General features: G+C 65.9%; 116 protein-coding genes, 1 tRNA gene and 1 pseudogene (2 of these 118 cut by a window edge). 63 read left to right on the top strand and 55 right to left on the bottom strand.

Annotated elements, in window-relative coordinates; genetic code table 11:
* From V5734_RS03475 to pcaD, 3 genes are all read right to left on the bottom strand, one after another.
* Positions 1–531 carry the beginning of a TCR/Tet family MFS transporter gene (locus tag V5734_RS03475; protein ID WP_347312124.1) on the bottom strand. Its footprint begins 681 nt before the window's first position, so 531 of the gene's 1212 nt are visible here — the first part of the coding sequence; the start codon lies at positions 529–531; its stop codon lies beyond the left edge, outside the window.
* A 125-nt stretch (positions 532–656) separates the two neighbouring features.
* The gene (locus V5734_RS03480) at positions 657–1385 is read right to left on the bottom strand and encodes an alpha/beta fold hydrolase (RefSeq protein ID WP_347312125.1); all 729 of its coding nucleotides are present in this window, start codon (positions 1383–1385) and stop codon (positions 657–659) included.
* A complete protein-coding gene (gene pcaD, locus V5734_RS03485) occupies positions 1378–2166 on the bottom strand; it encodes a 3-oxoadipate enol-lactonase (protein ID WP_347312126.1) in 789 nt (262 codons plus the stop codon). Before pcaD ends, V5734_RS03480 begins: the two co-directional genes overlap by 8 nt.
* Before the next feature lie 275 nt (positions 2167–2441).
* Here pcaD and leuB point away from each other — a divergent pair, with 275 nt between their 5' ends.
* From leuB to V5734_RS03500, 3 genes are all read left to right on the top strand, one after another.
* Complete coding sequence (leuB, locus tag V5734_RS03490) at positions 2442–3551, top strand: 3-isopropylmalate dehydrogenase (protein WP_347312127.1); 1110 nt, start codon at positions 2442–2444, stop codon at positions 3549–3551.
* 174 nt (positions 3552–3725) lie between these two features.
* Complete coding sequence (locus V5734_RS03495; RefSeq protein WP_347312128.1) at positions 3726–4697, top strand: DMT family transporter; 972 nt, start codon at positions 3726–3728, stop codon at positions 4695–4697.
* 63 nt (positions 4698–4760) lie between these two features.
* Positions 4761–4837: transfer RNA gene (locus V5734_RS03500), tRNA-Pro, on the top strand.
* Positions 4838–5019: 182 nt separating this feature from the next.
* On the opposite strand, the gene V5734_RS03505 is transcribed toward V5734_RS03500, so the two are convergent.
* From V5734_RS03505 to V5734_RS03540, 8 genes are all read right to left on the bottom strand, one after another.
* Entirely contained in the window at positions 5020–5808 is a 789-nt protein-coding gene (locus tag V5734_RS03505) for an FAD binding domain-containing protein (RefSeq protein ID WP_347312129.1), read from the bottom strand.
* 11 nt (positions 5809–5819) lie between these two features.
* Positions 5820–8189: a xanthine dehydrogenase family protein molybdopterin-binding subunit gene (locus V5734_RS03510; RefSeq protein WP_347312130.1), complete on the bottom strand. Its 2370-nt coding sequence runs from the start codon at positions 8187–8189 to the stop codon at positions 5820–5822.
* 11 nt (positions 8190–8200) lie between these two features.
* Positions 8201–8683, bottom strand: coding sequence for a (2Fe-2S)-binding protein (locus V5734_RS03515; RefSeq protein ID WP_347312131.1), 483 nt, complete (start codon positions 8681–8683; stop codon positions 8201–8203).
* A 28-nt stretch (positions 8684–8711) separates the two neighbouring features.
* Positions 8712–9227 carry a CoxG family protein gene (locus V5734_RS03520; RefSeq protein WP_347312132.1) on the bottom strand — a complete coding sequence of 172 codons (516 nt, stop codon included), beginning with the start codon at positions 9225–9227 and terminating at the stop codon, positions 8712–8714.
* A gap of 218 nt (positions 9228–9445) precedes the next feature.
* Positions 9446–10705: a vWA domain-containing protein gene (locus V5734_RS03525; RefSeq protein ID WP_347312133.1), complete on the bottom strand. Its 1260-nt coding sequence runs from the start codon at positions 10703–10705 to the stop codon at positions 9446–9448.
* Positions 10706–10786: 81 nt separating this feature from the next.
* Complete coding sequence (locus V5734_RS03530; RefSeq protein ID WP_347313564.1) at positions 10787–11698, bottom strand: AAA family ATPase; 912 nt, start codon at positions 11696–11698, stop codon at positions 10787–10789.
* 59 nt (positions 11699–11757) lie between these two features.
* The gene (locus V5734_RS03535) at positions 11758–13095 is read right to left on the bottom strand and encodes a sensor histidine kinase (protein ID WP_347312134.1); all 1338 of its coding nucleotides are present in this window, start codon (positions 13093–13095) and stop codon (positions 11758–11760) included.
* 54 nt (positions 13096–13149) lie between these two features.
* Positions 13150–13821, bottom strand: coding sequence for a response regulator transcription factor (locus V5734_RS03540; RefSeq protein ID WP_347312135.1), 672 nt, complete (start codon positions 13819–13821; stop codon positions 13150–13152).
* A 277-nt stretch (positions 13822–14098) separates the two neighbouring features.
* Here V5734_RS03540 and V5734_RS03545 point away from each other — a divergent pair, with 277 nt between their 5' ends.
* On the top strand, positions 14099–15265 hold the full coding sequence (locus V5734_RS03545) for a Do family serine endopeptidase (RefSeq protein WP_347312136.1): 1167 nt from the start codon (positions 14099–14101) through the stop codon (positions 15263–15265).
* Between the two features lie 77 nt (positions 15266–15342).
* On the opposite strand, the gene V5734_RS03550 is transcribed toward V5734_RS03545, so the two are convergent.
* The 4 genes from V5734_RS03550 to V5734_RS03565 form a co-directional block, all read right to left on the bottom strand.
* Entirely contained in the window at positions 15343–16104 is a 762-nt protein-coding gene (locus V5734_RS03550) for an aldolase/citrate lyase family protein (protein WP_347312137.1), read from the bottom strand.
* Between the two features lie 70 nt (positions 16105–16174).
* Complete coding sequence (locus V5734_RS03555) at positions 16175–17206, bottom strand: Gfo/Idh/MocA family protein (RefSeq protein ID WP_347312138.1); 1032 nt, start codon at positions 17204–17206, stop codon at positions 16175–16177.
* Positions 17203–17640 (bottom strand): type II 3-dehydroquinate dehydratase, encoded by a 438-nt coding sequence (gene aroQ, locus V5734_RS03560; RefSeq protein WP_347312139.1) that lies wholly within the window; start codon positions 17638–17640, stop codon positions 17203–17205. The genes V5734_RS03555 and aroQ overlap by 4 nt, the downstream gene beginning before the upstream one ends.
* A 52-nt stretch (positions 17641–17692) precedes the next feature.
* Positions 17693–18391, bottom strand: a complete 699-nt coding sequence (locus tag V5734_RS03565) for a GntR family transcriptional regulator (RefSeq protein ID WP_347312140.1) — start codon at positions 18389–18391, stop codon at positions 17693–17695.
* A 116-nt stretch (positions 18392–18507) separates the two neighbouring features.
* Between V5734_RS03565 and V5734_RS03570 the strand changes: the two genes are divergently transcribed.
* The 5 genes from V5734_RS03570 to V5734_RS03590 all read left to right on the top strand — a co-directional run bounded on the left by V5734_RS03570 (position 18508) and on the right by V5734_RS03590 (position 23033).
* A complete protein-coding gene (locus tag V5734_RS03570; protein ID WP_347312141.1) occupies positions 18508–19173 on the top strand; it encodes a GntR family transcriptional regulator in 666 nt (221 codons plus the stop codon).
* A 184-nt stretch (positions 19174–19357) separates the two neighbouring features.
* Entirely contained in the window at positions 19358–20365 is a 1008-nt protein-coding gene (gene dctP, locus V5734_RS03575) for a TRAP transporter substrate-binding protein DctP (RefSeq protein WP_347312142.1), read from the top strand.
* A 23-nt stretch (positions 20366–20388) separates the two neighbouring features.
* A complete protein-coding gene (locus tag V5734_RS03580) occupies positions 20389–20937 on the top strand; it encodes a TRAP transporter small permease (RefSeq protein WP_347312143.1) in 549 nt (182 codons plus the stop codon).
* On the top strand, positions 20934–22229 hold the full coding sequence (locus V5734_RS03585) for a TRAP transporter large permease (protein WP_347312144.1): 1296 nt from the start codon (positions 20934–20936) through the stop codon (positions 22227–22229). Before V5734_RS03580 ends, V5734_RS03585 begins: the two co-directional genes overlap by 4 nt.
* Positions 22230–22871: 642 nt before the next feature.
* Positions 22872–23033, top strand: coding sequence for a hypothetical protein (locus tag V5734_RS03590; protein ID WP_347312145.1), 162 nt, complete (start codon positions 22872–22874; stop codon positions 23031–23033).
* On the opposite strand, the gene V5734_RS03595 is transcribed toward V5734_RS03590, so the two are convergent.
* The gene (locus V5734_RS03595; RefSeq protein ID WP_347312146.1) at positions 23021–23791 is read right to left on the bottom strand and encodes a DeoR/GlpR family DNA-binding transcription regulator; all 771 of its coding nucleotides are present in this window, start codon (positions 23789–23791) and stop codon (positions 23021–23023) included. The two genes, V5734_RS03590 and V5734_RS03595, sit on opposite strands and share 13 nt — an antisense overlap.
* A gap of 44 nt (positions 23792–23835) precedes the next feature.
* Between V5734_RS03595 and glpD the strand changes: the two genes are divergently transcribed.
* The 3 genes from glpD to V5734_RS03610 are packed head-to-tail and all read left to right on the top strand — an operon-like array spanning position 23836 to position 28099.
* A complete protein-coding gene (gene glpD / locus V5734_RS03600) occupies positions 23836–25503 on the top strand; it encodes a glycerol-3-phosphate dehydrogenase (RefSeq protein WP_432759658.1) in 1668 nt (555 codons plus the stop codon).
* Entirely contained in the window at positions 25500–26984 is a 1485-nt protein-coding gene (gene glpK, locus V5734_RS03605) for a glycerol kinase GlpK (RefSeq protein ID WP_347312148.1), read from the top strand. The genes glpD and glpK overlap by 4 nt, the downstream gene beginning before the upstream one ends.
* Positions 26981–28099: an iron-containing alcohol dehydrogenase gene (locus V5734_RS03610; RefSeq protein ID WP_347312149.1), complete on the top strand. Its 1119-nt coding sequence runs from the start codon at positions 26981–26983 to the stop codon at positions 28097–28099. The genes glpK and V5734_RS03610 overlap by 4 nt, the downstream gene beginning before the upstream one ends.
* Before the next feature lie 42 nt (positions 28100–28141).
* Here the strand turns inward: V5734_RS03610 and V5734_RS03615 are convergent, their stop codons facing one another.
* Positions 28142–29026 carry a LysR family transcriptional regulator gene (locus V5734_RS03615; protein ID WP_347312150.1) on the bottom strand — a complete coding sequence of 295 codons (885 nt, stop codon included), beginning with the start codon at positions 29024–29026 and terminating at the stop codon, positions 28142–28144.
* 79 nt (positions 29027–29105) lie between these two features.
* Here V5734_RS03615 and V5734_RS03620 point away from each other — a divergent pair, with 79 nt between their 5' ends.
* From V5734_RS03620 to V5734_RS03655, 8 genes are all read left to right on the top strand, one after another.
* Positions 29106–29906 (top strand): S49 family peptidase, encoded by an 801-nt coding sequence (locus V5734_RS03620; RefSeq protein ID WP_347312151.1) that lies wholly within the window; start codon positions 29106–29108, stop codon positions 29904–29906.
* A 165-nt stretch (positions 29907–30071) separates the two neighbouring features.
* Positions 30072–30860 (top strand): SDR family oxidoreductase, encoded by a 789-nt coding sequence (locus tag V5734_RS03625; protein WP_347312152.1) that lies wholly within the window; start codon positions 30072–30074, stop codon positions 30858–30860.
* Between the two features lie 314 nt (positions 30861–31174).
* Positions 31175–33040: an excinuclease ABC subunit UvrC gene (uvrC, locus tag V5734_RS03630; RefSeq protein ID WP_347312153.1), complete on the top strand. Its 1866-nt coding sequence runs from the start codon at positions 31175–31177 to the stop codon at positions 33038–33040.
* 97 nt (positions 33041–33137) lie between these two features.
* A complete protein-coding gene (locus V5734_RS03635) occupies positions 33138–33506 on the top strand; it encodes a hypothetical protein (protein WP_347312154.1) in 369 nt (122 codons plus the stop codon).
* On the top strand, positions 33460–34992 hold the full coding sequence (locus V5734_RS03640) for a winged helix-turn-helix domain-containing tetratricopeptide repeat protein (RefSeq protein ID WP_347312155.1): 1533 nt from the start codon (positions 33460–33462) through the stop codon (positions 34990–34992). Before V5734_RS03635 ends, V5734_RS03640 begins: the two co-directional genes overlap by 47 nt.
* Before the next feature lie 101 nt (positions 34993–35093).
* Positions 35094–35759 carry a CDP-diacylglycerol--glycerol-3-phosphate 3-phosphatidyltransferase gene (gene pgsA / locus V5734_RS03645; RefSeq protein ID WP_347312156.1) on the top strand — a complete coding sequence of 222 codons (666 nt, stop codon included), beginning with the start codon at positions 35094–35096 and terminating at the stop codon, positions 35757–35759.
* Complete coding sequence (gene moaD / locus V5734_RS03650) at positions 35756–36004, top strand: molybdopterin converting factor subunit 1 (protein ID WP_347312157.1); 249 nt, start codon at positions 35756–35758, stop codon at positions 36002–36004. Before pgsA ends, moaD begins: the two co-directional genes overlap by 4 nt.
* Positions 36005–36007: 3 nt before the next feature.
* Entirely contained in the window at positions 36008–36448 is a 441-nt protein-coding gene (locus V5734_RS03655; RefSeq protein WP_347312158.1) for a molybdenum cofactor biosynthesis protein MoaE, read from the top strand.
* Between the two features lie 15 nt (positions 36449–36463).
* On the opposite strand, the gene V5734_RS03660 is transcribed toward V5734_RS03655, so the two are convergent.
* The 3 genes from V5734_RS03660 to ubiA all read right to left on the bottom strand — a co-directional run bounded on the left by V5734_RS03660 (position 36464) and on the right by ubiA (position 39862).
* A complete protein-coding gene (locus V5734_RS03660) occupies positions 36464–36790 on the bottom strand; it encodes a hypothetical protein (protein WP_347312159.1) in 327 nt (108 codons plus the stop codon).
* A gap of 63 nt (positions 36791–36853) precedes the next feature.
* A complete protein-coding gene (locus V5734_RS03665; protein WP_347312160.1) occupies positions 36854–38830 on the bottom strand; it encodes an OmpA family protein in 1977 nt (658 codons plus the stop codon).
* Positions 38831–38896: 66 nt separating this feature from the next.
* Positions 38897–39862 (bottom strand): 4-hydroxybenzoate octaprenyltransferase, encoded by a 966-nt coding sequence (ubiA, locus tag V5734_RS03670; RefSeq protein WP_347312161.1) that lies wholly within the window; start codon positions 39860–39862, stop codon positions 38897–38899.
* 12 nt (positions 39863–39874) lie between these two features.
* On the opposite strand from ubiA, the gene V5734_RS03675 reads away from it, so the two are divergent.
* The 3 genes from V5734_RS03675 (at position 39875) to V5734_RS03685 (ending at position 42621) form a co-directional block, all read left to right on the top strand.
* Positions 39875–40612, top strand: a complete 738-nt coding sequence (locus V5734_RS03675; RefSeq protein ID WP_347312162.1) for a 16S rRNA (uracil(1498)-N(3))-methyltransferase — start codon at positions 39875–39877, stop codon at positions 40610–40612.
* Positions 40609–41136, top strand: a complete 528-nt coding sequence (locus V5734_RS03680; protein WP_347312163.1) for a hypothetical protein — start codon at positions 40609–40611, stop codon at positions 41134–41136. Before V5734_RS03675 ends, V5734_RS03680 begins: the two co-directional genes overlap by 4 nt.
* A 114-nt stretch (positions 41137–41250) precedes the next feature.
* A complete protein-coding gene (locus V5734_RS03685) occupies positions 41251–42621 on the top strand; it encodes a glutamate--cysteine ligase (protein WP_347312164.1) in 1371 nt (456 codons plus the stop codon).
* 3 nt (positions 42622–42624) lie between these two features.
* Here the strand turns inward: V5734_RS03685 and V5734_RS03690 are convergent, their stop codons facing one another.
* The 6 genes from V5734_RS03690 to V5734_RS03715 are packed head-to-tail and all read right to left on the bottom strand — an operon-like array spanning position 42625 to position 46691.
* Entirely contained in the window at positions 42625–43050 is a 426-nt protein-coding gene (locus V5734_RS03690; RefSeq protein WP_347312165.1) for a DUF805 domain-containing protein, read from the bottom strand.
* A 59-nt stretch (positions 43051–43109) separates the two neighbouring features.
* On the bottom strand, positions 43110–43373 hold the full coding sequence (locus V5734_RS03695; protein WP_347312166.1) for a hypothetical protein: 264 nt from the start codon (positions 43371–43373) through the stop codon (positions 43110–43112).
* Positions 43370–43978 carry a glycerol-3-phosphate 1-O-acyltransferase PlsY gene (gene plsY, locus V5734_RS03700; protein WP_347312167.1) on the bottom strand — a complete coding sequence of 203 codons (609 nt, stop codon included), beginning with the start codon at positions 43976–43978 and terminating at the stop codon, positions 43370–43372. Before plsY ends, V5734_RS03695 begins: the two co-directional genes overlap by 4 nt.
* The gene (gene pyrC / locus V5734_RS03705) at positions 43979–45271 is read right to left on the bottom strand and encodes a dihydroorotase (protein WP_347312168.1); all 1293 of its coding nucleotides are present in this window, start codon (positions 45269–45271) and stop codon (positions 43979–43981) included.
* On the bottom strand, positions 45268–45732 hold the full coding sequence (locus V5734_RS03710) for a hypothetical protein (RefSeq protein ID WP_347312169.1): 465 nt from the start codon (positions 45730–45732) through the stop codon (positions 45268–45270). Before V5734_RS03710 ends, pyrC begins: the two co-directional genes overlap by 4 nt.
* The gene (locus V5734_RS03715) at positions 45729–46691 is read right to left on the bottom strand and encodes an aspartate carbamoyltransferase catalytic subunit (RefSeq protein WP_347312170.1); all 963 of its coding nucleotides are present in this window, start codon (positions 46689–46691) and stop codon (positions 45729–45731) included. The genes V5734_RS03710 and V5734_RS03715 overlap by 4 nt, the downstream gene beginning before the upstream one ends.
* 108 nt (positions 46692–46799) lie before the next feature.
* Between V5734_RS03715 and V5734_RS03720 the strand changes: the two genes are divergently transcribed.
* The 4 genes from V5734_RS03720 to V5734_RS03735 all read left to right on the top strand — a co-directional run bounded on the left by V5734_RS03720 (position 46800) and on the right by V5734_RS03735 (position 53042).
* Positions 46800–47585 carry a uracil-DNA glycosylase gene (locus V5734_RS03720; RefSeq protein WP_347313565.1) on the top strand — a complete coding sequence of 262 codons (786 nt, stop codon included), beginning with the start codon at positions 46800–46802 and terminating at the stop codon, positions 47583–47585.
* The gene (gene moaB, locus V5734_RS03725; protein ID WP_347312171.1) at positions 47582–48124 is read left to right on the top strand and encodes a molybdenum cofactor biosynthesis protein B; all 543 of its coding nucleotides are present in this window, start codon (positions 47582–47584) and stop codon (positions 48122–48124) included. The genes V5734_RS03720 and moaB overlap by 4 nt, the downstream gene beginning before the upstream one ends.
* Positions 48125–48209: 85 nt before the next feature.
* On the top strand, positions 48210–49679 hold the full coding sequence (locus V5734_RS03730) for an efflux RND transporter periplasmic adaptor subunit (protein ID WP_347312172.1): 1470 nt from the start codon (positions 48210–48212) through the stop codon (positions 49677–49679).
* A gap of 3 nt (positions 49680–49682) precedes the next feature.
* Positions 49683–53042: an efflux RND transporter permease subunit gene (locus tag V5734_RS03735; protein ID WP_347312173.1), complete on the top strand. Its 3360-nt coding sequence runs from the start codon at positions 49683–49685 to the stop codon at positions 53040–53042.
* Here V5734_RS03735 and V5734_RS03740 read toward each other — a convergent pair.
* Positions 53024–53794 (bottom strand): protein-disulfide reductase DsbD domain-containing protein, encoded by a 771-nt coding sequence (locus tag V5734_RS03740; protein WP_347312174.1) that lies wholly within the window; start codon positions 53792–53794, stop codon positions 53024–53026. The genes V5734_RS03735 and V5734_RS03740 overlap by 19 nt on opposite strands.
* 175 nt (positions 53795–53969) lie before the next feature.
* Here V5734_RS03740 and V5734_RS03745 point away from each other — a divergent pair, with 175 nt between their 5' ends.
* On the top strand, positions 53970–54524 hold the full coding sequence (locus V5734_RS03745; protein WP_347312175.1) for a YqgE/AlgH family protein: 555 nt from the start codon (positions 53970–53972) through the stop codon (positions 54522–54524).
* Between the two features lie 37 nt (positions 54525–54561).
* Here V5734_RS03745 and V5734_RS03750 read toward each other — a convergent pair whose 3' ends face one another.
* The gene (locus tag V5734_RS03750) at positions 54562–55512 is read right to left on the bottom strand and encodes an L-threonylcarbamoyladenylate synthase (RefSeq protein ID WP_347312176.1); all 951 of its coding nucleotides are present in this window, start codon (positions 55510–55512) and stop codon (positions 54562–54564) included.
* A gap of 125 nt (positions 55513–55637) precedes the next feature.
* Here V5734_RS03750 and V5734_RS03755 point away from each other — a divergent pair, with 125 nt between their 5' ends.
* The 5 genes from V5734_RS03755 (at position 55638) to V5734_RS03775 (ending at position 59789) form a co-directional block, all read left to right on the top strand.
* Positions 55638–57329, top strand: a complete 1692-nt coding sequence (locus V5734_RS03755) for an acyl-CoA dehydrogenase (protein ID WP_347312177.1) — start codon at positions 55638–55640, stop codon at positions 57327–57329.
* The gene (locus V5734_RS03760; protein ID WP_432759659.1) at positions 57326–58387 is read left to right on the top strand and encodes an MBL fold metallo-hydrolase; all 1062 of its coding nucleotides are present in this window, start codon (positions 57326–57328) and stop codon (positions 58385–58387) included. Before V5734_RS03755 ends, V5734_RS03760 begins: the two co-directional genes overlap by 4 nt.
* Entirely contained in the window at positions 58384–58845 is a 462-nt protein-coding gene (locus V5734_RS03765) for a DUF6173 family protein (protein ID WP_347312178.1), read from the top strand. Before V5734_RS03760 ends, V5734_RS03765 begins: the two co-directional genes overlap by 4 nt.
* Positions 58846–59008: 163 nt before the next feature.
* Positions 59009–59143, top strand: coding sequence for an aa3-type cytochrome c oxidase subunit IV (locus tag V5734_RS03770; RefSeq protein WP_347312179.1), 135 nt, complete (start codon positions 59009–59011; stop codon positions 59141–59143).
* A 28-nt stretch (positions 59144–59171) separates the two neighbouring features.
* Positions 59172–59789 carry a hypothetical protein gene (locus V5734_RS03775; protein WP_347312180.1) on the top strand — a complete coding sequence of 206 codons (618 nt, stop codon included), beginning with the start codon at positions 59172–59174 and terminating at the stop codon, positions 59787–59789.
* A gap of 4 nt (positions 59790–59793) precedes the next feature.
* Here V5734_RS03775 and V5734_RS03780 read toward each other — a convergent pair whose 3' ends face one another.
* Both V5734_RS03780 and greA read right to left on the bottom strand, forming a co-directional pair.
* Positions 59794–60837: a hypothetical protein gene (locus V5734_RS03780; RefSeq protein ID WP_432759660.1), complete on the bottom strand. Its 1044-nt coding sequence runs from the start codon at positions 60835–60837 to the stop codon at positions 59794–59796.
* Between the two features lie 18 nt (positions 60838–60855).
* Positions 60856–61326 carry a transcription elongation factor GreA gene (greA, locus tag V5734_RS03785; RefSeq protein WP_347312181.1) on the bottom strand — a complete coding sequence of 157 codons (471 nt, stop codon included), beginning with the start codon at positions 61324–61326 and terminating at the stop codon, positions 60856–60858.
* Between the two features lie 154 nt (positions 61327–61480).
* Between greA and V5734_RS03790 the strand changes: the two genes are divergently transcribed.
* From V5734_RS03790 to V5734_RS03810, 5 genes are all read left to right on the top strand, one after another.
* Positions 61481–62485 (top strand): phosphatase PAP2 family protein, encoded by a 1005-nt coding sequence (locus tag V5734_RS03790; protein ID WP_347312182.1) that lies wholly within the window; start codon positions 61481–61483, stop codon positions 62483–62485.
* 277 nt (positions 62486–62762) lie between these two features.
* Positions 62763–64412, top strand: coding sequence for an electron transfer flavoprotein-ubiquinone oxidoreductase (locus tag V5734_RS03795; protein ID WP_347312183.1), 1650 nt, complete (start codon positions 62763–62765; stop codon positions 64410–64412).
* The gene (locus V5734_RS03800; RefSeq protein ID WP_347312184.1) at positions 64412–64762 is read left to right on the top strand and encodes a hypothetical protein; all 351 of its coding nucleotides are present in this window, start codon (positions 64412–64414) and stop codon (positions 64760–64762) included. The genes V5734_RS03795 and V5734_RS03800 overlap by 1 nt, the downstream gene beginning before the upstream one ends.
* Before the next feature lie 194 nt (positions 64763–64956).
* On the top strand, positions 64957–66663 hold the full coding sequence (locus tag V5734_RS03805) for a tetratricopeptide repeat protein (RefSeq protein ID WP_347312185.1): 1707 nt from the start codon (positions 64957–64959) through the stop codon (positions 66661–66663).
* On the top strand, positions 66653–67504 hold the full coding sequence (locus V5734_RS03810) for a 4-(cytidine 5'-diphospho)-2-C-methyl-D-erythritol kinase (RefSeq protein WP_347312186.1): 852 nt from the start codon (positions 66653–66655) through the stop codon (positions 67502–67504). Before V5734_RS03805 ends, V5734_RS03810 begins: the two co-directional genes overlap by 11 nt.
* A 37-nt stretch (positions 67505–67541) precedes the next feature.
* On the opposite strand, the gene V5734_RS03815 is transcribed toward V5734_RS03810, so the two are convergent.
* Positions 67542–68543 (bottom strand): polyprenyl synthetase family protein, encoded by a 1002-nt coding sequence (locus V5734_RS03815; RefSeq protein ID WP_347312187.1) that lies wholly within the window; start codon positions 68541–68543, stop codon positions 67542–67544.
* A 54-nt stretch (positions 68544–68597) separates the two neighbouring features.
* On the opposite strand from V5734_RS03815, the gene V5734_RS03820 reads away from it, so the two are divergent.
* The 3 genes from V5734_RS03820 (at position 68598) to V5734_RS03830 (ending at position 69860) form a co-directional block, all read left to right on the top strand.
* On the top strand, positions 68598–68807 hold the full coding sequence (locus tag V5734_RS03820; RefSeq protein ID WP_347312188.1) for a DUF2007 domain-containing protein: 210 nt from the start codon (positions 68598–68600) through the stop codon (positions 68805–68807).
* A 1-nt stretch (position 68808) separates the two neighbouring features.
* On the top strand, positions 68809–69564 hold the full coding sequence (locus tag V5734_RS03825) for a tRNA1(Val) (adenine(37)-N6)-methyltransferase (protein ID WP_347312189.1): 756 nt from the start codon (positions 68809–68811) through the stop codon (positions 69562–69564).
* A gap of 128 nt (positions 69565–69692) precedes the next feature.
* Entirely contained in the window at positions 69693–69860 is a 168-nt protein-coding gene (locus V5734_RS03830) for a YdcH family protein (protein WP_347312190.1), read from the top strand.
* 366 nt (positions 69861–70226) lie between these two features.
* On the opposite strand, the gene phbB is transcribed toward V5734_RS03830, so the two are convergent.
* From phbB to V5734_RS03845, 3 genes are all read right to left on the bottom strand, one after another.
* Complete coding sequence (gene phbB / locus V5734_RS03835) at positions 70227–70952, bottom strand: acetoacetyl-CoA reductase (protein WP_347312191.1); 726 nt, start codon at positions 70950–70952, stop codon at positions 70227–70229.
* Positions 70953–71057: 105 nt separating this feature from the next.
* Positions 71058–72233, bottom strand: a complete 1176-nt coding sequence (locus V5734_RS03840) for an acetyl-CoA C-acetyltransferase (protein WP_347312192.1) — start codon at positions 72231–72233, stop codon at positions 71058–71060.
* Between the two features lie 179 nt (positions 72234–72412).
* Complete coding sequence (locus V5734_RS03845; RefSeq protein WP_347312193.1) at positions 72413–73252, bottom strand: EAL domain-containing protein; 840 nt, start codon at positions 73250–73252, stop codon at positions 72413–72415.
* Between the two features lie 105 nt (positions 73253–73357).
* Between V5734_RS03845 and V5734_RS03850 the strand changes: the two genes are divergently transcribed.
* Positions 73358–73927: a DNA-3-methyladenine glycosylase I gene (locus V5734_RS03850; RefSeq protein ID WP_347312194.1), complete on the top strand. Its 570-nt coding sequence runs from the start codon at positions 73358–73360 to the stop codon at positions 73925–73927.
* Positions 73928–74020: 93 nt separating this feature from the next.
* Here V5734_RS03850 and V5734_RS03855 read toward each other — a convergent pair whose 3' ends face one another.
* Positions 74021–74578, bottom strand: a complete 558-nt coding sequence (locus tag V5734_RS03855; RefSeq protein ID WP_347312195.1) for a TlpA disulfide reductase family protein — start codon at positions 74576–74578, stop codon at positions 74021–74023.
* Positions 74579–74598: 20 nt separating this feature from the next.
* Here V5734_RS03855 and argH point away from each other — a divergent pair, with 20 nt between their 5' ends.
* From argH to V5734_RS03870, 3 genes are read left to right on the top strand one after another with little or no spacing between them, the layout of a single operon-like run.
* Complete coding sequence (gene argH, locus V5734_RS03860) at positions 74599–75990, top strand: argininosuccinate lyase (RefSeq protein WP_347312196.1); 1392 nt, start codon at positions 74599–74601, stop codon at positions 75988–75990.
* Positions 75987–76142 (top strand): hypothetical protein, encoded by a 156-nt coding sequence (locus V5734_RS03865; protein WP_347312197.1) that lies wholly within the window; start codon positions 75987–75989, stop codon positions 76140–76142. The genes argH and V5734_RS03865 overlap by 4 nt, the downstream gene beginning before the upstream one ends.
* Complete coding sequence (locus V5734_RS03870) at positions 76142–76276, top strand: argininosuccinate lyase (RefSeq protein WP_347312198.1); 135 nt, start codon at positions 76142–76144, stop codon at positions 76274–76276. Before V5734_RS03865 ends, V5734_RS03870 begins: the two co-directional genes overlap by 1 nt.
* 239 nt (positions 76277–76515) lie before the next feature.
* On the opposite strand, the gene V5734_RS03875 is transcribed toward V5734_RS03870, so the two are convergent.
* From V5734_RS03875 to V5734_RS03890, 4 genes are read right to left on the bottom strand one after another with little or no spacing between them, the layout of a single operon-like run.
* The gene (locus V5734_RS03875; RefSeq protein ID WP_347312199.1) at positions 76516–77652 is read right to left on the bottom strand and encodes an ABC transporter permease; all 1137 of its coding nucleotides are present in this window, start codon (positions 77650–77652) and stop codon (positions 76516–76518) included.
* Entirely contained in the window at positions 77649–78575 is a 927-nt protein-coding gene (locus tag V5734_RS03880; protein WP_347312200.1) for an ABC transporter ATP-binding protein, read from the bottom strand. The genes V5734_RS03875 and V5734_RS03880 overlap by 4 nt, the downstream gene beginning before the upstream one ends.
* Positions 78572–79525: an HlyD family secretion protein gene (locus tag V5734_RS03885; RefSeq protein ID WP_347312201.1), complete on the bottom strand. Its 954-nt coding sequence runs from the start codon at positions 79523–79525 to the stop codon at positions 78572–78574. The genes V5734_RS03880 and V5734_RS03885 overlap by 4 nt, the downstream gene beginning before the upstream one ends.
* A complete protein-coding gene (locus V5734_RS03890) occupies positions 79522–80166 on the bottom strand; it encodes a CerR family C-terminal domain-containing protein (RefSeq protein ID WP_347312202.1) in 645 nt (214 codons plus the stop codon). Before V5734_RS03890 ends, V5734_RS03885 begins: the two co-directional genes overlap by 4 nt.
* Before the next feature lie 143 nt (positions 80167–80309).
* Here V5734_RS03890 and lysA point away from each other — a divergent pair, with 143 nt between their 5' ends.
* A complete protein-coding gene (gene lysA, locus V5734_RS03895; protein WP_347312203.1) occupies positions 80310–81575 on the top strand; it encodes a diaminopimelate decarboxylase in 1266 nt (421 codons plus the stop codon).
* Between the two features lie 120 nt (positions 81576–81695).
* Positions 81696–84221, top strand: coding sequence for a TIGR02302 family protein (locus tag V5734_RS03900; protein WP_347313568.1), 2526 nt, complete (start codon positions 81696–81698; stop codon positions 84219–84221).
* Between the two features lie 11 nt (positions 84222–84232).
* Here V5734_RS03900 and V5734_RS03905 read toward each other — a convergent pair whose 3' ends face one another.
* The gene (locus tag V5734_RS03905; protein ID WP_347312204.1) at positions 84233–85273 is read right to left on the bottom strand and encodes a zinc-ribbon domain-containing protein; all 1041 of its coding nucleotides are present in this window, start codon (positions 85271–85273) and stop codon (positions 84233–84235) included.
* A gap of 171 nt (positions 85274–85444) precedes the next feature.
* Here V5734_RS03905 and V5734_RS03910 point away from each other — a divergent pair, with 171 nt between their 5' ends.
* Genes V5734_RS03910 through V5734_RS03930 form a run of 5 tightly spaced genes read left to right on the top strand, consistent with a single transcriptional unit; the run spans position 85445 to position 88915 of the window.
* Positions 85445–86116, top strand: a complete 672-nt coding sequence (locus V5734_RS03910; protein WP_347312205.1) for a cell division ATP-binding protein FtsE — start codon at positions 85445–85447, stop codon at positions 86114–86116.
* Positions 86116–87018, top strand: coding sequence for a cell division protein FtsX (locus V5734_RS03915; protein ID WP_347312206.1), 903 nt, complete (start codon positions 86116–86118; stop codon positions 87016–87018). Before V5734_RS03910 ends, V5734_RS03915 begins: the two co-directional genes overlap by 1 nt.
* Positions 87015–87749: a lysophospholipid acyltransferase family protein gene (locus V5734_RS03920; protein ID WP_347312207.1), complete on the top strand. Its 735-nt coding sequence runs from the start codon at positions 87015–87017 to the stop codon at positions 87747–87749. The genes V5734_RS03915 and V5734_RS03920 overlap by 4 nt, the downstream gene beginning before the upstream one ends.
* Before the next feature lie 3 nt (positions 87750–87752).
* Positions 87753–88358, top strand: coding sequence for a pyridoxamine 5'-phosphate oxidase family protein (locus tag V5734_RS03925; protein WP_347312208.1), 606 nt, complete (start codon positions 87753–87755; stop codon positions 88356–88358).
* Positions 88352–88915 carry a DUF2585 domain-containing protein gene (locus tag V5734_RS03930; RefSeq protein WP_347312209.1) on the top strand — a complete coding sequence of 188 codons (564 nt, stop codon included), beginning with the start codon at positions 88352–88354 and terminating at the stop codon, positions 88913–88915. The genes V5734_RS03925 and V5734_RS03930 overlap by 7 nt, the downstream gene beginning before the upstream one ends.
* Here the strand turns inward: V5734_RS03930 and V5734_RS03935 are convergent.
* Positions 88912–89871, bottom strand: coding sequence for an acetyl-CoA carboxylase carboxyltransferase subunit alpha (locus tag V5734_RS03935; protein WP_347312210.1), 960 nt, complete (start codon positions 89869–89871; stop codon positions 88912–88914). The two genes, V5734_RS03930 and V5734_RS03935, sit on opposite strands and share 4 nt — an antisense overlap.
* Positions 89872–89979: 108 nt before the next feature.
* Between V5734_RS03935 and V5734_RS03940 the strand changes: the two genes are divergently transcribed.
* Positions 89980–91194 (top strand): MFS transporter, encoded by a 1215-nt coding sequence (locus V5734_RS03940; protein WP_347312211.1) that lies wholly within the window; start codon positions 89980–89982, stop codon positions 91192–91194.
* 66 nt (positions 91195–91260) lie between these two features.
* On the opposite strand, the gene V5734_RS03945 is transcribed toward V5734_RS03940, so the two are convergent.
* Together V5734_RS03945 and V5734_RS03950 are read right to left on the bottom strand one after the other, a co-directional pair.
* Positions 91261–92217, bottom strand: a complete 957-nt coding sequence (locus V5734_RS03945) for an L-malyl-CoA/beta-methylmalyl-CoA lyase (protein WP_347312212.1) — start codon at positions 92215–92217, stop codon at positions 91261–91263.
* Between the two features lie 137 nt (positions 92218–92354).
* A complete protein-coding gene (locus V5734_RS03950; protein ID WP_347312213.1) occupies positions 92355–92804 on the bottom strand; it encodes a MaoC family dehydratase in 450 nt (149 codons plus the stop codon).
* A gap of 127 nt (positions 92805–92931) precedes the next feature.
* Here V5734_RS03950 and V5734_RS03955 point away from each other — a divergent pair, with 127 nt between their 5' ends.
* On the top strand, positions 92932–93795 hold the full coding sequence (locus tag V5734_RS03955) for a D-amino-acid transaminase (protein WP_347312214.1): 864 nt from the start codon (positions 92932–92934) through the stop codon (positions 93793–93795).
* 4 nt (positions 93796–93799) lie between these two features.
* Here the strand turns inward: V5734_RS03955 and V5734_RS03960 are convergent, their stop codons facing one another.
* The gene (locus tag V5734_RS03960; protein ID WP_347312215.1) at positions 93800–94336 is read right to left on the bottom strand and encodes a putative glycolipid-binding domain-containing protein; all 537 of its coding nucleotides are present in this window, start codon (positions 94334–94336) and stop codon (positions 93800–93802) included.
* 165 nt (positions 94337–94501) lie between these two features.
* Positions 94502–95179, bottom strand: coding sequence for a PAQR family membrane homeostasis protein TrhA (gene trhA, locus V5734_RS03965; RefSeq protein WP_347312216.1), 678 nt, complete (start codon positions 95177–95179; stop codon positions 94502–94504).
* A gap of 50 nt (positions 95180–95229) precedes the next feature.
* Between trhA and V5734_RS03970 the strand changes: the two genes are divergently transcribed.
* The gene (locus V5734_RS03970; RefSeq protein WP_347312217.1) at positions 95230–96012 is read left to right on the top strand and encodes a LysR substrate-binding domain-containing protein; all 783 of its coding nucleotides are present in this window, start codon (positions 95230–95232) and stop codon (positions 96010–96012) included.
* Here the strand turns inward: V5734_RS03970 and V5734_RS03975 are convergent.
* The gene (locus tag V5734_RS03975; RefSeq protein ID WP_347312218.1) at positions 95999–96319 is read right to left on the bottom strand and encodes a DUF1244 domain-containing protein; all 321 of its coding nucleotides are present in this window, start codon (positions 96317–96319) and stop codon (positions 95999–96001) included. The genes V5734_RS03970 and V5734_RS03975 overlap by 14 nt on opposite strands.
* Before the next feature lie 15 nt (positions 96320–96334).
* Positions 96335–97078, bottom strand: coding sequence for an N-formylglutamate amidohydrolase (locus V5734_RS03980; RefSeq protein WP_347312219.1), 744 nt, complete (start codon positions 97076–97078; stop codon positions 96335–96337).
* 135 nt (positions 97079–97213) lie between these two features.
* Between V5734_RS03980 and pyk the strand changes: the two genes are divergently transcribed.
* Positions 97214–98662 carry a pyruvate kinase gene (gene pyk / locus V5734_RS03985; RefSeq protein WP_347312220.1) on the top strand — a complete coding sequence of 483 codons (1449 nt, stop codon included), beginning with the start codon at positions 97214–97216 and terminating at the stop codon, positions 98660–98662.
* Here the strand turns inward: pyk and V5734_RS03990 are convergent, their stop codons facing one another.
* Complete coding sequence (locus V5734_RS03990) at positions 98663–98890, bottom strand: hypothetical protein (RefSeq protein ID WP_347312221.1); 228 nt, start codon at positions 98888–98890, stop codon at positions 98663–98665.
* 308 nt (positions 98891–99198) lie between these two features.
* Positions 99199–99717, bottom strand: a complete 519-nt coding sequence (locus V5734_RS21565; RefSeq protein ID WP_432759661.1) for an RHS repeat domain-containing protein — start codon at positions 99715–99717, stop codon at positions 99199–99201.
* A 228-nt stretch (positions 99718–99945) separates the two neighbouring features.
* On the opposite strand from V5734_RS21565, the gene rpmI reads away from it, so the two are divergent.
* From rpmI to pheT, 5 genes are all read left to right on the top strand, one after another.
* Entirely contained in the window at positions 99946–100146 is a 201-nt protein-coding gene (gene rpmI, locus V5734_RS03995; RefSeq protein ID WP_263337345.1) for a 50S ribosomal protein L35, read from the top strand.
* Between the two features lie 12 nt (positions 100147–100158).
* A complete protein-coding gene (gene rplT, locus V5734_RS04000; protein WP_347312222.1) occupies positions 100159–100521 on the top strand; it encodes a 50S ribosomal protein L20 in 363 nt (120 codons plus the stop codon).
* A 131-nt stretch (positions 100522–100652) separates the two neighbouring features.
* Positions 100653–101735, top strand: coding sequence for a phenylalanine--tRNA ligase subunit alpha (pheS, locus tag V5734_RS04005; RefSeq protein ID WP_347312223.1), 1083 nt, complete (start codon positions 100653–100655; stop codon positions 101733–101735).
* Positions 101732–102220: a hypothetical protein gene (locus V5734_RS04010; protein ID WP_347312224.1), complete on the top strand. Its 489-nt coding sequence runs from the start codon at positions 101732–101734 to the stop codon at positions 102218–102220. Before pheS ends, V5734_RS04010 begins: the two co-directional genes overlap by 4 nt.
* Complete coding sequence (gene pheT / locus V5734_RS04015; RefSeq protein ID WP_347312225.1) at positions 102217–104625, top strand: phenylalanine--tRNA ligase subunit beta; 2409 nt, start codon at positions 102217–102219, stop codon at positions 104623–104625. Before V5734_RS04010 ends, pheT begins: the two co-directional genes overlap by 4 nt.
* Positions 104626–104643: 18 nt before the next feature.
* Here pheT and V5734_RS04020 read toward each other — a convergent pair whose 3' ends face one another.
* The 6 genes and pseudogenes from V5734_RS04020 to V5734_RS04045 form a co-directional block, all read right to left on the bottom strand.
* Positions 104644–104829, bottom strand: a complete 186-nt coding sequence (locus tag V5734_RS04020) for a hypothetical protein (RefSeq protein WP_347312226.1) — start codon at positions 104827–104829, stop codon at positions 104644–104646.
* 64 nt (positions 104830–104893) lie between these two features.
* Entirely contained in the window at positions 104894–105847 is a 954-nt protein-coding gene (locus tag V5734_RS04025; protein ID WP_347312227.1) for a carbon-nitrogen hydrolase family protein, read from the bottom strand.
* A gap of 15 nt (positions 105848–105862) precedes the next feature.
* Positions 105863–107035, bottom strand: coding sequence for a M20 aminoacylase family protein (locus tag V5734_RS04030; protein WP_347312228.1), 1173 nt, complete (start codon positions 107033–107035; stop codon positions 105863–105865).
* A 49-nt stretch (positions 107036–107084) separates the two neighbouring features.
* Positions 107085–107837, bottom strand: a complete 753-nt coding sequence (locus V5734_RS04035) for an amino acid ABC transporter ATP-binding protein (RefSeq protein ID WP_347313569.1) — start codon at positions 107835–107837, stop codon at positions 107085–107087.
* Positions 107838–107865: 28 nt separating this feature from the next.
* Positions 107866–108138 (bottom strand): annotated as a pseudogene (locus V5734_RS04040) (transporter substrate-binding domain-containing protein); the annotation flags it as partial.
* A 135-nt stretch (positions 108139–108273) separates the two neighbouring features.
* Entirely contained in the window at positions 108274–109206 is a 933-nt protein-coding gene (locus V5734_RS04045) for a nitrate ABC transporter substrate-binding protein (protein WP_347312229.1), read from the bottom strand.
* 70 nt (positions 109207–109276) lie between these two features.
* Between V5734_RS04045 and V5734_RS04050 the strand changes: the two genes are divergently transcribed.
* Both V5734_RS04050 and V5734_RS04055 read left to right on the top strand, forming a co-directional pair.
* Positions 109277–110302, top strand: coding sequence for an aminotransferase class I/II-fold pyridoxal phosphate-dependent enzyme (locus V5734_RS04050; protein ID WP_347312230.1), 1026 nt, complete (start codon positions 109277–109279; stop codon positions 110300–110302).
* 539 nt (positions 110303–110841) lie between these two features.
* Positions 110842–111215, top strand: partial view of a helix-turn-helix domain-containing protein gene (locus V5734_RS04055; protein ID WP_347312231.1) — the start only. The gene runs 484 nt beyond the window's last position; the window shows 374 of its 858 coding nt (coding positions 1–374); it begins with the start codon at positions 110842–110844; the stop codon falls past the right edge of the window.

Below are 111215 nucleotides of genomic sequence, written 5' to 3' on the forward strand. Positions count from 1 at the left end.
TAGGGCGTTCAGCGCGGCGATGGCAGCGGCGGCCCAGAACGGCGCCCGCGTTCCCCATTCGGCGGCGATCCCGCCAAGAAGCGGCCCGGCGATGAAGCCGAGCCCGAAGGCGGCACCGATGAACCCGAAATTCTTCGCGCGCTGGTCGGGGGCGGAAATATCGGCGACATAGGCGTTCGCGGTCGAGTAGGTCGCGGCGGCAGCGCCCGCGACGATGCGCCCGACGAGGAGGAGCCAGACTGTCCCGGCGACCGCCATGATCAGGTAGTCCACTGCCATCACCGCGAGCGCGATCAGCATCACCGGCCGCCGCCCGTAGCGGTCGGAAAGGTTGCCGACCACCGGGCCGCAAAGGAACTGCATCACGGCAAACGAGGTGGCGAGCACACCGCCCCAGAGCGAGGCGGTGGAGAGGTCTGCGCCCGTCACCTCGCGCATCAGTTCGGGCATGACTGGGAAGATGATGCCGATCCCGATGGAGTCGATCATCACCGTGGTCAGGATGAAGATAAGCGCGAGGCGATTCTGCATGGAATTCCCGGCCGGCGCGGAAATGCCGCCGGGCCGGGGCAGGCTAGCCAAGACGCGGGCCGAAGGGAAGAGGGATGCCGGTAGCGTCCGTTCTGGCCCACGCTTGCCGGCGGCGAAATCCCGGCTTACGCGTCGGCGGTCCCGACGATTTCCGATAGGCGCCGGGCAAGGGCGCCCGGTGCGGTGAAGAAGGGCGAATGGCCCGTTGCAAGCGACGTCACGTGACCGGGCGGAAAGGCGGCGGCCATCGTCGCTTGATATTCCGGCGGGATCGTGTGGTCGTCCTCGCAGACGATGTAGTGCTTTTCGATAGCGGGCCAGTTGCGCAGCAGTGGCAAAGCCGTCGACTGCGGCAGGATCGGCTCCGGGCAGAGCCGGGGCAGGGCGTCGGCCACGGCCTCTTCCGGGCAGTCGTGGTAGAAGGTGCCGGGCGCCATTGCCGGGTCGACCGAATAGGTGACACCGTCCGGCGCCGCCCGCACCGCGCCTTGCAGAAGCTGCCGGGGTCCGGCCTTGCGCATGTCGATCATCGACATCCCCCGCGCCGGTACATAGGCGCAGAGATAGGCAAGCCGCCTCACCTTGCCCGGTGCCCGCTCGGCGGCAAGGGTAATCGGATAGCCCGCAGCGGAATGGCCGACGAGCGTCACCGGCGCGTCGATGGCGTCGAGGATCGCCTCGGCATAGAGATCAAGTGTCGCGTCGGCCGCCGGGGTCCGATCCTCGCCATGCGAGGGCAGGTCGATGGCCGTCGCTTCGTGCCCCAGAGCCTCAAGCGCCGGGATCACGTCGCGCCAGCACCAGGCGCCGTGGCACGAGCCATGGACGAGAAGAAACCGCACCGTCTCAGACATGGCCGATCGCGGTCAGGAACCCGGTCAGGACCGCCGCGTAGTCGGCGGGCTTGTCGACCGGTGGCAGGTGGCCCGCGCCTCGGATCAGGTGAAACCGCGCCCCCCGGATCAGGTCAGAGGTCTCGCGCACGAGATCGGGAGGTGTCGCGCCGTCTTCGGAACCGGCGATGGCGAGGGTGGGCAGGGTCAGGCCGGAGGTGGGCGTGATGAAATCGGTGCCGGAGATCGCGGCGGCGCAACCGGCATAGCCCTCGACCGGCTGACGGGTCAGCATGTTGCGGTAAGCCCGCATCTCGGGAGTTGCGCGGAAGGTCTTGGAGAACCACCGCTCCATCATCGCGTCGCCGATGGCCTCGATCCCGCCCGCCCGGATCGCGGCGATCCGGTCGGACCACATCTGGGCCGTGCCAATCTTGGCGGCGGTATTCGATAGCACCATCGCCCGCACGAGATCTAGCCGCTTCACCGCCAGGCCTTGCGCGATCAGCCCGCCGATCGAGAGACCGACGAAGACGCAATCGCGGACCTTCAGCGCGTCGAGCAGCCGCTCCGCATCGCGGATCAGCGCGCCCATCGAATAGGGTCCGGTCGGGCAAGCGGACAGCCCGTGCCCGCGCAAGTCGTAGCGGATCAGCCGCAGCCCCTGAGGCAGCCTAGGGATCAGCTTGTCCCACATCCGGAAATCGGTGCCGAGCGAGTTGGCGAAGACCACCGGCCGCCCGGAAGGCTCGCCGTCTTCGCGCCAGTGGAGGTGCAGGTCGCCAAGATCGAGTATGTTCATGTCCGTCCTTTCGTCCCGCGCCATCCTGCGGATTCGGATGGGGAAGGCAACCACGCTCAGGCCGCCGGCACCCTGCGGATCACGGCGGGCGGAATCGTCTCGCATCATCTCCTGCCGCAAAGGATAATCCGGCGCAGTGCCGCGCTTCTGTGGCACGGGCCGCACCTTCGTTTCCGCAAGGCAGGTTTCGAATCCCTGCCCCGCGCTTGACCCGGCGCCGGGCTTTGGCTAGGCGGGCAGGAACGTTATTCCGCAAGCCCTGAGGAGCGAAGCCCGTGGCAAATCCGTCCATTCTCATCCTGCCCGGTGACGGGATCGGCCCCGAAGTCATGGCCGAGGTCCGTAAGATCATCGCCTGGTTCGGCGACAAGCGTGGCCTCGAGTTCAATGTCAGCGAGGATCTCGTCGGCGGTTCCGCCTATGACGCGCATGGCGTGCCGCTGACCGACGAGACGATGGCCAAGGCGCAGGCGGTAGACGCGGTCCTGCTCGGCGCCGTCGGCGGGCCGAAATACGACAATCTCGACTTCAGCGTGAAGCCGGAGCGGGGGCTTCTGCGGCTGCGGAAGGAGATGGACCTTTTCTCCAACCTCCGCCCGGCGCAATGCTTTGACGCGCTCGCCGATTTCTCGTCGCTGAAAAAGGACATCGTCGCGGGCCTCGACATCATGATCGTGCGCGAACTGACCTCGGGCGTCTATTTTGGCGAACCGCGCGGCATCTTCCCGGATAACGAGGGCGGCCGCGTCGGCATCAACACCCAGCGCTACACGACCGACGAGATCCGCCGCGTCGCGCGCTCCGCCTTCGAACTGGCGCGCCGCCGGAACAACAAGGTCTGCTCGATGGAGAAGGCCAACGTGATGGAATCGGGCATCCTCTGGCGCGAGGAAGTGCAGTGGGTACACGACAACGAATATCCGGATGTCGAGCTGTCCCACATGTATGCCGACGCGGGCGCGATGCAGCTTGTCCGCTGGCCTAAGCAGTTCGACGTGATCGTCACCGACAACCTCTTCGGCGATCTTCTCTCCGACTGCGCCGCGATGCTGACCGGGTCGCTCGGAATGCTGCCTTCGGCCTCGCTCGGCGCGCCGATGGCGAATGGCCGGCCGAAGGCGCTCTATGAGCCGGTCCACGGCTCTGCGCCCGACATCGCCGGGCAGGGCAAGGCCAACCCGATCGCCTGCATCCTCTCCTTCGCGATGGCGCTGCGGTATTCGTTCGATCAGGGTGACGAGGCGACGCGGCTGGAACAAGCGGTGGAGAAGGTGCTCGCCGACGGCGCCCGCACGGCCGATCTGATGGGCCCGGAAGGCGGCAAGCTGATCTCCACGTCCGAGATGGGCGACGTCATCGTCAAGGCACTTGACGCGAGCCTCTGAGGGCACGCAGACAGGAACGAGCTGGGGCGCTTCGGCGCCCCTTTTCATTGGTCAGTGCGGGGTCTCCGGGGCCTGCCGCGCTGGCACGGCGGCCTGAAATCGGGGGCGGGGGGCTTGCACCCGTCGCCGCGCCGGTTCAATGGTGCGAGCGGTAACAAAACGGGACCGCCGGCGATGACGGGCGCTCACAATCTTCGCGGTGCTATCCTCGCGCTGGTGGCGATGGGGGTCTTCGCGACCCATGACGTGGTGGTGAAGGCCCTGGGCGTGCATTACTCTGCGGTCCAGATCGTCTTCTTCGCCGCCCTTCTGAGCTTTCCGATCGTCTCCGTGATCCTTCTGAACGATGCGAGCGAGGCGAGCCTGCGCCCACGCCATCCCTGGTGGGTGCTTTTGCGCACGGTCTGCACCGTGATCACCGGCGTCTCGGCCTTCTACGCGTTCTCCACCCTGCCGCTGGCGCAAGTCTACGTGATCCTCTTTTCCTCGCCGCTCCTTATCACCATCCTTGCGATTCCCATCTTGGGCGAGCGGGTCAGGGCGCGGCGCTGGGCGGCGGTGATCGTCGGGTTGATCGGCGTGCTGATCGTCATGCGGCCGGGACAGTCGGCGCTGTCGGTCGGACATCTGGCGGCGTTCGTCGCGGCGGTCTGCGGGGCGACCGCTTCGGTCATCGTGCGCCGGATCGGGTCCGATGAACGCTCGGTCGTCCTGCTGCTTTTCCCAATGGTCGGGAATTTCCTCGCCATGGGGCTTGCACTGCCGTTCGTTTACCGGGCGATGCCGGTCGAGCATCTAGGGATGATGGGGGTGATTGCGGTTCTCGGCCTTATCGGGTCGTTTCTCGTCATCCTCGCCTATCGGGCGGGCGAGGCGGTGATCGTCGCGCCGATGCAGTATTCGCAGATCCTCTGGGCGACGGCCTATGGCTACTTTCTCTTCAATGAACGGCCCGACATGGCGACCGGGATCGGCGCGGGCGTGATCATCGCCTCCGGCCTCTACATCGTCTTCCGTGAAAGCAGGATCGGTGCCTCCGGGCACCAGCCCGTGATCGAGACGCGCGGCCGGACCGAAACCGTGACCACGCCCCGGTCGAGCGTCTTGCAACGGGTGCTCCGTGGACGGACCGACCCGACTTCGTAAGATCGCCGGTCCGATCCCCCTTGCCAAAGCTCACGGGAATCGGTAACCCCGCCCGGCAAAGGTCGGAGCGTAGCGCAGCCTGGTAGCGCACCTGCTTCGGGAGCAGGGGGTCGGAGGTTCGAATCCTCTCGCTCCGACCAATTTTCCCGATACTTCATGAGGCTTTCCGGAACGGGATCTGCGATTTGCGCTGTCGCAGTGGTCAATGCCGTCCCATCTCTCCACGAGATTCGGTGTCGGCCCCGATCAAGGCCGGTTCGACCTGTTCCCAATGAATACCCCCGCCGCAGCGGGGGTATCGTCCTTACGAATTATCGGCCTATCAGGCGGCAGCGACCGCGCGTTTGGTCATCACCTTCACGAGGTTCGCCCGGTAGGCCGGCGTCCCGTGCAGATCGCCGATCATGCCGTCGGCGGCGATGGACAGACCGTCGATCACTGCGGGCGAGAAGTTCGCGGACAATGCCGCTTCGGCGTCTGTCCAGCGGAACACGCCGTCCTCCGACGCGCCGGTGATCGCGATCCGTACGCCCGCGCCGTATTTCGCCACGAAGGCACCCGTCAGCGCGAACCGCGAGGCCGGCTGCTGGAACTTCGCGTAGGCGGCGCGTTCCGGAATCGGAAAGCGGACCTCTGTGATGATCTCGCCAGGCTCAAGCGCCGTGGTGAAAAGACCCTCGAAGAAGTCATCCGCCGCGATCTTCCGGGTGTTGGTGACGATGGTGGCCCCGGTCGCGAGAACGGCTGACGGGTAGCAGGCCGAGGGGTCGTTGTTGGCGAGCGAACCGCCGATCGTTCCCCGATTCCGCACTGCCGGGTCGCCGATCCCGCCGGCAAGGGCAGCGAGAGCGGGGAACTTGCTCGCCGCCTCCTTGGCAACGGTCGCATGGGTGGTCGCGCCACCGATGCAGAACGCGCCGTCATCGCCGGTGCAAACGCCCTTCAACTCGGCAATGCCCGAGAGGCTGACAAGAACGGCCGGTGAGGCCAACCGCTGCTTCAGCGTCGGGATCAAAGTCTGCCCGCCACCGAGCGCCTGCGCGTCTTCCTGCCCCATCGCCTTCCCGGCTTCGGCGAGGGAGGCCGGTTTCACGAATTCGAAATTGTACATCTGCTTCCCCCTCAGCCGTTGATCGCCGACCAGACGCGCGAGGGCGAGACCGGCATGTCGATATGGGTGACGTGTTTGTGCCCGCCGCGCTGGAGCGCGTCGATCACCGCGTTGACGACCGCCGGCGGCGACCCGATTGCCCCGGCCTCGCCGCAGCCCTTCACACCCAGCGGATTGTGGGTGCAGGGCGTCTGGCAGGAATGGTCGACCTTGTAGAACGGCACATCGTCGGCGCGCGGCATGGCATAGTCCATGTAGCTGCCCGACAGGAGCTGGCCGTTCTCGTCATAGGCCGCCGCTTCCAGAAGCGCCTGCCCGATCCCCTGCGCCAGCCCGCCATGGACCTGACCCGAGACGATCATCGGATTGATGACGTTGCCGAAATCGTCGGCCGCCGCGAACGAGCAGACCGTGACCTTCCCGGTTTCCGGATCGACCTCCACCTCGCAGGCATAGGCGCCGGCGGGATAGGTGAAGTTCGACGGATCGTAGAAGGCGGTTTCCTCCAGCCCCGGCTCGAGATCTTCGAGCGGGTAGTTGTGCGGAACGTAGGCGGCAAGGCAGACCGCGCCCCAGTCCACCGACTTGTCGGTGCCGGCGACGGAAAACTTGCCGTCCTTCAGTTCGATATCGCCCTCGGCGGCCTCCATCAGGTGGGCCGCAATCTTCTTGGCCTTGGCGATGATCTTGTTCGTCGCCTTGACCATCGCCGATCCGCCGACCGCGAGAGAGCGTGAGCCGTACGTGCCCATCCCCATCGGCGTGTTGGCGGTGTCGCCGTGCACGACCTCGATCATGTTCTCGGGAATGCCAATCATCTCGGAGATCACCTGCGGGAACGCCGTCTCGTGGCCCTGTCCGTGGCTGTGGCTGCCGGTCATCACGACAAGCCCGCCGGTGGCGTTCACCCGCACGGTCGCGCTTTCGTAAAGGCCCGCCCGGGCGCCGAGCTGTCCGACGAGGTTACTGGGGGCAATGCCGCAGGCCTCGATGTAGCAGTTCACGCCGAGACCGCGCAGCAGGCCCTTCTTCGCGCTTTCAGTCCGGCGCTTCTCGAACCCGGCGAGGTCAGCGATCTCTTCAAGCTTGTCCATCGTCGCTTGATAGTTGCCGGTGTCGTACTGTACTGCGACCGGGGTCTGATAGGGGAACTCGTCCTTTCCGACAAAGTTTCTCCGCCGGATCTCTATCGGGTCGATCCCCATTTCGCGCGCCGCCTTGTCGATGACACGTTCAAGCTGGAAGGTCGCCTCCGGCCGGCCGGCGCCGCGATAGGCGTCGACGGGAACGGTGTTGGTAAAGACCGCCTTCACGTTCACGTAGATATGCGGGGTCTTGTAGTTCCCGGCCATCAGCGTGCCGTGCAAGTAGGTCGGCACGGAAGGCGCGAAGGTGGAAAGATAGGCGCCCATATTCGCGTAGGTCTCGGTCCGGATCGCCTGGAACATGCCATCCTTGTCGAGCGCGAGTTCGATCTTCGTCACATGGTCGCGGCCATGCGCGTCGGTCAGGAAACTCTCCGAGCGCGAGCAGGTCCATTTGACCGGACGCCCGACGACCTTTGCGGCATGGGTGACGAAGGCTTCCTCGACATAGTGGAAGATCTTCGATCCGAAGCCGCCGCCCACGTCCGGCGCAACGACCCGCAGCTTGTGTTCCGGGATGGAAAGCACGAAGGCCCCCATCAGAAGCCGGATCACATGCGGGTTCTGGCTCGTGGTGTAGAGCGTGTAGTCGTCGCCCGCCTGGGAATAGTCGCCAATGGCGACGCGCGGTTCCATCGCGTTCGGCACCAGCCGGTTGTTGACCAGTTCCAGCGTCGTGACGTGATGCGCCTTCTTGAACGCCTCGTCGGTCGCGGCCTTGTTGTCCTCGATGAATCCCCAGTCGTAGCAGAGGTTGGACCCCACCTCGTCATGAACGAGCGGGCCGCCCTGAACGGCGGCCTTCATGTCCACGACGGCGGGCAGTTCGTCGATGTCGACGACGACCGCCTCGGCCGCGTCGCGCGCCTCTTCCAGCGTCTCGGCCACCACGCAGGCGATGGCGTCACCGACGTAGCGCACCTTGCCCTCGGCGAGGATCGGGTGCTTTGGCTCCAGCATCGGGTTGCCGGCGCGGTCATGGATCTGCCAGCCACAGGGCACACCGCCCTTGCCGTCGAAGTCTGCGGCGGTGAAGACCTTGAGCACGCCGGGCATCGCCTCGGCATCGCTGGTGTCGATCTTGCGGATCTTGCCATGCGCGACCTGGGAGCGGACGAAGACCGCATGTGCATGTCCGCGCAGGTTGATGTCATCTGTGTAGCGGCCCTTGCCGGTCAGGAACCGCACATCCTCGCGCCGCTTGCTGCTGGCGCCAATACCGTGATCTTTCGGCATGTTCCCCTCCCTCACTCGGCCGCGATCTTCGACACGTCCTGTCCGGACGCGGCGAGGACCGCCTTGACGATGTTGTGGTAACCGGTGCAGCGGCAGATGTTGCCTTCGAGGTAGTGCCGCACGTCGGCCTCGGTCGGCTGCGGGTTCTCAGACAGAAGGGCAGCCGCCGACATCACCATGCCGGGCGTACAGAAGCCGCACTGGAGCCCGTGATGATCCTGGAACGCCTGCTGAATCCGGCCGAGCGTGCCGTCGGGATTGGCCATGCCCTCGATCGTCGTGACGTTGGCGCCGTCGGCATCGGCCGCGAAGATTGTGCAGCTTTTCACCGCCTTTCCATCCACATGGACAACACAGGCGCCGCACTGCGATGTGTCGCAGCCGACATGGGTGCCAGTCAGGCCGAGCCCCTCGCGCAGGAACGACGACAACAGCGTGCGCCCCTCCGCCTCGCCGGAAACGGCTTTGCCGTTCACGGTCAGTGAAACTTTCATTTTGTTCTCCTCCCTGTATTCCCCCGGCTCAGCCGCCGAATGTGCGCTTGAGCCAACCTTTCTTTTCACCGTCCCCTTCGGGTTCTGGCACTTGCGGGTCCGCCGGCCCCTCGATCGTCTCCTGGAGCCGTTCGAAAAACTGGTCAGCGAGCTTCTTTGCGAAGCCGTCGATGATCCGGCTGCCGAGTTGGGCGAGCTTGCCGCCCACCATCGCCTCGACGTCGTAGGACAGCCGGGTGCCTTCGCCCTCGGGCGCGAGCGTCACCCTGGCGCCGCCCTTGGCGAATCCGGCGGGTCCGCCCTTGCCCTCGCCGGTGATGGTCACCGCGCGGCCGGGCTGGATATCGGAGAGCGTGACGACACCGGTGAAGCGCGCCTTGACCGGTCCGACCTTCTGCACGACCACCGCCTCGTACCCCTCCTCGGGTGAACCGGTGAGGCTTTCGCAGCCGGGAATCGAGGCCATCAGAATGGCAGGATCGAGGATCGCCGCCCATATGGCGTCGGGGCTGGCCTTGATGTCTCGGCTGTCGGTGAGCTGCATGATCTTCCTACGCAATGTTGCTTCGACCGGGTTAAGGGTGCGGACTCACCTGACGCGAGGCTATCTGACCTTGGTCGGTGTTGTCATCTCTCCGTTTCGGAGTTTTTCCGGGGACCGGACTGACCGGACAGGGGGGGCACAAATCCGCGACAGATGGAAGTTCCTCCATACCCGCTTCGTTGATGCCCCGAATTCCTCCCCGCCGCGCGGTCGTCACATCAAACGCCGATCAACCGCATCAGCCGATCCTTCTCGCCTGAATCCCTTGCGGCGCCGATGGCGCGGCCGAGGTCGTCGAGCGAGGCGATGGAGTGACCGGCACGGAAACTGTCGACATGCGGCAACATGGCCGCGATGCCGCGCGCCTTTGGCACGAACCCGTCCCAGCGCAAGAGCGGATTGATCCAGATGAGACGGCGCGCGGAAAGGTGAAGCCGCTCCATCTCGCGCGACAGGTCGGCGGCCGGGTCGCGGTCGAGGCCGTCGGAGATGAGAATGACGACGGCGCCTTGCCCCATCACCCGCCGAGACCAGTCGCGGTTGAAGGCGTGGAGGCAGCTGCCGATCCTCGTGCCGCCTTGCCAGTCCTGTGCCTCCGCCCCGGCGGCGGCAAGCGCGGCGTCGACGTCCCGATGCGCGAGGTGGCGGGTGATGTTGGTCAGCCTCGTGCCGAAGGTGAAGGCATGGACCTTGGCCCAGCCCGCGCCCTTGCGGTTGGCCACCGCGTGGACGAAGTGCAGCACCATCCGGCTGTATTGCGACATCGAACCCGAGATGTCGCACAGAACGACGAGGTTCGGCCAGCGTTCGCGGCGCCTTCGGGTCACGAGGGCCTGCATCTCGCCGCCGCGCCGCATCGCCTGCCGCATCGTCGCCCGCCAGTCGGCGACGCGGCCGGCCGGATCGGTCCGGGTCCGGCGCGAGGCGAGCGGGCGGACGGGCAGCTCCAGCTTCGCGATCATGCGCTTCGCCTCGGCGATCTCGGCGACCGACATCTGCTCGAAATCGAGCGTGCGCAGCCGCTCCTCGGCCGAGATTGTCGCGGTCGCATCGGCCTCGATCTGCACCTCGTCGTTCTCGCCTTCGCCCATTTCGGGCGTGTCGCGGGCGACGCCGTCCAAGAGCGCCTCGGCCGCGCGCTTTTCCGCCGCCGCCGCACGGCGGTCCTCCTGCACGCCGCGCACTGCCGGCAGCATCAGGCTCATCATGTGTTCGAGATAGCGCGGATCGCGCCAGTAGAGCCGGAAGATCTGGGCGAAGACGGCGCGCTCCTCGGGACGGGAGACGAAGACGGCGTGGAGGACCCAGTAGAAATCGCGCTTCTCGGAGAACCCCGCCGCCTCCACCGCGCGGATCGCGTCGAGAACCCGGCCCGGGCCGATCCTGAGTCCGGCCTTGCGGAGCGCCCGGGCGAAATGGGTGATATTGGCGGTGAGCTTGCCGTCCTCGGGGATGTCGAGGGGGGCGAGGTCAGCCATCGTGGCACGCGCGGGGGCGCTGCCCCCGCACCCCCGGGATATCTGAGGCAAGATGAAGGGAATGGGTGAAGAGACCCTGTGTCATGCCGGCGCGAGATCGGCGCGGACCTCGTCGAGGAGTTTCTTGGCCGGCGATCCGGTGATCTTCGCGATATCGTCCTGGTATTTCAGGATCGCGCCGAGCGTGTCGGCGATGACCTCGGGAGAGAGCGCGATGACATCGAGGGCGAGGAGACACTTGGCCCAGTCGATGGTTTCGGCGACGCCGGGTTTCTTGAAGAGGTCTTCGGTCCGGAGTTTCTGGACGAAGGCGACGATCTCGCGGCTGAGGCTTTCGGTCGCCTCGGGGGCGCGGGCATGGAGGATCGCCATCTCGCGGTCGAAGGTCGGGTAGTCGACCCAGTGGTAAAGGCAGCGCCGTTTGAGCGCGTCGTGAACCTCGCGCGTCCGGTTCGAGGTGAGGATCACGATGGGCGGCTCGGGCGCGCGTATCGTGCCGAGTTCCGGAATCGTCACCTGGAAATCCGAAAGGGCTTCGAGGAGAAACGCCTCGAAAGGCTCGTCGGTGCGGTCGAGTTCGTCGATCAGGAGAACCGGTGCGCCGCCGGGCTGCGGCCGCATCGCGGCAAGGAGCGGGCGCTCGATGAGGTAATCCTCGGTGAAGAGCTCGGCCCGGAGCGCGTCGCGATCGGCAGTGCCGCCGGCCTCGGCGGTGCGGATCGCGATCATCTGGGCGGCGAAGTTCCAGTCGCAGACGGCGGAGGCCGCGTCGAGCCCCTCGTAGCACTGGAGCCGGATCAGGCGGCGGCCGAGGGCGGCGGCGATGGCCTTCGCGATCTCGGTTTTGCCGGTGCCGGCCTCGCCTTCGAGAAAGAGTGGCCGGCCGAGTTTCAGCGCGAGAAAGACGACCGTGGCCAGCGCCCGGTCGGCAACATAATTCTCGTCGGCGAGAAGCCGGCCAACAGCGTGTATGTCTTCGGGCAGGTGGGGCATGGCAGGATCGCTTCGCATGGCGCCATGCTGGTCGCAGCTTCTGGCGCGGTCAAGAGTGCTCATGCGGGGTGTGAAGGTGCGTCGGGCGGCGCGGGAAATAGCAGCCGGATGCGCAAGCCAGGTGCGTTGTCGCCGAGGATGAGTTCGGCCCCATGCGCTGCCGCCGTGGCCGCGACGAGCGCCAGACCAAGGCCGTTGCCCGGTGTGGTCCGGCTCTGTTCCAGCCGGTAAAGCCGACGGAGGACATTGCCGCGTTCCGCTTCGGGGATGCCGGGGCCGTGATCGGCGACTTCAAGCTCTGGTCTGCCGCCGATCCGACCGACCGAAATGCTGATCTCGGTTCCGGAAGGGGTGTGACGGAGTGCGTTTTCGATAAGATTGGCAAGCGCCTGGCCGATCAGGCCCCTGTTGCCGGAGATCGTAATCGGAGCGTTCGGCAGATTAAGGGCGATGCGATGGCCGCTTTCTTCCGCCGACGGCGTATAGAGTTCTGCGATCTCGGCGGCGACGCGGGCCAGATCGACGGGCTCGAACCGTGCCCGGACGCCGCCGCCTTCGATCTGGGCGATCTGCAGGAGCGAGTGGAATACCCCGACGGCGCCTTCGGCCTCGGCGATGGCGCGGTCGGCTAGGGCGGCTTCGGCACCGTCGTCGGGCAGGCTGTCGCGTAGATCGTGCAAAAGCACGGTCATTCGCTGCAAGGGCGTCTTGAGGTCGTGGGCGATGTCGGCCGAAACCTGCCGCAGCGCTTCGGTCGAGGCTTCCTGCGCGGCGGCCATGCGGTTGATCCGCGCGCCGATGCGGGCGAGGTCGTCCTCGCGCCCCGGTTGGGTCGGTATCCGCGCGTCGAGCGCGCCTTCCGAGAGCCGGGCGAGCGTCGCCTCGATCTGATCGACGCGGCGGCGCGCTCGCGCGGCGATCATCGCGCCAGCACCGAGCGAGATGAGAACAGTCGGGGCAAGACTGAGAAGCAGGAGGACAAGGAAGGTTTCGCGCAGCTCGCTGAGCGGCGCGCGGCTTTCGCCGACGACGAGGATGCCGCCCGCCATCCGTTCGACCCTGGGAAAGTACCCGTCGCTCCCGAGTGGTCTGCCGTCAGGTTTGCGGCGGATCTCCACGCCGTCGCCGGTCAGGAACGCATCGGCATTGCCGGTGACGCGGCCATCAGGGGCAATATAGACGAAAACACGCTGGGCCGGATCCGCGACGTCGGCCTCGGCCGCGACGAGGATTTCGAGCGCGGTCGGAGAGGCCGCGACCTGGAATCCGGCCATGTGCTGGGAGAGGTTGGCGCGAAGCGCGTCCTCGACCCCGCCGCGCAGCTTGAGATAGGCGAGACCCAACGTCACGAGGTTCACCACCGCGACCACGGCAACGAGCCCGATCGCCTGGCGCATCGGGGTGGACCCGGCACTGCGGGCGAGGGCGCGGCGGAGGCCGGAGGACACCCTTCAGCCCTCGATCTTGTAGCCGGCGCCGCGCACCGTGTGGATCAATTCGCGCTCGAACGGTTTGTCGACCTTGGCCCGCAGCCGGCTCACATGGGTTTCCACGACATTCGTCTGCGGATCGAAGTTGAGATCCCACACTCCTTCCAGAAGCATCGTCCGGGTCTGAACCCTGCCCTTGCGGCGCAGAAGGTGTTCAAGGAGCGCGAATTCGCGGGGGAGAAGGTCGATGGGTTGGCCGGACCGGGTGACGGTGCGCGCGATCAGGTCCATCTTCAGGTCGCCCGCGGTCAGCACCGTCTCGGCCACCGGCAAGGCGGCGCGACGGGCCAGAACGGCGATCCGCGCCGAGAGTTCACCGAAGGCGAAGGGTTTGACGAGGTAGTCGTCGGCGCCCGCCTGCAGCCCCTCGATCCGGTCATCGACGCCGCCGATCGCCGTGAGGAAGATCACCGGCACGGTGATCTTGGCCGACCGCAGCGCCCGGACCAGGGAGATCCCGTCGAGGCCGGGCAACATCCGGTCGACGATCGCAACGTCGTACCCGCCCGACATCGCCTGCATCAACCCGTCGCGCCCGTCGCTCAGGTGATCGACGACATGGCCTTCCTCGCGCAGCCCCTTCAGGATGTAGGCGGCGGTTGTCGGGTCGTCTTCGATCAGCAGGAGCTTCATGGCGTCCGTCGGGGATTGTCCAACCGCAATCTAGTCGCGCGGCCGCCCATGCGAAAGTGCGTCGGTGCGGGTCTTCGTGCCGCAAGCATGCCGGAAGGTTTCTGCGCGACTCTGCGCGCGGGATTACAAACCTGTAAGAACGGCTCGTATTCTCCCTTTGACGAAGTCGTGAGGTTCCTCACATATCTGCAACCTTTCTGACGAAGGTCTGCAAACTCGATGCGCGAGAACGGATCATCATCCGGAATATTCCGGACCGTTACCAAGGAGTTGAACCATGCAGATGTCTCGCGGTTTCCTTCGCGGCCGGGTGCCCGCGCTTGTCGTGGGCGCCCTGATGGGCGCCACGGCGCTGACCGCCGCTGCCCCTGCCTTCATGCCGCAGCCCGCCTATGCCTTTGCTGCGCCTCAAGGGGGCTATGTCGACCTTGTCGCCAAGGTGGCGCCGGCCGTCGTCTATATCGAAGTGACCAAGGCGGCGGCGCCCGCCGATTTCAACTCGGAGAGTATGCCGCAGGGCTTCCCCTTCGACCAGTTCATGCAGCGCTTCGGGATGCCGATGCCGGGCCAGCCGGGAATGCCGGGCACCCCCTTCGGCGGCGCGCCCGAGATGCACGGTGTCGGCACCGGCTTTATCATCTCGGCTGACGGCCAGATCGTCACCAACGCCCATGTCGTTGACGGTGCCGACAGCGTGATGGTCACGCTCGCCGATGGCCGCAAGGTCGAGGGCAAGGTCCTTGGCGCCGATCCGGCGACGGATATTGCGCTGATCAAGGTCGAGGCGGGCAAGGATCTGCCCACCGTCGCGTTTGGCGATTCCACGCAGCTCAAGGTCGGTCAGGACGTCGTGGCGATCGGCAATCCCTTTGGCCTGGGTAATTCGGTGACGTCGGGGATCGTTTCGGCGCTGGGCCGTGACATCAATTCCGGCCCCTTCGACAACTACATCCAGACCGATGCAGCAATCAACAAGGGCAATTCCGGCGGCCCGCTCTTTAATGCCGATGGCGAGGTCGTGGGCATCAACACAGCGATCTTCTCGCCTTCCGGCGGATCGGTCGGGATCGGCTTTGCGGTGCCGTCCGAGACCGCGAAATCGGTTGTCGCCGATCTCGGCAATGGCGGCACGGTCGAACGCGGCTGGCTTGGCGTGCAGATCCAGCCGGTGACCGAGGATATTGCCGCAGCGCTCGGCTTCGACAAGGCCAAGGGCGTGCTGATTGCCGATGTCAACGCCGATACGCCGGCCGCCAAGGCTGGGCTGACCCGGGGCGACATCGTGCTCAGCGTCAATGGCACCGAGATCAATGATCCGCGCGAGCTGACGCGGATGATCGCGACGGACGCGCCCGGTACGGAGGTGAAACTCGGGCTGCTGCGCGCGGGCAAGCCGGTCGATACCGTGGTCACGCTCGGGACGCGGCCGGAACAGCCGGCCTGAGGTCAGCCGCAGAACAGAGCGACGGCGGGCGCGTCTGCGCCCGCCGGTTCTGTTTCTGGCGTTAGATCCAATCGCCCTCAGAACCGCGCGCGGAGATCACGCACGCCTTTGACGAGGATACCGAGATCGACGGCCACCGCCGTGAAGAGCGTGCCGAGATCCATGCAGCGCCGGGCGAAGCTTTCATCGAGGGTCAGGATGCCGGCGGGCTTGCCCATCGCGTTCAGCTTCGTGATCGCCGTTTCGATGGCGGCGACCACGTCCGGATGGCCGGGATTGCCCGGATGTCCCATGCTGGCGGCAAGGTCCGACGGGCCGATGAAGATGCCGTCAACGCCGTCGACGGACGCGATTGCTTCAAGCGACCGCATCGCATGGGCAGTCTCCACTTGCAGAAGCAGGCAGATCTCGTCGCTTGCGGTCTGGGTGTAGCGATCCACTGCCCCGTAGCGGCTCGCCCGCGTCAGGCCCGCGACGCCGCGGATCCCGGCGGGGGGATAGCGTACCGCCCGGACCGCCGCCTCCGCCTCCTCCTGAGACTGGATATAGGGCAGGAGCAGGGTCTGGGCGCCGTGATCGAGAATGCGCTTGATCAGCACCGGATCGTTGAAAGCAGGCCGCACGATGGCGCTCGTCTCCGGATAGCCGGCGATGGCCTGAAGGGCGAGGAGTACGTCGTTGACGTCGACGGGGCTGTGCTCGGTATCGACCAGCACCCAGTCGAAACCGCACCCGGCGAGCAGTTCCGGTACGGTGTTGCCGCCGATGGAGTTCCAGATGCCAAGCTGGTGCCGGCCCGCCTTCAGCGCGGCCTTGAAGCGGTTCACGGGGTTCTTCATGTCTCGCTGCCTTTCGCCTATTGGCCACACACTGTCCTTCGCCGCGACGAAGCGCAAGCGTCCTGCGCGCTCAGTTCAACCGGATTGTCCCGCCCGTGACGGCCGAGTTTTTCACGGCCTCGATCACGCGCTGGTTCCTCAATCCCTCGGAGGCGGGGACCAGTGGCGGTTCCTCGCCCCGGATCACCGCCGCGAACTGGCGGATCTGCCGGACCAGCGGATCGTCAAGGCCGAATGGCAACCTGGTCGCGCTGATCGGTTCCCACCAGCTCCGCTTGCCCGGATTGGACCAGAGCGCGAGGTTGGGCAGCGCCAGCGACCCGTGCGTGCCGCCGATCCAGTAGCAGCTTTCGCCCGTCGCGGGATAGGCGGCATTCTCGCGCGCCGTCAGTTCCCACGACCACGGGGCGACGATGGTGTCGGACAGATTCACGGTGCCGAGCGCACCGCTTTCGAACCGCAGGAGGATGACGGTCGTATCCTCCACAGCATTTTTGCGGACGGCATTCGATTCCATCGCGTGGACCGATGCCACCTCGCCGCAAAGATGGCGCAGCAGGTCGATGTCGTGGATGAGGTTCAGATGGACCGGCCCTGCGCCCGTCTCGCGCCGCCAGCCGACCTCGAAGTATTCGTCCGGCTTCATGAACCAGGTCGTAGCCTGCACCGCGGTGATCTGGCCAAGGCGCCCCTCCGCGATCTCCGCCTTCGCTCGCGCGATCAGCGGATTGTGCCGGCGGTGATGGCCGACGGCGACAGGCACTCCGGCGCGTTCGGCCGCCGCGACGATGCGTTCCGCACCCGCCAGATCCGTCGCGAGCGGCTTTTCCACGAGAACCGGCAGCCCGGCCGCGATGCAGTCGAGCGCGCCGTCGACATGATGCCGGTTCGGTGTGGCGAGGATGACGCCGTCCGGCCGGTCCGCCGCGATCATCTCGCCGAGCGTGGGGAAATGCCGGGCGCCCTGTGCCGCCGCCACCTCTCGCCCGGCCTCGGCGGGGTCGGCGACGGCGGACAGCACGACGCCGGGAACCGCTGCGATCGCCTCGGCATGACGCTGGCCGATGAGACCCGCGCCGACGAGCGCGATCCGCACCGTCATGCCAGGAGCGTCGCCATGCGCCGCACCGCCAGCGTGTAGCCCTCGACCCCGCATCCGGCGATCACGCCGTCCGCGCGCGCCGAGACATAGGAATGATGGCGGAAGGCCTCGCGCTTGTGGATGTTCGAGATGTGGACCTCGATCACCGGCCCGTCGAAAGTGTTGAGCGCGTCGAGGATGGCGACGGAGGTATGTGAAAGCGCCGCCGGATTGATGACGATCCCCGCCGCCGCTTCGCGCGCCTCGTGGATCCAGTCGACGATCTGGCCCTCATGGTTCGACTGCATCAGCTTCGACGTCATGCCGTGCTCGGCCGCGACGGCGGCGCAGCGCGCCTCGACATCGGCCAATGTGTCGTGGCCGTAGATTTCCGGCTGGCGCTTGCCGAGCAGGTTCAGGTTTGGTCCGTTCAGGATGTAGATCAGCTTGGTCATCTGGGATCCTCGAAGTGGCGGGAAAGAGGTGTGCGGGAAAGAGGCGGCATGGCTATTCCGGCCTTTGGTCCGGTGGCCGGCTGATCCGGGTGGACAGGTCCAGCCCGGTGCGTTCGACATGGCGGCGCAAAAGCACGCAGGCCGCATCCGCGTCGCGGCGCACGGCCGCAGCCTCGGCAATCGCCACATGTTCGGCGGACATGTCGCGGTTTTCGTCGAGCCCGGCGCCGAACAGCCGCCGATAGCGCAGGTTGAGATCGTGGAGGTTCCGGCAGAATCCGACCAGTATCGGCATCCCGCAGCCCTCGATCAGAGCGAGGTGGAACGCCGAATGGGCCGCCTCCCGCGCGCTGTCCGTAGCCGAGGGATCGCGCGACGCCCGATTGAGCCTGTGCAGCGCGCCGAGAACGGCGCTTTCCCAGTCGATCTCGGCCAGCTCGACCGCGTAGCCGAGGGCGAGGCTTTCAAAATCGGCCCTGAGCCGTGTCACTTCTGCCAGATCGTCAACCGAAACCGGCGCGATCCGGAAACCGCGCTGATCCTCGGATTCGACCAGCCCGACTGTCACGAGACGCGAGACCGCCTCGCGCAGCGGGCTCAGAGAGATACCGAAATGCGTCCGCAGCCGGTCGAGGTTGACCTTTTCTCCCGGGGCGAGGTCGCCGCGCAGGATCGACTGGCGCAGATCCTCGGCCACGCGGCTCGCGCGCGTCGCCTTGACCGGCCTTTCGATTGGTCCTGCCTGCGGCATGGTTGATCTCCGTTTGTCGCACGGTAGATTAATTAATCGATTATATGCAAGATGCTACGATATGATGGACTTGATCATGCGGAGCATGCAGTATCGGGACCACAACGGAGAGGGCAATGCATCCGCAGACCGATACCGGGCTCGTCGGCCACGAGGTTTACGCAGCCATCCGCCGTCACATCATCTTCGGCCGCCTGGATGCGGGGACGCGCCTTCGCCTGGAGCGCATGAAGGCGGAGTATGGCGCCAGCGTCTCGACCATCCGCGAGGCACTGAACCGCCTGACCAGCGAAGGATTGGTCGAGGCGGAGGGGCAGCGCGGATTCTCGGTGGCGCCGATGTCGGACGCGAACCTGCGCGAGATCGCGGATCTGCGGATCCTGTTGGAATGCCACGCGCTCGCCCTATCGATCGGGGCCGGCGACACCGAGTGGGAGGGCGCGATCGTGTCGGCCCACCACAAGCTGCATCGCATGGAAGAGCGGATGGCGGCCGGCGACGTTTCAGTGCGCGAGACCTGGAAGCAATACGACTGGGAGTTCCATCAGGCGTTGATCCTTGCCTGCGGCTCAACGGCGCTGCTTGAGGCGCATGGAACGGTCTTCGACAAGTACCTGCGCTATCAGATGCGGCGCTTGACCTACCGCGGTGCGACCGCGGCGAGGGAACACCGCGCGCTGCTTGACGCCGCTCTGGACCGTGACACCGGGCGCGCGCAGACGATCCTGCGCGCCCATATCGAAGGCGGTGTCGCCGACAGTCTGCGAAGCGCGGCGGAATGAAGTTCATGCGCAGGATCCATATCCTACCGACAAGCAAAAAATAATCGATTTATCTGCGAATATTGGATGAAACCGATAATCAACAACAAAACTAGATTCATTGGTTGAGAAGAGTCCAAATCCACGTATTCTGGGAAACGGTTAACCGCGCGCGGAGGTCGGGCGGGACTCATGGGAGGAAAGAATGTTCGAATCTCTTACGCGCCGCTCGGTGCTGGCGATGACGGCTGCTTCAGCCTTGGTGGCCGGTGTCGGGCCGGTGGCCGCTCAGGACAAGATCAAGCTTAGGCTCTCGGCCGTGCAGTCCGAGACGGATCAGCGTTCCGTCGCGATGCTCGAGAAATTCGGGCCGATGGTCGCCGACTTCGCCGATTTCGAACCGCACTGGAATGGCACACTCTTCCAGCAGGGGACGGAGCTTGAGGCCATCGCCTCGGGCGATCTGGAAATGTCGATCACGTCGGCGCAGGAACTTGCGACCTTCTTCCCCGAATTCTCCATCTTCACGGCCGGCTACGTCCACCAGAGCGCCGAGCACCAGGTCAAGGTCTTCAACGATCCGCTGATGGATCCGTTCAAGCAGAAGGTCGAGGATGAGCTTGGCGTCAAGCTGCTTTCGGTCATGTATCTCGGCCGTCGGCAGGTGAACCTGCGCATGCCGAAATCGGAACGCACGGTCATGACGCCGGCCGATCTGGCCGGGGTGAACCTGCGCATGCCGGGCACCGACGCCTGGCAGTTCCTCGGCAAGGCGCTTGGCGCCAACCCGACGCCGATGGCGTTCACCGAGGTCTATACCGCGCTTCAGACCGGCGCGGTGGACGGTCAGGACAACCCGCTTCCGACCGTGGTGGATGCGAAATTCTATGAGGTGACGAAACAGATCGTCCTGACCTCGCACCTCGTGGACCTGAACTACATCGCGCTGTCGAAAGCGGCTTGGGACGCGATGACGCCCGAGCAACAGGCCACGGTTCAGGCCGCGGCCGACGCCGCGTCCGAGTTCGGCCGCCAGAACCAGCTTCAGAAGGAGGCCGACCTCGTCTCCTTCCTCGAAGAAAAGGGCTTGGAGATCTACGAGCCCGATGTCGCGGCATTCCGTTCGGCGGTGCAGTCGGCCTATCTCAGCTCGGACTTCGCCAAGGACTGGCCGGAAGGCGTGCTCGAGAAGATCAACGCGCTCGGCAACTGAGCCGACGGCGAGAGAGCGCGGCGATGGAGCGTATCCTGAAACCTCTCTCCCGCCTGACCGAAGGCGTGGCGGCCATGATGATGGCCGCCATGTTCGCCACCTTCATCCTCCAGATCGCGGTCCGCTACATCGTCGGGTCCGAATGGTTTGCAGCGCGACTCGGGCATGTCGTCGATGCATCGCGCTTCGGCTGGACACTGGAATTCTGTCTGGTCATGTGGCTCTGGATCGTGTTCTGGGGCAACGCCTTCATCGTCCGTGACCGCGATCACGTGACTTTCGACATCGTCTATTTCTGGGTCCGTCCCGGCCTGAGGAAATGGTTCGCGATCCTCGGGGCCCTGGCGATCGCCGCTGGCCTCTTGCTGTCCATCGGCCCGAGTTACGAGAAGATGCGCATCCTGCGGCTGAAGTCCTCGGCGACGCTGCCGGTGAAGATGCTGCCGATCTACTCCGTCTATTTCCTTTTCCTCGCCATCGTCGGTCTCCGGTACCTCTGGCGCGCCGTCGATGTCTGGCGGAACGGTCTGCCGAACGAGTCCCACCACCATCTTGAAGTGACGGACGAATGAGCGTCGAGCTTCTTCTTTGCGTGGGGTCCCTCTTCCTTCTGGCGGGGATCGGCGTGCCGGTGGCCTATGCGATCCTGATCGCCTCGATGGTCTATGTCGGCGCTGCGGGGCAAGGCATCGGGATCGTCGGCAAGAACCTTCTCGACGGCATCTACCAAAGCTTCCTTCTGCTCGCGGTGCCGCTCTTCATCGTCGCCGCGAACATCATGAACGCGGGCACGATCACCGACCGGCTCCTGAGCTTCTGCGTCGCGACTGTGGGCCGGTTCAAGGGCGGCATGGGGCATGTCAACGTCATGGCGTCGCTGATCTTTTCCGGCATGTCGGGCTCGGCGGTCGCCGACGCCGCGGGGATCGGCAAGATCATCATCGACATGATGCGCAAGGACGGGCGCTACCCGGCAGGCTATGCCGCCGCGATCACCGCCGCGTCGGCGACGATCGGGCCGATCATCCCGCCGTCCATACCGATGGTGCTCTATGCGCTCGTGTCCAACGCCTCCATCGGATACCTCTTCCTTGGCGGCATCATCCCAGGTCTCTTCATGGGGGGTGTTCTGATGGGCATGAACACCTGGATGTCGCACCGGCGCGGCTTCGCGGTGGAAGAGCCGGTGCCGCTCCGCGATCTTCCGCGCAAGACCGCCAATGCGTTCCCGGCGCTTCTCATGCCGGCAATCCTGCTCTACGGCATCTATGGCGGTGTCACCACGCCGACCGAAGCCGCCGCCGTCGCCGCCTTCTACGCGCTGATCCTCGCCGGCCTCTTCTACCGCGCGCTGAGCGTCCGGGCCCTCTACACGATCTTCGTGGAAAGCGCCCGGTCCTCCGCGGCCGTCGGGCTTGTGATCGGCGGGGCGCTGATCCTGAACTACATCGTCGCGTCCGAGAATATCCCCTCGATCCTCGCGGGCAGTCTCGTCGCGATCGACATATCGCCGCTCGTCTTCCTTCTGGCGGTGAACCTCCTCCTCCTCGTCCTCGGTTGCTTTCTCGACGCCACGACGATCATCCTCGTCATCATCCCGCTCTTCCTGCCAACGTGTCGGGAACTTGGTATCGACCTCGTGCATTTCGGCGTCGTCGCGGTCGTCAATTGCATGATCGGGCTGATCACGCCGCCCTACGGCATCCTCCTTTTCGTGATCAACGCGGTGACCGGCATTTCGCTGCGCGAGATCATCGCCGAAGTCTGGCCGTTCCTCGCCGTTCTCGTCGTGGCGCTTCTTGCGATGATCCTGTTTCCGGGGATTGTTCTCTTTCTTCCGCGTCTCTTGGGATACGAAGGATGATCCGTCTCGCGCGCATCGGCGACAACCTCCGTACCCCCCGCGCGCACCCGCCCGGCATCGCTTCCTTGCCGAGATCGCGGGGATCGACGGGCCCGTGACATTCTGCGTCCGCCCGTGCAAACTGAACTTTTGAAACCGTTACGGTCTTTTGGGGACGCCAGCAGCAAAGACAGCGAGTTCATGGTTTCCAGCGGCTTTGCTGTGGCCGGGACGCGTATAGCGGACATGTCGGGGCAAATTTCAAGACTTCGGAACGATCCTGGCATTCAACCAGAGTTTCATGAACACCTCATCACGATGCCAGAAAACCGGCAGCAGGCCGGTTTTCCCCTCAATTCCTCCAGGAAAGGACAGTATGGCTGGATCGAGATGCGGCGGCCTCGGCTTGAACGCGGTTGAAAGTCAACGGCAGCATCCCAAGGGCCACCCGAAAGCCGTACCGCGCCGAATGCCAGAACGAGACCCTACCAAAATCTGGAGGAGGTTCAGGGGCAGACGCCTGTGGCCAGAAGCGGAAATTCGGGAACCTGCGGCGGTGAATTTGAACCCGAAGTTCATGGTCCTGGGTTCCCGATGAGCAGAAAAGAGACGCCATATCAGCTTCTTAGCGGATCCGGCGTTCCGACAGGTCATGTGAGGCCCATGAGGTGGGCAAGCTCGCTAGAACGGATGCGCCATTCCCGGCCGATCTTGAACGCCGGCATCCGAAGCCGCGCCGCTCTTGACGATCTGCTTCTCCACGAGCTGTCGGACATCCTCGTCGTCCGGGCTTGCTTCGTGGTCCTTGCCGACTACACGGGCTGATCGGGCAGAACGACCGTGGTTCCCCAATCCCGGCATTGCCGGGCGAGGGGGGCGGGGAGCGGCCGGTCGGTGAAGATCCGGCCGAGTTCCGAGAGCGAGGCGATGCGGACCGGCGCTTTGCGGTCGAGCTTCGAGGCATCGGCGACAAGGCAGCTTTCGCGCGCCTGCTTCAGGATCGCCCGGCTTACCCGGACTTCCTGAGGGTCGAAGTCCAGAAGATCGCCGTCGGCGTCCAGCGCCGAGGTGCCGATGATCGCGAAATCCACCTTGAAATGCCCGATCGCCTCGGTTGTCAGGTCGCCAACAAGGCCGCCGTCGGAGCGGCGCAGGACGCCGCCCGCGACGATGACATCGCAGCTTTCGTTGGCGACAAGGATATTCGCGACGTTCATGTTGTTCGTGACCACCGTCAGGTTGCGGTGTCTGAGCAAGGCGCGCGCCACCGCCTCTGTCGTCGTGCCGATGTTGAGAAATAGCGAGGAATTGTCCGGGATCGCCGCCGCGCAGCGCCGTGCGATGGCGGCCTTCGCCTCGGCATTCATCAATCGGCGTTCCTCGTAGCCGATATTCACGACCCCGGCCCTGAGCACGGCGCCGCCATGCACGCGGTCGAGCTTGCCGGCATCGGCCAGGTCGCCAAGATCGCGGCGGATGGTCTGGAGCGTGACCCCGAAACGCTCGGCGAGGTCGTCGACCGCGACGCGCCCCTCGGTCCGCGCGATCTCGAGAATCTCGCTTTGCCGGAAACTCAGCGCCATGCGGTCCTCCTGTCCCTCGGTGGGGAGTGCTACCGCAATCGCGCATGGATGTCACCAGAAACGAACAATTACGAACAACAAAGTTGACAAAGCGCGCATGGCGACGTGATAACGGTCTGGCATTCCCGGAGGGTGAAGTGGTTTCCGAAGACATCCCCGAACCGGCCTACGACCTGTTCGTCATCGGCGGCGGAATCAACGGCGTCGGCATCGCCCGCGATGCGGCGGGGCGGGGGATGTCAGTCGCCCTCGCCGAAATGGGGGATCTCGCGCAGGCCACCTCCTCGGCCTCGACCAAGCTGTTCCACGGCGGGCTGCGCTATCTCGAATATTTCGAGGTCGGGCTCGTCCGGAAGGCGCTGATCGAGCGCGAGGTTCTCTTGCGCGCGATGCCGCATATCAGCTGGCCGATGCGCTTCGTCCTGCCCTATCACCGCGACATGCGCTTCGAAAGCGCGACGCCCACCTCGCGGCTGCTCGCGATCTTCATGCCGTGGATGAAGGGCCGCCGCCCGGCCTGGCTGATCCGCTTCGGGCTGTTCCTTTACGATCATCTCGGCGGGCGAAAGATCCTGCCCGGCACCGCGACGCTCGACCTGCGGAACGACCCGGCGGGGGCGGTCCTCGACCCGAAGTTCGAACGAGCCTACGAGTATTCCGATTGCTGGGTGCAGGATGCCCGGCTTGTCGTTCTGAACGCCCGCGACGCCGAGGCGCGCGGGGCGAAGATCATGACCGGCGCCAAAGTGACCGACGCCCACCGGACCGGCGACGCGTGGGAGGTTACGGTCGCGCTCAGGGGCCGTGAAAAGCGCTTCCGCGCCCGGATGCTCGTCAATGCCGGCGGGCCGTGGGTGGAGCATGTCATCCGCGATACCGCCCATCTTGTTCCGAAGGCCGGCATCCGTCTTGTCCGTGGATCGCACATCGTCACCAGGCGGCTCTTCGACCATGACCGCGCCTATTTTTTCCAGGGCACCGACGGCCGGATCATATTCGCGATCCCGTATGAGGAGGATTTCACCCTCATCGGCACTACCGATCAGGACCACCAGGGCGACCCGTCCGAGGCACGCTGCACCGAGGAGGAACAGGAATACCTCTGCGGCTTCGCCTCGCAGTATTTCCTGCGCCCGGTGACGCGCGATGATGTCGTCTGGACCTATTCCGGGGTGCGTCCGCTCTACGATGACGGTGCAAGCTCGGCGAGCGCCGCGACCCGCGACTACGTCCTGACCGTCAATGCCGACGGCGCGCCCGTCCTCAATGTGTTCGGCGGCAAGATCACCACCTATCGCAAGCTGGCCGAAGCGGCGATGGCCAGGATCGCGCCGCTTCTCGGCGTGACGAGGGGCGACTGGACCGCCGGCGTGCCGCTGCCGGGCGGCGACTTCCCGGTGGAGGGCGTGTCGACGCTGATCGCGGATCTTGCTGCGCGCTACCCGTTTCTGGACCCCTTCACCGCCCGCCGCCTGATCCGCACCTACGGCACCGAGGCGACGGCGGTCCTGGGCGCCGCGCGTTCGGCCGCCGATCTCGGCCGCGCTTTCGGCGCGGGCTTGACGGAGGCCGAGGTCCGCTGGCTCATGGAGAAGGAATACGCGAAGACCGCCGAGGACATGGTCTGGCGCCGCACCAAACTCGGTCTCAGGATGACCGGCGACGAGATCGCGGCGCTTGACGCATGGATGGCCGAAAGGGGGACGGCATGACCTATATTCTCGCCATCGACCAGGGCACGACGTCGAGCCGGGCGATCCTTTTCGATGCGGGCCTGAAGGTGAAGGCCATCGCGCAGGAAGAATTCCCCCAGCATTTCCCCGCCTCGGGCTGGGTGGAGCATGACCCGGGCGACATCTGGTCCTCCGTCGCCGGGACCACGCGGTCGGTGATCGAAAAGGCGAAGGTCGGCGCGAAGGACATCGCGGCCATCGGCATCACCAACCAGCGCGAGACGACGCTGGTCTGGGACCGCAAGACCGGAGAGCCCATTCACCGCGCCATCGTCTGGCAGGACCGACGGACCTCCGACATGTGCCAACGACTGAAGGCCGAGGGGCACGAGCCGATGATCTCGGAGCGGACGGGGCTGCTGCTCGACCCCTACTTCTCGGGAACCAAACTCGCCTGGCTTCTCGACAATGTCGAGGGGGCAAGGGCGCGGGCCGTGGCGGGGGAGCTGCTGTTCGGAACCGTCGATTGCTTCCTGATCTGGAAGCTGACCGGCGGGAAAGTGCATGCGACGGACGCCACGAATGCGGCGCGGACCTTGATCTATAACATCCATAAGGGTGCATGGGACAAGGATATTCTTAAAATCCTGAATATACCGGAAGAGATGCTTCCAGAGGTCAGGGACTGCGCATCGGATTTCGGCACGACCCGCGCCGACCTTTTCGGGCGCGAGATTCCGATCTACGGCGTCGCCGGCGACCAGCAGGCGGCGACCATCGGCCAGGCCTGTTTCGCGCCCGGCATGATGAAATCGACCTACGGTACCGGCTGCTTCGCGCTTCTGAACACCGGGGCCAAGCCGGTGGCGTCGAAGAACCGGCTTCTGACCACGATCGCGTATCAGTTCGATGGCAAGCCCACCTACGCACTCGAAGGCTCCATCTTCATCGCCGGAGCCGTGGTGCAGTGGCTGCGCGACGGGCTGAAGATCATCCGCGACGCGGCCGAGACGAAGGCCCTCGCGGAAGCGGCCGATCCCGCGCAGGATGTCGTGCTGGTTCCCGCCTTTGTCGGCCTTGGCGCGCCCTACTGGAACGCGAATTGCCGCGGTGCGATCTACGGCCTCACCCGCAATTCCGGCCCTGCGGAGTTCGCGAAGGCGGCGCTCGAAAGCGTCGGTTACCAGACCCGCGACCTTCTGGAGGCCATGCGGGCAGATTGGGACGGCGCCGCCGAGGGTGTGCTGCGCGTCGACGGCGGAATGACCGCCTCGGACTGGGCGATGCAGTTCCTTTCGGACATCATCGGCGCCCCGGTGGACCGGCCGGACGTGCTGGAGACGACGGCGCTCGGCGCGGCCTGGCTCGCCGGATCGCGCGCCGGGGTCTATCCGGACGCAGAAGGCTTCGCAAAAGCCTGGGCCCTGAACCGGCGGTTCGAGCCGGGGATGGCCGAGACTTTGCGCGACGAAAAATACGCCCGCTGGAAACGCGCCGTAGCGGCAACGATGACCGTATGACAAGGCCATTCTCGATCGCCCAGCCGCGCCGCATCCAGTTCGGCCGGGGAGAGGCGTTGGCGGCGGTTCCCGAGATTGCCGCGCTCGGCCGTCATGCCTTCCTTGTTCATGGCCGGACCGCAGAGCGGGCCCTTCCGTTGGTCGCCGCGCTCGAAGGAGCCAGGCTTGCCGTGACCGCGCATCCCTGTCCCGGCGAACCGACGCTGGCCATGCTTGACGCCGGGGTTGAGGCGGCGCGTGACGCCGATCTGGTGATCGGTTTCGGCGGCGGTTCGGCCCTTGATCTCGCCAAGGCTATAGCGGCGCTGGTTCCGGCGCCGGGCGGGGCGATGGACCACCTCGAAGTCGTTGGCCGGGGGCGGCCGCTGGAGGCCGACCCGTTGTCGTTCGTGGCCATTCCGACTACGGCCGGAACCGGCGCCGAAGTGACCAAGAACGCCGTCATCGACGTGCCCGAGCATCGCCGCAAGGTCTCGCTCCGCGACGACCGGATGATCGCGCGGCTTGCTATCGTTGATCCGTCGCTGACCGACCACTGCCCGAAATTGGTGACGCTGGCCTCGGGTCTAGATGCCGTGGTGCAGGTGATCGAGCCTTACCTTTCGGCTGGGGCAAATCCCTATACCGATGCGCTGAGCCGGGCCGCCATCCCGACAGGGCTGATCGCCCTTCGCCAGTTGATGGCGGCGGAAGACAGCGAGGCCCGCGACGGAATGGCCTGGGTCAGCCTGTCCGGCGGGCTGGCTCTCGCGAATGCCGGGCTTGGCGCGGTGCATGGGTTGGCGGGTCCGATCGGCGGTATGACCGGTGCCGCCCACGGCGCGATCTGCGGCGCGCTTCTGCCGCATGTCCTCAGGCTGATATCGGCCCGCGCCCCCTCGGAGCGGCTGGGCGAGATCATGCGGTGGATCGACGCGGCGTTCGACGGCGGCGGGATCGGCGCTCTCGAGGACTGGGCGCACGGCCAGGGTTTGCCGAGGCTCTCGGCGCTGGGCCTCCAGTCCGGCGACCATGCCGTGGTCGCGGAAGCGGCCCTTGCGTCATCGTCGATGAAGGCCAGTCCGGTTCCGTTCGACATCGCCGATCTTCGGGCAATCCTCGAACGGGCCGGGTGAGAAAACGGCTCGGTCCCAAGAAGAGCGCGCCGTCCTGCCGCCCTAGACCGCGGCCACCTTGCGCGCCTGATCGAGAAGCGCGCTCAGGACCGGCGTGTGCGGTTCGCGATGGGCGGCGATGAGGCCGACGATATGGCTGGCCTCCGGCGCCACCACCGGGATCGCCCTCAGCCCGGATCCCGGACCCTGCATTCCGGCAAGCGTTTCAGGCACGATCGAGGCCCAGCGGCCCGTTGCGACATGGGAAATGAGCGCGATGATGGAATTGGATTCGATCGGCGCCTTGGGCGATGCCCCCGCCTCGGCAAGATGCTGGTTGACGATGCGGCGGTTCTGCATGTCGCCGGTCAGGAGGCAGAGCGGCAACTCCGCCGCCTCGGCCCAGGTGACCGAGGCCCGCCGGGCCATCGGCGAGGCGGCGCCGACGAGAAGCCGGTAGGTTTCGCGCACGAGCGGAACCTGAGTGACCCGGCCCAGCGGTTCGTTGTCGAGATAGGTGATCCCGGCATCGAGCTCCAGCCGTTCGATCCCGTCGAGGATCTCGACCGAGGTTCGCGACAGGATCGTGATGCTGACACTCGGATTCCGTTCGAGAAAGGGCACGGTCAGGCGCGTGATCATCGGCAGGGCCGTCGGGATCACCCCGATCCTCAGCTTGCCCGAGACGCCCTGTTTCAGCGCCCGCATTTCCTCGCGCATGGTCCGCGCGTCGCCGACAATGCGCAGAGCCCAGTCAAGCACCCGCTGCCCCTCGGGCGTCAGCCCCTGAAAGCGGGAGCCGCGAAAGACGAGTTGAACGCCCAGCTGATCTTCGAGCTGGCGAAGGGCCGAGGACAGCGACGGTTGCGTCACCCCCACCGCTTCGGCCGCGCGGCCGAAATGGCGTTCGTTGGCAAGGGCGATGAACATTTCGAGCTTGTCGATCATGGGCCGACAGTAGCGGTCCCGGCGGGGGCGGGGAAGGCGGCTATTGTCGGCAAAGCGCCCCCGGACTACATGGGAAACCATGAGACGCTTTATCCCCTTCCTAAAGTCGCCGCCACGGGTCGCGGTCATTCGCCTTCAGGGCGTCATCTCTTCGGGCGGACGCATGGGATCGGGATTGAACGATGCCAGCCTCGCCCCGGTGATCGAAAAGGCCTTCGCGCGCGGCAAGCCCAAGGCGGTGGCGCTGGTGATCAACTCGCCCGGCGGCGCGCCGGTGCAGTCGGCGTTGATCGCCGCGCGGATCCGCCGGCTGGCGGACGAAAAGAAGATCCCCGTTCATGCCTTCGTGGAGGATGTTGCGGCCTCCGGCGGTTATTGGTTGGCGACTGCGGGCGATGACATCTGGGTCGATCCGAGTTCCGTCGTCGGGTCCATCGGCGTGATCTCATCCGGTTTTGGTTTCCCCGAGTTCCTGTCGCGGTACGGGATCGAGCGGCGGGTGCACACCGCCGGGAAATCCAAGAGCTTCCTTGACCCGTTCCGCCCGGAAAACCCCGATGATGTGGCCCGGCTGCGGGCGATCCTCGACCCGATCCACGACGCATTCAAGGCGCAGGTCAGCGGTCGGCGTGGCGGCAAGCTCGCCGATACGGACCTCTTCACCGGCGATGTCTGGGTTGGCCAGGCCGCAGTGGCCGAAGGGTTGGCCGACGGTGTCGCGCATATGGTTCCGAAACTGAAATCGCTCTACGGCGACAAGGTGAAACTCGTGCCGTTCGGCGTGAAGAAATCCATCTTCCAGCGGTTCGGCGCCCGCGTTCTGGGCGAGGCCCTGGAGCAGATCGAGGACCGCACGCTTTGGGCGCGGTACGGGCTCTGACATGGTCAAGGTCTTCACCTTCTTCCTCATCGGCATGGCGGTCCTCGCGCTGTTCGGGCGGCTCCGGTTTCCGCGCCGCGGACCCAAGCGGCTTTCGGCCAAACGCTGCCCCGATTGCGGGCGGCCCAGGATCGGCCCCGGGCCTTGTGATTGCGGGGGCAAATGATGACCGGACGGGCGCTTGTTACCGGCGCGGCGCACCGGCTTGGCCGGGCGATGGCGCTTTACCTCGCAGCACGAGGCCACGACGTGGCGATCCACTATTTGGCGTCGCGCGAGGCGGCGGAAAGTGTGGCGGAGAAGGCGCGGGCGCTGGGCGTCCGGGCCGCGACCTTGCGCGCCGATCTTCTGGTCGAGGCGGAAACCCGCACCCTCGTCGGACATGCCGCCGACGCGCTGGGTGGGCCCTTGACGGTCCTCATCAACAACGCCTCGATCTTCGAATACGACAACGTCCGCACGATGACCCGCGACAGCTGGGATCGTCACATCGAATCCAACCTGCGCGCGCCCATCGTCCTGACCCAGGACTTCGCTGCCCAGGCCCCGAGGGCCGCCGGCGAAGGCGGCGAGATGCGGGCACAGGCGCTTGTCGTCAACATGCTCGACCAGCGGGTGAGGAAGCTGACGCCGGAATTCATGTCCTATACCGTCGCCAAGATGGGGCTTTGGGCCTTCACCCAGACGGCCGCCCGCGCCCTCGGCCCCGATGTCCGTGTCAACGCGATCGGGCCCGGTTCCACCCTGCAGGGCGCAAAGCAGACCGAGGAGCAGTTCCGCGCGCAACGGGCGGGGTCAATTCTGGGCCGTGGCGCCAATCCCGACGATGTCTGCGCGGCGCTTGGATATTTCCTCGATGCTCCCGCCGTCACCGGGCAGCTTCTCTGCGTCGACGGCGGTCAGCATCTCGGCTGGAAGACCCCTGATATTTTGGGTGTGAACGAGCGATTTTAGGCACCCGGGGCTTGACTTGTCCACTTGTCACGCTGCCGTAACAAACCCGTTACGATTCTCTCAATACTTTCAGTGATTTGCGCAGATCACAAAAAAAATTGTTAACTTTCAAATATTTGCGGTAGCGCCTAAAATTTAGGCAATACGATGAAGCCTGCCGAAAACAACGATAATTTCCGGGTGCCCAAATCTTTTCGACAGAGTTATCCACATTTTCCGTGGACAGGTTTTCTCTTGCGCCACGACGCGTAAGAGTGCAGCCGGAGCAGGGAATCGGCCCGATATCGCAGGGCCGGTGCGAAAGACGGGGAAGGATGGCAGAGGTGACGCAGGGGAAGCTTTCGGGCCATGCCCTGATCCAGTCCTACCTGAAGACGCTGACCGCGCAGCCGGGCGTCTACCGCATGCTCGATGCCGAGGCTCGGGTGCTTTATGTCGGCAAGGCGCGGAACCTCAAGGCCAGGGTGTCGAACTACGCCCGTCCCTCGGGCCATTCGGCGCGGATCGCCCGGATGATCCACGCTACCCACTCGATGATGTTCCTGACGACGCGCACGGAGACCGAGGCGCTGCTTCTGGAACAGAACCTCATCAAGCAGCTGAAACCCTATTTCAACGTGCTGCTCAGGGACGATAAATCGTTCCCGAACATTCTTGTCGCCAAGGACCACGTCTTTCCGCAGATCAAGAAGCATCGCGGCGCGAAGAAGGAGAAGGGCAACTATTACGGCCCCTTCGCCAGCGCCGGCGCGGTGAACCGGACGCTGAACCAGCTTCAGAAGGTGTTCCTGCTGCGCAACTGCTCGGACGCGATGTTCGCAAGCCGCACGCGGCCTTGCCTGCTTTACCAGATCAAGCGTTGCAGCGCGCCTTGTGTGGGGTACATCGACGAGGCGGGCTATGGTGCGCTGGTGTCGGATGCGGAGCGGTTCCTTCAGGGCAAGTCCACGCAGGTGCAGGCCAAGCTCGCCGAGGATATGGCCGCCGCCTCCGAGGCGCTGGAATTCGAACGCGCTGCCGCGCTGCGCGACCGCATCAAGGCGCTGACGCAGGTGCAGTCGGCGCAGGGCATCAACCCGCGCGGTGTGGCCGAGGCCGATGTCGTCGCGCTCCACATGGAGGGTGGGCAGGCCTGCGTTCAGGTCTTCTTCATCCGCGCCAACCAGAGCTGGGGCAATCGCGACTTCTACCCTAAGACCGGCTCGGGCGCCGAGGAACCCGAGGTGCTGGAAGCCTTCCTTGGCCAGTTCTACGCCGACAAGGAACCGCCCCGCCTGATCCTGCTGTCGCATCCTATCGAGGATGCAGACCTGATGATCGAGCTTCTCTCCGACCGCGCCGGACGGAAGGTGGACATCGCCGTCCCGCAGCGCGGCGAGAAGGCTGAACTGGTCGAGAACGCCGCCCGCAACGCCCGCGAAAGCCTCGCCCGGCGGATGAGCGAAAGCGCCGCGCAGTCGAAGCTTCTCGAAGGGCTGGCCGAGGCCTTCGACCTCGACGGCCCCCCGCGCCGGATCGAGGTTTACGACAACTCCCACATCATGGGGACAAACGCAGTGGGCGGCATGATCGTCGCAGGCCCGGAGGGCTTTGTGAAAAGCCAATACCGCAAGTTCAACATCAAGGGCACCGACCTGACGCCGGGCGACGACTTCGGCATGATGAAAGAAGTGCTGACCCGGCGCTTCCAGCGGCTCCTCAAGGAAGATCCCGACCGCGAGACGGACGCCTGGCCAGACCTTCTGCTCATCGACGGCGGCGCCGGGCAGGTGTCGGCCGTGGCGTCGATCATGGAGGAGATGGGCGTCGAGGACATCGCGATGATCGGCGTCGCCAAGGGAATAGATCGCGATGCAGGGAAGGAGGAATTTCACCGACCCGGGAAACGCCCCTTCGCCCTGCCGCACAACGCGCCCGTCCTCTACTTCGTCCAGCGCCTCCGGGACGAGGCGCACCGCTGGGCCATCGGCGCCCACAGGGCGAAGCGCGCGAAGGCCGTGGGTGCCTCCCCGCTTGACGAGGTTCCGGGCATTGGCGCCGCGCGGAAACGCGCGCTCCTCCAGCATTTCGGCTCGGCGAAAGCGGTCAGCCGTGCCGGACTCGATGATCTGAAGGCGGTGGAGGGCATCTCGGAAGCGATCGCCCAGACCGTCTATGACTTCTTCCACGCCGGCAACTAGCCCGCGCGATTTCAGGAAAATTTCAGCCGACCGACAGGACGCAAGCCGTCCCGGCGCCTAGCCTTGGAGCATGAACGGACCGCCGAGGAGACCCGACATGCTGCACCCAATTCGCCCCGTCGCCAGCGAAACCGATGCCCGCTGGACAACCGAACCAGACCGGGACGCGCGCCATGAGGCCTCCGACAGACGCGCGGAGCTGGCCTCGTTCGTCTCGGGTGGAATACTGATCGGCGCGCATCCGGACTACCTGTCGATCCTCGATGCCGACGATCCCCGAATTCTGGCCGCGGATTGGCCGCCATTGATGCCCAGTCTCCTTCGGGCGGCGCGCCGGCTGGCCAGGAGGGCATTGACAGCCATGCTGCACTGGCATCCGATGAAGCATCCCAATGTCGGATCGGAGATGGATGCCCAGCATGCAGGAGGCCAGGCAACCGATCCGGCTCGCGGGCTTCACGCTTGATCCCGGTCGGGGCGTTCTGGAACGCGACGGCGCGCCTGTCGAGATCCGGGCCAAGACCTTCGCCCTGCTAACGCATTTGGCCACGCATCGCGGCGCCGTCGTGGCGAAGGAAGACCTGATGGCCGCGGTCTGGCCGGGTCTCTTCGTCAGCGACGATACGCTGACCCAGACGATCAAGGATCTTCGCCGTGTACTTGGGCCGGCTGCGCAGGGCCTCGTCCGCACCTTCCCGCGCCGTGGATACATGCTGGACCTCGGGCCGCCCGCAGCGGCGGAGACGCACGAAGGTCCGGCGATCTACGAACTTCGCCTCGCCGTTCTCCCCTTCGAAGTCGAGGGCGAGGACGGGGATGACCGGCTGTTCCGCGACCTCGCCGAGGAGGTGACCTACGGCCTCGCCCGATATCGGACGCTCGCCGTGATCTCGCCTTACTCGGCACTCGGCCTGTCGCCGGAGGGACGGAACGACGTTGAGGCCGACTATGTCGTGCGCGGGCGCGTCCGTCGCTTGGGCGGGCGATATCGCATCTCGGTCGACCTCACCGAGACCGCCGGCGCGCGACGGCTCTGGGGCGAGACGTTCACGCTCGACCAGAGCGAGATATTATCACTCGAGGAAACCCTGCCACGTCGGATCATCCAGCGTGTCGCGATCACGGCCGAGGAAGCCGCGACTGATCTGCCGCTTTCCGGACGGCCCGCCGACATTCAGGCCTTCCGCCATTTCGTGACCGCGCGGCGGCTTCTGAGGGAAGTCGGTCCGGGGGTCAACGAGGCTGCGGTCGACCACCTGCGCGAGGCGCTTAGGATCGACCCGGATTGCGCCATTGCGCTGGCCTATCTCGCGCTCGCGGAGGTCATCGTTGCCGGCTACGGCTCCGCCCCGCGGGACGTGCTCGATCGCGCTCTGGCGAATGCGTCCCGCGCGGTGGCGCTCGCGCCGGAGGAGGCGCGCTGTCACCGCATGCTCGGCCTCGTTCACCAGTTCCGCCGCGAGAACGGCGCGGCAGAGTTCCACGCGCGGCGCGCGCTTGAACTCAACCCGTACGATACGGATGCGATGGCGCAGCTGAGCTATGCTCTCTCGAACAAGGGGCTCGGCCAGGAAGCGCTCGCGCTTTCCCACCGGGCAATCGAGCTGAACCCGTTCCACCCGATGTGGTACTTCCTCGACCTCGCGGTCGCGGCCTTCACGGCAGGGGACTACGATCTTTCGGTCGAAAGCCTTCTCAGGCTCGGGCCGCGCGGTCCGATGCGCGAAACCCGCCTCGCGGCCGCGCTCGCGCTTTCGGGCCGGGTGGAGGACGCGGCGCGCCATATCGCCGCCGCCATTGCGTTGGACCCGAACTGGGATCCTGTTGAAGACGCGGTTCAAATTCTGGAATATGTCGATCCGTCCGACACCGAGCGATTTGTCGAAGGCCTTCTTCGCGCCCTCGTGGTCTGGAAGAACGACGCGCGGGAAGGACCGTCTGCAAAGAAGTGATGGGGCGTTCGCCCGCTGTCCCGCCTGCCCTGGCTCCACACGCTGCGCGGTCGCGCCGTTCCCCCCTTTCCCCGCGTGACGCCATCCGCTACTCATTCGCCATGACTTGGACGATCCCGAATATCCTGACGGTCCTCCGTCTGCTCGCCGCGCCCGGCGTGGCGGTGATGTTCCTCTATTTCCACCGCCCCTGGGCCGACTGGTTCGCGCTGGCGCTCTTCATTTCGGCGGCGATCACCGATTTCTTCGATGGCTACCTTGCCCGGCTCTGGAAACAGGAATCCAAGTTCGGCGCGATGCTCGACCCGATCGCCGACAAGGCTATGGTGGTGATCGCGATCATGGTGATCACGGGCTATTCGGGAATGAACCCGTGGCTCATATTGCCATCCGCCGTGATCCTCTTCCGAGAGGTCTTCGTGTCGGGGCTGCGGGAATTCCTTGGCGCCAAGGCGGGGCTTCTGAAAGTCACGAAGCTCGCCAAATGGAAGACCACGGCGCAGATGGTGGCCATCGCGGTCCTCTTCCTCGGGACCGGGCTTGAGCATCTCGAAGGCATCGCGCGGCGCGGCCTGACCGCCGAGGAATATGCCGATCTGGTCAGTGCCGGCCTTGCCGATCCCTTGCGGTCCTGCGGGGTGCGCGGCTGTTCGTCCTATGCCACCTTCGTCGGACTCGGCTTGATCTGGATCGCCGCAATACTCACCTTCCTCACGGGGTGGGATTATTTCCGCAAGGCTCTGCCATTTCTGAAGGACGAAGGATGATCGAGGTTCTCTATTTCGCCTGGGTGCGTGAACGCATCGGTGTCCCGCGCGAGAAGATCGAGACCGGGGCGGCAACCGTCGGCGACCTCGTCGAAGAGTTGAAGGTGCGGGAGGAACGCTACGCCGCCGCTTTCGCCGATATTTCCGCGCTGCGTGTGGCCATTGATCAGGAACTTGCAGATTTTTCGGCCCCGCTTTCCGGAGCGCGTGAGGTGGCTTTCTTCCCGCCGATGACGGGGGGCTGAGCGATGCGCGTGCGCATCCAGAGCGAACCGTTCGACTACGGCGCGGAATGCGCGGGCTTCGGGCAGGGCGGGCGCGATGTGGGCGCCGTTGTGACCTTCCTTGGCGTCGTGCGCGACGACAGCGGCACGCTCGCCAGGATGGAGATCGAGCACTATCCCGGCATGACCGGGAAGGCGATCACGACGATGGTCGAGGAAGCGATCGCGCGCTGGAACCTCTCCGACGTTCTCGTCATCCATCGCCACGGGCCGCTCGAACCGGGAGAGGCGATCATGATGGTCGCGACCGCCGCGCGGCATCGGGCGGCGGCCTTCGCGGCGGCCGAGTTCCTGATGGACTACCTTAAGTCGCGGGCGCCCTTCTGGAAGAAGGAATTCGGGCCAGACGGCGCCGAATGGGTCGCCGCGAAAGAGGACGATGAGACGGCGCTGAAGCGCTGGTAGCGCGCCCGGGGATCCTCAGCCCTTGTTGATCCGCTCGATGTAGGATCGCAACTCTTCGGCCTCATGCCGGGCATCACGCAAGCCATCCATCGCGGCGCGCAACTCCGCCTGGCTCTGGTTGAGCTGGTTGGTCAGTTCCGCCTCGCGGGTTTCAAGGAAGTTGATCGCCGCGTCGCGCGTTTCTTCCGCATCGTGCAGATCGCGCGCCATCTTTTCCAGTTCGCCCATCTCGGCCTGGGTGACGCGACTTAGCCGGTGCAGGAGCCAGCAGGCAAACCAGCCGAGACCGAAGGCCACGAAGAGGATGATCGCCGTGGCGATGATGAATTCGGTTCTGTTCATGGCCCTGCTTTGGCCTCTCCCTCATCGCCGGTCAAGGGCCGGCACTGCCGTTACGTCCGGCTTTCAGTTCTCGCCGGTCCGTTCGGGCCGGGCTTTCGGTTTCGGCGTGTCGTCATCGGGCGTCTGGACGGTGATTTCGATCTCCGGGTCGCCGGTCATGTCTTCCGCGTCCGCAGGTGTGGCCGCCACTTGCGGTTTCACCAGCCGGAACTCGATCCGCCGGTTCGCCTCTCGGCCTTCCTCGGTATCGTTGTCGGCGATGGGGACGGTTTCGCCGTAGCCTTCGGCAGTGAGGTTGCCGGTCAACACCCGCCGGTTCATCAAGGCGGCAATAACCGCCTGGGCCCGCTCCGTGCTGAGCGCGAGGTTCATTTCCTCGCGGCCCTGGCTATCGGTGTGGCCCCCGACCTCCATCGGGAAGTCCGCGCAGTCCTTCATTCGCTCGGCGATCTTGTCGAGCGTGTCGCGCCCGTCGGCGGTGATCTGGGCCGATCCGGGTTCGAAGTTGATCTTGTGCGCGGCAAGGATGGCATTGATCTCGCCCGCGCATTCCTCGTCGGTCGGCAGGCCGAGCAGGGGGTCGAGCGTTTCGTCGTAGCGGATATTGAGCTCGTAATTCGCCCCTTCGCCCAGCCGGTCGGAGAGAAGCCGCGCGACGGTGTCACTGGCGCTGGTCGAACCGGTGATGCCCGTGATGCGGATGATCTCCGGCCGCACCTGCACGGCACCGTTGTCGAGCTCACCGAGCGCTTCGAGCGCCGCGAGCACCCGGATCGGCCAGCCCATCGGCATGTCGGGGGCGAGGCGTGTCGCGGCATGGACCGAGCCGGAACCAAAGCGCGAGCGGGCGAAACTTTCGACTGCCTCGCGCGAAAGCTCGTCCCCGAGCCGGCCGCGCATGTCGAGCCTGCCGTCGGACGAGAGCGTCGCATTGAACTCCGGAGCGACCGGGGCGGTGGCGACGTCCGATGCCTTGGGCGTCAGCGTGGCATGGAGGGAGAAGACCTCCGGCAGGTTGGATTCCAGTTCCCCGACGACGCGGTCGAACGCCTCCTGGCTGACCGTCTCGGCGGCGATGAGCGAGATGTCCGCATCCGAGAACGTGATCGAGCCGGCCCCGAGTTCCTTCATTGCGGCAAGCCCCATCGTCACCGCGTCGGCCCAGGCGGGCGTGGGCACGCCAAGTCCGATGGTGCAGGCGTTCTTGCGCGTTGCGCCGGCCTCCGTCGCTGCGGCGAGGATGCGGTCGCGGGCGCGGTCGCTGTCGGCGGAGCAGGCATCGAAACGGGCGCCGTTCTCGTCGATGAGAAAGCGCAAGGTAAAGGGTGTGATGACCGGCCGCGGCGCGGAAATGTCGAGCGCGAGGTGAATGCCCTTTGGCGCCTTGCGGCTCAGGTCGGATTCAAGCCGGGCCTTTTCCGCCGGGCTGTCGGAAATCGCGGTGATCGACACTTTGTCGGCGGAGATGGAGATCTTTGCCCGAGGCAGACTGGCAAGCGCCTTGATGCCATAGCCGAGCGCCTCCTGCCAGCCGGCCGGCACCGGATGATCGGCCGCTTCCAGCATGTCCGTCACGCTGCCGTCGCCGGCGAGCTTGGTCAGGTCTTCGACGATCTTCTCGCGTCCATCGCCGGCCGGGACCAGGCCGATCAGGGAAATGCCGTCGCCGTTGCGCAGGATCTCGATGGTGAAGTCGGGGGCCTTGAGGGCGGCGGGGTCGACCACATCCATCGCGTCGATCACGCGGTCGGAATCGACGATGGTGCCCGCGACCGAAAGGGCACGAAATCTGGCGGCCTCGGTCGGTGCGGTTCCGGCAAGCTCCACCTGAAGCCCGTCTGTCGTGACTTCGGCCCAGGTGTGGCCCGCTTCCGCCAGCGCAGCGGCGATCCCCTCGGCGGACCGGCGCTCGACAACCCCGGCGGCCCAGGTCGCCGTGACCAGGCTGAGCGCCCCAGCGATCAGGAACGCGAAGGGGCCAATCGCCGTGAGAGGTATGCTTCGGGGCAGGCGCAGGGTCTTGAGAAGGGGCAGACGCATCAGGCAGCGGACTTTCGCCGGAAGAGGAACGCGACCTTCCTTAAGCGCCCCGGCATGGCGGATCAATCAAAGGAAAGCCGCGGCGGCAAGAAACAGCGCAGCAAGAAGGCCGGTGTCGCGATTGCTTCGGAAAAGCGTGAGGCATCCGGCCGGATCATCAATATCCAGACGCCGCATCTGCCACAGAAGGTGCCAGCCCATCGCCCAGGGCGCGGCGAGCGCAAGCGCGAGCTTGAGCGGCCCCGCCGCCGGAAGGAGTGCCAGGAGAATCGCCGCCGACATGAGCGTGACGGCGAGAATCAGGAACAGGCCAAGCCACTTCCCCGTCGCCGCGCCAAAGAGCCGCGCGGTGGATTTCACCCCGATCAGGACGTCGTCTTCTTTGTCCTGATGGGCATAGATCGTGTCGTAGAAAAGCGTCCAGGCGATGCCCGCAGCATAGAGAACGACACTCGCCGCGCTCACCGTTCCGGAATGCGCGGCATAGGCGAGGATCGCGCCCCAGTTGAACGCGAGCCCGAGAAAGAGCTGCGGCCACCAGGTGAAGCGCTTGGCGAAGGGATAGATGGCGACGAGGCCGAGCGAGGAAAGACCGAGAAGGACCGTCACCCAGTTGTAGGACAGAAGCACCGCCCCCGCGATCACCATCTGCGCCAGCATCCAGACCACCGCCTGCCGCACCGTGACCTGCCCCGACGGAATCGGCCGTGACCGCGTGCGGGCGACAGCGGCGTCGAAGTCGCGGTCGGTGATGTCGTTCCATGTGCAGCCGGCCCCGCGCATCAGCCAGGCACCGACGGCACAGCCGAGCGCGATCCAGACGTCCCAGCCGCGCCAACCGCTCTCCGCCGCGGCAAGCGCCACACCCCACCAGCAGGGCAGCAGCAGGAGCCAGGTCCCGATCGGCCGGTCGGCCCGGCTGAGCCGCAGATAGGGCCGCGCCATTTCGGGGGCATAGCGATCGACCCAGTTTCCCCGAACGGCGTCGGCAACCCGACCTTCGGGCTCTGGCGTTCCGGCGTTCGGGCTCATAAGTTCGGCCTCATGGCGATGGCGAAGATCAGGCTCTGTGTAGACCATGCGCTCGGGGCGGGGCAATCGCTTCCCCTGACCGAGGCGCAGGCGCATTATCTTTTCGGGGTGATGCGCGAGGGTGTCGGGAGCAGAGTTCTGGTCTTCAACGGCCGCGATGGCGAATGGCTGGCCGAGGTCGTGGAGGCAGGAAAGCGCAAGGGCGTGTTGACCGGCCTTGAGCAGACGCGGGTGCAATCGGCGCCGCCCGATCTCTGGCTTCTTTTCGCGCCCGTGAAGAAGGCGCGGACCGATTTCATCGTCGAGAAAGCGGTGGAACTGGGCGTGGCGCGCCTTCTGCCGGTATCGACCGATTTCACCAATTCCGAGCGCCTCCGCCGCGACAAGGCCGAGGCGCATGTGCGCGAGGCGGCGGAGCAGTGCGGGGCGCTTCATCTGCCGGAGGTCGACGACGTGGCGCCGCTGTCAAAGGTGCTCGCCGGTTGGGATCCTGAACGCGGCATCCTCTGGGCCGACGAGGCGCAGGCGGGCGACGGGGTGTCGCCAGCGGGACTTCTTTCCGGATTGGCCTCCGGACCTTGGGCGATCCTTATCGGCCCGGAAGGCGGCTTTTCCGATGCCGAACGGGATCGGCTTCGCGCGCTGCCGTTTGTCAAGTCGATAACGCTCGGTCCCCGGATCCTGCGGGCCGAGACGGCCGCGCTTGCGGCCCTGACACTATGGCAGGCGCATCTTGGTGACTGGCGGTGAGCAGCAACGTCAAATTTCTGCGCCCCGAAGTGGCGGCCTGGCTGGCCCGATGGAGCGAGGTGATCGCCGCCGCCGCGGTGATGGCGGCCGGTATGTGGCTCGTCCGTCTTGGTGGCTGGCTTCTGGTAACGCTTGGGGCGGCGATCGTCATCCTCGCCCTCGCCTGGGTCATGATCGCGCTCCGGCGCCTCCGGTTCCTGCGCGGTGTCGCCGCGCCCGGCGTGGTCGAGGTCGACGAAGGCCAGATCGGTTATTTCGGCCCCTCGTTCGGCGGTTTCGTCGCGCTTGCCGATCTTTCCGAAGTGCGTCTGGCCGAGCTTTATGGCAAACGGCACTGGCGGCTCAAGACCACGGCGGGCGAGGTGCTTATGGTTCCGGTGGATGCGGCGGGGGCCGAGAAACTGTACGACGCGTTTGCCGCGCTTCCCGGAATCGACATGGCCCGTCTGACGGCGGCGCTCGACCACGGGGCAGAAACGCTGCCGCTGTGGCGCCGACCGTCGGCGTCCCTTGCGCGGGACTGACCGATCACGAAATGTCATGACCCCGCGCCGACATTCCCGGCACCACAGGCTTGACTTGCGCAGGCCGCCGTTTCAGGTCAAACCCTCCGAACGCGGCAGAGATCGAGGTCCTTCATGTCCATTCCCCAATCCGGCGGCGGCCCGATCGAGCGGTTCGAGCAGCTTGCAGAATACATGGAAAGCGGCTGCAAGCCGAAGGACGACTGGCGCATCGGCACCGAGCACGAGAAGTTCGGCTATTGCAAGGATACGCTCCTGCCGCTGCCCTACGATGGGCCGCGTTCGATCCGGGCCATGCTCGAAGGCTTGCAGCAGCGCTTCGGCTGGGAGCCCGTCTTCGAGCAGGACCATATCATCGGCCTTACCCACGGTGGCGCCAATATCAGCCTGGAACCCGGCGGACAGCTTGAGCTTTCCGGCGCGCCGCTGGAGACGATCCACCAGACCTGCGACGAGGTGAACGAGCACTTGCGCGAAGTGCGCGAGGTGGCGGACCGGATCGGCGTGCGGTTCATCGGGCTCGGCGCGGCGCCGGTCTGGACGCATGAGCAGATGCCGCTCATGCCCAAGGGCCGTTACAAGCTGATGAACGACTACATGACCAAGGTCGGCACGCACGGCACCCAGATGATGCGCCGGACCTGCACGGTGCAGGTCAACCTCGACTTCGCGTCGGAGGCGGACATGGTCAAGAAGATGCGCGTGGCGCTGGCCCTGCAGCCGGTGGCGACCGCGCTTTTCGCCAATTCGCCCTTCTTCGAGGGCAAGCCGAACGGCATGAAAAGCTGGCGGAGCCGGATCTGGCGCAGCCTGGACGACAGCCGCACCGGCATGTTGCCCTTCGTCTTCGAGGACGGCATGGGGTTCCAGCGCTATGTCGACTATGTTCTCGATGTTCCGATGTATTTCGTCTACCGCGACGGCAAGTACATCAACGCGCTCGGCCAGAGCTTCCGCGACTTCCTCAAGGGCGAACTGCCGGCCCTGCCGGGCGAGAAGCCGACGCTGTCGGACTGGGCCGATCACATGACGACGGTCTTCCCCGAAGCCCGGGTGAAGAAATACATCGAGATGCGCGGCGCCGACGGCGGCCCGTGGCGTCGGCTCTGCGCGCTCCCCGCCCTGTGGGTCGGCCTTCTCTACGACCAATCCGCGCTCGATGCGGCCTGGGATCTGGTCAAGGGCTGGGACGCTGAAACCCGCGAGGCGTTGCGCGTCGCGGCGTCCATCGACGCACTTCAGGCCGAGACTCACGGCGTCAACATGCTCGACCTCGCGCGCGAGACGGTGAAGATCGCCGAAGCGGGGCTCAGGGCGCGCGCCCGTCCGGGCGCAGGCGGCATGGTCCCGGACGAGACGCATTTCCTCAATGCGCTGCAGGAAAGCGTCGAAACCGGCATGGCCCCCGCCGACGAGCTTTTGGCGAAGTATCACGGCGAATGGCACGGCGACCTCGACCGCATCTACGCCGAATACAGCTACTGACCATTAGCGCCGGGGAACGCGCGGCACCGAGCTTTCGGTCGCCTCCCCGCCCGCCATCGGATCCGGGCCGTATTCGTTCGGCCCCTTGTCGCCCTCGGTCGCGTACCACCAGATCAGGACGAGGAACCCGACGATCGGGATGAGGATCAGCAATAGCCACCAGCCGGACCTTCCGGTGTCGTGCAACCGCCGCGCGGCCACTGCGAGGGACGGCAGAAGGATGGCGAGCGAGAAGAGCCCCGACAACGGCTGGCCGCCGCCGCCCATCATCCCGTGGCCGAAGCCGAAGATGATCCCGTCGACGATATTCAGGACGATATTGCCGGCGAAGTTGAAAAGCGCGAACCACCAGAACTCCGCCCGCCGGGCCCGGCCCGAAAACGTGGCGTACTTCGAAAAACAGGTGCGGACGGCGGTTGAGATATCCATGATCGGCTCCTCGCTGTTCCGGGGAAAGCCTCTCGCGGCCCGGGCGGTTTGTAAAGGGGTCAGGCCGGTCCGCGCCGCAGGCCCGTGACGAAGGCGCGGACCTTCGCCTCGGCCATTTCACACGGTTTCAGTTTGTCGCCCTCATCCAGGCGGTAGTGATTGAGGCTGATGTAATCGCGTCCGCCCAACTCCTGCGCTACCAGCTTGACGCTGCGTCCACCCGTGAACACGGTCTTTTCGATCCGGTAGCGGCGGCCATCGAACCACCCTTCGCTATAGCCCTCCGGGATCGCGTCCAGCGCGGCCCGGAACACGCCCGTCACTTCTTGCCGCCGATCCTTGGCTCGGTTCCCGCCTTCAGCCGTTCGATGTTCGGCAGGTGCCGCCAGAAGACCAGGGTGGCGAGGATCACGATCAGGATCACCATGTCGCCGTGGCCGAGGAACCCCGCCCAGATCGCCGCAAGCGCAGCCGAGACGAGCGCCGAGAGCGAGGAGATGCGGCTGATGAGCGCGGTCAAGAGCCAGGTCGCGCAGGCGGCGAGGCCGACGGGGAAGGCCAGTGCGAGGAGCGTGCCGAGGAAGGTCGCAACCCCCTTGCCGCCCTTGAAGCCCAGCCAGACCGGGAAGATATGGCCGAGAAAGGCGGCAAGCCCCGCAAGCTGTGCCGCATCCTCGCCCGCCACCGCTCGGGCGATCAGTACCGCCCCCGCCCCCTTGCCGCCGTCGAGGATCAGCGTCGCCAGCGCGGCGGGCTTGTTCCCGGTCCGCAGCACGTTGGTTGCACCGATATTGCCGGACCCGATCTGGCGCAGGTCGCCGAGCCCCATCACCTTTGTGACGAGGACGCCGAAGGGGATCGAGCCGAGCAAATAGCCCAGCACGCCCGTCAGGATCAGGACCACGGCACCGCTTGCAAGCTCCGGCATCTACGCCTCCGCGCTGAACACTTGTGTGCCGCCGACCCAGGTCGCCAGCACCTTGCCCTCCATCCGCTGCCCGTCGAAGGGCGTGTTCTTCGATTTCGACCGCAGCTTGAAGCGGTCGAGCACGAAGGGCGCGTCGGGATCGAAGAGGACAAGGTCGGCCGGCGCGCCCTCCGCGAGGCGCCCCTGCGGCAGGCCCAGGCGTTTCGCTGGGTTGAGCGCCATCGCCCGGAAGAGCTGCGGCAGCGTCAGATGACCGGCATGGTAAAGCCGCATCGCCGCGGGAAGGAAGGTTTCGAGCGCAACGGCGCCCGAGGCGGCGTCCTCGAAGGGCAGGCGCTTCGATTCCTCGTCCTGCGGCGTGTGCATGGAGGATATGATGTCGATCAGGCCCAGGGCGACGGCCTCCACCGCCGCCAGCCGGTCGTCTTCCGACCGCAACGGCGGCTTGACCTTGAAGAAGGTGCGGTAGTCGCCGACGTCGAACTCGTTCAGCGTGAGGTGATGGATCGACGTTCCCGCTGTCACGTCGAAGCCGTTGGCCTTGGCGCGTTCGAGGGGCGGCAGGGCGCGGGCGGTGGTGATCTGGTCGAAGTGGTATTTCACCCCGGTCATCTCGACCATTCCCATGTCGCGGTCGAAGCCGATGCGTTCGGCCATGGGGGGCACGCCGGGCAGGCCGCGCAGGGAGGCGAACTTGCCGGAGGTCGTGGCGGCGCCCGCCGACAGGATCGGTTCCTGCGGATGGCCCATGACGAGGGCGTTCAGCGATTTCGCATAGCTCAGCGCGCGGGACAGCACCTTGGTGTTGCTAACCACATGATCGCAGTCGGTGAACGCGATGGCGCCGGCATCGAGGAGGAACCCGATCTCGGTCATCTCGCGCCCCTCGCGGCCCTTGGTCAAGGCGGCCATGTGGAGGATGCGGACGGGCGAGGCCTCGGCGGCGCGTCTTGTAACGAATTCGAGCGTCTCGGGGTTGTCGATGGCCGGATTCGTGTCGGGCCGCGCTATGATCGTCGTGACGCCGCCGGCGGCGGCGGCGAGACCGGCGGAGCGGAACGATTCCTTGTGCCGCTCGCCGGGTTCGCCGATCTTGACGCCGAGATCGACGATGCCGGGGGCGAGGCGCTTGCCCTGACAGTCGATGACCTTCCCTGCAGGGAAGGAGTCAGCCTTTTCAAATGGTTGCGTTAAGACTTCGGCAATCTTTCCGTCGGCGATGACAAGCGCGCCGAGGGTTTCGGTCAGCGCCTCGGGGTCGATCAGGCGGGCGTTGGTGAGGAGGGTGGTCATGTGTGTTCTTGTTTCACCAAATCGAGCAAGCTTGCTTCGTCATTTTTGGAGAGGATCATGGAAAGGATTTGCTTCCGTGTCTCCCGATTGCGAACGATTGTGGGCCGTCTTGGTGCGACCTGAACCTCGGCGTCACGATATGAAATGGCTGATAACTTCGGTGCCCGAAGCCAAGGCGCGAAATGGAGGGTAATCAGGCGCCGGTTGGTAGCGCAGTAGTGGTTTTGGACGAACATCATAGCCGCCGCAAGAATCGCAAAGAAGGTTGCAGCCCAGGGTCCCATCGCTGCCGCGATGCGTCCCTTCGACGATCCATCGTGGATACCGCTGGCGACACCCAATAGAACGGAAATGCCGGCGAATAACATGATCCAGAGGGGCAGCATGTTTGCTTTCGCGCTCCAGACAACGGTTTCTCCGTCCTCAAGCCACGGCGACCAATCGAACTCTCCGCGCTTCACACCATCACCCCCACAGCCTGCCGCCCCCGCTCGGCCCGCAGGTTCCGGGCCAGCAGGTCCATGCAGGCCATCCGCACCGCGACGCCCATTTCGACCTGATCCTGAATGACGGAGCGGTTGATGTCGTCGGCCAGTTCCCCGTCGATCTCCACCCCCCGGTTCATCGGGCCGGGATGCATGACGATGGCGTCCTCTTTCGCATGGGTGAGCTTCTCGGCATCTAGGCCGTAGCGGTGGTAATATTCCCGCTCCGACGGGATGAAGCCGCCGTCCATGCGTTCGCGCTGCAAGCGCAGCATCATCACGACATCGGCATCCCGAAGCCCCTCACGCATGTCCTCATAGACCTCGCAGCCAAGGTCCGTGACGCCCGAGGGCATCAGTGTCGGCGGGCCGATCAGGCGGATGCGGTTTTCCATCTTGCCGAGCAGGATCAGGTTCGACCGGGCCACGCGGCTGTGGGCAATGTCGCCGCAGATCGCCACGGTCAGGCGCTGGATGCGGCCCTTCGCCCGGCGGATCGTCAGCGCGTCCAATAGCGCCTGCGTCGGGTGTTCGTGCCGCCCGTCGCCCGCATTCAGGACCGCGCAGTTCACCTTCTGCGCCAGAAGATCCACTGCGCCGGAGGCCGGGTGGCGCACCACCAGAAGATCCGGGTGCATCGCGTTCAGCGTCAGCGCGGTGTCGATCAGCGTCTCGCCCTTCTTCACGCTCGAATGCTGCATCGCCATGTTCATCACGTCAGCGCCGAGCCGCTTGCCGGCAAGCTCGAACGACGCCTGCGTCCGGGTCGAGGCCTCGAAGAACATGTTGATCTGGGTCATGCCCTTCAGCGCGTCGGAATGCTTGACCGTGCGCTGGTTCAGCTCGACGTACGTTTCCGAGAGGTCGAGGACGGTGCGAATCTCTTCCGGGGCCAGATGTTCGATCCCGAGAAGGTGACGCGCGCGGAATGTCATTCAGGCCTCCGGTCCCCGTTTCGCCCGCTTATGGCAAAAGGACGCGGCGCGGGCAACGGCGAATGCGGGCGCTTGCCCCGGCCGGGACGGGGGCCTAGCTTGGCGGGCATGGACTCGGGCCTTCAACATATGGATTTCCACGCCGCGAAGGCGCTGCTGGAATGGCAGATGGAGCTTGGCGCCGACGAGCCCATCGGCGAGGTGCCCGTCAACCGCTACGAGGTCGCGGCCGAGGCGCCGAAACCCGTCGCCGAGGCGGTGGCGCAGCCACTCGACGAGGCGTCCCCCGACCCGGTCGAGGCGGCAAAGGCCGCCGCAGAAGGGGCGCCCAGCCTCGAGGCTCTGGCGGCCGCGCAATCGGCCTACGACTTCTGCGAGCTGAAGAAGGGTGCGCGCAACTTCGTCTTCGCCGACGGCAACCCGCAGGCGCGGGTGATGATAATTGGCGAGGCACCAGGTCGCGATGAGGATCTCGAAGGCCGGCCCTTCGTGGGGCGGGCGGGGCAGCTTCTCGACCGGATGTTCGCGGCGATCGGTCTCGCGCGCACCGCCCATCATGCCGACGAGGCGCTCTACATCACCAACGTGATGCCCTGGCGGCCGCCGTCGAACCGCGACCCGGAACCGGCAGAGATCGCGATGATGTTGCCGTTCCTCAAGCGGCACGTGGATCTCATGGACCCCAAGGTGATCGTGCTGATGGGCAATACCCCCTGCGCTGCCGCACTCGGCAAGCGCGGCATCCTGCGATTGCGCGGCAACTGGACCGAGGCATTTGGCCACCCCGCGATGCCGATGACCCATCCCGCCTATCTCCTGCGCAACCCGGCGGCCAAGCGCGAGGCCTGGGCGGATCTGCTGGAAATCAAGGCCCGCCTGAAGGATCAAGCATGAGCCGTATCGACGAGAGCAAGGAATTCATCCCCGTCCGCATCGCCGTTCTCACGGTGTCGGATACGCGCAGCCTTGCAGAGGACCGGTCCGGCGACACGCTCGTCGCGCGGATCGAGGAGGCCGGGCACCATCTGGCCCACCGGGCGATCCTGCCCGACGAGCGCGCGGAAATCGCCGCACAGCTCAGGAAATGGATCGCCGATCCCGAGGTGGACGTGATCCTGTCCACGGGCGGCACCGGCCTGACCGGTCGTGACGTCACGGTCGAGGCGCATCGTGACGTCTACGAGAAGGAGATCGAGGCATTCGGAACCGTCTTCACTATCGTCTCGATGCAAAAGATCGGGACATCGGCGGTGCAATCTCGTGCCTGCGGAGGTGTGGCGGGCGGCACTTACCTCTTCGCGCTGCCGGGAAGCCCAGGTGCTTGCAAGGATGCCTGGGACGAGATCCTGAAATGGCAGTTCGACTATCGCCACCGCCCCTGCAATTTCGTCGAGATCATGCCGCGTCTCGATGAGCATCTGAGACGGAAGTAACGCCCTCGTGCGTTGAATCCTTTGCGCTTGGAGGAAAGGCCGGCGGCGACTAGAATTGCCCTCGGACAATAACTGATCGGATTATATGCGTTTTCTGACCCGCAGCCTTCTCGGCTTGTTCCTGCTGGCGCTGACCTTGGCGTTGCTGGCGGTGGGCGGAGTCACGCTGAAATCCGCGTTCGACATCCGCAACGCCGATACCGGCCCGTCGCGGCCTGCCGAGGAGCGGGCCTTTACAGCGCGCGTGGTGACGCTTTCGCCCGATCGGATCGCGCCGGTCATGACCGCGTTCGGCGAGGTGCGAAGCCGCCGGCAGCTTGAACTTCGCGCCGCCGCCGCCGGCCCGATCGTCGAACTCACGCCGGAATTCGCCGACGGAACGGCGGTCGAGGCGGGCCAGCTTCTGGTCCGGATCGACCCGGCCGACGCGCAATCCGCGCTCGATCTCGCGCGGACCGGGATGCGTGAGGCCGAGGCCGAGATGCGCGACGCCGAGCGCGCGCTGGGCCTTGCCCACGACGACCTCGCCGCCGCCCAGGTGCAGGAGGCTCTGCGCGCCCAGGCGCTGGAACGGCAGAAGGGGATTGCCGGGCGCGGGCTTGGCACCGCTGCCGATCTCGAAGCGGCGGAGCTGGCCATGTCGAATGCAAGTCAGGGCGTCGTGTCACGACGTCAGGCCCTGGCGCAGGCAGAGGCGCGTGTCGAAAAGGCGGTGACGGCGCTCGACCGGCAGGGATTGACCGTTGCGGATGCCGAGAGGCGTCTGGCCGAGACGGAGCTACGGGCGGAGTTTTCCGGTGTGCTGTCCGGCGTGACGGCCGTGGCCGGTGGCCTTGTCGCCAAGACCGAGAAGCTCGGTGAGCTTATCGACCCCGAAGCGCTCGAAGTCGCGTTTCGCGTATCGACGGCCCAGTATGCGCGCCTGATCGACGGCGGCGGGCGGCTGAAACCGCTGCCGGTCAAGGCGGCGGTCGATGTCCTCGGGGCCGAACTGACGGCGCGCGGCAGCCTCGCCCGTGTCGATGCGGCGGTGGGCGCGGGGTTGAGCGGGCGGCTCGTCTTCGCGACCCTCGACACCGCGCGGGGATTCCGGCCGGGCGATTTTGTGACGCTCGAAATCGCCGAACCGCCCCTCGACGGGGTGGCTCTGATCCCGGCGCGGGCGGTCGGGTCGGACGGGACGCTCCTGGTTCTTGGCCCGGGCGACCGGCTGGAATCCGCGCCGGCCGAGGTGTTGCGGCGACAGGGCGACGACGTGATCGTGCGTGTCGGCGCGCTGGCCGGGCGGGAGATCGTGGTCGAACGCACCTCGCTTCTTGGCGCGGGCATCCTCGTGCGGCCGGTTCGCGGCAACGGGGCAGCACTCGCCGAGGGGACGGAGCATCACGCGACCCTCGTCGATCTGACGCCGGAACGCCGCGCGGCGCTCATCGCCTTCGTCGAAGGCAGCGGTGCGATGCCGGAAGAGGCGAAGAGCCGGGTGCTGGCCCAGTTGCGCGAAGAGCGTGTGCCGGCGGAAATCGTCAGCCGTATCGAAGCCCGGATGGGGGGCTAGACGATGCAAGGACGGCGTGACCGGTTCGCCGCGGCGGGGGGGATCCTCTCCTACTTCACGCGACACGCAACGGCGGCCAACCTCGTCCTCGTATTGTTCATCGTGGCGGGCCTTTCCGCCCTGCCGCGCATGCGGGCGCAGTATTTTCCCGACGTCGTGATGCAGGAGATCAACGTCTCGGTCGTATGGGAAGGCGCCGGTGCCGAGGATGTCGACCGCGGCATCGTCCAGCTTCTCGAACCCGGCCTGCTTGCCGTCGAAGGCGTTGAAACCACGACCTCGACCGCGCGCGAGGGGCGGGCCAACATTTCCCTCGATTTCGAACCCGGCTGGGACATGGGCCGCGCGGTCGACGAGGTCGAGGCCGCCGTCGCCGCCGTCACCAACCTGCCGGAGGAGGCGGAGCAGCCTGACGTCATCCGCCGCGCCTGGCGCGACCGGGTGACGGACATGATCATCACCGGACCGGTTGCCCCGGACCAGCTTCTCCGGATCGCCGACGAATTCCTCGCGCGGCTGTTCCAGGCCGGTGTGACCCGAGCCACGATCGAAGGGTTGACGGCCGCCGAGGTCACCATCGAAGTGTCGATGGTCGAACTCATGCGCCATGACCTGACGCTGGCCGAGATCGCCGACCGCGTCGCGGCAGAAACCGAGGCCGATCCGGCGGGCGAGGTTGCCGACGGGTCCGCCCGGCTGAGGACCGGCAGCGAACGCCGCACACCCGCAGCTCTCGCCCGGATCGTCCTCAGGTCGGAACCCGACGGAACGACACTCACCCTCGGCGACGTGGCCCGCATTTCCGATACTGGCGGTACCGGCGAACACACCTATTTCGTCGGCGACAACCCTGCCATCGCCCTGCGCGCCGACCGTTCGGCGGAAGGCGACGCCATCGCCATCCAGCGCAAGGTCGAGGCTGTGGCCGCCGAGATGCGGCCGACGCTGCCGGCAGGCGTCAGCATCGACATGATCCGTGTCCGGTCCGAGGATATCACCGCCCGGCTCGACATCCTGCTCACCAACGGCGCGATGGGGCTTGGCCTGGTCGTGGCGCTTCTGTTCCTGTTCCTGAACGCGCGAACGGCGTTCTGGGTGGCGGCGGGAATTCCGGTCGCGATGCTGGCGGCCGTCGCGCTGATGCATGCCTTCGGCCTGACGTTCAACATGTTCTCGCTCTTTGCGCTGATCCTGACGCTCGGCATTGTCGTCGATGACGCGATCGTGGTCGGCGAACATACCGATTTTCGGGTCCGCAAACTTGGCGAGCCGCCCTTCACGGCGGCCGAGACGGCCGTGCGCCATATGGCGGCGCCGGTTTTTTCCTCGACCATAACGACGATCATCGCCTTCCTCGGCCTGATGACGATCACCGGGCGGTTCGGCGATCTCATCAAGGATATCCCCTTCACCGTCACGGTGGTCCTTGCCGCCTCGCTTCTCGAATGTTTCCTCATCCTGCCGAACCACATGGCCCATGCGCTGTCGAAAACCGCGCGGGGGCATTGGTACGACGCGCCGAGCCGGTTCATGAACCGTGGGCTGGGATGGGTCCGCGACCGGCTTGTGCGGCCGCTGACGCGTTGGGTGATCGTCGCCCGCTACCCCGTTCTGGCCGGGGTGCTGGCGCTTCTGGCCTACGAAGCCGGGCTCTTCATTCGCGGGGACGTGCAATGGCGCTTCTTCAACTCGCCCGAACAGCCCTCCATCACCGGCAACTTCACCATGCTCGCGGGCGCGACCCGCGACGACACCGTCGAGGTGATGAAAGGGCTTCAGGATGCCACCGAGAAGGTCGCGGCCCGGTTCCGCGATGAATACGGGGTCGAGCCGCTGTCCTACGTTATCACCGAGGTGGGCGCGAACGCCTACCGACCCCTTGCGAGTGCGGAGGGCAAGGACGGCGACCTTCTGGGCGCGATCTCGGTCGAACTGACCGATCCCGATCTTCGCCCCTGGTCGAGTTCCGAGTTCGTGACGGCTTTGCAGGAAGCCGCGCCCAATCATCCCTTCCTCGAAGAACTGTCGTTCCGCGGCTGGCGCCACGGTCCGGCGGGCGAGGCGCTCGACGTCCAGCTTTTCGGGGCAGAGGCCGCCACGCTGAAGGCGGCGGCGGAGGCGCTGAAACGTGCGCTGGCGCCGTTCCCGGAAGTGTCGGCGCTGGAGGACAGCCTGCCTTACGACAAGGATGAACTGATCCTCGACCTCACGCCGCAGGGCCGCGCGCTCGGCTTCACGGTGGAGGGGTTAGGCCGCGAACTCAGGGCGCGGCTCAGCGGCATCAAGGCGGCGAGCTTCCCCGATGGCAGCCGCAACGTGGACGTTCGGGTTGAACTGCCGGCGTCCGACCTCACCGCCGATTTCCTCGACCGGATGCTGATGCGCACCGCGTTGGGCGGATATGTGCCGCTATCCGATATCGTCACCGTCACCTCGCGCAGCGGCTTTTCGACGATCCGGCGCGAGAACGGGTTGCGTGTCGTCTCCGTCACCGGCGACATTGCCGAGGACGATGCGGAGCGGGCGACGGCAATTCTGACCGCGCTCGACCGTGATATCCTGCCCCGGATCGCCGAGGATTACGGCGTCGGCTATCATCTGGCCGGGTTGAGCGAGCAGGAGGACACGTTCCTCAGCGACGCGCTGATCGGGCTGATGGCGGCACTGGCCGGCATCTATGCGGTGCTCGCCTGGATCTTTTCAAGCTGGACTCGGCCCGTGGTCGTCATGGCGGTGATCCCCTTCGGCCTGATCGGCGCGATCCACGGCCATGCGGCCTGGGACATGCCCTTGTCGATGTTTTCCGTCGTCGGGCTGATCGGCATGTCGGGGATCATCATCAATGACGCGATCGTTCTGATCAGCACGGTCGACGACTATTCCGACCGCCGCGCGCTGATCCCGGCGATCGTCGACGCGGTCGCGGACCGTTTGCGTCCGGTGATGCTGACCACGGCGACCACGGTTCTCGGGCTCGCGCCGCTTCTCTACGAAAGCTCGCGTCAGGCCCAGTTCCTGAAACCCACGGTCATCACGCTGTGCTACGGTCTCGGCTTCGGGATGGTGCTTGTGCTTCTCGTGGTGCCGGCGCTTCTGGTGGTGCAGAAGGATGTCGCCCGGCAGCTTTCCGCGTTCAGGCGGGCGGTGCGACTCGGTCGACTTAAGCCGCTGATCGGCGCTGCCTCGCTTGCGCTGGCCGTGCTCTTCGCCGTTCTCCTCGGGCCGGCGCTATTGTCGGGGGAGGGCATCGCCGCAGCGCTTGGCCGCTTTGCTTTGGCCGCAGCGCTCCTGCTTCTGGCGATCTGGGCCGTGGCGGCGGCGCGTCTGGCGAGGAAGGCGCGGTCTCAGCCGGTGCAGCCCTGAACTTCGACCACCCGGCCCGAACCGCCGAAAACCGTGATGCGGACGGTGGACCGGTCGAGGGCGAAGGGTTTCGCGTCCGACGGCACCAGATCGGCGGTGGCGCTGAGGTCTTCGCCGGACCGGCGCGTGTCGGCCTGCGAGACCCAGATGCTCTGATCCGCCAGTTCCACGACCGCGAATTCGTCCGGTCCGACCTGGGGCAGGGTGAGAAGCGATGTCAGCCTCAACCCGTCCCGGATCGGTTCGGCCGCGCAGCGCGATGCCGAGAGCCCGGCCTTCCGCCCTTCTTCCGGCATCCGGCCGAGCGAGGCGAGGATCACCGGATCGGGCTTCGCCGTCCGGCCGAGATCGGCGGCAACGTCCACGGTCACCGGCACGCAGATCTCCTCGCAGACGCCAAGGTCGATCCGGGCTGTCACCGAAACCGGCCGGTTCGCGTCGGCCGGTCTGATTTCGATGGGCAGCACGAGTTCATGAAGATAGCCGATGATCCGCAATCCATTCAGGTCGAAAACCTCCGGCTTCGGCCAATGGAATGTGACGCCGCCGACGTTTTCGGACCCGTTCCAGTCGAAGTGCGGTGGAATCCCGCCCTCGCCCGGCGCGCGCCAATAGGTCTTCCAGCCGGGCGCGAGGTCCAGCCGCAGCGCCGCCATCTGCGTCCCGGCCTCGGTCCGCCAGCCTTCGAGCAAGGTCGCGTGGACGATATCGGACGGCAGTCCCTGCGCCGCGGCCGGGAGCGCTGCACTCAACGCGACAATCATGCCGGTCGCGGCGGTTCTGAGCGTTCTGGATCTCATTCCGGTCAAACTAGGCCGTCAGCCGCCGAATGGAAGTCACAACCTTGCCACTCACGAAGAGTTTTGTCGTGGCAGGCCCTTGCACGCCCCGTCTTCGCGGCCGATCTTGGGGAAAGGAGGTGCTGACATGAACCTCAGTGGCAAGCTTCTGATCGCGATGCCCGGGATGGGCGATCCCCGCTTCGATCATAGCGTCGTCTTCATGTGCGCCCATTCCGATGACGGGGCGATGGGGCTGATCGTCAACAAGCCGGCGCCGGACCTGTCTTTCGATCAGCTCCAGGAGCAGCTTGGTATCGCCAAGACCGACCGCTCGCAGGAGATAAGGGTGCATTTCGGGGGGCCGGTCGAACATTCGCGGGGCTTCGTCCTGCACTCGGCCGATTACGGCGGGGCCGGGACCACCCTGAAGGTCGACGACCGCTTCGGGATGACCGCGACGATCGATATCCTTGAAGCGATCTCGCAAGGGCGGGGGCCGCAATCGTCGCTCCTCGCGCTCGGTTATGCGGGGTGGGGGCCGGGGCAGCTTGAGGACGAGATCCTCCAGAACGGCTGGCTGACCTGTGATGCGGCGCCGGATCTGGTCTTCTCGGACCAGAACGAGCGGAAATGGAGCCGTGCGCTGAAGACCCTCGGGATCGACCCGCTGACTCTCTCGGCGGCGGCGGGGCGCGCCTGACAGCGGAACGCCGCACAGCAGGGCGGATCAATGCCCCTCAAGCCACCGGACGCGGCGCGGCGGCCCGGCGCAGGCGGTCGTTGATCGCGCGCCCGAGCCCACGGTCGGGGATCGGCGAAACCGAGATCGGACCCTTTGCCCGTAGATCGGCCTCACGGAGATAGTGAAAGAGGTTGGCGGCCGCTTCGACCAGATCGCCTGTGGGCGACAGGTTGAGATCGGCCCCACCCGCCTCCGGTCCAAACCCGATCCAGAAGGCGCCGCGCTCCGGCGCGGCAACGTCGAGCCGCACCGGCGCCGACGGCGCGTAATGCGAGGCAAGCTGGCCGGGCGCGTTCGGGCGTTCGTTGTCGCCACCCGTTTCCAGACGGTGACCGAGACAATCCTCGAGCGCTTCGGCGGGAATGCCGCCGGGACGCAGGAGCGCCGCGCCATCGGTCAGACCGAGAATCGTCGATTCGACCCCGACCGCGCAGGTGCCGCCATCGACCACTGCCGCGATCCGGCCGGAAAGCCCGGCCATCACATGACCCGCCCGCGTCGGGCTGACCTTTCCTGAAGGGTTGGCCGACGGCGCCGCGAGAGGGCCGCCGAACGCATGCAGGAGCGCCTGCGCCACCGGATGCGCCGGCACCCGGACTGCCACCGACGGCAGATCCGCGGTAACGAGCGGCGAGAGCCGCGCTGAGGGTCGGAGCGGCAGGACGAGCGTCAGCGGCCCCGGCCAGAAGGCGGAGGCCACCCGCTCGGCCCTGTCGTCGAAGATCGCGACCGCGCGGGCCGCGTCCAGCTCGGCGACATGCACGATCAGCGGATTGAAGCGCGGACGCCCTTTCGCCTCGAAGATTCGCGCCACTGCGGTGTCGGAACGCGCATCGCCGCCAAGGCCGTAGACGGTCTCGGTTGGGAAGGCGACAAGTGCGCCCTCACGAAGGAGCCGCGCGGCTTCGGCGATGCCGGTTTCGGTGGCGTTCAGCAGTTCGGTCACACATCCTCCGGTTTCGTGACGCAGCGTTCGGGTTGAAGGGGGCTGACCTTGCGGCAAATCTGCCTAATGGAATAAGTGAATACGCGCCGGGCCAGGGTTTGCCAAGGCGAGACGGAGGAAGGTCCATGCCCTATCGCGCCCCGCTTGCAGATATTCGGTTCATTCTCGACGAGGTCGTTCCGCTTGCGACCGTCGCCGCGACCGAACGGTTTGCCGAGGCGGTGCCGGATCTGGCCGAGGCGGTGCTGACCGAGGCGGCGAAGCTTTGCGACACGGTCATGGCGCCGGTGCAGCGCGCGGGCGACCTGACGCCGGCGAAGCTGGAAAACGGCGTGGTCCGCGCCTCTCCCGGCTTTGGCGAGGCGTTCAAGGCCATCGCCGAGGGTGGTTGGGTCGCCGTTTCGGCCCCGGTTGAGCATGGCGGCATGGGCCTGCCGCAGACACTGAACATGGCGATCAACGACATGATGTCGGGAGCCTGCCTCGCTTTGCAGCTCAATCCGCTGCTGACCCAGGGCCAGATCGAGGCGCTCGATCACCATGCGACCGATGATCTGAAAGCACTCTACATGCCGAAGCTGATTTCCGGCGATTGGGCGGGCACGATGAACCTGACCGAATCGCAGGCCGGCAGCGATGTCGGCGCGCTGCGCACGAAGGCCGAGCCGAACGGCGACGGCACCTATGCGATCTCGGGCCAGAAGATCTTCATCTCCTGGGGCGACAGCGACGTGACCGGGAATATCTGCCACCTCGTCCTTGCGCGCCTGCCGGGCGCGGCGGCCGGCACCAAGGGGATCAGCCTCTTCCTCGTGCCGAAATTCATCCCTGACGCGGATGGCAACCCCGGTGTCCGCAATGGCGTCAATGTCGTCAGCCTCGAACACAAGCTCGGCCTGCACGGCTCGCCCACCTGCGTGATGGAATACGACAAGGCCAAGGGCTGGCTCGTCGGCGAGGAGCACAAGGGCATGGCGGCGATGTTCACGATGATGAACAACGCCCGTCTTGGCGTGGCGATGCAGGGCATCGGCGTGGCCGAGGCGGCCTGTCAGGCGGCGGTGGACTATGCGGCCGAGCGCAAGCAGATGGGCGCGATCATCGACCATGCCGATGTGCGCCGGATGCTCGTGACGATGAAGGCCGAGGTCTTCGCAGCCCGCTGCATCGCGCTGGCCTGTGCCACCGCAACCGACATGACGACGGCGACCGGAGAGGACGACTGGCGCGCGCGCGCCGCATTCCTCACGCCGATCGCCAAGGCCTATGGCACCGACACCGGCATCGCGGTGTCCGAGATGGCGATGCAGGTTTACGGCGGCATGGGCTATGTCGAGGAAACCGGCGTCGCGCAGTTTTACCGCGATGTCCGCGTGACGGCGATCTACGAGGGCACCAACGGCATCCAGGCGATGGACCTTGTCGGCCGCAAGATGGCCGATGGCGGCGAGGCCGCCTACCGTATCCTCGAAGAGATCGAAGCCGGGGCCGAGGCAGCGCGCGGCACCCTTCCGCAGCTTGCCGGCGATGTCTGGTCGGCGGCGGAGACGTTGCGCGAAACGACGGAATGGCTGGTCGGGCAGGGCGCTCAGGACAGGTTCGCGGGGGCGGTTGCCTATCTGCGCGCCTTCGCCCGCGTCCTTGGTGCGCATTACCATCTGCGCGCCGCGATGGCCGAAGGCGGCGACGGGCCGCGTACGGCCTTGGCCCGGGTTTACATCCGCCGCCTTCTACCGCTCTACGCCGCCCATCTGGCGGAGGCACGCGAAGGGGCCGAGGGTGTCTTTGCGCTGACACCCGAGGCGCTGGTCTCGTGAAGGACGCGCCGGTCGACACGGCGGGGGCGGGGGGCGGCATCCGCTATCCCCATGCCACCGCTCCGGAACCCGGCGAGGCGGTCGAAGTCGCGGAGGGTGTCCTCTGGCTGCGCCTGCCGCTGCCGATGGCGCTCGACCACGTCAATGTCTATGCGCTAAACGATGGCGACGGCTGGACGCTCGTTGATACCGGGCTCGACACCCGGCGGGCGCGGGAGTTGTGGGCGGCGATTCTGACTGGCCCGCTCGCCGGAAAGTCGGTGCGGCGGGTCGTCGTGACGCATTACCATCCCGACCATATCGGTCTCGCCGGCTGGTTTCAGACGTGGGGCGCGGAACTTGTGACGACGCGCACCTCGTGGCTTTTCGCGCGGATGCTGGTCCTGGACGAGCAGCCGGTGCCGGTGACGGAGACGCTCGAATTCTGGCGCCGCGCCGGGATGGACCCCGCGCTTTTCGCCAAGCGCGCGGCCGAGCGGCCGTTCAACTTCTGCGATACCGTGTCCCCCCTGCCGCTCGGCTATACCCGGATCGGCGAGGGCGACCGCCTTCGCATCGGTGGGCGCGACTGGGTGGTGCGGATCGGCCACGGCCACGCGCCCGAACACGCGACCCTCTGGGAGGATGGTGGCGATCTGGTTCTGGGGGGCGATCAGCTCCTGCCCTCGATCTCGGCCAATCTCGGTGTCTACGCGACCGAACCGGACGCGGACCCGGTGCGGGACTGGATCGACAGCTGCGGGGCGTTCCGGCCCCATGCGCGCGACGGCCAATTGGTCCTGCCCGGCCACAAGCTGCCATTCACGGGCCTTCCGCTGCGGCTGAACCAGATGATCGAGAACCATACCGGCGCGCTCGTCCGGCTTGAGGCGCATCTGGCCCGGCCGCGCACGGCGGCGGAGTGTTTCCCGCCGCTCTTCAAGCGGCCGATCGGCGAGGCGGAATACGGCCTTGCGCTGGTCGAGGCGGTTGCGCATCTCAACCATCTTCTCCATCGTGGCCGGGTGGCGCGCGAGCGCCGGGAGGATGGAGCCTGGCTTTGGCGGACGACGAGTTGACCGATCTGATCCACACCTCGGCCGAGGTTCACGAGGCCTCCGCGATGCCTTGCGCGCGCGTCATCCATGCCGATCCCGACGCGCCGCGCACGGCAGAGTTGGAGCCGCTGCCCGAAGGCATCTCGGGCGAGCCGATCGAGGCGAAAAGCCCGGCGCAGTGGGCCTATGAACGGCTGATCCTCTACATCAAGAATTTCGAAAGCCAGCTCGACAACGAACACGAGGTGGCAATGGGGTTCACCGGGGGTGATGCCGGTGTCTTGCGGATCGAGGGGATCGGATATTTCGATCCCGACATCGTCACCTTCTATGGCCGCGACGAGGACGGCGCCCGCACCCAGCTGATCCAGCATGTGTCGCAACTCTCTGTCATGCTGCGGGCGATGCCGAAAGCGCCGGAAGTGGAGGAGCCGCGTCGGATCGGTTTCCGGCTGGCCGCCGATCTCGACCGCAAGTGACGATGCGTCGGTGTCTCTGAACGGGTTGAAAAGGCGCGTTTTCATCGTCGCAAGGGCGCCGTCGCAATTTGGCACCGGGGCGGAGCCCAATCTCTTCCGGGGGTCGTGACAGGGCCGCATGAATCGGCTATTCGGGCTGAAACGCAGGTATGGGAGCGGACGCATGGCGGAACACAAGCATGGAAGCATGGACATCAAGGTCCAGGAAAAGACCTTCGAGGGCTTCGTCCGCATGGCGACCTGGGGTGCCGTCATCGCGATAGGCATCCTGATCTTCATGGCGCTCGCCAACGCCTAATCGCCCCCTACGGGAGATGAAATCGCCCATGCGTCGGCTTGCCTTCAGCCTTGCGATCACCCTTGCGCTGGCCGCCTGCGGTGCGGAGCCGATCTGGGCGCCCGACGAAGCCGTCGCGCGCGCCCGTTACGTGAGCGGCGAACGGCCGTCGATCACGCTTTACACGGTTGTGCGCAAGAGTGGCAACGAAGGCGCGCATTCCGGTCTGATGATCGACGGCAGCCAGCGTGTGATGTTCGATCCGGCCGGCACCTGGCATCACCCGACGGTGCCGGAGAGGAACGACCTGCACTACGGCATCACCGAGCGGATGCGGAAGTTCTACATCGACTACCACGCCCGCGAGACCTACGATGTGGTCGAGCACAAGATATATGTCAGCCCCGAGGTTGCCGAGTTGGCGATCCGCCGCGCGGAGGCCTACGGCGCTGTCAACAAGGCGTTCTGCGGCAATTCGGTGAGCGATATCCTGAAGGGCCTGCCGGGCTTCGAGACCGTGCCGCGCACGTTCTTCCCGAACAAGATCATGAACGCCTTCGCCAAGCTGCCCGGGGTCACCACCAAGATTCATCATGATGGCGATCCGGACAACAATTCCGGCGTTCTCATGGTGCAGGCCAGTTTCGGAAACCAGAGCGGCTACTAGGACTTCAGTCGAAGATTCCCGTCACCCGCCCGAGCAGCATGAAGGCGCGCGCGGTGCGCGTCTCGGCCAGGGCGGCGATATCCTGATCGCTCGCGTTCTTCTCGAACTCCGAAAAGGTCTTGTCGAACTGCCGCAGGAAGTGGTGCGCGGCATCTCGGAAGATCGTGTCCTGCCGCATGCGTCCGGCCGTCAGGGCGAGGCTGGAGCGGTCGCGCACCCCGCCGAGGGCCGCGATCGTGCGGCCGCGTTCGCCTTGCGCGAAACGCCGCCACACCTCGGGACGCGCCCGGTCGGGGCGCAGGTCGTCCATGTAGATTCCATCCTGGCTGAGCAGGGTGAGCGCGTCCTGCGCCGCGCGGATCAGCTTTGCCAGCGCCCGGTCGTCGAGCGCCCGGCGCAGGGCGCGGAACCCTTCCTTGTCGTTGGCATTGTCGGGGAAGTTGAGCGCCCGGATGAAGTCGCCCACAGAGACCGGATTGGCCGGCGACTCGGCCGGGGCGCCGAGTGCCAGGCCGGGCTGCTCGTCGCCCGAAGCCGCCGGTTTCGGCGCGGCGAAGGCCGCCTTGCGGTCGGCCGAGGGCTGCACTGCGTCCTCGTCGCGGCGCGAGGTGAAGGTGACGATGGCGCTTTCGGCCTGCCGGGCGGCGGCGGCGATCTCTTCCAGGCGCTTTTCGACCGACGGCTTGCTGAGGCCGGCCTGCGACTGGGACACATAGGCATGACGCATGGCGTCGATTGCCGCCTGCAGGCGCTGGGCTTCCGACCGCATGGTCCGCGCTGTCCTGAGCGTGATCGCGGCGATCCAGATCAGCGCGACGGGCAGGAAGATCGCGACCAGCACCATGATCGTGCCGAGCGGGCCGCCCGACCCTTCGCCGTCGCCCGCAAAAAGAAAGAACCCGCCCACCAGCGCAAGCCAAAGGAGGCTGACGGCGCCGGCGACGATGTCGCCCGGGGCGATCGCGGGGTCTTCGGAGGGACGGGAATAGAGCCCGAAATCGGCACGGGTGGCGCCGCCCGGTTCCGCTGTCTGCTCTTCTGCCATCATCGGCCCTCCGCGCCGGCTTCAGATGTAGCGAACGCTCAGCACTTCATAACCCTTCTCGCCGCCGGGTGTGCGCACCTCGACGCTGTCGCCTTCGTCCTTGCCGATCAGAGCCCGGGCGAGGGGTGAGCGGATATTGAGCAATCCGGCCTCGATGTCGGCCTCGGCCTCGCCAACGATCTGGTAGGTCTTTTCCTCATCGGTGTCCTCGTCGACGAGGGTTACCGTCGCGCCGAACTTGATGGCACCGGAGAGCTTCGCCGGGTCGATGACCTCGGCCCGCGACAGAAGCGCCTCGATCTCCTTGATTCGCCCCTCCACGAAGCTCTGGCGCTCGCGCGCGGCGTGGTACTCGGCGTTTTCCGACAGGTCGCCGTGTTCGCGGGCCTCGGCGATAGCCTTGATCACGGCCGGACGTTCCACCGTCTTCAGGGATTTCAATTCCTGGTCGAGCGCGGCATGGCCGGCGCGGGTCATCGGTACTTTTTCCATCGTCGCCTGTCGAAGAACAATTGGCCCCAAAAAAGCCGGGATTATACGCAACACACAGGTGGTAAACCCGGTCTGCGCCGTGAAAGTCAATAGGCGCGGTCCGGCAAGCCGGGCTCGCTGCCCAAAAACTACGAAATCGTGCCGAGGCAGAGACTTGAAGCTGTTTTTCCGACTGACACTGATCTACATGGCGATTTCCGTTTCGATTACGGCCCTGTCACGGGACGTCGGAATCGAGCTTGCCGCGGATGCCGGAATTGCGACGCTGGCCTTCGCCTCGCTACTGAGGGATGCTGGGTCCCTTGCATTCCCGGTCATCGCGATTGTGCCTTTCGTTATTGGCTGGCGAAACTTCGCGGCGAATCTCGACAACATCGCCTACGCATTGCTGGGCACGGTGATATTCCAGGCCGCCTTCTCGTTCGTGAAGTCGACGATTCCCTTCATCGTGCCGTTCTACGCAGATCGTTACCTCGCAGATTTCGACCGTTGGCTGCATGGCGGTACGGACCCCTGGGTTTTCGCCCATGCTTGGGCGCCGGCGATTCCGATCGAACGGCTCCTGAATGTTTACATGACGGTTTGGACGCTCGCTGCCATCGGCTTCATCGTGGCCGTCGCGATGACAGATCGCGACCGGCAAAGGGTCGTGCGGTTCCTCGTTCTCTTCTTCTTGGCCTGGGTCTTCCTCGGCAACGTCTTGGCGGTCGCCTTCTCCTCGGTCGGTCCGGTCTTCTACGATCAACTTCTGGGCGGTGATCGTTTTGCGGCGTTGGCCGCAGCGTTGGCGGAGCCACCGTTCGCCGGATCCCAGATTAGTACGGCGCAGGGTTATCTCTGGGCTGCCTATTCCGAAAGCGGCATGGCGCTCGGGTCCGGCATCTCGGCCTTCCCGAGCGTGCATCTCGGTGTCGCGACGATGACCGCGCTTTACATGGGGGAGCGCAGCCGCTGGCTCATCCTGCCGGGTGTCGCCTTCGTCGCGACGATTCTCTTCATGTCGGTCTACACCGGCTATCACTACGCCGTGGACGGCTATTTCTCGATCCTCTTCATGCTCGGTCTCTGGGCGATGTTGCGGCGCGTTCAGAATGCCGAGGCGCGCTGGAACTGGGAGGGGTTCAGCATCCGGCCTCGGCAATTGCGGACCGATCCCTGACGCGCCTTCCCTAGACCTGTATCGGCGAAGAAGCACTTCTGTCGTCAATACGATTCCCGCTGTTTCGTTCCGGCAATCACGTCATGGACGGATATGTCTCGGCACCCGCCGTTTTCGGCGCACGGGCGCCGCCGTGCCACCGTTATTCTCCCCGACCGGACACGATCAACACGGCGCCGAAATGGCGTGCGGCGACATTGTTGCGTCCCCCGGCGCGGTGGGCTAACGATCTTGCGCGAGGAAATGGGCGTCTTGCGGCGCGACGAAAGGGAGTGAGATGGCCGAGATCGAACGCGAATCGATGGAATATGACGTTGTGATCGTGGGCGCGGGCCCCGCCGGTCTTTCTGCGGCGATCCGGCTCAAGCAACTCGATGCCGATCTGAACGTCGTTGTGCTCGAGAAAGGCTCCGAAGTCGGTGCGCATATCCTTTCCGGCGCTGTCCTCGATCCGTCCGGCCTCGACGCGCTGATGCCCGACTGGAAAGAAAAGGGCGCGCCGATCAAGGTCGAGGTGAAGAAGGACAACTTCTACATTCTCGGCGAGGCCGGCCAGGTCCGCATCCCGAACTGGCCGATGCCGCCCTTGATGAACAACCACGGCAAATACATCGTCTCGATGGCGAATGTCTGCCGCTGGATGGCCGAACAGGCCGAGGCGCTGGGCGTCGAGATCTTTCCGGGCATGGCCTGTTCGGAACTGGTCTACGGCGACAACGGCGAAGTGAAGGGCGTCGTTGCCGGCGTGATGGGGCTGAACCCCGACGGCACGCCCGGGCCGAATTTTGAGCCGGGGATGGAGCTTCACGGCAAATATGTCTTCCTGTCGGAGGGCGTGCGCGGCTCGCTCGCCAAGGAAGTCATCGCGAAATACGACCTGTCCAAGGGTCACTGCCCGCAGAAATTCGGCCTCGGCATGAAGGAGATCTGGGAGATCGACCCCGCGAAGCACCGCGAGGGTACGGTCACCCATACGGCCGGCTGGCCCTTGGGCAAGAACGCGGGCGGCGGGTCGTTCATCTACCACCTCGAGAACAATCAGGTCTATGTCGGGTTCGTGGTGCATCTGAACTACCAGAACCCGCATCTCTACCCCTACATGGAGTTCCAGCGCTTCAAGCATCACCCGCTGGTCGCGGACCTCCTGAAGGGCGGCAAGCGCGTGGCCTACGGGGCACGGGCGATCAGCGAGGGCGGCTGGCAGTCGATCCCGAAGGTCGTGGCGCCGGGCGTGGCGCTTCTTGGCTGTTCGGCGGGTCTTGTGAACGTGCCGCGCATCAAGGGCAACCACAACGCGATGCTCTCGGGTAAGGCGGCGGCGGAAGCCGCGTTCGCGGCGATCGGGGCCGGCCGGGCGGGCGACGAACTGTCCGCCTACGAGACCGACCTGCGTTCGGGGCCCATCGCCAAGGACCTGAAGAAGGTCCGCAACGTGAAGCCGATGTGGTCGCGCTGGGGTTTTCTCGCCAGCCTGACGCTCGGCGGCTTCGACATGTGGACGAACAACCTCTTTGGCCTGTCGCTCTTCGGCACGCTCAAACACGGCAAATCCGACGCGGCAGCGACCGGCGAGGCGTCGAAGTTCCCGAAGATCGACTATCCGCGGCCCGACGGGGTACTCTCGTTCGACCGGCTGACCAATGTCAGCTTCTCGGCGACGAACCACGAGGAAAGCCAGCCCTGTCACCTCAAGCTCAAGGATCCTTCGGTTCCGATCAAGGTGAACCTGCCGAAATACGACGAGCCGGCGCAGCGCTACTGCCCGGCCGGCGTCTACGAAGTGCTGGAGGGGGAGGACGGCCCGCGGTTCCAGATCAACTTCCAGAACTGCGTCCACTGCAAGACCTGCGATATCAAGGACCCGAGCCAGAACATCAACTGGACGACCCCGCAGGGCGGCGACGGGCCCAACTATCCGAATATGTGATGGCCGGCCGCCGCGCCGACGTCGTCGCTTTCGTCGAAGGGTATTTCGGCCGGCCGATCTCTGGCGCGGCCGCAAGCGACGTTCTGGCTGCGACGGGATGTGAGGGGGACGATGCGTTCGAATTCCTGCAGGCCTTCGCCGAGCATTTCGGGGTTGATTTGGCGGGGTATCGCTGGGAATTTCATCACGCGGACGAGGGCGCGTTGCTCAATTCCGGCTGGCCGTTCAGGCCGCCGCACCGGAAAGTCGCACGGATTCCTGTCACGCTTGACATTCTGGTGCAGGCCGCATCCGGGGGGGGGCTGGCCGGTTGTCTATCCGCCTGTCGACCCGGTCCGGCGACGCCGTGATCAATGGAATTCCGCCATAGTGTTCGCACTCATGGCCACTGCCGTTGTCGTGGTGTCTGCGGTTGCCTTTCCCAACATGTAACATTTCCGGCAGAAACGGGCTTGCCGGGCGCTCTCACGGGGCGCCCCGCATTGCTTTGGTCTATCGCCTCGCTTACGTTCGGGCGATCGCCCTTCGGAAGGACCCGTGCACCGTGACACTCCCCTTGCGCCCGCTTTCCCTCATCCTCGCGCTCGGCATCGGGGCTGCGCTGCCCGCCCGTGCCTGGGACGGAGTGGCCGGGCCTTACCTCGCGGGACGCTTGGCGAGCCTTGAGTCCGACTATGTCGCGGCGTCCGATTACTTCACCCGCGCGCTGGCCGCCGATCCGAGCAATCCCAGTTTGATGGAGAATGCGGTCATCTCCCAGATCGGGCGCGGCGCCATCGACAAGGCGCTGAAGCCCGCCCAGCTTCTTGGCGAACTCGGGGCGACAAGCCAGATCGCCGATCTGGTCATCCTCGCCGACCTTGCCGCGAAGAAGGACTTCGCGGGCGCGATTGCAGCACTCGACAAGGGCCGCAGCGCCGGGCCGTTGGTCGATGGCCTCTTCCGCGCCTGGGCTCTGGTCGGCATGGGCCAGATGTCCGACGCGACAGTGGCCTTCGACAAGGTGTCCGAGGCCCCGGGCAGCCGCGCCTTCGGGCTTTACCACAAGGCGCTGGCGCTGGCCTCCGTGGGCGATTTCGAGGGCGCGGACCGGATCTTCTCAGGCGAGGAAGGCGGGCCCCTGCGGGCAACCCGGCGCGGCGTTCTGGCCCATGCCCAGATCCTCAGCCAGTTGGAGAGGAACGCCGATGCGGTCGAACTGATCGACAAGACCGTGGGCGAAGCGGCAGACCCGATCTTCTCCGCGCTTCGTGACGAGTTGAAGGCCGGTAAACCCCTGCCGTTCACCGTCGTCACGTCCGCGACCGACGGCCTGGCGGAGGTCTTCTTCACCGTGGCGACGGCCTTGAACGGCGAAGCGGCGGATGTGAACACGCTCGCCTATGCCCGGATAGCCGAGTTTCTCGCCCCGAACCAGTCGGATGCGATCCTGCTCTGTGCCTCGATCCTCGAAGCGCAAGGACAGCACGATCTCGCCACTGAGACCTTCAACCGCATCCCGCGTGAAGATCCGGCCTATGTCGCGGCCGAGCTTGGTCGGACAGACGCCCTCATCGCGGCGGGCCGGGTCGATGCGGCGATCGAGGCGTTGCAGCAATTGGCCAAGACAGTGCCCGGCCGCGCCGATATCTGGGGCGCGCTCGGCGATATCCTGCGCCGTCAGGAACGCTATGCCGACGCGGCCGATGCCTATGACAAGGCCATCGCCACCTTTTCGGCCGAGGAGCCGGGCCAATGGGTGGTCTACTACACGCGCGGCATCGCAAACGAGCGCGAGAAGAACTGGGACAAGGCCGAGGTCGATTTCCGCAAGGCCCTGGAACTGCGCCCCGATCAGCCGGCGGTACTGAACTACCTTGGCTACTCCTATCTGGAGATGAACACCAACCTCGACGAAGCGCTCGGCATGATCGAACGTGCCGTGGCCGCGCGGCCGGATGACGGGGCGATCGTCGACAGCCTCGGCTGGGCGCTCTACCGGCTGGGCCGCTATGCCGACGCCGTGTCGACGCTGGAAAAGGCGGTGGAACTGATGCCGGTCGATCCGGTGGTCAACGACCATCTCGGCGATGTCTACTGGGCCGTCGACCGCAAGCGCGAGGCTGAGTTCCAGTGGAAGCGTGCCCTGTCGTTCGAGCCCGATACCGAAGAGGAGGCCGCGCGCATCCGCCGCAAGCTGGAGGTCGGGCTGGACGTCGTTCTGAAGGAAGAGGGTGCGGAGCCCCTCGCCGTCACCAAGAATGGCAATTGAGGTCGCGGCGCCCGCCAAGCTGAATCTTGCGCTGCATGTCACCGGCCAGCGGCCGGACGGCTATCATCTGTTGGACAGCTTCGTGGTCTTCGCCGATCTGGGTGACCGGATTCGGGTGGAGGCGGCGAAGGCGCTGACCCTGCGGATCACTGGTCCGGAGGCTGCCGGGCTGAGCGCCGGAGACGACAACCTCGTGCGTCGCGCCGCGCGCGCCTTCGGAGCCGGACGCGGAGCGGCGATCGCCCTCGAAAAGAACCTGCCGGTCGCGTCCGGGATCGGCGGTGGGTCCGCCGATGCGGCGGCGGCGCTGAAGGCTCTTGCGCAGCTATGGGATGTGGCGCTGCCGGGAGACGCGGCGGTTCTGGCGCTCGGTGCCGATGTTCCGGTCTGCCTTGCGGGGCGGCCCGCGCGGATGTCGGGGATCGGCGAGGCGCTGGCGCCGGTTCCGCCACTGCCGGACGGCCTCGCCGTGGTTCTCGTGAACCCGCGCGTATCGGTCGCGACCCCGGCCGTCTTCCGAGCGCTCGTCCGAAAGGACAATGCCGCGATGGAGGCCCTCCCCGACAGGTTCGCGGATTTGGGCGCTCTGGCCGATTGGCTGGCGCGCCAGCGCAACGATCTCGAACCTGCGGCCATCGCGACGGCCCCGGTCATCGCAAAGGTTCTCGACAAAATTGCCGCGACGGGACCGGTTCTGACCCGGATGTCCGGATCCGGCGCCACGTCGTTCGGCCTTTTTGATACACTTGGCGCGGCAACGACCGCCGCAGCCCGTCTGGCGGAGGAGCATCCCGCCTGGTGGGTGCGCGCGGCGCGGGTCCTGCCCTCACCGCAGGGCTGACTGTCGAGGAAGGCCTGCGAAGGCCGACGGCGTCAGATCAGCTTATGCGGGCGACGACGTAGTCCGCGAGGTCGGACAGCATGCCGCGCAGGTCATTCGGGGGCAGGGCCGTGAGCGCCGCCTTGGCCTTGGCCGCCCATCCGAGGGCGTCGTCGCGTGTCGCAGCCATCGTGCCGTGCCGGAGCATCAGCGCCAGCGCCTCATCGAGGTCGCCGTCGCGCTGGTCCCCCTTCTCGATCACCCGGCGCCAGAATTCGCGTTCCGCCGCCGTGGCCTTCGCCACCGCCTTGATCACCGGCAAGGTCAGCTTGCGCTCGCGGAAATCGTCGCCCACGTTCTTGCCGATCACGGCGCTCGTCCCGCCGTAGTCGAGCAGGTCGTCGGCGATCTGGAAGGCGATACCGAGCGCGTCGCCGTAAAGGTGCAGCGCGCGGATCTGGTCCTCGGGCGCGCCGGCAATGACGCCGCCAACCTCGGTCGCGGCGGAAAAGAGCGCCGCCGTCTTGCCCCGCACCACCTTGATGTAGATGTCTTCGTCGGTGCGCAGATCCTGCGCCGCGGTGAGTTGAAGAACCTCACCCTCGGCAATCGTCGCCGAGGCATTGGCGAGGATGTCGAGCACCCTGAGCGACCCGGTCTCGGTCATCAGCTGGAACGCGCGGGCGAAAAGGTAATCGCCGACGAGGACGGACGACTTGTTGTCCCAGAGCAAATTCGCCGTCGGCCGCCCCCGTCGCTGGGCGCTTTCATCGACGACGTCGTCATGCAGAAGCGTTGCCGTGTGGATGAACTCCACCGTCGCGGCGAGCCGGACGTGATGGTCGCCGCCATAGCCGCAAAGCCGCGCCGCCGCGAGCGTCAGCATGGGCCGGAGCCGCTTGCCGCCAGCCTCGACCAGATGCGCCGTCACCTCGGGAATCCGCGGCGCGTGTTCGGACGCCATCCGGGCCCGGATCAGCGCATTCACACGCTCCATATCGGCCGCGAGATGGGCGCTCAGCCGGTCCAGGGGTTTCTGCGTGGTTTCGTCCAGGCTCATGCCGTTCCCGTAGCACCTCGACAAAGCCGGGGCTCTGTCCTTAAGTCTTGGATTATGAAAGAGCTTCTCAGCACCACTGACCCGACCAAAATCGCCTTCGCCACAGCTCTTCTCGACGCTGAGGGTATAACGACCTTTCAGATGGACGTCCACATGAGCGTGCTCGAAGGATCCATTGGCATTTTGCCGCGCCGGTTGATGGTGCGGGATACCGATCTCTTCATGGCGCGGGCGATCCTGAAGGACAACGGGATCGAGCTTTGAGATGTTCGACGAGGCGGATCTGAGCGAGGATGCATTCCTGGACGGGCGGCTCCGCATCGCCCAGCCGCGGAACGGATATCGGGCCGCAATGGACCCGGTTCTCTTGGCCGCCGCGGTGCCGGCAAGGCCAGGGGAAAGCGTTTTGGAGCTTGGCTGCGGCGCGGGCGTGGCAAGCCTGTGCCTCGGACACCGGGTGCCGGGGCTTCGCTTGGCCGGATTGGAGCTTCAGCTCGCCTACGCGGCCCTCGCGCGGCGCAACGCAGCGGCGAACGGACAGGAATTCGACGTGCATGACGGCGATCTCGCCCGGCTTCCGGCCGCGCTGCGGGACCGGAGCTTCGATCATGTGATTGCCAATCCGCCCTATTTCGCTGCTGGCGGCGGCACCCCGGCGGCCGATGGCGGGCGAGAGATCGCGCAGCGGGAGGCGACCCCGCTCGATCTCTGGCTCGGTGTGGCGCTGCGCCGCCTGCGGCCGGGCGGTTGGCTGACGGTCATTCAGGCGGCTGATCGTTTGCCGGAACTTCTGGCCGGCCTGCGCTCCGGTGCCGGCAGCATCGTCGCCCTGCCGGTCGCCTCGCGGGCGGGCCGCGAGGCGAACCGGGTGATCCTGAGGGCGCGGAAGGGCGGGCGCGGCGCCTTTCGGCTCATCGCCCCGTTCATCCTCCACGACGGGGCGGCGCATCTGCGTGACGGCGACGACCACAGTCCCGCTGCGCGCGCGATCTTGCGCGATGCTGCGGCTTTCGACTTCTGAATTCCGTTAACCGACCGGCAAGGAAATGCGCGCCATCCTCTGATTGGCGCGGGCGGTCACGGTTCCGCGTGACACGACTCATCTTATGTGATGGGATTGTGACAGTTTTCACAGGAGAGGAGACACCGATGTCGCTGGGTTCGCACCTGCAAGAGCTTCGGAAGAAACATCAATCCCTGTCGGAGGCCGTCGAGGAGGCCTTGCGCCATCCCGGCACTGATGACCTCGTCATCGCTGACATGAAAAAGCAGAAACTGCGGATCAAGGAAGAAATCACCCGGCTGAGCCAGAACTGACTCTCGCCACCGGCTCGACGGCCGGAGAGGCGTCGGGCGATTTGCATCGCTGCAATAACGGAAAAAGGAAGCCGCCGCGTCAGCCCGAAGGGGCTGGCGCGGCGGACTCATTGAGAAGCCGGGCCGCGCGGAGCGGATGTTGCCGCAGCGCGCACCGATCGCCGCGACTCCGGACGCCGCGACAAAACGTCGCCGGACGCCCGCCAGTTCCATCTCCGCGGCGCAGTTATTCATCCATTCACTCGATGCAAGCGGACCTGATCCGTGCGCGCCTCACGTCACCTTCCTCCACTTGGCCCATATCGTTCAGGCAGACAAAGGGGCCGGTCGCCCGCGACCGGCCCCACAATAACCCTGCGACGCAGATCAGACGAAGAATTGCCCGCCGTTCGCCGAGATGGTCGACCCGGTGATGAATCCGGCATCGTCGGCCGCAAGGAAGACGACGCAGCGCGCGATCTCTTCGGGCTCGCCCAGGCGACCGACCGGAATCTGCGGGATGATGCGTTCGGCCAGCACCTTCTCGTCGATGGCGCGGACCATCTCGGTGCCGATATAGCCGGGGCAGATCGCGTTCACGGTGATGCCGGCCCGCGCGCCTTCCTGTGCCAGCGCCTTGGTGATGCCGAGATCGCCGGCCTTGGCGGCGGAATAGTTGGCCTGACCGGCCTGGCCCTTCTGGCCATTGATCGAGGAAATGTTGATCACCCGGCCGAACTTGCGGTCGCGCATCCCCGACCAGATCGGATGGGTCATGTTGAAGACGCCCGAGAGGTTGGTGTCGATCACCTCTTTCCACTGCTGCGGGGTCATCTTGTGGAACATCGCGTCGCGGGTGATCCCGGCGTTGTTCACCAGCACCTCGACCGGGCCGAGATCAGCCTCCACCTTGGCGATACCTGCAGCGCAGGCATCGTAATCGGCGACGGACCATTTGTAGGTCGGAATGCCGGTTTCCTTGGTGAAGGCGGCGGCGGCCTCGTCATTGCCGGCATAGTTCGCGGCGACCTTGTAGCCGGCATTCTTCAGGGCGATTGAGATCGCCGCGCCGATGCCGCGCGACCCGCCGGTGACCAAAGCTACTCTCGACATGATTCCTCCTTTGCAAAAATCCTCTTGAAATCCTGTTACCGAAATGAAAAAGCGGGCGCAACATTATTGCGTCCGCTTTTTTGCATTTGCAGCATAATTGCGCGATCAGGCGCGCTCGAGACACATGGCCACGCCCATGCCGCCGCCGATGCAGAGCGTGGCGAGCCCCTTCTTCGCACCCGAACGCTGCATCTCGAAGAGGAGCGTGTTGAGAATGCGCGCTCCGCTCGCGCCGATCGGGTGGCCGATGGCGATCGCGCCGCCGTTCACGTTCACCTTCGCCGGATCCCAGCCCATATCCTTGTTGACCGCACAGGCCTGCGCCGCAAAAGCCTCGTTCGCCTCGATCAGGTCGAGGTCGGCGGCCTTCCAGCCGGCCTTTTCCAGTGCCTTCCGCGAGGCAAAGATCGGACCGACTCCCATGATCGACGGATCAAGGCCGGCGGTCGCGTAGGAGGCGATGCGGGCCAACGGCGTCAGGCCCCGCTTCGCGGCCTCGTCAGCCGACATCAGCAAAACGCCCGCCGCACCGTCGTTGAGGCCGGAGGCGTTGCCGGCCGTGACCGAGCCTTCCTTGGAAAAGGCGGGCTTGAGCTTCGCCATCGCGTCGATCGTCGCGCCGTGGCGGATATACTCGTCCTGATCGACGACGATGTCGCCCTTCCGCGTCTTCACCGTGTAGCCGATGATCTCGTCCTTGAACTTGCCGGCCTTCTGCGCGGCCTCGGCCTTGTTCTGGCTCGCCACGGCGAACTCGTCCTGCATCTCGCGGCTGATCTGCCATTTCTCGGCGACATTCTCGGCCGTGGTGCCCATGTGATAGCCGTTGAACGCGTCCCAGAGGCCGTCCTTGATCATCGAATCGATGAACTTCATGTCGCCCATCTTCTGGCCCGCGCGCAGATGCGCGACATGGGGGGACAGCGACATGCTCTCCTGTCCGCCGGCGCAGACGATGGCGGCATCGCCAAGCTGGATGTGCTGGGCGCCGAGCGCAACCGAGCGCAGGCCCGAACCGCAGACCTGATTGATCGACCAGGCCGCGCTTTCCTGCGGCAGGCCGGCATTGATATGGGCCTGACGGGCCGGGTTCTGACCTTGCCCTGCCGTCAGGACCTGACCGAGGATGGTCTCGGACACTTCGGCCTTGTCGATACCGGCGCGGGTCACGATGGCGTCGAGTACCGCCGCGCCGAGGTCATGGGCGGGCGTGTTGGCGAAGGCGCCGTTGAAGCTCCCCACGGGCGTGCGGGCAGCGGATACGATAACGACGTTGGTCATGGGCAGGGTCCTCCTGAAGGCGCGAAATCCGCGCGCGAGGACCCGATCGAAGGGACCCTCGCGCCGCTGTGCAGCATGCCGATAGGAGCGGTTGCGTCAAGCGCGATGGGTGGATCGCCGGGCCAGTACGAAATATTGTTTCGTGTACGCCCGGTTCGGCCAGTCTCAGTCCGTTGTAATCAGGCGCGTTTCTTCGCCAGAGGCATCTTCCAGGGCGGCGTCACGGTCGGGGCCCCGAAATAGTAGCCCTGCATGCAGTCCATCCCGGCGTCGGTCAGCCAGGCGGCGTCACGGGCATTTTCCACCGATTCAGCAACCGCGAACATGTCGAACTGCTGGGCGATCGACAGGAGCGCCTTGGTCAGGCACTGGTTGTCGGGGCTGTCGGCAACGCCGCGGATGAACTGGCCGTCGATCTTGACGAAGTCGAAGTAGAACTCCCTCAGGTAACGGAACGAGGTATAGCCCGCGCCGAAATCGTCGAGCGCGAAGGATATCCCCTCCGCCTGCAATTCGCCCATGAAGACCGAGACCGCGTCGGGCATGACGATGGCAGAGCTTTCGGTGATCTCCAGGATCAGCCGTTCGGCCAGGGTCGAGTCCGCCTTGAGCCCGCGCTTGAGCACGTGCTTCCAGCGCGGATAGGCGATCGAGCGCGCCGACATATTGATCGCGAGCCTGAGCGACGGATCCTGCTTGAGCGAGGTGAGCCCCATGTCGAGTGACAGGTAATCGACGATGCGCCCCAACTCCGTCGTTTCGATGGTATCGATGAAATCGTGGGCCGGGATGATCCGGCCGGTCTCGTCCAGCAGCCGGATCAGGCCCTCGTAGAAGGCCGGCCGGTCCGGACGCGTCGCCTGCACCACCGGCTGGAACGCCAGGAGCACGTCGCGCCGCTCGACCGCCCGCTTTACCATGGCCAGGGTCGCGCGGTCGCGCAGGCTGACCGCCGCGCTCAGGGGGCTGTCCTCACTCGGGTCGCGGGGTGGCTGTCCGTATCTGCGGCCGTCTCGCATCGCATTTCTCCTCGCCGTCCGGCGACAGATTGGGCAGAAGGGGATAAGAATCCGTAAACGCTTGCGGCCATTTCACGGCCGGGCGCCGGAGTCCGGGAGGGCGAGATGAACGAACGCTGCGGCTGGTGTGGGACCGAAGCCATCTATGTCGACTATCACGACACCGAATGGGGCGTGCCGGAACGCGATGCGCGGGCGCTTTGGGAAAAGCTCATCCTCGACGGCTTCCAGGCCGGGCTTTCCTGGATCACGATCCTGAAGAAGCGCGACAATTTCCGGGTGGCGTTCGAAGGCTTCGACCCCGCGCTGATCGCCGGCTGGGGGGAGGACGAGGTGGCGCGGCTTCTCGCCGATCCCGGCATCGTGCGGTCGCGCGCCAAGATCGAGGCAACGATCGGCAATGCCCGCGCCTATCTCGACATTGCCGGACGCGAGGGATTCGACAGCTTCCTCTGGCGCTACGTCGACGGACAGCCGGTCCAGAACCGCTTCCGGACATTGGCGGAGGTGCCGGCCTCCACGCCGCTCTCGGATCAGATCTCGAAAGACCTGAAAAAGGCCGGATTCCGCTTCGCCGGGCCGACAATCGTCTACGCCTTCATGCAGGCGGTCGGCATGGTCAACGACCACCTCGTCACCTGCCCCGCGCACGGTCGGGTCGCCCTTCTCGGCTGATCCCCTAAGGAGCAATGGCCCCGGGGGAGCCTTCGTTCCATCGAACAATGATCATGCACTGCCCCCGGCGGACCGGCCGATGCCGAAACCCGTTCACTCCGCGGCGACAAGCGCCCCGACGATGGACCGGGCGCTTTCGCTGTCCCATTCCGCATCGCCCGTCATCCGCGCGATCTCCCGCCCCTCGCGGTCGAGGATCACCGTCACGGGCAGCCCGAAGACCGCCATGTTGCGCGCCAGATCCTGCCCGGGGTCGAGAAGGACCGGCAGCGTCTCCACCCCGGTCTCGTCGAAGAGCCGCTCGATCGCGGGCAGGGGATTGCGCCCGGTGGCGATGGTCACGACCGCGAAGTCCGCGCCGCCAAGATCGCGGTTGAGCGCGTCGAGCGCCGGCAGTTCCTTCCGGCAGGGCGCACACCAGGTCGCCCAGAAATTCACCGCGACGATCTTGCCCTTCCAGTCCCCCAAGCGGTGTTCGCCGCCCGACGCATCCGTGAAGGCGATGTCGGAGACCGGGGCGGGCTCCGCCGCGAACATCAACTTCTTCATCGACCCGTCGCGCAAGGCCTCGATCTCGGCGGTGCCGGCCAAGGCGGCATTTGCACCAAGGCCAAGGGCCGTGTAGAGGACGGCGAAGAGGAACCAGCGCATAAGAGCCTCCGGGGGCAAGAATGACCGACAAGACCCAGAACGCGATGTGGGGCGGGCGTTTCGCCGCCGGACCGGACGCGATCATGGAGGCGATCAACGCCTCGATCGGCTTCGACAGGCGGCTTCATGCCCAGGACATCGCAGGATCCCGCGCCCATGCGGCGATGCTCGCCGCACAAGGCATCATCAGCGATAAAGACGCAGAGGCCATTCGGGAAGGGCTGCTCACGGTCTTGTCAGAGATCGAGGGCGGAAACTTCGCGTTTTCGACGGCGCTCGAGGATATCCACATGAATGTCGAGGCGCGGTTGAAGGAGGTGATCGGCGAACCGGCCGGCCGCCTCCACACCGCGCGAAGCCGCAACGATCAGGTGGCCACCGACTTCCGGCTCTGGGTGCGCGACCAGGCGGATGCGGCGATTGCAGGGCTCGTCGCCCTGCAAAAGGCGCTTCTGGCGCAGGCGGAGGCCGGGGCGGACTGGGTGATGCCGGGCTTCACGCACCTCCAGACCGCGCAGCCGGTGACCTGGGGCCATCATATGATGGCCTATGTCGAGATGTTCGGCCGCGACCTCGGCCGCTTCCGCGACGCGCGGGCGCGGATGAACGAATGCCCGCTGGGCGCCGCCGCGTTGGCGGGCACGTCCTTCCCCATCGACCGCCACGCGACGGCACAGGCGCTCGGCTTCGACCGACCGATGGCCAATTCGCTCGACGCCGTCAGCGATCGCGACTTCGCGCTGGAATTCCTCGCCGCCGCGTCGATCTGCGCCATGCACCTCTCGCGCTTTGCCGAGGAACTGGTGATCTGGTCCTCGGCCCAGTTCCGCTTCGTCGCGCTCTCGGACCGGTTCTCGACCGGATCCTCGATCATGCCGCAGAAGAAGAATCCCGATGCCGCGGAACTGATTCGCGCCAAGATCGGCCGGATCATGGGGGCGACCGTCGCGCTGATGATGGTGCTGAAAGGTCTTCCCTTGGCCTATTCCAAGGACATGCAGGAAGACAAGGAGCAGGTCTTCGACGCCGCCGACAACCTGATGCTCGCGCTCGCCGCGATGGAGGGCATGGTGCGTGACATGACGGCGCAGGTCGCGAACCTCGAAAAGGCTGCCGCGTCGGGCTTTTCCACCGCGACCGACCTCGCCGACTGGCTGGTGCGGACGCTTGGCCTGCCGTTCCGCGACGCCCACCACGTCACCGGGGCCCTCGTCGCGGCGGCCGAGAAGAAGGGCTGCGATCTGCCGGAACTGTCACTCGACGAAATGAAATCCGCCCATCCCGGCATCACCGAGGCGGTCTATACCGTCCTCGGCGTCCACAATTCCGTCGCGAGCCGGCAGAGCTACGGCGGTACGGCGCCGGACCAGGTCCGGGCGCAGATCGCCCGCTGGAAGGACCGGCTCGGATGAAGGCCGCAGGGCTGATGATCGCCTGTGCCGCGCTCCTTGGCTGCTCGCAACCCCGCGCCCATGCGGGTGTGCATGTCACACCGAAGGGCGTCCGCGTCGTGCCCTCCGTCTCCACCTCCATCGCCGGACTCGGCGTCACCGTGAGCGAATGATGCGCATTCTTGTCTCTCTTCTCTGTCTCGGCGTTCTTGCCTCCTGCGGCGCCGATGGCGCCCCGAACCCGCCGTCCGAGCCAGGGCTCACGGTCAGCGGCACGGTGAAGGTCGGGGTGGCCGGAAGCCTTTGACCGTCCTGATCCGGCGGAGCGCGCGGTTCGCGCGCAAGATCCTCCTCTCACCGCTTCCGCCAAGGCGAAAGCGGTTCGGGTCGCTCCGCGGGGGGAGTATTTGAAAACAGAAGAAGGGGCCGTTGTTGGTTAGCGGCTAGCTAAGTATATAGGCCCCCAAAAATACTCCCGCCGGAGGCAGATCGCACGAAGTGCCAGAAGGCGTGCGCGCGACGCGCGCTCAATCGGATCGCGCCGGTTCAGTCGAGCGTGCGGCGGAAGCGGAGGAGCGCCAGTGTCGCGTAGCCCGCGACGAAAAGCGCAAGCGCCGCCATCGGCTGGGCGATCCCTGCGTAATCCGCCCCCTTCAGCATCACCGCGCGGATGAGGCGCAGGAAATGCGTGAGCGGGAATATCTCGCCCAGCACCTGCGCCCAGCCGGGCATGCCGCGATAGGGGAACATGAAGCCCGAGAGAAGGAGCGACGGCAGGAAGAAGAAGAAGGTGAGCTGCATCGCCTGCATCTGCGTCCGCGCGGCGGTGGAGATGAGATAGCCGAGGATCACGAGCGAGGCGACGAAGACGAAGACCCCGGCCAGAAGCAGCGGCAAGGCGCCGACGAAGGGCACGGCGAAGATCAGCTTCGCGGCGACGAGGACCACGACGACCTGGACTGCGCCGACGCCGAGATAGGGCAGGACCTTGCCGAGCATGATCTCCAGGGGCGTCGCGGGCATGGAGAGAAGGTTCTCCATCGTCCCCCTCTCGATCTCGCGTGTCAGCGCCATCGAGGTCATCATCACCATCGTCATCTGCAGGATCACGCCGAGAAGGCCCGGCACGATATTGTACTGGGTGAGGCCTTCGGGGTTGTAGCGCTTGTGGACGGTGACCTGGAGTTGCGACGCGGCACTGTCGGCGACCTGCGCCTCGGCCCCGCGTTCGCGCAAAAGCGCCTCGGCGGCAACAGTGCCAAGAGTCGAGATCGCGCCTGAGGCCACCGAGGGGTCGGTCGCGTCGGCCTCGATGAGGATCTGCGGATGGTCGCCGCGTTCGACCCGCCGGCCGAAATCCGAGGGCACGGTCACGGCGAAGGACACGTCGCCCCGGGTGATCAGCCGTTCGGCCTCGGCGGCGGAGGCGGCGGGATGGGTGAAGCGGTAGTAGCCGGTGAGCTCAAGCGCCGAGACGATGGCGCGGGTGTAGCGGTCCTGGGTCGGCGCGACGAGCGCGGCCGGAAGCCCCTTCGGATCGGAATTGATCGCGAAGCCGAAGAGGATGAGCTGGATGAGCGGGATGCCCAGCATCATCGCGAAGGTGATCCGGTCGCGGCGCATCTGGATCACTTCCTTCCTGAGAAGGGCCAGCAGCCGGCCGAGCGAGAAATAGCGGCTCATTCCATGTTGTCCTTCGCATCGCCCATGAGCTGGATGAACACGTCCTCGAGGCTCGTCTCGGCCTCGGCCATCCGGCAGCCGGTTTCCGTGGCGACCCGCGCGGCGGTGGCGCGCAGTGCCGCCCCGTCCTTTCCGACGACATGCAGCGTCGCGCCGAAGGGCGCTACCTGATCGACGCCGGGGGCGCCGTTCAGAAGCTCCGCCGCTTTCGGGGTTGCGGCGCCTTCGAGAACAACGGTGGTCAGGCCGGCATTCCGCACCACCTCCGCCACGGTCCCCTTGGCGACGAGCCGCCCGTAGGAGATGTAGTTGATCCGGTGGCAGCGCTCGGCCTCGTCCATGTAGTGGGTGGAGACGAGGACGGTCAGACCGTTCGCCGCGAGCCTGTGGATCTCGTCCCAGAAATCGCGGCGGGCCTTCGGGTCGACCCCGGCGGTCGGTTCGTCGAGCATGAGGAGTTGCGGCCGGTGCATGATGCAGGCGGCAAGCGCCAGCCGCTGCTTCCAGCCGCCCGACAGCGACCCGGCAAGCTGATCCCGGCGCGCGGTCAGGCCAAGGTCGGCAAGCGTGTCGGCGACGAAACGGCGGGTGGGGCTGAGGCCGTACAGGCCCGCGACGAAGGTCAGGTTCTCCTCAATCGTCAGGTCTTCGTAGAAGGAGAACCGCTGGGTCATGTAGCCCACCTCGCGCTTGATCGCGCGGCCCTCGGTCCGGATGTCGTGGCCAAGCACGCGGCCCTCGCCCGCATCGGGGGTCAGAAGGCCGCACATCAGGCGGATCGTCGTGGTCTTGCCCGATCCGTTCGGGCCGAGAAAGCCCGCGATCTCGCCGCGTTCGACGCTGAGCGAGACGTTGTCGACGACCGCCCGCCCACCGTAGCGTTTGACGAGGCCCTGGACGGAGATCGCCGGGGCGGAGGTCATTCGCCGGCCCCGGGCAGGCGCACGTCGACGATCTGCCCGGGTTTCAGCCCGGGCGCCTCGTCCGGGCGCGCCTCGACCAGATAGACGAGCTTCTGGCGGTTTTCGAGCGAGTAGATGACCGGCGGCGTGAATTCCGGCGCATCGGCGACATAGGTCACCACGGCGCCGAGGTCCGCTGCGCATCCGTCGCAATTCACCGAGAGGCGGGAGCCCGGCGCGATGGCCGAGATCGCCGTTTCAGAAACGTAAAGCCGAAGCTTCACCGCGCCGTCCGGCAGCATCGACACGACCGGGGCAGAGGGTCCGGCAAGCTCGCCCTGCGTGCGGATCACGTCGAAGACGGTGCCGTCCGCCGGCGCGGTCAGGCGCCGTTTGTCGAGGCTCCACATGGCCCGCGCCTTCGTCGCCACGGCGCCTTCGACGGCGGCTTCGGCGGCGGCGATTTCCTGTGGCCGGGCGGGCAGGCGGGCGACAGCAAGGCTCGCCTCGGCTTCGGCCACCTTGGCGCGGGCGACCGTGGCGGCGGTGGCGGCGTCGTCGGCCTGCGTCGCCGTCGCCGCGCCGCGCACGGCGAGGTTCTTCAGCCGGTCGGCGGCGCGCTCGGCCTCCGCCTCCTGCGCCCGCGCGGAAGCGAGAGTCGCCTCGATCACGCGGATTTCCTCGGGGCGGCGGCCTTCGCGCAGGTTCGCAAGCTGGCTTTCGGCCTGCGCCAGCGCCGCTTCGGCCTCGGAGAGCGCGATCTCGGCGTCACGCCGCTCCATCTCGACGAGCACATCGCCTGCCGCGACCCGGTCGCCCCTGGCCACGTTCAGCCGGTCGATCTGTGCCGTCGCGACGGGGGCGACGAGCACGTAGTCGCCCTCGACATAGCCGGTGGCGAAGGGGGGCGGAGGAGAGCAGATGGACAAAAGCGCCGAGAGAAGCGGAACGGCGCAGATGAAGTCGGTCATGTCAGACGCTCCCTTGCGAGGATCGAATGGAGATTGGCGACAAGGATGTCGGCGATGCGGTCGGCCTCGGCCGGGCCGAGCGCGTCCCAGCCCATGCGGCGGGTGACGATGGGCCGTCCGACGCGGAAGTAAAGCGCTTGCCCGACCAGCGTGAAGACCACGAGCCGCGTCGTCTCGCTTTCCGCTTCCTGCCCGGTGGCGACGGCCCAGAGCGCGCAGAGGCGGCGGTGCATCGGGTCGATCATCGTGTCGTAGACCGCGTCGAGAACGGGGCCGTTCTCGCCGACCTCGCGCAGCATGAAGGCGGTCAGGTCATCGTTGTCGCGGGTGCCCGCCACGAAGGCGACCATCGCGCGCAGGATCGCCTCCATCTGCCGGTCGGCGGCGTCGGCGGAATGCGGAAGGGCCGGGGCGGCACTGCCGATGGCGGCGCCGATGCGGCGTGCGACCTCGGCTCCGCAGGCGCGGCGGAGACCGTCCTTACCGCCGAAGTGATAGGAGATGGAGGCGACATTGGTGCCCGCCTCGGCCGCGATCTCGCGCGTCGAGGTGGCGGCGAAGCCCTTGCGGCCAAAAAGCTTCAGCCCGGCGGCGACAAGTTGCGCGGCGGTGCCGTCCGGGGTGGGCGCGGGGTCGGACATGAGTCCTCCAGGTGAGTCGCTATTGATTTTAATCAAACGATTGATTGAATGCAAATCCGCATTTTCCGGACGGTCATTGCCGCCTGCCGTGCGATGTTCTACATCGGCGAGAACCGACAGACCCTGCGCAAGGCCCCACGACGATGGACCATTTCCTCTACCGCGACGGCGCGCTTTTCGCCGAGGACGTGGCGATCGCCGATATCGTCGCAGCTGTGGGGACGCCGTTTTACGTCTATTCGACGGCGACGCTGGAGCGGCATTACCGGCTGTTCGAAGAGGCGCTCGCGGGGCTGCCACATCTCATCTGCTTCGCGATGAAGTCGAACGGCAATCTCGCCGTGATCCGCACCTTGGCAGAACTTGGGGCTGGCATCGACGTCGTATCGGTTGGTGAATATCTCAAGGCCAGGGCCGCCGGCGTCCCCGGTGACCGCATCGTCTTTTCCGGCGTCGGCAAGACCCGCGAGGAGATGCGCGTGGCGCTTGAGGGCGGCATCCGCCAGTTCAACGTTGAGAGTGAGCCGGAACTTCACGCGCTGAACGAGGTGGCGCTGTCGATGGGCGTCCGGGCGCCGATCACCATCCGGGTGAACCCCGACGTGGATGCGAAGACGCATGAAAAGATCGCGACCGGCAAGAAGGAAAACAAGTTCGGCATCCCGATTTCGCGCGCTCGCGCGGTCTATGCCGAGGCGGCGGCGTTGAAAGGGATCGACGTCGTCGGCATCGACGTCCATATCGGCAGCCAGCTCACCGATCTCGAGCCGTTCGAGCAGGCTTACCTCAAGGTTGCGGACCTCACCCGGCAACTTCGTGCCGATGGCCACGATATCCGCCGGCTCGACCTCGGTGGCGGCCTTGGTATTCCCTACGAGCGGTCGAACTCCGCCCCACCGCTGCCGCTCGACTACGGCGCGGTCATCAAGCGGACGGTCGGCGATCTCGGCTGCGAGGTGGAGATCGAGCCGGGGCGGCTGATCTCCGGCAATGCCGGGCTGATGGTGAGCCGGGTGATCTACGTGAAGTCGGGGGAGGAGCGGGATTTCCTCATTCTCGACAGTGCGATGAACGATCTGGTGCGGCCGTCGATGTATGGCGCGCACCATGACATCGTGCCTGTGGTCGAGCCTGCGCCGGGCGCCGAGACGCGGCCCTACGACGTGGTCGGTCCGGTCTGCGAGACCGGCGACACCTTCGCGCGCCAGCGCCCGCTTCCGCCCATGCAGGCCGGCGATCTCGTCGCGTTCCGCTCCGCCGGGGCTTACGGCGCGGTCATGGCCTCGGAATACAATGCCCGGCCGCTGATCCCCGAAGTGCTCGTGAAAGGGGATCAATTCGCTGTCATTCGCGCCCGTCCCACCTATGACGAGATGATAAACCGCGATACGATCCCGGTATGGCTCTGACGCGCAATCCCGCGTGACGGGCTGTCGAGGAGGCCCGGACAAGGCGTGACCCGGATCAAGGCCCTTCCGCACGAGGCGCTCCGCCGCCTCGTCTGGCCCGTGCGACTCACGCGGGCCGGGATGGCTGCCGAACGGATCACACGCGGCTTCTGGCCGGTCTGGACCCTGCTCTTCGCCGTCATTGCCGCCCTTGCCTTCGGCTTGCAGGACTGGCTGCCGCTCGAAGTGCTCTGGATCGGCGGCCTCCTGGTGCTTCTCGGCCTTCTCTGGGCGCTTTGGCACGGTATCCGCGGGTTTCGTTGGCCGACCCGGGCCGAGGCGCTGGAGCGGCTGGACCGGGCCTTGCCGGGACGACCCATCGCGGCCTTGTCGGACAGCCAGGCGCTGGGTGGCCATGATGCCGGATCGACGGCGGTCTGGCGGGCCCATGTGGCGCGAATGGCCGAACGGGCGGGCAAGGCCCGCGCCTCTGCGCCGGACCTGCGCATCGCGCGCCGCGATCCCTTCGCCCTGCGCTACGCGGCGCTCACGGCGGTCGTCATCGCGCTCCTCTTCGGTTCGCTCTGGCGTGTCGCGGAGGTGCGGGGACTGGTGCAGCCCGGCACGACCGCGAACGCCGCAGGCGGCCCGAGCTGGGAAGGTTGGGCCGAGCCGCCCGCCTATACCGGCCTGCCAAGCCTCTATCTCAACACGATTACCGCCGACCGGATCGACCTGCCGGAGGGCAGCCGCATCACCTTGCGCCTCTACGGTGCGTCGGACGCGCTCGGGGTGGAGGAAAGCGTCTCGGGCCAGCCGCCCGCCGCTGGCGACGCCGCGCCGGTCGATACGGCGAGCGTTCGGGCGGTGGATATCGACGCCGTTCGCTCGGGCCGCATCGCGGTCACGGGGACGGGCGGGCGCGAATGGCGGGTGACGATCCTGCCCGACGATGCGCCCACCGTGACGATCACCGGCGAGGTGATGCGCGAGGCCGACGGCACCATGTCGCAACCCTTCACGGCCACCGACGACTACGCTGTCACCGCCGGCCGGGCGGTGTTCGAACTGGACCTTGCCTCCATCGACCGCAGCTACGGCCTCGGCCCCGACCCGGAACCGCGCGAGCCGCTGGTCTACGACCTGCCGATGCCGATCACGGGCAGCCGCGCGGATTTTGCCGAGGCGCTGGTCGAGGACGCGTCGAAACATCCGTGGGCCAACCTACCGGTCAGGATGACATTCGAGGTGGCCGACGGTCGCGACCAGACCGGGAAGAGCGAGACGGAGACATTGTCGCTGCCGGGCCGCCGGTTCTTCGATCCCGTCGCCGCGGCCGTGATCGAACTCAGGCGCGATCTTCTCTGGACCCGCGACAACGGGCCGCGCGTCAGCCAGGTCCTGCATGCGCTGACCCATCGCCCCGAGGGTCTCTTGCGCAACGAACGCGCCTATCTGATGTTACGCGTCGCCATGCGGCGGCTCGATGCGGCGCTGGGGCAGGGGCGGCTTTCGGCCGAGATGCGCGACGAGCTTGCCGAGGATTTCTGGGCGATTGCCGAACTGATCGAGGATGGCGGGCTTGCCAACGCGCTCGAGCGGATGCAGCAGGCGCAGGAGCGGCTGTCGGAGGCGATCCGCAACGGCGCGACGCCCGAGGAGATCCAGAAGCTCATGGATGAACTTCGGCAGGCGACCGACGACTATGTCCGGCAACTGGCCGAGAACATGGAGCGCCGCGGCGCCGACGAGCCGAGCCAGCAGGCCGAGAACAACCAGCAGATCACCGGCGACCAGCTTCAGCAGATGATGGACGAAATCCAGCGCCTGATGGAGGAAGGCCGTATGGCCGAGGCGCAGGAGCTGCTCGACCAGTTGTCGCGGATGATGGAAAATCTGCGCGTGACCGAAGGCCAGTCGGGCCAGGGTCAGCGCGGGCCCGGCGGGCAGGCGATGGAAGATCTGCGCCAGACGCTGCGCGACCAGCAGCAATTGTCGGACGAGGCGTTCCGCGATCTCCAGCAGAACGGCCAGCAAGGCAGCCAGCAACAGGGCCAGCAAGGCGATCCGCAGCAGGGCCAGCAGGGCGACGGGCAGGAGCAACAGGGACGGAACGGGGACGGCGAGGGCCGGGACACGAACGGCCTGCGCCCCGGCGAGGGTGGCGATCCGCGCAGCCTTGCCGACCGTCAGCGCTCGCTCCGCGAGACGCTGCGCCGGCAGGAAGGCGGATTGCCCGGCGATCCCTCGGACGAACGCGATGCCGCGCGCCGCTCTCTCTCCGATGCCGGCCGCGCGATGGACGGTGCCGAAGAGGCGCTGCGCCGCGGCGACACGGCCGACGCGCTCGAACGGCAGGCCGAGGCAATCGAGAACCTGCGCGAGGGCATGCGCAGCCTCGGCGAGGCGCTGGCGCAGAACCAGCCGAACCAGCCCGGCAATCAGGGCGAAGCCTTCGGCGAGGCGAACCGCGAGACACCGCGCGATCCCCTGGGCCGCACGACGGGCCAGTCGGGGCGGATCGGCACCGACGAGAACCTCTTGCAGGGCACCGATGTCTACCGCCGGGCGCGCGATCTTCTGGACGAAATCCGCCGACGCTCGGGCGAGCAGACGCGCCCGTCGCAGGAGCTCGATTACCTCAGGCGGTTGCTCGAACGGTTCTGATCAGGGGGCGGTCAGCCGCCGTTGCCACCGTGCTGAAGCGACTGGGTCAGCGATTTCATCTGACCGTCAAGCCAGATACGCACCGCATCGACACCGGCGACATAGCCTGAGAGAATGGGCTCCGCAGCGGGGAAGTTCGCCGCGATCAGCGGCGCGAGCAGGTATAGCCCGAACAGAAGCACCGCGATCAGGATCGCCGTCGAAAAGCCCATGCGGAAGCTGCTGCGCCGCCGGGCGAGGGTTTCGGGCGCGTCGATGGCCGCCGGCTCTCCGTCGCGTTCCGACGTGGCGCGGAGGGTGGAGTTGATTTCCTCGATATCCGGCAGCAATTCGCGCCGCGACGCGCGCGACACCAGCGCGTCGTCGTCGAGATCGTGCTCGTCGCCGCGCACACGGGCCACGCGGTCGGGCTCCTCTGCAGCCGACGCGACGACCGCGCTGACGGTGGCCGCAAGCCCGAGGTCGGGCTGGGATTCCAGTGTGCTGCCCTCGGCCTGCCGGGCACGCGTTTCGCGCTCGGCCTCTTCGCGCAGGACATTCTTTACCGCGTCATCAAGGGTCCGGCGCACGCGTTCGGGGGCCGGGGGTTCTTCCGCCATCGGCGCAGGCTGGTCGGCCTCTGCCTCGGCTTCGACGGGCGGTTCGGCAACAGCCTCTTCCTCCTCCGTCTCTTCGGCCTCCTCGCTCGTAGCCTCCTGCGTCGCTTCGGGTTCGGCTTCGGCCGGTTCCGGTTCGTCCACTTCTGGCGCAGGCGGCTCTTCCGGTTCGGGTTCCGGCTGTTCCGCTACTGCCGTTTCGGATTCCGGTTCTTCCGCCGCAGACGGTTCGGGTTCCGGTTGCTCCGCCGTCTCGGTCCCGATCTCGGGCTCCGCAACGGCAGGTGCGGCTTCCGTCGCCCGCGCCTCTTCCTCGGCCGCGGCGGTCAGTTGCCGCGCGGATCGTTGAAACCATGCGTGTCCGCAATTGGAACACTGGACATCCCGTCCGCCGTCGGGGATGACGCTTTCGTCCACTTCATATTGCGCGCCGCAGCTTGGGCAAATCAAACGCATGCTGTATCAACCCGCTCCACCAGCCACCCTAGGATTGTATCGGCCATTCTGGCCATTGTTGTTGGCGTGTTGTAGCAAGCAAAGGGTTTTCGTCCAAGCCTTTGTGGCCGAAACCGAAAAAACAGCGCCGAGGCATGGCACTTTCGCCATGCCGGGCCGGAGGGCAGGGTCGTGATCGAGTTCCAGAACGTGGCGCATGGCTATGGCGGCAGCGCGCTCCTGTCGGACATGACGCTGACGCTGGCGCCGGGATCGTTCCATTTCCTCACCGGCCCGTCCGGCGCGGGCAAGTCCACTTTCCTCAAGCTCTGCTACGGTGAACTGATCCCGGTGTCGGGCCGCATCAGCGCCTTTGGCCAGGACCGGGCGGAGATGTCGCGCGACGATGTCGCGAGGCTGCGCCGGCGGATCGGGGTGGTGCATCAGGACTGCCAGTTCCTCGATCATCTGCCACTCGACGAGAACGTGGCGCTGCCATTGACCGTCGCGGGCCGGGCCGCCGACGCGACCGAACTGAAGGAACTCATGTCCTGGGTCGGCCTTTCGGGGCAGTCCCGGTCGCTGCCCCCGTCGCTCTCGGGCGGCGAACGCCAGCGTGCCGCCCTCGCCCGGGCGGTGATCATGTCGCCGGACATGCTTCTGGCGGACGAACCGACAGGCAACCTCGACTGGGAGATGTCGCTGCGCCTTCTGACGCTTCTGGTGGAGTTGAACCGGATGGGCACGGCGATCGTGGTCGCGACCCATGACCTCAACCTCATCCGGGCGGCCAAGGCGCAGGTCGCAACGCGGGTGCTGCGGATCAAGGGCGGGCAGGTGCAGATGGCGGGGGCCGAGCTGTGATGGCGTTTCTCAACCGGCTCGGCGCCCTTCTGACCGGCGATCCGCGGGCCGACCGGGTGGTGCCGCCGTCCGGCGCCGCGGCCTCACTTACGGTGCTGTCGGCCGGGGCGATGGCCTTCCTTGCCGTCTTCGCCCTCGCGCTGTCGCTCGCCACCGGACGGCTGGCGGACCGCTGGGCCGGGGCCCTGTCGCACGGCGCCACCGTGCGCATCTCGGCACCGGCCGAGCAGATGGCGGCGCAGACGCGGCTGGTGCTCGACATTCTCGCCGTGACACCCGGCGTCGGCTCGGCCCGCGCCCTCGACGCGGCCGAGACAAAGGCCTTGCTCGCGCCCTGGTTCGGGCCGGACCTGCCGGTCGAAAGCCTGCCGATCCCGCAGCTGATCGAGGTGACGGAAACCGGCGCCGGCTTCGATGCGGAGGGGCTGAGACTGCGCCTGTCGGCGGAGGTTCCGGGCGCGATGCTCGATGATCACCAGCGCTGGCGCCGGCCCCTCGTCACGGCGGCCGAGCGGTTGCGGACCCTCGGCCTTTTCTCGCTCGGCCTGATCGGCGGCGCGCTGGCGGCGATGGTGACGCTGGCGGCGCAGGCCGCCCTTGCCGCCAACGGCCAGGTGATCCGCACCCTGCGCCTTGTCGGCGCCCGCGACATCTATATCGCCCGTGCCTTCGTGCGCCGGTTCACCTTGCGCGCGCTGGCCGGGGCGGCGGCGGGCACCGTCGCGGGGATGGCCGCCGTGGCACTCCTGCCTGCGGCGGAGGAGGCGGGCGGCTTCCTCACCGGGCTCGGCTTTGCGGGTACCGGATGGTTCTGGCCGCTGGCAATCCCGCCCTTTGCCGCTATCGTGGCCTTCTGGGCGACGCGCGCGGCGGCGCTTCGGACGCTGAGGGGGGTGCAATGAGGCTGGCGCTGCAATACGTCCTGTCGGTGATCTTCATCGCCCAGATGTATCTGGCGATGGCGCTCTACGCGCTTTTCTGGACGCCCTTCGTGCTGATGCGGCGCGAGGCGGTTTTCGACGCGGTCCATGCCTATTGCCGCTGGGTCCGGGCATCGGCAGCCGTTCTTGTCGGCCTGCGGTCCGAGATCCGCGGCGAGGTGCCGACCGACGAGGTCGTGATCGGCGCCAAGCATCAGAGCTTCTTTGACATCATCATGATCGTCTCGGTCGTGCCAAGGCCGAAGTTCATCATGAAGAAGGAGCTTCTCTGGGCGCCTATCGTCGGCTGGTACGCCAAGCGGCTCGGCTGCATTCCGGTCGATCGCGGCAAGCGGGGGCAGGCGGTGACGCGGATGGTGGCCGACGTGAAGGCCGGCACGGCCTGGCCCGGACAGCTGATCATCTATCCCCAAGGAACCCGTGTCGCGGCGGGGGCGAAGCGGCCCTACAAGGTCGGGGTCGGGGTTCTTTACAGCCAGCTTGGCCAGGACTGCGTTCCTGCCGCGACGAATGTCGGCGTCTTCTGGCCGCGCCACGGGGTTCTGCGCAAACCCGGTCTCGCGGTGGTGGAGTTCCTGCCGCGTATCGCGGCGGGGCAGCCGGTCGAGGCGTTCATGGCCCGGATCGAGCCGGAAATCGAAGGGGCCTCCGACCGGCTGATGGCCGAGGCCGGGTTCGTCGCGAAAGGTTGAGCCATGGAGTTCATCGAGACGCCCGCCGCGCTTGAGCGTCTTTACGGCACGCCGGGCGCGGCGTCGCTGGTGAAGGTGGCGCGGCGGATGACGCCCGCCTACCGCGCCTGGATCGGCCGGTCGCGACTTTGCATCCTCTCGACGGTTGGACCCGAGGGCACCGATGCAAGCCCGCGCGGCGATGACGGCCCCGTGGTGCGCGAGGTCGATCCCGGCACGCTGGCCCTGCCGGACTGGCGCGGCAACGAGCGCATCGATTCCTTGCGCAACATCGTCCGCGATCCGCGCGTGAGCCTCATATTCCTCGTCGCCGGGTCGAACAACGTGGTCCGCGTGAACGGCCGAGCGAAGGTCACGGCCGACGCGGCGTTGCGCGAGAGTTTCGCCCGCGACGGCAAGCTGCCGCGCACGGTGATCCTGATCGGGATCGAGGAGATCTATTCGCAATGCGCCCGCGCGCTGATGCGGGCGCGGATCTGGACGGACGGGGACCGGTCCGCCGGCCTGCCGACCGTCGGCGACATGCTCGCCGAGCTGAGCCGGGGCGCTATCGACGGAGCTGCCTACGACGCGGAGTGGCCCGGCCGGGCCGCGAAGACGCTTTGGTAAGCCGGACGCGCCTGCCCTGGCTTCTCGTCGTGTTGACGCTGGTCGCGGCCGCGTTGATCCTCTTCATGATGGGGCGGGTGCCGATCTGCACATGCGGCTACGTCAAGCTCTGGCACGGCGAAACGATGTCGAGCGAGAACTCTCAGCACCTGACCGACTGGTACACGCCCTCGCATATCATCCACGGCATCCTGTTCTACGCCGCGCTCCGGGTCGTGGCGCCGCGCATGAAGCTGGGGTGGAGGCTTCTGATCGCGACACTTGTCGAGGCGGGCTGGGAGATCCTCGAGAACTCGCCCATGATCATCGACCGCTACCGGGCCGTTACCATTTCGCTCGACTACTACGGCGACAGCGTCATCAACTCGGTCTTCGACATCCTCGCCATGTTCGCGGGATTCTGGCTGGCGCGGAAGGCCCCGGTCTGGGTCAGCGTCGCGGTGGTCATCGGCTTCGAAGCGCTGACGACATGGCTGATCCGCGACGGTCTCGCGCTCAACATCCTCATGCTGCTGTGGCCGCTTGATGCGGTCCGGGACTGGCAGGGCGCCCTTTAGGCGGCGAGCCCCTTCGAGCCCATGGCAAGGAACTTTTCGCGCCGGTCCTTGATCAGCTCGGCCGGTTTCTTGCCGGACAGTTCCTTCAGCATCGCTCCGATCGCCTTGCCGACACTGTCGATCGCCTCGTCGCGCTTGCGCTGGGCGCCGCCGAGAGGTTCGGGAATGATCTGGTCGATCACGCCGAGCTTGTGAAGATCCTGCGCCGTCAGCCGCAGCGCGTTCGCGGCCTCGCGCATGCGCTCGGCATCCTTCCACAGGATCGAGGCGCAACCCTCGGGCGTGATCACCGAATAGATCGAATGTTCCAGCATCGCGACCCGGTTCGCGGTTGCGAAGGCCACCGCGCCGCCCGAGCCGCCCTCTCCGATGACGACCGAGATCAGCGGCACCCCGATCTGCAGGCACTTTTCGGTGGAGCGTGCGATCGCCTCGCTCTGCCCGCGCTCCTCGGCGCCTTTGCCGGGATAGGCGCCGGGCGTGTCGACCAGGGTGATGACCGGCAGCCGGAATCGATGGGCGAGGTCCATCAGCCGGATCGCCTTGCGGTAGCCCTCGGGCCGGGCCATCCCGAAATTGCGCTCGATCCGCGTCTTGGTGTCGGAGCCCTTTTCCTGCCCGATGATCACCACCGGATGGTCCTCGAACCGGGCGAGGCCGCCCATCACCGCGTGATCGTCGGCGAAGTTGCGATCCCCGGCGAGCGTGGTGAACTCGGTGAAGAGCCGGTCGATGTAATCCTTGCAGTGCGGCCGGTCGGGATGCCGCGCGACCTGGCATTTACGCCAGGGATCGAGGCTCTTGTAGAGGTCGCGGAGCATGTCCGCCGCCTTCTTGTCGAGCGCTGACGCTTCCTTCGAGACGTCCATACCTTCGTTCTTCCGCGCGAGGGCCCGGAGTTCCTCCGCCTTGCCTTCGATCTCGGCGAGGGGTTTTTCGAATTCGAGGTAGTTCATGGCGCTCTCCCGGAAGGGTTACCGGCCTATATGACGGCAGGCACCGGGCATTGCAACTCCGCAGCACCGATGGACAAGGGGTGGGGTGGCGGATAGCGTCGCGCCGTCATGACCAGCATCGCCAGCCTTGACGGCCGCGCCTCCTGGATCCGGTTGGGGATATCGCTCCTCGTCGGGGTCGTCGGCAATGTCGGCATGTGGGTGATCATCCTGATCCTGCCGGCGGTGCAGACTGAATTCGCGGTCGACCGCGCCGATGCCTCTCTGCCCTATACGGTGACGATGGTCGGTTTCGCGCTCGGCAATTTCTATATCGGGCGGGCAGTCGACCGGTTCGGCATGGGCATCGCGCTGATCGGGTCGGCGATCCTGATCGCGGCGGGTTACGGCTTCGCGGCGATGGCCGGGTCGGTGGCGATGCTGTCGGTGGCGCAGTTCGTGATCGGCTTCGGCGCCTCGGCCAGTTTCGGTCCGCTGATCGCCGACGCCTCGCAATGGTTCCAGAGGCGGCGCGGCATTGCGATCGGGTTGGTGGCGAGCGGCAACTACCTCTCTGGCGCGATCTGGCCGATCGTTCTCTCCGGCGTTCTGGCGAGCGATGGCTGGCGCGTGGTCTACCTGCTGCTCGCCGCGCTGACGCTCGTCGTGGTGATCCCGCTCGCCCTGCTTCTGCGCCTCGGCCTGCCGGAGGCGATGTCGGCGCAGACGACGCGGCTGGTCGCCGACCGGGCGGCGACGACGGGGCTCAGCCCGCGCGCACTCCAATGGCTCCTGGCTCTTGCCGGCGTGGCCTGTTGCGTCGCGATGTCGATGCCTCAGGTCCATATCGTCGCCTATTGCGTCGACCTCGGTTTCGGCCCGGCGATCGGGGCGGAGATGCTGTCGCTGATGCTGCTTGGCGGCGTCGCCTCGCGCATCGTCTCGGGGCTCCTCGCGGATGTGCTTGGTGGGGTGCGGACGCTGTTGATCGGGTCCGCCTTGCAGGGTGTGGCGCTGATCCTCTACCTGCCGTCGGCGGGATTGACGTCGCTTTACGTCGTCAGCTTGATCTTCGGCCTTTCGCAGGGCGGAATCGTGCCCTCCTACGCGCTGATCGTGCGGGAATACCTGCCGGCGAAGGAGGCCGGCGCGCGGGTCGGGTTCGTGATCATGGCGACCATCGCCGGCATGGCGCTCGGCGGCTGGATGTCGGGCTGGATCTACGACCTCACCGGGTCTTACCGGATGGCGTTCCTCAACGGCATCGGCTGGAACGTGATGAACCTCGGCATTGTTCTAATGGTGTTCCTGCGGTCGCGGCCGCGTTTGCCGGCGGCGGCGTGAGGGGGACCGCCTCGGGGGGCATCGAGCCCCCCTCGCCGGGCGGCGCGCGATGCGCGCCGCCCGGCCTCAGCCGCCGATCATCTCGGATTGCCGCACGATCACCTCGGCCTGCCGGATCGAGGCGATATCGACGAGACGCCCCTTGTAGACCGTGGCTCCGGCGCCGTCCTTCTTGGCCTGTTCCATCGCGGCGAGGATCTCGCGCGCCTCGGCGACCTGTTCGGCGGACGGGGTGAAGACCTCGTTCGCGAGCGCCACCTGCTTGGGATGGATCGCCCATTTGCCGACCATGCCGAGCGTCGCCGAGCGCTTCGCCTGGGCGATGAAACCCTCGTCGTCGGAGAAATCGCCGAACGGCCCGTCGACCGGCAGGACGCCGTGGGTGCGGCAGGCGGCGACGATGGCGGCCTGGGCCCAGTGCCAGGGGTCGGACCAGTATTTCTGGCCTTCGCGGGCCATGTAGTAATTCTCCTGCGTGCCGCCGATGCCGGTGGTCTGCATGCCCATCGAAGCGGCGAAGTCGGCGGCGCCAAGGCTCATCGCCTGAAGCCGGGGCGAGGACGCCGCGATCTCCTCGACATGGGCGATGCCGGCCGCCGTCTCGATGATCACTTCGAGGCTGATCGGCTTCGTCCGGCCCTTCGCGCGTTCCACCGCCGTCACCAGCGCGTCGACCGCGTAGACATCCGCAGCGCAGCCGACTTTCGGGATCATGATCTGGTTGATGCGGTCGCCCGCTTCTTCCAACACCTCGACGACATCACGGTACCAGTAGGGGGTGTCGAGGCCGTTGATGCGGACCGAGAGATACTTCGTGCCCCAGTCGATGTCGTTGATCGCCTCGATGATGTTCCTGCGGGCCTGCGGCTTGTCGTCCGGGGCGACCGAATCCTCGAGGTCGAGGTTGATCACGTCCGCGGCGCTTGTCGCCATCTTCTCGAAGATCGCAGGGCGGGAACCAGGGCCGAAAAGCTGGCAGCGGTTCGGACGGGCGGGGGCGGCGGGCTGGAGGCGGAAGCTCATGGCGCGACCTTTCGGCAATGAAGTTTCGTGTGGATTTGGAATTTGGATAGAATATTGCGCTGCGCTGCGCAAGGCGGCTTTTGCAGGTGCAGAAAAAAGCACCACATTGCAGGTTCTGCCCAACGGTCAGCCGGGGATCAGAGCCCCGCAAGCGGCATCGTGTAGGTCGTCGCGGTTCCGGTCAGGCAAACCTCTCCGGCGCCGTTGCGGACTTCGGTCAGGAGCTTACAGATCGGCTTGTCGTGCCGCACCTCCGCCACTTCGACGCGGCCGGTGATCTTCTCGTCGATACCCACCGCTTTCACGAACTTCCATTCGACCGACAGGAACACCGTGCCCGGTCCCGGCAAATCCTCTGCGACCACGGCGTTGAGGATGCCGGTCGTCACCCCTCCCTGAACGATCAGCTTGCCGAAGGGGGTCTTTTCCGCCAGCTCCCGGTCGTAATGGACCGGATTGCGGTCACCGGTCATGTCGGTGAAGGCGTGGATGTCCGCCATCCGGGTCGTCCGGCTGCGTTCGGCCGACTGCCCGATCTCGGGCCTGCCCTTTATGGTGCCGGCCCAGCCGTCCGTGGTGTCGCTCATGTCCATTGCCCTCCCCAGCGGGCCGCAGCATAGGATGATCGGGGCCCGCAGTCATCCGCCGGATCTCCCGGGCTTGACGTTGCGGCTGCGAGGCGTGAAGAAGCCTCATCTTGCCAGGAGAGCGATCATGAGCCGGACCGTCTATGTAAACGGGGCGTACCTGCCCGAGGAGGAAGCAAAGATCTCGGTCTTCGACAGGGGCTTCCTGATGGCCGACGCGGTCTACGAGGTGACGAGCGTCCTCGGCGGCAAGCTGATCGACTTCGACGGCCACGCGGCGCGGCTCGCGCGGTCGCTCTCAGAACTCGACATGCAAAGCCCCGTGACCCGCGATGAGCTTCTGGCGATCCACCGCGAGATGGTGGCGCGGAACGGGATCGAGGACGGGCTCGTCTACCTACAGGTCACGCGCGGTAATCCCGGTGACCGGGATTTTGCCTTTCCGGATCCCGCGAAGGTGCCGTCGGGCATCGTGCTTTTCACGCAGTCGAAGCCTGGCCTCGCGGACAATCCGGCGGCGAAGGTGGGGATGAAGGTGATCTCGATCCCCGACATCCGCTGGGGCCGGCGCGACATCAAGACGGTGCAGCTCCTTTATCCCTCGATGGGCAAGATGATGGCGAAGAAGGCCGGCTGCGACGACGCATGGTTCACCGAGGATGGCGCGGTGACCGAGGGCACCTCGAACAACGCCTACATCGTGAAGGGCGGCACGATCATCACGCGGCAACTGTCGGAGGACATTCTGCACGGCATCACCCGCGCGGCCGTGCTGCGCTTTGCCAACGAAGCGCAGATGATCGTCGAGGAACGGCCCTTCACCATCGACGAGGCGAAAGCGGCCGACGAGGCCTTCGTGACCTCGGCCTCGGCCTTCGTGATGCCGGTGGTGGAGATCGACGGCGTCAAGCTCGGTTCCGGCAAGCCCGGCCCGGTCGCCACGCGCCTGCGGGAGATCTATCTGGACGAAAGCCGCAAGACGGCGGTCTGACCGTCTAGCCGGCCGCGTCCCAATAACCCGGATAGTGCGTGACGGCGCCGAAGCGGTCGACGGTCAGATCGGTCTCGAATCCGTGGTCGGGCGAGCTGTAGCGGTAGCGATCGGCGTCGAGGCGCGTGTAGATCTGGCGCAGGGGTTTCAGTTTCCGGTCGGCGGGATCGAGCCAGGCCACGACGATGTCGGCGGACCCGCCAACGGCCAGGCCGAGCCGGCGGATCGGCAGCGCGTTCGTCGCGGGCGTGAAGCCGAGGTCGATATCGACCGCGCCCGCCACTTCGGGCACCTCCCTGCCGTTCATCACCCAGCGGCCGGCCGGGTCGCGCTCGATCAGGCGGTTTTCGACCCGGCTGGTGATCCGGGCGCGGCGGGTGATCCCCGACGGTTCCGCCCGGACACGGTAACGCCTGGTCATGTCGCCGGTGCGGCTTGACCCCTCGATCACGAGGCCGCGACTGTTCAGCGCGAAGCGGCACGCATCGTTGCCCGACGGCTGATGGGCAAGCCACATCACGACATGGGATCCCGCGATCATGACCCTGGCCCGCTCTTCGCCCTCGGGCGGTCAGAACCGGGCACACTCCGCGTCTGCTGTTCCATTCGCCCCTCCTTTAAGCAAAGGATCGGATTCCGCGCGCCTCTCGTCAAGCGATCCCTGAAGGCGGCGGGGGATCGCGCATCCACCCCGGCGGCGATCCGGTCAGGCGGCGTGCTGGACGACGTGCAGGGTGACGGCGGCATAGAAGACGAGGCTCGCCGCGAGAACGAAGACGTGCCAGATCGTGTAGTGGAAGGGTAGCCGGTCGAGAAGGTAGAAGACCACCCCGGCCGAGTAGAGCCCCCCACCGACGAGAATCAGCACGAAAACCGGCGTCGAGAGGGCGCCGAGGACGCTGCCGCCGGCGAAGAGCCCGGCCCACCCCATCAGGAGGTAAAGCCCCACAGCCGCCAGCCGGAACCGCCCCGGCGCGGCGATCTTGAGTCCGATCCCGGCGAGCGCGACCGCCCAGAGCCCGGCGAGAAGCCAGGTTCCCTGCCCGCCCAGCAGGGTGAAGGGCGTGTAGGTGCCGGCGATCTTCGCGTAGATCGCGGAATGGTCGAGCCGCTGCAAGAGCCCCAACCAATCGGGATGCGGCACCATGTTGTAGAGCGCCGAACAGAGGATCATCGCGACAAGGGTCGCGCCATAAACCGAGATCGCGAAGAGCGATGCGAAATCGCCGCGCAGAAAGGCGGTCACGGTGATCAGCGCCGGAACCGCGATCAGAACTACGACAATGCCCGAGACATGGATCACCGCATCCGAAAGGTTTTCGGCGCGGGAATAGTCCGTGCGGGGTTCGAGAAGCGGCATGGCGCAATGGTACCAGAACCGCATCCGAAGTCGGATGAAGATACTGTGAAAGGTTTGTTACGCCTTCAGGGACAGTGCGCCCGGTCCGGGTCCTCGAAACCCATCTCGGAAAGCGGCTATTCCTTCGACAGGGCAATCGGATCACGCTGACGGATGCGGGCCGCGCGATCTATCCGCGGATCGAACTCGCGCTCACCGACCTTGGCGCCGTGACCGAGGATCTGCGCGAGGGGCGCCATCGACCGAGGCTCGTCGTGTCGGTCCTCCCGTCGGTGGCGGAACTGTGGCTGGCGCCCGTTATGTCGGGATTCGCGCCGCTTGGCGGTATCGAGATCCGGGTCGAGGACGACCCCGTCTCGTTTGCCCGGGGCGCGGTGGACCTGCGCGTCACCTATGGCGGGCACTATTATCCCGATCACGAGGTCGAACGGCTGCTCCGTGATCGCATCGTCGCGGTGGCGGCACCGGGCTTCGCGGTGTCCGGTGGTGGCCTCGACGCGGCGCCCGACGGGATGTTCATCCATACGGACTGGGGCCCCGCCTTCGCCACGCAACCCTCCTGGGCCGCGTGGTTCGCGTCAAGGCGATCGGCGCGCCGACCAGACGCGCAGGATGGCATCCGCGTCGACCGGACCGGATTTGCCGCCGCGGCCGCGCGCAATGGCCTCGGCGTCGCGCTGGTGCCGGAACGGATCGTCGGCGCCGATCTTGCGGCGGGCCGTCTGGTACTTGCCGATCCGCACGGGCTGGCGATGTCTTGGGACTATGTCATGGTCTGGCCGAAGGCGATCGGCCGGCGGCCATTGCTTCGCGCCCTGACCGCGCATCTGCGCGCGGCCGCCCTCAGCTCTCCTTGACGTCGCCGACATTCTCGCGGAACGCGACCTCGAAGGCGGCCTTCTTGGCCGCGTCCGCCTCGGTCTGGTTCTGCGCGCGCCACTCTTCGTAGGGCATGCCGTAATAAATCTCGCGCGCCTCGTCCTTGGTCATCGCGATGCCGCGCTCGTTCGCGGCCTCCTGCACCCAGCGCGCAAGGCAGTTGCGGCAGAAGCCGGCGAGGTTCATCAGGTCGATATTCTGCACATCCGTCCGCTTTTCCATCAGGTGATGGCGCAGCGCACGGAAAGCGGCGGCTTCGATCTCGATACGGGTCTGGTCGTCCATGGGTATCCTCCGGGTTCAGAGATTGGAGGCGGCGAGCGCTTCTTCAAGGATCGGGGCAAGCCGGTCGGCCCAGGCGATCTGGCCGTCCTCGGCCCGGATCAGGTCGTGACGGATCTCGATCAGTACGTTCGGCCGTCCGGGGCGCAGCGCGTGGCGGTCGATGGAATCGCCGTCGAGATGGCCGCCATAGGGCTCGTTCTCGCCCACCGTCAGGTCCGGCTCGGCGCGGAGCCGGTCGAGCAGATGCAGCGCCAGTTTCGGGTCGACATGAGAATAAAGCACCCCAACCTGCCACGGCCGGTCGGCGCGGCCGAAAAGCCGCGGCGTAAAGCTGTGGATGGCGCAGATCACCGTATCGTCGCGGCGCGCGGCAAGGGATTCCAGCGCCGCGTGATAGGGCCGGTGGAAGGTGGCAAGCCGGCGCTCCGTCTCCGCCGCGTCGACATGGCGGTTCACCGGGATCATCGTCGAGTCGTATAGCTTCATGATCAGCGTCGGATCGTCCTCGCCCCGGTTGGGGTCGATGACGAGGCGCGAGAAGTCGCTGAAGACCGCCGGGGCGTTCAGCTTCTCGGCCAGCCGCTTCGTGACCCCGGCCGCGCCGATATCGTAGGCGATGTGGCGCTCCATATCCTCGGGCGCGATGCCAAGCGATCCGCCGCCGATGCAGTCCGGCACCCGGTTGGTCGCGTGGTCGCACGTCAGCAGCCAGCGGGAGGGGCGGTCGTCGCCGAGAATGTGAAAGGGCAGGTCCGTCATGAGATTTTCATCGTTCCGCGATCAAAGATCGTTTAGACGAGGGCGCAGGAAAGCGCCAGTTGCCGTCGCGGGCTAATTCGTCCATATAGCGCGCAGGATCAATGGTAGCGCAAACACCACTGGGGGAACGGCAGGATGAGACGGTTGCGAAATGTGAAGATCGTGGCGACCCTCGGCCCGTCATCCAGCAGCTACGAGACGATCCGGGCGCTCTTCGATGCCGGTGCGGACGTCTTCCGCCTGAACATGAGCCACGGCAGCCACGAGGAACAGGCCGCTCGCCACGCGATCATCCGCAAGGTGGAGGCCGATGTCGGCCGCCCCATCGCCATCCTCGCCGACCTTCAGGGGCCGAAGCTCAGGGTCGGGACCTTCGTCGCCGGCGCGCATGAGCTCAACGAGGGCGAGACGTTCCGCTTCGATCTCGACCCCGCCGAAGGCGACGGTCGCCGGGTATGCCTGCCGCATCCGGAGATCTTCGCCGCCCTCGAACCCGGCTCGCGGCTTCTGGTCAATGACGGCAAGATCCGCCTGACGGTCGAAGACTGCGGGCCTGATTTCGCCGATTGCAAGGTGACGGCGGGGGGCACGATCTCCAACCGAAAGGGCGTGAACGTGCCTGACGTGGTGCTGCCGCTCGCGGCGCTCTCGGACAAGGACCGCGCCGATCTCGAATTCGCCTGCGAGTTGGGCGTCGACTGGCTCGCCCTCTCCTTCGTGCAGCGCCCCGAGGACGTGATGGAGGCGCGGGCCCTCGCCAAGGGCCGCGCGTCGATCCTGTCGAAGATCGAGAAGCCCGCGGCGGTGAAGGCCTATCCCGAAATCCTCGAAGCCTCCGACGGGATCATGGTGGCGCGCGGCGATCTCGGCGTCGAACTTCCGGTCCATTCCGTCCCGCCGATCCAGAAGCGGCTGGTGCGCGGCGCCCGCACCGCGGCCAAGCCCGTCATCGTCGCCACCCAGATGCTCGAAAGCATGATCGAAAGCCCGATGCCGACGCGGGCCGAGGTCTCCGACGTCGCCACCGCGATCTACGAGGGCGCCGACGCCGTCATGCTCTCGGCCGAAAGCGCCGCCGGCCAGTATCCGGTGCAGGCGGTCGAGACGATGGACAACGTCGCGAAATCGGTCGAGAGCGATCCGACCTACCGCGAGGTGATCGAGGCGTCGCGCAAGGTGGCGCGCAACAGCATCGCCGACGGCATCGTCGCCGCCGCGCGCGAGATCGCCGAGGCGACCGACATCCACGCGATCTGCTGCTTCACCCAGTCGGGCACCACGGCCAGCCTCGTCGCGCGGGAACGGCCATCCGTGCCGATCATCGCGCTGAGCCCGATGCTCGCGACGGTGCGGCGGCTGTCGCTGACCTGGGGTGTGCACTGCGTGCAGACCCACGATCCGGTCGACCGCTTCAAGATGGCCGTCGTCAACGCTGCCAAGGCCGCCCGCGAATACGGCTTCGCGACCGAGAAGGACCAGATCGTCGTCACCGCCGGCGTGCCCTTCAACGTCAAGGGCACGACGAACATCCTGCGCGTGGCGCCCTGTGACGAGCGGCTGATCTTCCGCACCGATCCGGAATAATCAGCCCCGGTGGGTCCGGTGGGCGGAGTATAATTCGCCCGGATCGTGCTGGGGTGAACAGTCGCGCATCCAGTTCTGGTGCAAGCCGCTTTCGGCCTGGAACCACTGTCCCGGGAAGCGGAGGTCGATGCCACCCGTCGCCACATGCACCCCGCCGAAGGGCAGGTAGCTCGCCTCCCAGACCTTCACCCCGAGGTCGTTGGTGGCGAAGACCGTCCGCCTAATCATGAAAGGCGTTGCTTTCGCCGTTACCGAAAATAACGCTCAGCCCGGGTCACTCGAGTGTTGCTATTCAGGTAAGGGCGTCATTCTTTCAAAGCCGTAGCAAGTAATATTGTGCCTAGAGAACTTGGGTGCTCAACAAAACGCACGATGCTGCGTGGCGGAAATTCCCAGGTTTCTATTTCTGTATTGTACCCACCATCTGGTTCAAGGAGCTCAAACCTCCCATTCCCCAAGTCCTTGACCTTTACAGGTCGGTACATAGAACCATCCTCATCGAATATGCGCACATATCGTATTTTCATTTTTCTTGCCTAGTCAAAACCAAACCCGGGTCCGCCAACTTGCAGGACTCCATTCGTAGTAGAGTCAATAACTACCGACTGCCCGGTCTCGGGGTGTATACAGCGCTTTGCGCCGTTTTCCGGAAAGGGCTTGTTGGGTGCTTCGACACATTCTCCACAATACACCGCCTTTGAAATCATGTCGTGGGTCCAACCACGGTCAAGCATTTGCCGCTCAAGTTTCGCCTGAGATTTCTTTCCACCGACCTTCCAGATTATTCCTTTTGGCGCCTCGCACCCGTCAGTACACCACTTGTACACCTCATATCCGACGTATCCTATGACACCGCCGATAATAGCACCAACTACCGCACCGACCGGTCCCGCTACGCCTGCTCCTACATAACCACCCGCCGCCGCATTTTCGCCCCTCGGATCCACCCACCTCCCCGGGTTCTGCCGCGCGTAGCCATAGACGCTCGCCCCATCCACCAACCCCAGCGGGTCGGCCTCTAGGTACCGCCCGGTCGTCGGATCGTAGTCTCGCATCCAGTTCTGGTGCAAGCCGGCGCCGGCACCGAACGTATCTACAGCCGTAGCTACGGATAACCTACGGGAGAACGACGGACCTCCGACGCCGGGCCTACGGCGGTTCGGCCCCGTTCCACCCCTTGCCAAATCCGCCCGGCCCGTCTATACGCCGCCTCTCGAATACCCCGCGGGGCCGGCCATGTGGCATGCCGAGTCGCGCGTTCACTCTCGACCAAGGAGATGAAAATGCCCAAGATGAAGACCAAATCGGCCGCGAAGAAGCGGTTCAAGATGACGGCCTCGGGCCGCGTCAAGGCTGGTGTCGCCGGCAAGCGTCACGGCATGATCAAACGCTCGACGGACTTCATCCGCAAGGCCACCGGCACAATGCTGCTGGCCGATGCGGACGCGAAGATCGTCAAGAAATACATGCCGTACAACCGCTGAGGAGACTGACACATGGCTCGCGTTAAATCCGGCGTCGTCACCCACGCCCGTCACCGCAAGGTCATCAAGGCCGCGAAAGGCTACTACGCCGCGCGTTCGACCAACTTCCGCACCGCCACCCAGGCCGTCGACAAGGCGAACCAGTACGCCACCCGCGACCGCAAGACCCGCAAGCGCAATTTCCGCGCGCTGTGGATCCAGCGGATCAACGCCGCGGTGCGCGCCATCGACGAGTCGATGACCTATTCGCGTTTCGTGAACGCCCTCGGCAAGGCCGGGATCGAGGTGGACCGCAAGGTTCTCGCCGATCTCGCCGTGCATGAGCCGGCGGCGTTCGGGGCCATCGTCGAAAAGGCGAAGGCCGCGCTCGCGTAACTCCTCTCCGCCAGAGGGACAGTTGGAACCCCGCGAGCGCCGCAAAGGCGCTTCGCGGGGTTTTTCTTTGGTGCCTTGCAAAGACGGGGCGCCGTGGGTAGCACGAGGTCCGAATGGGACCGGAGGGTCAGATGGACGTATTGGACGCGCTGAAGGGCAAGTATCTGGGCGGGATCGCCGGGGCGGGCGACGAGGCCGCGCTGGAGGAGATCCGGCTGGCGGCGCTTGGCAAGAAGGGCGAGATTTCCCTGAAGATGCGCGAGCTTGGCCAGATGGCGCCGGAGGCGCGGCAGGCGGCCGGCGCGGCGCTGAACGCGCTGAAGGACGAGATCGACACCGCGCTTCGCGCCAGGAAGGCGGGGCTGGCCGACGCCGCGCTCGACGAGCGGCTGAAGGCCGAGTGGCTTGACGTGACGATGCCGGGTCGGCCCCGGCGGCAGGGGACGATCCATCCCGTCAGCCAGGTGACCGAGGAAGTCACCGCGATCTTCGCCGACATGGGCTTTTCGGTCGCCGAGGGACCGCAGATCGAAAGCGACTGGTACAATTTCGACGCGCTCAACATCCCGCCGGAGCACCCCGCGCGGCAGGAGCATGACACCTTCTTCATGGCGCGCGAGGCGGGCGACAACCGGCCGCCGCATGTGCTGCGCACCCATACCTCGCCGGTGCAGATCCGGTCGATGCAGACCCACGGCGCGCCCCTGCGCGTCATCGCGCCGGGCCGCGTCTACCGGATGGACATGGACCAGACCCATGCGCCGATGTTCCACCAGATCGAGGGCCTCGCCATCGACCGCGACATCTCCATGGCCAACCTCAAATGGGTGCTGGAGGAGTTCTGCCGCGCGTTCTTCGAGGTCGATCACGTCGAACTGCGCTTCCGCGCCTCGCACTTCCCCTTCACCGAACCTTCGGCCGAGGTCGACATCCGCTATTCCAATGTCGGTGGCGCGCTGAAGATCGGCGAGGGCGACAAGTGGATGGAGATCCTCGGCTCCGGCATGGTGCATCCGAAAGTGCTGGCGGCGGCGGGGGTGAACCCCGACGAATGGCAGGGCTTTGCCTTCGGGCTCGGCATCGACCGGATTGCGATGCTGAAATACGGGATTCCGGATCTCAGGGCGTTCTTCGAGTCTGACCTGCGGTGGCTTAGGCACTACGGCTTCGCGAGCCTCGACATGCCGACGGTGGCCGGGGGGCTGAGCAGGTGACAATCGCCAATTGGCTTGCGGTGTTCGTGCCGTTCATTGGTTTGGTCGGTGGTGCCATCGTTTACATGGTTCAGAAGGGTGTTGACCGTCAGAACCAGATTCGGAGTGAAAGAAGAGAGCTGTATCGAAAGCTCGTTGTCGACTTCAACAACGTGAATGTCAGTATCCTCAGAAGTGGTAGGTCTGCCGACGGTTTAGACAAGCTCGTTCAATATAAGAACACTGAGGCTGAAATCCTCGTATGCGCGCCCGATCCAGTTATCTCTGCCCTCGAGGGTTTGTCGCCAAAAATAAGCATTTTTGCGAAGCATTCAAACAGTGAGAAAGCAGAAAAAGACGCAGCGTTTAACGACCTGAAAGAAAGCTATGAAGCGGCCGTCGCCGCTATGCGAAAGGACGTTTTGGGCGATACTGAGGTCACAAAGCGTGTAGTTCAGAAGTTTGCTGAAGGCTTCTGGCTGTCTGTTGGAAGGTTCCCACTATGAAATTCACCCTCTCCTGGCTGAAAGACCATCTCGAGACCGAGGAAAGCCTCGACGAGATCCTCTATGCGCTGACCGATCTTGGCCTTGAGGTCGAGGAGGTCGAGGATCGCGGGGCGCGGCTCAGCACCTTCACGCTCGCCAAGGTCCTCCACGCGGAACAGCATCCCGATGCCGACAAGCTCCGGGTCTGCCGGGTGCTGACCGACGAGGGCGAAAAGCAGATCGTTTGCGGCGCGCCGAACGCGCGGGCGGGGATCACGGTCGTCCTCTGCAAGCCCGGCGATTACGTCCCCGGCATCGACGTGACGCTCGGCGTCGGCAAGATCCGCGGCGTCGAAAGCCACGGGATGATGGCCTCCGAACGCGAGCTGGAGCTGTCGGACGAGCATAACGGAATCATCGAGCTGCCGTCCGGCGAAGTCGGCGAGAGGTTCGTGGACTGGCTCGCGAAGAACCGCCCCGACACCGTCGACCCGATGATCTACATCAAGATCACCCCGAACCGCCCCGATGCGCTCGGCGTGCGGGGCCTTGCCCGCGATCTGGCGGCTCGGGGCCTCGGGCGGCTGAAGCCGCAGGCGATCGAGCCGGTGAAGGGCAGCTTCCAGAGCCCGATCGGCGTCACCATCGACGCGAGCCTGAAGGAGACGGGCTGCCCCCTCTTCGCCGGGCGTCTGATCCGGGGCGTGAAGAACGGCCCCTCGCCCGAATGGCTCCAGCATCGGCTGAAGGCGATCGGGCTCCGGCCGATCTCGGCGCTGGTGGACATCACCAACTTCTTCACCTTCGATCAGAACCGGCCCTTGCACGTCTTCGACGCCGACAAGGTCAAGGGCGGCCTGCGCATCCATCCCGCGACGGGCGGCGAGGTGCTGGAGGCGCTCGACGAGCGGAGCTATACGTTCCGGCCCGGCATGATGGTGATCTCGGACGATCAGGGGCCGGAAAGCATCGCGGGCGTGATGGGCGGGGCGCCGTCGGGCTGTTCGGAGGAGACGGTGAACGTCTTCCTCGAAAGCGCCTACTGGGATCCGATCACCATCGCGACGACGGGCCGGGCGCTGAAGATCCATTCCGACGCGCGCTACCGGTTCGAACGCGGAGTCGATCCGGAATTCACCCTGCCGGGGCTGGAACTGGCGACGCGGATGATCCTCGACCTCTGCGGCGGCGAGGCTTCCGACGTGGTGATGGACGGCGCGGTGCCGGTGGTGAATCGTTCCTACCGGCTCGACCCCGAGCGGGTGGTGTCGCTGGTCGGCATGAATATCCCGGAAGGCGAGCAGCGCGCGACGCTTGAGGCTTTGGGCTTCACCCTGAAGGGCGACATGGCCACGCCGCCGTCCTGGCGGCCGGACATCCAGGGCGAGGCGGACCTGATCGAGGAGGTGGCGCGGATCGCGTCGCTGACGAAGCTCGAGGGCAAGCCGATGCGGCGGGCGCGGCCGGGCGTCCCGAAGCCGATCCTGACGCCGATGCAGATGCGCGAGAAGGCGGCGCGGCGGATGCTCGCCGGGCTCGGCTACAACGAATGCGTGACCTATTCGTTCATCGACGGCGCCTCGGCCGCCCTCTTTGGCGGCGGGGCGGCGGCGACGCGGATCGAGAACCCGATCTCGTCCGAGATGACGCATATGCGCCCCGACCTCCTGCCCGGCCTCTTGCAGGCGGCGGCACGGAACCAGGCGCGCGGCTTCGCGGATCTCGCGCTCTTCGAGGTGGGGCCGGCCTTTTCCGGCGGCGAGCCGGGCGATCAGGCGCTTCAGGCGACGGGTCTTCTCGTCGGGGCCACGGCGCCGCGCGACCCGTATGGTTCTCGCCGGGTGGCCGATATCTACGACGCCAAGGCCGATGCCGAGGCGGTTCTGGCCGCGCTCGGCGCGCCGGCGCGCATGCAGATCACCCGCAAGGTCGCGGACTGGTGGCATCCGGGGCGGTCCGGTGTGATGGGGCTTGGCCCGAACGCGCTCTGCGCCTTCGGCGAGGTGCATCCGAAGGTTCTTCGCGCGATGGATGTGAAGGGACCGGCGGTCGCCTTCACCGTCTTCGTCGACGCGGTTCCCTTCCCTAAGGCGAAGACCGCGACGCGCGCGGCGCTCGGCATGTCCGACCTGCAGGCGGTCGAACGCGATTTCGCCTTTGTCGTCGGCAAGGACGTGGAAGCGCTGGCGCTGGTCAACGCCGCCCAAGGCGCCGACAAGGCGCTGATCGAGGCGGTGCGGGTCTTCGACGAGTTCTCGGGCGAGAAGGCGGAGGCGCAGATGGGGGCGGGGAAGAAGTCGCTTGCCATCACGGTGCGGTTGCAGCCGCGCGACAAGACCCTGACCGACGAGCAGATCGAGGCTGTGTCGGCGAAGATCGTCGAGAAGGTGGCGAAGGCCACGGGCGGCGCCTTGCGCGGATAAAGCGCAGGCGCCGGCCTCTCAGCCGGTCTGGTCGCCGGCGCCGTCCGGCATGGGCTGTGACCTGAGACCCGAGGTCCCTCCAGCCCTTGGGAGAATCCGTCGGTTGCGCGGCTGCCCGTGGCTCTCGTGGTGGAAGCGTTTGACGGTCAGCGAGAAAACGATCCCGCGGACCGTTTTCTGATCCGCTTCACCTTCCTTGATCATGTGGTTCATCCGCGCGACCTGGCCATCGGTCCAGGTATGGTGGCTTGCTCAGGACACATCGGTGTCATTCCCTGGCGTCGAGCGCATCCTTTGCTGTGTGAAAGGCAACGCTGTGCCGTGCGGTCTCGTCAACGCGAAGCCGGAACACATCGGGGCGGGCATAATGGCCAACGACGTCGAAATCGTAGCGCGCTCGTGCGATATCGTCGCGGTCACATTCCGCCAGCAGCAGCCCCTTGGTCCCGCGCAGAGGCCCTGCCAGAACATCGCCCAAGGGCCCCAGGATAACGCTGCCGCCGGAAATTAGATCCTCGTCCTCGGGCCAGTTGGCGACCGTCTTGCCCGACACCAGCGGCGCGGGCTGGAACTGGCAGGCGCTGACCACGAAACAGCGGCCTTCCAGCGCGATATGTTGCATCGTCGACTGCCAGGCATCGCGAGCGTCCACGGTCGGCGCGCACCAGATCTCCACACCGTTGGCGTAAAGCGCGGTGCGAAACAGCGGCATGTAGTTTTCCCAGCAAATTGCGGCGGCGGTACCCGCAGGGGTTTCGACCGCGGGCAGGGTCGATCCATCACCTTGGCCCCAAATCAGCCGTTCGGTTCCCGTGGGCATCAACTTTCGATGCATGGCGGCCAGCCCGTTGGCGGGGTCGATAAAGACGGCGGTGCAGTACAACGTGCTCGCCTCGCGTTCGATCACACCCGCGACGATCGTTGTGCCTGTGCGTGCGGACAAGCCGCAGAGCGCGCCGATCTCAGGGCCGTCCAGATCCATCGCCGCCGCGAAATACCGGCGAAATGCCTCGCGCCCTTCGGGCCTACGGAACTCCAGTTGCGTTCCGAAGTCGTCGCCTTTGGGATAGCCGCCCAGGATCGCTTCGGGCAGGACGAGGATATCGGGCCGCGCCGCGGCAATCTCTTCCTCGAACGAAAGAATGTCGTCCAGCGTCGCCTGCGGACCGGCGGGCGACGCGCCGATTTGCAGTGCGGCAAGGCGGATTGTCGATGAGATCACGGGGATTGTCTCCTATCAGGCGGTCAGGAACCGTTCGGCCAATCGCGCCCAAAGGGCTGCGCCGGTCGTCAGGCTGGCGTCGTTGAAATCATAGGACGGATTGTGAAGCGGGGCGGATCCTTCGCCGTTGCCCAGCCGGATGAAACAGCCGGGCTTGTGCGCCAGGTAGTGCGAGAAATCCTCACTTCCCGGGATCAGGGGGCATTCGGACACGTTGTCGGCCCCGACCAGTTCCCGAGCGACGTCGGTCGCGAAGGCGGTTTCCTCGGGGGCGTTGAACACGACGGGATGACCGCTGTCATACTCGATCTCGGCCCGCGCGCCCCATGAGGCGGCCTGCGCCTCGACGATGCTGTAAATGCGTTCCTTGATTAGCGCGCGGGTTTCTGCCGTGAAGGTGCGCACGCTCAATGTGAGCCTCGCCTCTTGGGCGATGACATTGGTGGCGGTGCCGCCGTGGAAGGTTGCCACTGTTACGACGGCAGTTTCAGTCGAATCCACGCTTCGCGAAATGATCGTCTGCAAGGCCATGACCAGTGCGGCACCCGCGACGACGGGATCGATGCACAGATGCGGTCGCGCCGCGTGCCCGCCCTTGCCGTACAGAGTAATGGCTACGGTATCGGCGGCAGCCATGAGCGGTCCCGACCGCATCAACACGGTGCCGGCTGGCGCTCCGGGGTGGTTGTGCAGGCCGAATATCGCGTCGCAGGGGAACCTTTCGAACAGACCGTCCGCGATCATGGCGGGGGCGCCGCTTTGCGCACCCGCTTCTTCGGCAGGCTGAAAGGTCAGGTTCAGCGTGCCCGAAAAGTTACGGTTGCGCGCAAGATATTCCGCCGCGCCCAGCAACATGGTCGTGTGTCCGTCGTGGCCACAGGCATGCATTACCCCGGGTACGGTACTTGCGTGGGGCTTGGATTGGGCCTCGTGAATGGGCAGGGCATCCATGTCCGCACGGATCGCGATTGACCGGTTCCCGTCTCCGACCTGCAAGCGGCCCACCACTCCATGTCCGCCCACGTTGCGCGTTACTTCGTAGCCCAAGCCTTCCAGCTTCTCCGCGACGAATGCGGCTGTATTCGCTTCGTGAAACGACAGTTCGGGGTGCGCGTGCAGGTGATGGCGCATGCCGAACATGTCCGCCTCGGCGTCCTTGAAATCTTTGATCGCGGCATATTTGGTCATGAGCGTTCAGGCCGCGCTCTGCGCGGCCCGCCTTTCTTCGTTAATCAAATTAAAGTACGCGGCGTAGAAATTCGCGGGTGCGTGCACGCTGCGGGTTGACCAAAATGTCCTCCGGCTTGCCCTGCTCCACGATGTGACCGCCGTCCATGAAGACGACGCGATCCGCGGCTTCACGCGCAAAGCCGATCTCGTGAGTCACGACGATCATCGTAAGCCCCTGTTCGGCCAGCCCGTTCATCGTAGCCAGCACCTCTCCCACCAACTCCGGGTCCAGTGCCGAGGTCGGCTCGTCGAACAACAGTATCTTGGGCTTCACGGCCAACGCTCGGGCTATCGCCACGCGTTGCTGTTGCCCGCCCGACAATTGCCTGGGATAGGCATTCAGCTTGTTGGCCAGCCCCACGCGTTCTATCAGGGCGGTCGCCAACTCGATTGCGTCACGCCGCTTGACACCGTGAACCCCGACGGGTGCTTCGATGACGTTTTGCAGAACGGTCATGTGCGGAAACAGGTTGAAGCGTTGGAACACCATGCCGATCTGGCTGCGCTGCCGGGCAATCGCCGCCGACCCTAAAGCCACCAGCCCGTTGCCATGCAGCTTGTAGCCGATCTGTTCGCCATCCACTTCGATGAAACCCTTGTCGATTTCTTCTAGCCGGTTGATGCAACGCAGCAGCGTGGATTTTCCGGAGCCGGATGGGCCAAGGATGGCGACGACTTCGCTCGGAGCGACGTCCAGGTCGATGCCCTTGAGAACGTCGTTGCCGCCGAACGACTTGTGGACGTTGCGCGCCCGCAAGATCGCGGCCCGTGTCTGCGGGGTTGCCCTTCTGCACGGCAAATACGACGTATTCCTGCACCCAGTCCACGAAGTCGTTCGCATCGCGGCGTTTGGGGAAGTCGCCGACCGGGCCCATGGCGAACTGATACCGGTTCGAGCCGATCCCGGTCAGCAGAGCGGGCAGGCCTGCAACCGTGGCATGCTCGATCTCGACGCCAAGGATCTGAGAGATTTCCTTTGCCAGATCGGCAGTGGCCCCAGTGTGCTCCTGGCCTTCGACGAATTCATAGGGAGGAAAGGATCCGTTGGTCACGGCGATCATGGATCCCGCCTCACGAATTTCCTCGGGTAGACGCGCGTTCAGTTCGGCGCTGATTCCGAACAGGAATACAGCGCCGAAAGCGCCAGGCTGAGTATTGGTAGTTTGTTCATGGTCTTCTCCCTTTAGGCAATAAGGTTAGGCGACCATCCTCGCGGAACTCGTGGAACCGAATACCTCCTCGACGTCCAGCAATCTTGGCAAAATTGCCTGCTCGTGCATCTGACTGATGAAGTCGGATATCATCTTGCGGTTCGCCTCAAGGCTGCTCGCATCCCAAGATGCGGGCAGGGCTTTTGCCGTGAACAACATTTCCTCCAACATGAAGGGTGTCGTATCGGCGTATCGGCGGCGTTTGGCCGTCCACATCTCGCGCGAACGGTCGATCAGGTCGCTCAGCGCCTGCGGGGCCCAAGGATGGGCCTGCGCAAGAGCGCGATCCATGGTCAGAACGTGAATGCCGGGAACATAACCGACAGCATCGAAATTGGCCAGCTGCGCGGCCCGGCAATCGGGAATCGATTGGCGAAACTCGGAACTCCGCGAGAAGAAGCCTGCCGGCATGAAAGGCGTGAACACCGCGTCCAGCCATCCACGCGACAAGCTGTCCATCATCGGCTCTTCGTTCGGCATAGGCTCGATCCGGCCTGGCAGGCCAAACCTGCCCAAGCGATCTTGTATCGGATGGTCGGCGGTCAGGCGTCCGGCATACCAGTAGGCATCCTCCGTCTGGATGCCCGCATGCCGCAGGATCGCCCGGGTCCACGTATTGCCGGTGTCCTGCCATCCGGTCACACCAATACGACAACCGGCAAGGGACTCGATCGTCGTCAACGGACTGTCGGCCCGGGTTATGATGCACGCATGGCGGAAGCCGCGCATAAGAAAGTTGGGGATGGCGTCGGTGGTGGCCTCACCCTGCGCCAAGGTCGTCAGATGGCGGCTGAAAGAAGCTTCGCCCGCGTTGTAGGGCGATGCGCCACCGATCTCGACTGGCATGGTCGCGATGCGATCCACCTCGACCGTCAGATCGGGCGACTTCACATCGCCCAGAATCAGCGGTGCCAGCATAGCGCCCCGCCCTTTTCGGGTGTCGGCCCAGGGGCACTTTTCTCCCAGTACGCGCAACCTGACGCTGTCGGTGCCAGACCTGGCGTTGCTGCCAGAACTGGATCGCGCGCTGTTGCACGGCGCGCGATCAGAGAACCTCAACAGCTACGAACGGGTGCGCACTCTGCCCGAACTCGAACAGGCGCTCAGACCGTCATGGCCATTCAAATCGGCGGCCATGCTTGCGACCAACGGCGGCTACAATGCCGTTTACCTGTCGCTACACGCGCTCGTTCCGCCCGGCTCCGCGGTTGCGGTGGAGATGCCCGCCTCCATGCGGCTGCTGGACATTCTGGAAGATCTGGGCGCGCGGATCATTCCAGTCGCAAGCGATCGGTTCGGCCCTGAACCGGCAGCGCTCGGGACCGCCCTGGCGCAGGATCCGGTGGCGTTCGTATTCCAGCCCGTCCTCAGCTCTGTGACGGGACATTACTGCACTGTGGAACGGTTGAGCGAATTGGGCGACGTTCTGGCCGCCAGCGAAACCTTGATCATTGAGGACGACGGGCCGGGTGACATCGCGATGGCGCCGTCCCAGTCGCTGGGTGACCGTTTGCCGGATCGGGTCATACATATCCGTTCGTTCTCCAAATCCTACGGGCCGGATTTGCGGATGGCGGTTCTGTCCGCCTCCGAAACGTTGGTGGATCAGGTGCAGTCCTATCGTGCTTTCAGTGCCGGCTGGACCAGTCGCATCCTGCAATCGGCCGTGGCCTGGCTCGTGGGCGATGAGGCGACGCGCAGCGCAGTCCGAACGGCCGGACAGATTTACCGCAATCGGCGAAACATGTTTGCGCAGGCCCTACGCGACCGCGGTATCGACGTGCCCGATGGCGGCGGGCTCAGCATTTATCTGCCGGTCCATGCCGAAACCTTCGCGCTGATCACCCTGGCAGCCCACGGCGTCTCCGCCCTTCCGGGCGAAAGCTTTTCACTTGCCCCGACGGGGCATGTACGGCTGGCGACCGGGCGGCTGACCCAAGCAGAATTACCGGCGTTGGCCGATATCGCCCGCCTTGCCGCCGCCGAACCCTTCGAGATCGGCACGAGTCCCTAGCTGTCTGATCCCATGGATCAATGGTTCGATCCATTCGCTTGAATGGAAGGAAGCACCAAGGGGCAAGGTCGTCACGGCTGCGCCATGACAAAGCATGCGATCAGAGCAACCGTACGGGGATCGCAAGTCTCGACCGCAGCGATAAGCCGGGAGTTGGACAACAATCCGAAGGCCGTCGCCAAGTGACGGCTCCGTTAAACAATACGGGGGATACCCTTGCCCTATCCGGTTTTCAGGGGCGCACGGAATCGCAAGCGGTATTGTTGGCTCTGTCGGAAGAACCTGGGTTTAGCCGGGGCAGGGCGCCAGCTGGTGTTCAGGCTCGGTCAAGCCCAGACCCATTGAGTGGTTCAAGGCACGCCGATCCGGCATGTCCCGTCAACGGCCGGGTTTGCCAGACGAGCGGCGACGCACTAACCTATCCGGCGAGGAGGCCCGGAATCTCGAAGAAGAAGAACCATATCGATACCGTGGTCAAGGCGGTGACATCCGGTTCGGCGGCGGCGCGGTCGGGCTTGGCGGCGTCGTGGCACCGGTCGATGGAACACCATCATCTCGACCCGGCGCGTGTGCAATCGGCGCGGCGGCTCGGCGGGGAGGAACTGGACGAGCGCCGCGCCCGGCTTGACCGGTTCCTGCTGGTCGCGGCGCCCAAGCTCGACCATCTCTTCGGGCTCGTCGGCAATTCCGGTTGCGGTGTGCTCCTGACCGACGAAAGCGGTATCGTTCTGGATCAGCGCTGCACCGACGCGGATGCGTCGGTTTTCGATAGCTGGGGCCTGTCACTCGGCGCCGACTGGAGCGAGGCGAGCGAGGGCACGAACGGGATCGGCACCTGCCTGACCGAGCGGCGACAGATCACCATCCACCGCGACGAACATTTCCTCGCCCGCAACATCGGGATGAGCTGCAT

This window comes from Defluviimonas sp. SAOS-178_SWC, assembly GCF_039830135.1.
GTDB lineage: Bacteria > Pseudomonadota > Alphaproteobacteria > Rhodobacterales > Rhodobacteraceae > Albidovulum.

Bases quoted from the DNA above. Each gene is read 5' to 3' on its own strand.
- V5734_RS03480 (WP_347312125.1), bottom strand. From the start codon at position 1,385: ATGTCTGAGACGGTGCGGTTTCTTCTCGTCCATGGCTCGTGCCACGGC.
- pcaD (WP_347312126.1), bottom strand. From the start codon at position 2,166: ATGAACATACTCGATCTTGGCGACCTGCACCTCCACTGGCGCGAAGAC.
- V5734_RS03495 (WP_347312128.1), top strand. From the start codon at position 3,726: ATGACGGGCGCTCACAATCTTCGCGGTGCTATCCTCGCGCTGGTGGCG.
- V5734_RS03505 (WP_347312129.1), bottom strand. From the start codon at position 5,808: ATGTACAATTTCGAATTCGTGAAACCGGCCTCCCTCGCCGAAGCCGGG.
- V5734_RS03510 (WP_347312130.1), bottom strand. From the start codon at position 8,189: ATGCCGAAAGATCACGGTATTGGCGCCAGCAGCAAGCGGCGCGAGGAT.
- V5734_RS03515 (WP_347312131.1), bottom strand. From the start codon at position 8,683: ATGAAAGTTTCACTGACCGTGAACGGCAAAGCCGTTTCCGGCGAGGCG.
- V5734_RS03520 (WP_347312132.1), bottom strand. From the start codon at position 9,227: ATGCAGCTCACCGACAGCCGAGACATCAAGGCCAGCCCCGACGCCATA.
- V5734_RS03525 (WP_347312133.1), bottom strand. From the start codon at position 10,705: ATGGCTGACCTCGCCCCCCTCGACATCCCCGAGGACGGCAAGCTCACC.
- V5734_RS03530 (WP_347313564.1), bottom strand. From the start codon at position 11,698: ATGCCCCACCTGCCCGAAGACATACACGCTGTTGGCCGGCTTCTCGCC.
- V5734_RS03535 (WP_347312134.1), bottom strand. From the start codon at position 13,095: ATGCGCCAGGCGATCGGGCTCGTTGCCGTGGTCGCGGTGGTGAACCTC.
- V5734_RS03540 (WP_347312135.1), bottom strand. From the start codon at position 13,821: ATGAAGCTCCTGCTGATCGAAGACGACCCGACAACCGCCGCCTACATC.
- V5734_RS03545 (WP_347312136.1), top strand. From the start codon at position 14,099: ATGCAGATGTCTCGCGGTTTCCTTCGCGGCCGGGTGCCCGCGCTTGTC.
- V5734_RS03550 (WP_347312137.1), bottom strand. From the start codon at position 16,104: ATGAAGAACCCCGTGAACCGCTTCAAGGCCGCGCTGAAGGCGGGCCGG.
- V5734_RS03555 (WP_347312138.1), bottom strand. From the start codon at position 17,206: ATGACGGTGCGGATCGCGCTCGTCGGCGCGGGTCTCATCGGCCAGCGT.
- aroQ (WP_347312139.1), bottom strand. From the start codon at position 17,640: ATGACCAAGCTGATCTACATCCTGAACGGACCAAACCTGAACCTGCTC.
- V5734_RS03565 (WP_347312140.1), bottom strand. From the start codon at position 18,391: ATGCCGCAGGCAGGACCAATCGAAAGGCCGGTCAAGGCGACGCGCGCG.
- V5734_RS03570 (WP_347312141.1), top strand. From the start codon at position 18,508: ATGCATCCGCAGACCGATACCGGGCTCGTCGGCCACGAGGTTTACGCA.
- dctP (WP_347312142.1), top strand. From the start codon at position 19,358: ATGTTCGAATCTCTTACGCGCCGCTCGGTGCTGGCGATGACGGCTGCT.
- V5734_RS03580 (WP_347312143.1), top strand. From the start codon at position 20,389: ATGGAGCGTATCCTGAAACCTCTCTCCCGCCTGACCGAAGGCGTGGCG.
- V5734_RS03585 (WP_347312144.1), top strand. From the start codon at position 20,934: ATGAGCGTCGAGCTTCTTCTTTGCGTGGGGTCCCTCTTCCTTCTGGCG.
- V5734_RS03590 (WP_347312145.1), top strand. From the start codon at position 22,872: ATGAGGTGGGCAAGCTCGCTAGAACGGATGCGCCATTCCCGGCCGATC.
- V5734_RS03595 (WP_347312146.1), bottom strand. From the start codon at position 23,791: ATGGCGCTGAGTTTCCGGCAAAGCGAGATTCTCGAGATCGCGCGGACC.
- glpD (WP_432759658.1), top strand. From the start codon at position 23,836: ATGGATGTCACCAGAAACGAACAATTACGAACAACAAAGTTGACAAAG.
- glpK (WP_347312148.1), top strand. From the start codon at position 25,500: ATGACCTATATTCTCGCCATCGACCAGGGCACGACGTCGAGCCGGGCG.
- V5734_RS03610 (WP_347312149.1), top strand. From the start codon at position 26,981: ATGACAAGGCCATTCTCGATCGCCCAGCCGCGCCGCATCCAGTTCGGC.
- V5734_RS03615 (WP_347312150.1), bottom strand. From the start codon at position 29,026: ATGATCGACAAGCTCGAAATGTTCATCGCCCTTGCCAACGAACGCCAT.
- V5734_RS03620 (WP_347312151.1), top strand. From the start codon at position 29,106: ATGAGACGCTTTATCCCCTTCCTAAAGTCGCCGCCACGGGTCGCGGTC.
- V5734_RS03625 (WP_347312152.1), top strand. From the start codon at position 30,072: ATGACCGGACGGGCGCTTGTTACCGGCGCGGCGCACCGGCTTGGCCGG.
- uvrC (WP_347312153.1), top strand. From the start codon at position 31,175: ATGGCAGAGGTGACGCAGGGGAAGCTTTCGGGCCATGCCCTGATCCAG.
- V5734_RS03635 (WP_347312154.1), top strand. From the start codon at position 33,138: ATGCTGCACCCAATTCGCCCCGTCGCCAGCGAAACCGATGCCCGCTGG.
- V5734_RS03640 (WP_347312155.1), top strand. From the start codon at position 33,460: ATGCAGGAGGCCAGGCAACCGATCCGGCTCGCGGGCTTCACGCTTGAT.
- pgsA (WP_347312156.1), top strand. From the start codon at position 35,094: ATGACTTGGACGATCCCGAATATCCTGACGGTCCTCCGTCTGCTCGCC.
- moaD (WP_347312157.1), top strand. From the start codon at position 35,756: ATGATCGAGGTTCTCTATTTCGCCTGGGTGCGTGAACGCATCGGTGTC.
- V5734_RS03655 (WP_347312158.1), top strand. From the start codon at position 36,008: ATGCGCGTGCGCATCCAGAGCGAACCGTTCGACTACGGCGCGGAATGC.
- V5734_RS03660 (WP_347312159.1), bottom strand. From the start codon at position 36,790: ATGAACAGAACCGAATTCATCATCGCCACGGCGATCATCCTCTTCGTG.
- V5734_RS03665 (WP_347312160.1), bottom strand. From the start codon at position 38,830: ATGCGTCTGCCCCTTCTCAAGACCCTGCGCCTGCCCCGAAGCATACCT.
- ubiA (WP_347312161.1), bottom strand. From the start codon at position 39,862: ATGAGCCCGAACGCCGGAACGCCAGAGCCCGAAGGTCGGGTTGCCGAC.
- V5734_RS03675 (WP_347312162.1), top strand. From the start codon at position 39,875: ATGGCGATGGCGAAGATCAGGCTCTGTGTAGACCATGCGCTCGGGGCG.
- V5734_RS03685 (WP_347312164.1), top strand. From the start codon at position 41,251: ATGTCCATTCCCCAATCCGGCGGCGGCCCGATCGAGCGGTTCGAGCAG.
- V5734_RS03690 (WP_347312165.1), bottom strand. From the start codon at position 43,050: ATGGATATCTCAACCGCCGTCCGCACCTGTTTTTCGAAGTACGCCACG.
- plsY (WP_347312167.1), bottom strand. From the start codon at position 43,978: ATGCCGGAGCTTGCAAGCGGTGCCGTGGTCCTGATCCTGACGGGCGTG.
- pyrC (WP_347312168.1), bottom strand. From the start codon at position 45,271: ATGACCACCCTCCTCACCAACGCCCGCCTGATCGACCCCGAGGCGCTG.
- V5734_RS03715 (WP_347312170.1), bottom strand. From the start codon at position 46,691: ATGACATTCCGCGCGCGTCACCTTCTCGGGATCGAACATCTGGCCCCG.
- V5734_RS03720 (WP_347313565.1), top strand. From the start codon at position 46,800: ATGGACTCGGGCCTTCAACATATGGATTTCCACGCCGCGAAGGCGCTG.
- moaB (WP_347312171.1), top strand. From the start codon at position 47,582: ATGAGCCGTATCGACGAGAGCAAGGAATTCATCCCCGTCCGCATCGCC.
- V5734_RS03730 (WP_347312172.1), top strand. From the start codon at position 48,210: ATGCGTTTTCTGACCCGCAGCCTTCTCGGCTTGTTCCTGCTGGCGCTG.
- V5734_RS03735 (WP_347312173.1), top strand. From the start codon at position 49,683: ATGCAAGGACGGCGTGACCGGTTCGCCGCGGCGGGGGGGATCCTCTCC.
- V5734_RS03745 (WP_347312175.1), top strand. From the start codon at position 53,970: ATGAACCTCAGTGGCAAGCTTCTGATCGCGATGCCCGGGATGGGCGAT.
- V5734_RS03755 (WP_347312177.1), top strand. From the start codon at position 55,638: ATGCCCTATCGCGCCCCGCTTGCAGATATTCGGTTCATTCTCGACGAG.
- V5734_RS03770 (WP_347312179.1), top strand. From the start codon at position 59,009: ATGGCGGAACACAAGCATGGAAGCATGGACATCAAGGTCCAGGAAAAG.
- V5734_RS03775 (WP_347312180.1), top strand. From the start codon at position 59,172: ATGCGTCGGCTTGCCTTCAGCCTTGCGATCACCCTTGCGCTGGCCGCC.
- V5734_RS03780 (WP_432759660.1), bottom strand. From the start codon at position 60,837: ATGATGGCAGAAGAGCAGACAGCGGAACCGGGCGGCGCCACCCGTGCC.
- greA (WP_347312181.1), bottom strand. From the start codon at position 61,326: ATGGAAAAAGTACCGATGACCCGCGCCGGCCATGCCGCGCTCGACCAG.
- V5734_RS03795 (WP_347312183.1), top strand. From the start codon at position 62,763: ATGGCCGAGATCGAACGCGAATCGATGGAATATGACGTTGTGATCGTG.
- V5734_RS03800 (WP_347312184.1), top strand. From the start codon at position 64,412: ATGGCCGGCCGCCGCGCCGACGTCGTCGCTTTCGTCGAAGGGTATTTC.
- V5734_RS03810 (WP_347312186.1), top strand. From the start codon at position 66,653: ATGGCAATTGAGGTCGCGGCGCCCGCCAAGCTGAATCTTGCGCTGCAT.
- V5734_RS03815 (WP_347312187.1), bottom strand. From the start codon at position 68,543: ATGAGCCTGGACGAAACCACGCAGAAACCCCTGGACCGGCTGAGCGCC.
- V5734_RS03820 (WP_347312188.1), top strand. From the start codon at position 68,598: ATGAAAGAGCTTCTCAGCACCACTGACCCGACCAAAATCGCCTTCGCC.
- V5734_RS03825 (WP_347312189.1), top strand. From the start codon at position 68,809: ATGTTCGACGAGGCGGATCTGAGCGAGGATGCATTCCTGGACGGGCGG.
- V5734_RS03830 (WP_347312190.1), top strand. From the start codon at position 69,693: ATGTCGCTGGGTTCGCACCTGCAAGAGCTTCGGAAGAAACATCAATCC.
- phbB (WP_347312191.1), bottom strand. From the start codon at position 70,952: ATGTCGAGAGTAGCTTTGGTCACCGGCGGGTCGCGCGGCATCGGCGCG.
- V5734_RS03840 (WP_347312192.1), bottom strand. From the start codon at position 72,233: ATGACCAACGTCGTTATCGTATCCGCTGCCCGCACGCCCGTGGGGAGC.
- V5734_RS03845 (WP_347312193.1), bottom strand. From the start codon at position 73,252: ATGCGAGACGGCCGCAGATACGGACAGCCACCCCGCGACCCGAGTGAG.
- V5734_RS03850 (WP_347312194.1), top strand. From the start codon at position 73,358: ATGAACGAACGCTGCGGCTGGTGTGGGACCGAAGCCATCTATGTCGAC.
- V5734_RS03855 (WP_347312195.1), bottom strand. From the start codon at position 74,578: ATGCGCTGGTTCCTCTTCGCCGTCCTCTACACGGCCCTTGGCCTTGGT.
- argH (WP_347312196.1), top strand. From the start codon at position 74,599: ATGACCGACAAGACCCAGAACGCGATGTGGGGCGGGCGTTTCGCCGCC.
- V5734_RS03865 (WP_347312197.1), top strand. From the start codon at position 75,987: ATGAAGGCCGCAGGGCTGATGATCGCCTGTGCCGCGCTCCTTGGCTGC.
- V5734_RS03870 (WP_347312198.1), top strand. From the start codon at position 76,142: ATGCGCATTCTTGTCTCTCTTCTCTGTCTCGGCGTTCTTGCCTCCTGC.
- V5734_RS03875 (WP_347312199.1), bottom strand. From the start codon at position 77,652: ATGAGCCGCTATTTCTCGCTCGGCCGGCTGCTGGCCCTTCTCAGGAAG.
- V5734_RS03880 (WP_347312200.1), bottom strand. From the start codon at position 78,575: ATGACCTCCGCCCCGGCGATCTCCGTCCAGGGCCTCGTCAAACGCTAC.
- V5734_RS03885 (WP_347312201.1), bottom strand. From the start codon at position 79,525: ATGACCGACTTCATCTGCGCCGTTCCGCTTCTCTCGGCGCTTTTGTCC.
- V5734_RS03890 (WP_347312202.1), bottom strand. From the start codon at position 80,166: ATGTCCGACCCCGCGCCCACCCCGGACGGCACCGCCGCGCAACTTGTC.
- lysA (WP_347312203.1), top strand. From the start codon at position 80,310: ATGGACCATTTCCTCTACCGCGACGGCGCGCTTTTCGCCGAGGACGTG.
- V5734_RS03900 (WP_347313568.1), top strand. From the start codon at position 81,696: ATGGCTGCCGAACGGATCACACGCGGCTTCTGGCCGGTCTGGACCCTG.
- V5734_RS03905 (WP_347312204.1), bottom strand. From the start codon at position 85,273: ATGCGTTTGATTTGCCCAAGCTGCGGCGCGCAATATGAAGTGGACGAA.
- V5734_RS03915 (WP_347312206.1), top strand. From the start codon at position 86,116: ATGGCGTTTCTCAACCGGCTCGGCGCCCTTCTGACCGGCGATCCGCGG.
- V5734_RS03920 (WP_347312207.1), top strand. From the start codon at position 87,015: ATGAGGCTGGCGCTGCAATACGTCCTGTCGGTGATCTTCATCGCCCAG.
- V5734_RS03925 (WP_347312208.1), top strand. From the start codon at position 87,753: ATGGAGTTCATCGAGACGCCCGCCGCGCTTGAGCGTCTTTACGGCACG.
- V5734_RS03935 (WP_347312210.1), bottom strand. From the start codon at position 89,871: ATGAACTACCTCGAATTCGAAAAACCCCTCGCCGAGATCGAAGGCAAG.
- V5734_RS03940 (WP_347312211.1), top strand. From the start codon at position 89,980: ATGACCAGCATCGCCAGCCTTGACGGCCGCGCCTCCTGGATCCGGTTG.
- V5734_RS03945 (WP_347312212.1), bottom strand. From the start codon at position 92,217: ATGAGCTTCCGCCTCCAGCCCGCCGCCCCCGCCCGTCCGAACCGCTGC.
- V5734_RS03950 (WP_347312213.1), bottom strand. From the start codon at position 92,804: ATGAGCGACACCACGGACGGCTGGGCCGGCACCATAAAGGGCAGGCCC.
- V5734_RS03955 (WP_347312214.1), top strand. From the start codon at position 92,932: ATGAGCCGGACCGTCTATGTAAACGGGGCGTACCTGCCCGAGGAGGAA.
- V5734_RS03960 (WP_347312215.1), bottom strand. From the start codon at position 94,336: ATGATCGCGGGATCCCATGTCGTGATGTGGCTTGCCCATCAGCCGTCG.
- trhA (WP_347312216.1), bottom strand. From the start codon at position 95,179: ATGCGGTTCTGGTACCATTGCGCCATGCCGCTTCTCGAACCCCGCACG.
- V5734_RS03975 (WP_347312218.1), bottom strand. From the start codon at position 96,319: ATGGACGACCAGACCCGTATCGAGATCGAAGCCGCCGCTTTCCGTGCG.
- V5734_RS03980 (WP_347312219.1), bottom strand. From the start codon at position 97,078: ATGACGGACCTGCCCTTTCACATTCTCGGCGACGACCGCCCCTCCCGC.
- pyk (WP_347312220.1), top strand. From the start codon at position 97,214: ATGAGACGGTTGCGAAATGTGAAGATCGTGGCGACCCTCGGCCCGTCA.
- V5734_RS03990 (WP_347312221.1), bottom strand. From the start codon at position 98,890: ATGATTAGGCGGACGGTCTTCGCCACCAACGACCTCGGGGTGAAGGTC.
- V5734_RS21565 (WP_432759661.1), bottom strand. From the start codon at position 99,717: ATGCGAGACTACGATCCGACGACCGGGCGGTACCTAGAGGCCGACCCG.
- rpmI (WP_263337345.1), top strand. From the start codon at position 99,946: ATGCCCAAGATGAAGACCAAATCGGCCGCGAAGAAGCGGTTCAAGATG.
- rplT (WP_347312222.1), top strand. From the start codon at position 100,159: ATGGCTCGCGTTAAATCCGGCGTCGTCACCCACGCCCGTCACCGCAAG.
- pheS (WP_347312223.1), top strand. From the start codon at position 100,653: ATGGACGTATTGGACGCGCTGAAGGGCAAGTATCTGGGCGGGATCGCC.
- pheT (WP_347312225.1), top strand. From the start codon at position 102,217: ATGAAATTCACCCTCTCCTGGCTGAAAGACCATCTCGAGACCGAGGAA.
- V5734_RS04020 (WP_347312226.1), bottom strand. From the start codon at position 104,829: ATGATCAAGGAAGGTGAAGCGGATCAGAAAACGGTCCGCGGGATCGTT.
- V5734_RS04030 (WP_347312228.1), bottom strand. From the start codon at position 107,035: ATGACCAAATATGCCGCGATCAAAGATTTCAAGGACGCCGAGGCGGAC.
- V5734_RS04045 (WP_347312229.1), bottom strand. From the start codon at position 109,206: ATGCTGGCACCGCTGATTCTGGGCGATGTGAAGTCGCCCGATCTGACG.